90 protein-coding genes are annotated in these 95,327 nt (G+C 42.1%); 35 read left to right on the top strand and 55 right to left on the bottom strand.

Going from position 1 to position 95,327, the window contains the following annotated elements; genetic code table 11:
* The first annotated feature begins 311 nt into the window (after window positions 1-311).
* Both N7974_RS09195 and N7974_RS09200 read left to right on the top strand, forming a co-directional pair.
* The gene (locus N7974_RS09195; RefSeq protein WP_262965327.1) at window positions 312-1,232 is read left to right on the top strand and encodes an SPFH domain-containing protein; all 921 of its coding nucleotides are present in this window, start codon (window positions 312-314) and stop codon (window positions 1,230-1,232) included.
* A 3-nt stretch (window positions 1,233-1,235) separates the two neighbouring features.
* The gene (locus N7974_RS09200; protein WP_262965328.1) at window positions 1,236-1,679 is read left to right on the top strand and encodes an NfeD family protein; all 444 of its coding nucleotides are present in this window, start codon (window positions 1,236-1,238) and stop codon (window positions 1,677-1,679) included.
* A gap of 89 nt (window positions 1,680-1,768) precedes the next feature.
* Here N7974_RS09200 and N7974_RS09205 read toward each other — a convergent pair whose 3' ends face one another.
* The 3 genes from N7974_RS09205 to N7974_RS09215 form a co-directional block, all read right to left on the bottom strand.
* On the bottom strand, window positions 1,769-2,971 hold the full coding sequence (locus N7974_RS09205) for an exo-beta-N-acetylmuramidase NamZ family protein (RefSeq protein WP_262965329.1): 1,203 nt from the start codon (window positions 2,969-2,971) through the stop codon (window positions 1,769-1,771).
* Window positions 2,968-3,546 (bottom strand): DOMON-like domain-containing protein, encoded by a 579-nt coding sequence (locus N7974_RS09210; RefSeq protein ID WP_262965330.1) that lies wholly within the window; start codon window positions 3,544-3,546, stop codon window positions 2,968-2,970. Before N7974_RS09210 ends, N7974_RS09205 begins: the two co-directional genes overlap by 4 nt.
* Before the next feature lie 106 nt (window positions 3,547-3,652).
* Window positions 3,653-5,329 carry an MFS transporter gene (locus N7974_RS09215; protein WP_262965331.1) on the bottom strand — a complete coding sequence of 559 codons (1,677 nt, stop codon included), beginning with the start codon at window positions 5,327-5,329 and terminating at the stop codon, window positions 3,653-3,655.
* A 430-nt stretch (window positions 5,330-5,759) separates the two neighbouring features.
* Here N7974_RS09215 and N7974_RS09220 point away from each other — a divergent pair, with 430 nt between their 5' ends.
* Window positions 5,760-7,052 carry a hypothetical protein gene (locus tag N7974_RS09220; RefSeq protein WP_262965332.1) on the top strand — a complete coding sequence of 431 codons (1,293 nt, stop codon included), beginning with the start codon at window positions 5,760-5,762 and terminating at the stop codon, window positions 7,050-7,052.
* A 79-nt stretch (window positions 7,053-7,131) separates the two neighbouring features.
* Window positions 7,132-8,184, top strand: coding sequence for a GGDEF domain-containing protein (locus N7974_RS09225; protein ID WP_262965333.1), 1,053 nt, complete (start codon window positions 7,132-7,134; stop codon window positions 8,182-8,184).
* 19 nt (window positions 8,185-8,203) lie between these two features.
* On the opposite strand, the gene N7974_RS09230 is transcribed toward N7974_RS09225, so the two are convergent.
* The gene (locus N7974_RS09230) at window positions 8,204-9,244 is read right to left on the bottom strand and encodes an AI-2E family transporter (protein ID WP_262965334.1); all 1,041 of its coding nucleotides are present in this window, start codon (window positions 9,242-9,244) and stop codon (window positions 8,204-8,206) included.
* Window positions 9,245-9,545: 301 nt separating this feature from the next.
* On the opposite strand from N7974_RS09230, the gene N7974_RS09235 reads away from it, so the two are divergent.
* Window positions 9,546-9,947 (top strand): Hsp20/alpha crystallin family protein, encoded by a 402-nt coding sequence (locus N7974_RS09235; RefSeq protein ID WP_262965335.1) that lies wholly within the window; start codon window positions 9,546-9,548, stop codon window positions 9,945-9,947.
* Between the two features lie 9 nt (window positions 9,948-9,956).
* Entirely contained in the window at window positions 9,957-12,365 is a 2,409-nt protein-coding gene (gene lon, locus N7974_RS09240; RefSeq protein ID WP_262965336.1) for an endopeptidase La, read from the top strand.
* Here lon and N7974_RS09245 read toward each other — a convergent pair whose 3' ends face one another.
* The 3 genes from N7974_RS09245 to N7974_RS09255 are packed head-to-tail and all read right to left on the bottom strand — an operon-like array spanning window position 12,366 to window position 16,169.
* Window positions 12,366-14,318 (bottom strand): transglutaminase TgpA family protein, encoded by a 1,953-nt coding sequence (locus tag N7974_RS09245; protein ID WP_262965337.1) that lies wholly within the window; start codon window positions 14,316-14,318, stop codon window positions 12,366-12,368.
* A 4-nt stretch (window positions 14,319-14,322) separates the two neighbouring features.
* Window positions 14,323-15,267: a DUF58 domain-containing protein gene (locus tag N7974_RS09250; protein ID WP_262965338.1), complete on the bottom strand. Its 945-nt coding sequence runs from the start codon at window positions 15,265-15,267 to the stop codon at window positions 14,323-14,325.
* Window positions 15,264-16,169, bottom strand: a complete 906-nt coding sequence (locus N7974_RS09255; protein WP_262965339.1) for an AAA family ATPase — start codon at window positions 16,167-16,169, stop codon at window positions 15,264-15,266. Before N7974_RS09255 ends, N7974_RS09250 begins: the two co-directional genes overlap by 4 nt.
* A gap of 132 nt (window positions 16,170-16,301) precedes the next feature.
* Between N7974_RS09255 and N7974_RS09260 the strand changes: the two genes are divergently transcribed.
* The 4 genes from N7974_RS09260 (at window position 16,302) to N7974_RS09275 (ending at window position 20,262) form a co-directional block, all read left to right on the top strand.
* On the top strand, window positions 16,302-16,640 hold the full coding sequence (locus N7974_RS09260; protein WP_262965340.1) for a TraR/DksA family transcriptional regulator: 339 nt from the start codon (window positions 16,302-16,304) through the stop codon (window positions 16,638-16,640).
* A gap of 262 nt (window positions 16,641-16,902) precedes the next feature.
* Window positions 16,903-19,050 (top strand): AMP-binding protein, encoded by a 2,148-nt coding sequence (locus tag N7974_RS09265; RefSeq protein WP_262965341.1) that lies wholly within the window; start codon window positions 16,903-16,905, stop codon window positions 19,048-19,050.
* A gap of 289 nt (window positions 19,051-19,339) precedes the next feature.
* Window positions 19,340-19,705 (top strand): hypothetical protein, encoded by a 366-nt coding sequence (locus tag N7974_RS09270; RefSeq protein WP_262965342.1) that lies wholly within the window; start codon window positions 19,340-19,342, stop codon window positions 19,703-19,705.
* 215 nt (window positions 19,706-19,920) lie between these two features.
* A complete protein-coding gene (locus N7974_RS09275) occupies window positions 19,921-20,262 on the top strand; it encodes a cold shock domain-containing protein (RefSeq protein WP_262965343.1) in 342 nt (113 codons plus the stop codon).
* 244 nt (window positions 20,263-20,506) lie between these two features.
* Here the strand turns inward: N7974_RS09275 and prsR are convergent, their stop codons facing one another.
* On the bottom strand, window positions 20,507-21,862 hold the full coding sequence (gene prsR / locus N7974_RS09280; RefSeq protein ID WP_262965344.1) for a PEP-CTERM-box response regulator transcription factor: 1,356 nt from the start codon (window positions 21,860-21,862) through the stop codon (window positions 20,507-20,509).
* 541 nt (window positions 21,863-22,403) lie between these two features.
* Between prsR and N7974_RS09285 the strand changes: the two genes are divergently transcribed.
* The gene (locus tag N7974_RS09285; protein ID WP_262965345.1) at window positions 22,404-23,051 is read left to right on the top strand and encodes a DUF2306 domain-containing protein; all 648 of its coding nucleotides are present in this window, start codon (window positions 22,404-22,406) and stop codon (window positions 23,049-23,051) included.
* Window positions 23,052-23,400: 349 nt separating this feature from the next.
* Window positions 23,401-23,712 (top strand): hypothetical protein, encoded by a 312-nt coding sequence (locus N7974_RS09290; protein WP_262965346.1) that lies wholly within the window; start codon window positions 23,401-23,403, stop codon window positions 23,710-23,712.
* A gap of 804 nt (window positions 23,713-24,516) precedes the next feature.
* Here the strand turns inward: N7974_RS09290 and N7974_RS09295 are convergent.
* The 5 genes from N7974_RS09295 to N7974_RS09315 form a co-directional block, all read right to left on the bottom strand.
* On the bottom strand, window positions 24,517-26,001 hold the full coding sequence (locus N7974_RS09295; RefSeq protein ID WP_262965347.1) for a flavin monoamine oxidase family protein: 1,485 nt from the start codon (window positions 25,999-26,001) through the stop codon (window positions 24,517-24,519).
* A 127-nt stretch (window positions 26,002-26,128) separates the two neighbouring features.
* On the bottom strand, window positions 26,129-26,596 hold the full coding sequence (locus N7974_RS09300) for a nucleoside deaminase (RefSeq protein WP_262965348.1): 468 nt from the start codon (window positions 26,594-26,596) through the stop codon (window positions 26,129-26,131).
* Window positions 26,597-27,661 (bottom strand): homoserine O-succinyltransferase MetA, encoded by a 1,065-nt coding sequence (gene metA, locus N7974_RS09305; protein WP_262965349.1) that lies wholly within the window; start codon window positions 27,659-27,661, stop codon window positions 26,597-26,599.
* Between the two features lie 22 nt (window positions 27,662-27,683).
* Window positions 27,684-28,526: an ATPase gene (locus N7974_RS09310; RefSeq protein WP_262965350.1), complete on the bottom strand. Its 843-nt coding sequence runs from the start codon at window positions 28,524-28,526 to the stop codon at window positions 27,684-27,686.
* Window positions 28,527-28,538: 12 nt separating this feature from the next.
* Window positions 28,539-28,841 carry a DUF6763 family protein gene (locus tag N7974_RS09315; RefSeq protein ID WP_262965351.1) on the bottom strand — a complete coding sequence of 101 codons (303 nt, stop codon included), beginning with the start codon at window positions 28,839-28,841 and terminating at the stop codon, window positions 28,539-28,541.
* A 693-nt stretch (window positions 28,842-29,534) separates the two neighbouring features.
* Between N7974_RS09315 and smbP the strand changes: the two genes are divergently transcribed.
* The gene (gene smbP / locus N7974_RS09320) at window positions 29,535-29,870 is read left to right on the top strand and encodes a small metal-binding protein SmbP (protein WP_262965352.1); all 336 of its coding nucleotides are present in this window, start codon (window positions 29,535-29,537) and stop codon (window positions 29,868-29,870) included.
* A gap of 103 nt (window positions 29,871-29,973) precedes the next feature.
* Here the strand turns inward: smbP and N7974_RS09325 are convergent, their stop codons facing one another.
* The 6 genes from N7974_RS09325 to N7974_RS09350 all read right to left on the bottom strand — a co-directional run bounded on the left by N7974_RS09325 (window position 29,974) and on the right by N7974_RS09350 (window position 35,949).
* Window positions 29,974-31,899, bottom strand: coding sequence for an alpha-amylase family glycosyl hydrolase (locus tag N7974_RS09325; RefSeq protein WP_243220335.1), 1,926 nt, complete (start codon window positions 31,897-31,899; stop codon window positions 29,974-29,976).
* 253 nt (window positions 31,900-32,152) lie between these two features.
* A complete protein-coding gene (locus tag N7974_RS09330; protein WP_262965353.1) occupies window positions 32,153-33,031 on the bottom strand; it encodes a C1 family peptidase in 879 nt (292 codons plus the stop codon).
* A gap of 118 nt (window positions 33,032-33,149) precedes the next feature.
* Window positions 33,150-33,464: a protease inhibitor I42 family protein gene (locus tag N7974_RS09335; RefSeq protein ID WP_262965354.1), complete on the bottom strand. Its 315-nt coding sequence runs from the start codon at window positions 33,462-33,464 to the stop codon at window positions 33,150-33,152.
* A 259-nt stretch (window positions 33,465-33,723) separates the two neighbouring features.
* Window positions 33,724-33,942 carry a hypothetical protein gene (locus tag N7974_RS09340; protein ID WP_262965355.1) on the bottom strand — a complete coding sequence of 73 codons (219 nt, stop codon included), beginning with the start codon at window positions 33,940-33,942 and terminating at the stop codon, window positions 33,724-33,726.
* Window positions 33,943-34,007: 65 nt separating this feature from the next.
* Complete coding sequence (locus N7974_RS09345) at window positions 34,008-35,009, bottom strand: S1 family peptidase (protein WP_262965356.1); 1,002 nt, start codon at window positions 35,007-35,009, stop codon at window positions 34,008-34,010.
* Window positions 35,010-35,094: 85 nt separating this feature from the next.
* Complete coding sequence (locus N7974_RS09350) at window positions 35,095-35,949, bottom strand: caspase family protein (RefSeq protein WP_262965357.1); 855 nt, start codon at window positions 35,947-35,949, stop codon at window positions 35,095-35,097.
* 871 nt (window positions 35,950-36,820) lie between these two features.
* Between N7974_RS09350 and N7974_RS09355 the strand changes: the two genes are divergently transcribed.
* Window positions 36,821-37,612, top strand: coding sequence for a Crp/Fnr family transcriptional regulator (locus tag N7974_RS09355; RefSeq protein ID WP_262965358.1), 792 nt, complete (start codon window positions 36,821-36,823; stop codon window positions 37,610-37,612).
* A gap of 105 nt (window positions 37,613-37,717) precedes the next feature.
* Here the strand turns inward: N7974_RS09355 and N7974_RS09360 are convergent, their stop codons facing one another.
* Genes N7974_RS09360 through purE form a run of 3 tightly spaced genes read right to left on the bottom strand, consistent with a single transcriptional unit; the run spans window position 37,718 to window position 40,585 of the window.
* Window positions 37,718-38,950 (bottom strand): alpha/beta hydrolase family protein, encoded by a 1,233-nt coding sequence (locus tag N7974_RS09360; protein WP_262965359.1) that lies wholly within the window; start codon window positions 38,948-38,950, stop codon window positions 37,718-37,720.
* A gap of 46 nt (window positions 38,951-38,996) precedes the next feature.
* Window positions 38,997-40,091, bottom strand: coding sequence for a 5-(carboxyamino)imidazole ribonucleotide synthase (locus N7974_RS09365; RefSeq protein ID WP_262965360.1), 1,095 nt, complete (start codon window positions 40,089-40,091; stop codon window positions 38,997-38,999).
* Complete coding sequence (gene purE / locus N7974_RS09370; RefSeq protein WP_262965361.1) at window positions 40,088-40,585, bottom strand: 5-(carboxyamino)imidazole ribonucleotide mutase; 498 nt, start codon at window positions 40,583-40,585, stop codon at window positions 40,088-40,090. The genes N7974_RS09365 and purE overlap by 4 nt, the downstream gene beginning before the upstream one ends.
* A 314-nt stretch (window positions 40,586-40,899) precedes the next feature.
* Here purE and N7974_RS09375 point away from each other — a divergent pair, with 314 nt between their 5' ends.
* Window positions 40,900-41,394: a hypothetical protein gene (locus N7974_RS09375; RefSeq protein WP_262965362.1), complete on the top strand. Its 495-nt coding sequence runs from the start codon at window positions 40,900-40,902 to the stop codon at window positions 41,392-41,394.
* Window positions 41,395-41,455: 61 nt separating this feature from the next.
* On the opposite strand, the gene N7974_RS09380 is transcribed toward N7974_RS09375, so the two are convergent.
* The 4 genes from N7974_RS09380 to nth form a co-directional block, all read right to left on the bottom strand.
* Complete coding sequence (locus tag N7974_RS09380) at window positions 41,456-42,229, bottom strand: HvfC family RiPP maturation protein (protein WP_262965363.1); 774 nt, start codon at window positions 42,227-42,229, stop codon at window positions 41,456-41,458.
* Window positions 42,210-43,061 (bottom strand): HvfB family MNIO-type RiPP peptide maturase, encoded by an 852-nt coding sequence (locus tag N7974_RS09385; RefSeq protein WP_262965364.1) that lies wholly within the window; start codon window positions 43,059-43,061, stop codon window positions 42,210-42,212. Before N7974_RS09385 ends, N7974_RS09380 begins: the two co-directional genes overlap by 20 nt.
* A 103-nt stretch (window positions 43,062-43,164) precedes the next feature.
* On the bottom strand, window positions 43,165-43,623 hold the full coding sequence (locus N7974_RS09390; RefSeq protein WP_262965365.1) for a hypothetical protein: 459 nt from the start codon (window positions 43,621-43,623) through the stop codon (window positions 43,165-43,167).
* A gap of 220 nt (window positions 43,624-43,843) precedes the next feature.
* Window positions 43,844-44,476, bottom strand: coding sequence for an endonuclease III (nth, locus tag N7974_RS09395; protein WP_262965366.1), 633 nt, complete (start codon window positions 44,474-44,476; stop codon window positions 43,844-43,846).
* 423 nt (window positions 44,477-44,899) lie between these two features.
* Between nth and N7974_RS09400 the strand changes: the two genes are divergently transcribed.
* Genes N7974_RS09400 through N7974_RS09410 form a run of 3 tightly spaced genes read left to right on the top strand, consistent with a single transcriptional unit; the run spans window position 44,900 to window position 50,691 of the window.
* A complete protein-coding gene (locus tag N7974_RS09400; RefSeq protein ID WP_262965367.1) occupies window positions 44,900-46,102 on the top strand; it encodes an efflux RND transporter periplasmic adaptor subunit in 1,203 nt (400 codons plus the stop codon).
* Window positions 46,103-46,106: 4 nt separating this feature from the next.
* Complete coding sequence (locus N7974_RS09405; protein WP_262965368.1) at window positions 46,107-49,271, top strand: efflux RND transporter permease subunit; 3,165 nt, start codon at window positions 46,107-46,109, stop codon at window positions 49,269-49,271.
* Complete coding sequence (locus tag N7974_RS09410) at window positions 49,258-50,691, top strand: efflux transporter outer membrane subunit (RefSeq protein ID WP_262965369.1); 1,434 nt, start codon at window positions 49,258-49,260, stop codon at window positions 50,689-50,691. Before N7974_RS09405 ends, N7974_RS09410 begins: the two co-directional genes overlap by 14 nt.
* A gap of 59 nt (window positions 50,692-50,750) precedes the next feature.
* Here the strand turns inward: N7974_RS09410 and N7974_RS09415 are convergent, their stop codons facing one another.
* The 3 genes from N7974_RS09415 to N7974_RS09425 are packed head-to-tail and all read right to left on the bottom strand — an operon-like array spanning window position 50,751 to window position 51,998.
* Window positions 50,751-51,383 carry a pyridoxamine 5'-phosphate oxidase family protein gene (locus N7974_RS09415; RefSeq protein WP_262965370.1) on the bottom strand — a complete coding sequence of 211 codons (633 nt, stop codon included), beginning with the start codon at window positions 51,381-51,383 and terminating at the stop codon, window positions 50,751-50,753.
* A 50-nt stretch (window positions 51,384-51,433) separates the two neighbouring features.
* Entirely contained in the window at window positions 51,434-51,844 is a 411-nt protein-coding gene (locus tag N7974_RS09420; protein WP_262965371.1) for a TetR family transcriptional regulator, read from the bottom strand.
* A 4-nt stretch (window positions 51,845-51,848) separates the two neighbouring features.
* Window positions 51,849-51,998, bottom strand: coding sequence for a TetR/AcrR family transcriptional regulator (locus N7974_RS09425; protein ID WP_262965372.1), 150 nt, complete (start codon window positions 51,996-51,998; stop codon window positions 51,849-51,851).
* Between the two features lie 122 nt (window positions 51,999-52,120).
* Here N7974_RS09425 and N7974_RS09430 point away from each other — a divergent pair, with 122 nt between their 5' ends.
* Both N7974_RS09430 and N7974_RS09435 read left to right on the top strand, forming a co-directional pair.
* Window positions 52,121-52,486: a hypothetical protein gene (locus N7974_RS09430; protein ID WP_262965373.1), complete on the top strand. Its 366-nt coding sequence runs from the start codon at window positions 52,121-52,123 to the stop codon at window positions 52,484-52,486.
* 205 nt (window positions 52,487-52,691) lie between these two features.
* A complete protein-coding gene (locus N7974_RS09435; RefSeq protein ID WP_243220358.1) occupies window positions 52,692-53,033 on the top strand; it encodes a zinc ribbon domain-containing protein YjdM in 342 nt (113 codons plus the stop codon).
* A gap of 228 nt (window positions 53,034-53,261) precedes the next feature.
* Here N7974_RS09435 and N7974_RS09440 read toward each other — a convergent pair whose 3' ends face one another.
* The 23 genes from N7974_RS09440 to rpmH form a co-directional block, all read right to left on the bottom strand.
* The gene (locus N7974_RS09440; RefSeq protein ID WP_262965374.1) at window positions 53,262-54,020 is read right to left on the bottom strand and encodes a flagellar brake protein; all 759 of its coding nucleotides are present in this window, start codon (window positions 54,018-54,020) and stop codon (window positions 53,262-53,264) included.
* Between the two features lie 174 nt (window positions 54,021-54,194).
* Window positions 54,195-54,995 carry an ethanolamine ammonia-lyase subunit EutC gene (gene eutC / locus N7974_RS09445; protein ID WP_262965375.1) on the bottom strand — a complete coding sequence of 267 codons (801 nt, stop codon included), beginning with the start codon at window positions 54,993-54,995 and terminating at the stop codon, window positions 54,195-54,197.
* Window positions 54,996-55,003: 8 nt separating this feature from the next.
* On the bottom strand, window positions 55,004-56,389 hold the full coding sequence (locus tag N7974_RS09450; RefSeq protein ID WP_262965376.1) for an ethanolamine ammonia-lyase subunit EutB: 1,386 nt from the start codon (window positions 56,387-56,389) through the stop codon (window positions 55,004-55,006).
* A gap of 325 nt (window positions 56,390-56,714) precedes the next feature.
* Complete coding sequence (locus N7974_RS09455) at window positions 56,715-56,891, bottom strand: hypothetical protein (protein WP_262965377.1); 177 nt, start codon at window positions 56,889-56,891, stop codon at window positions 56,715-56,717.
* 213 nt (window positions 56,892-57,104) lie between these two features.
* Window positions 57,105-58,376: an MFS transporter gene (locus N7974_RS09460; RefSeq protein WP_262965378.1), complete on the bottom strand. Its 1,272-nt coding sequence runs from the start codon at window positions 58,374-58,376 to the stop codon at window positions 57,105-57,107.
* Window positions 58,377-60,333: 1,957 nt separating this feature from the next.
* A complete protein-coding gene (locus tag N7974_RS09465) occupies window positions 60,334-61,017 on the bottom strand; it encodes a hypothetical protein (protein WP_262965379.1) in 684 nt (227 codons plus the stop codon).
* Between the two features lie 66 nt (window positions 61,018-61,083).
* Entirely contained in the window at window positions 61,084-61,461 is a 378-nt protein-coding gene (locus tag N7974_RS09470; RefSeq protein ID WP_262965380.1) for a single-stranded DNA-binding protein, read from the bottom strand.
* A gap of 269 nt (window positions 61,462-61,730) precedes the next feature.
* Window positions 61,731-62,081 carry a primase-like DNA-binding domain-containing protein gene (locus tag N7974_RS09475; protein WP_262965381.1) on the bottom strand — a complete coding sequence of 117 codons (351 nt, stop codon included), beginning with the start codon at window positions 62,079-62,081 and terminating at the stop codon, window positions 61,731-61,733.
* Between the two features lie 48 nt (window positions 62,082-62,129).
* A complete protein-coding gene (locus N7974_RS09480) occupies window positions 62,130-62,597 on the bottom strand; it encodes a DUF5906 domain-containing protein (RefSeq protein ID WP_262965382.1) in 468 nt (155 codons plus the stop codon).
* On the bottom strand, window positions 62,558-63,232 hold the full coding sequence (locus N7974_RS09485) for a hypothetical protein (protein WP_262965383.1): 675 nt from the start codon (window positions 63,230-63,232) through the stop codon (window positions 62,558-62,560). Before N7974_RS09485 ends, N7974_RS09480 begins: the two co-directional genes overlap by 40 nt.
* Window positions 63,229-63,525 (bottom strand): toprim domain-containing protein, encoded by a 297-nt coding sequence (locus N7974_RS09490; protein ID WP_262965384.1) that lies wholly within the window; start codon window positions 63,523-63,525, stop codon window positions 63,229-63,231. The genes N7974_RS09485 and N7974_RS09490 overlap by 4 nt, the downstream gene beginning before the upstream one ends.
* Window positions 63,522-64,070, bottom strand: coding sequence for a hypothetical protein (locus N7974_RS09495; RefSeq protein ID WP_262965385.1), 549 nt, complete (start codon window positions 64,068-64,070; stop codon window positions 63,522-63,524). Before N7974_RS09495 ends, N7974_RS09490 begins: the two co-directional genes overlap by 4 nt.
* Window positions 64,071-64,186: 116 nt before the next feature.
* Entirely contained in the window at window positions 64,187-64,531 is a 345-nt protein-coding gene (locus N7974_RS09500) for a hypothetical protein (protein WP_262965386.1), read from the bottom strand.
* A 5-nt stretch (window positions 64,532-64,536) separates the two neighbouring features.
* Entirely contained in the window at window positions 64,537-64,800 is a 264-nt protein-coding gene (locus N7974_RS09505) for a hypothetical protein (RefSeq protein WP_262965387.1), read from the bottom strand.
* Window positions 64,800-65,498, bottom strand: a complete 699-nt coding sequence (locus tag N7974_RS09510) for a KilA-N domain-containing protein (protein ID WP_262965388.1) — start codon at window positions 65,496-65,498, stop codon at window positions 64,800-64,802. Before N7974_RS09510 ends, N7974_RS09505 begins: the two co-directional genes overlap by 1 nt.
* Window positions 65,498-65,803, bottom strand: a complete 306-nt coding sequence (locus tag N7974_RS09515) for a helix-turn-helix domain-containing protein (protein WP_262965389.1) — start codon at window positions 65,801-65,803, stop codon at window positions 65,498-65,500. Before N7974_RS09515 ends, N7974_RS09510 begins: the two co-directional genes overlap by 1 nt.
* Window positions 65,804-65,961: 158 nt before the next feature.
* Window positions 65,962-66,522, bottom strand: a complete 561-nt coding sequence (locus N7974_RS09520; protein WP_262965390.1) for a hypothetical protein — start codon at window positions 66,520-66,522, stop codon at window positions 65,962-65,964.
* Between the two features lie 100 nt (window positions 66,523-66,622).
* A complete protein-coding gene (locus tag N7974_RS09525) occupies window positions 66,623-67,759 on the bottom strand; it encodes a site-specific integrase (protein WP_262965391.1) in 1,137 nt (378 codons plus the stop codon).
* Window positions 67,760-67,923: 164 nt separating this feature from the next.
* Window positions 67,924-69,267, bottom strand: a complete 1,344-nt coding sequence (gene mnmE, locus N7974_RS09530; protein ID WP_262965392.1) for a tRNA uridine-5-carboxymethylaminomethyl(34) synthesis GTPase MnmE — start codon at window positions 69,265-69,267, stop codon at window positions 67,924-67,926.
* 2 nt (window positions 69,268-69,269) lie between these two features.
* Window positions 69,270-70,985 carry a membrane protein insertase YidC gene (gene yidC / locus N7974_RS09535; protein ID WP_262965393.1) on the bottom strand — a complete coding sequence of 572 codons (1,716 nt, stop codon included), beginning with the start codon at window positions 70,983-70,985 and terminating at the stop codon, window positions 69,270-69,272.
* Entirely contained in the window at window positions 70,978-71,211 is a 234-nt protein-coding gene (gene yidD, locus N7974_RS09540) for a membrane protein insertion efficiency factor YidD (RefSeq protein ID WP_243220499.1), read from the bottom strand. Before yidD ends, yidC begins: the two co-directional genes overlap by 8 nt.
* Window positions 71,202-71,561 (bottom strand): ribonuclease P protein component, encoded by a 360-nt coding sequence (rnpA, locus tag N7974_RS09545; RefSeq protein WP_243220498.1) that lies wholly within the window; start codon window positions 71,559-71,561, stop codon window positions 71,202-71,204. Before rnpA ends, yidD begins: the two co-directional genes overlap by 10 nt.
* A 10-nt stretch (window positions 71,562-71,571) precedes the next feature.
* Window positions 71,572-71,706 carry a 50S ribosomal protein L34 gene (gene rpmH, locus N7974_RS09550; protein ID WP_243220497.1) on the bottom strand — a complete coding sequence of 45 codons (135 nt, stop codon included), beginning with the start codon at window positions 71,704-71,706 and terminating at the stop codon, window positions 71,572-71,574.
* 170 nt (window positions 71,707-71,876) lie between these two features.
* On the opposite strand from rpmH, the gene dnaA reads away from it, so the two are divergent.
* From dnaA to N7974_RS09585, 7 genes are all read left to right on the top strand, one after another.
* Window positions 71,877-73,193 (top strand): chromosomal replication initiator protein DnaA, encoded by a 1,317-nt coding sequence (gene dnaA / locus N7974_RS09555; protein ID WP_262965394.1) that lies wholly within the window; start codon window positions 71,877-71,879, stop codon window positions 73,191-73,193.
* Window positions 73,194-74,236: 1,043 nt separating this feature from the next.
* Window positions 74,237-75,337, top strand: a complete 1,101-nt coding sequence (dnaN, locus tag N7974_RS09560) for a DNA polymerase III subunit beta (RefSeq protein WP_243220495.1) — start codon at window positions 74,237-74,239, stop codon at window positions 75,335-75,337.
* A gap of 11 nt (window positions 75,338-75,348) precedes the next feature.
* Window positions 75,349-76,425 carry a DNA replication/repair protein RecF gene (recF, locus tag N7974_RS09565; RefSeq protein WP_262965395.1) on the top strand — a complete coding sequence of 359 codons (1,077 nt, stop codon included), beginning with the start codon at window positions 75,349-75,351 and terminating at the stop codon, window positions 76,423-76,425.
* Window positions 76,426-76,470: 45 nt separating this feature from the next.
* A complete protein-coding gene (gene gyrB / locus N7974_RS09570) occupies window positions 76,471-78,885 on the top strand; it encodes a DNA topoisomerase (ATP-hydrolyzing) subunit B (protein WP_262965396.1) in 2,415 nt (804 codons plus the stop codon).
* A 382-nt stretch (window positions 78,886-79,267) separates the two neighbouring features.
* Complete coding sequence (gene lgt, locus N7974_RS09575; RefSeq protein WP_243220492.1) at window positions 79,268-80,047, top strand: prolipoprotein diacylglyceryl transferase; 780 nt, start codon at window positions 79,268-79,270, stop codon at window positions 80,045-80,047.
* 129 nt (window positions 80,048-80,176) lie between these two features.
* The gene (gene thyA, locus N7974_RS09580; RefSeq protein WP_262965397.1) at window positions 80,177-81,010 is read left to right on the top strand and encodes a thymidylate synthase; all 834 of its coding nucleotides are present in this window, start codon (window positions 80,177-80,179) and stop codon (window positions 81,008-81,010) included.
* Between the two features lie 24 nt (window positions 81,011-81,034).
* The gene (locus N7974_RS09585; RefSeq protein WP_262965398.1) at window positions 81,035-81,646 is read left to right on the top strand and encodes an inorganic pyrophosphatase; all 612 of its coding nucleotides are present in this window, start codon (window positions 81,035-81,037) and stop codon (window positions 81,644-81,646) included.
* 250 nt (window positions 81,647-81,896) lie between these two features.
* Here the strand turns inward: N7974_RS09585 and nudE are convergent, their stop codons facing one another.
* Window positions 81,897-82,445 (bottom strand): ADP compounds hydrolase NudE, encoded by a 549-nt coding sequence (gene nudE, locus N7974_RS09590; RefSeq protein WP_262965399.1) that lies wholly within the window; start codon window positions 82,443-82,445, stop codon window positions 81,897-81,899.
* A 46-nt stretch (window positions 82,446-82,491) separates the two neighbouring features.
* Here nudE and yrfG point away from each other — a divergent pair, with 46 nt between their 5' ends.
* Window positions 82,492-83,148 carry a GMP/IMP nucleotidase gene (gene yrfG / locus N7974_RS09595; RefSeq protein ID WP_262965409.1) on the top strand — a complete coding sequence of 219 codons (657 nt, stop codon included), beginning with the start codon at window positions 82,492-82,494 and terminating at the stop codon, window positions 83,146-83,148.
* Here the strand turns inward: yrfG and N7974_RS09600 are convergent.
* The gene (locus tag N7974_RS09600) at window positions 83,132-84,529 is read right to left on the bottom strand and encodes a DEAD/DEAH box helicase (RefSeq protein ID WP_262965400.1); all 1,398 of its coding nucleotides are present in this window, start codon (window positions 84,527-84,529) and stop codon (window positions 83,132-83,134) included. The genes yrfG and N7974_RS09600 overlap by 17 nt on opposite strands.
* 99 nt (window positions 84,530-84,628) lie before the next feature.
* Between N7974_RS09600 and trxA the strand changes: the two genes are divergently transcribed.
* The 7 genes from trxA (at window position 84,629) to N7974_RS09635 (ending at window position 94,824) form a co-directional block, all read left to right on the top strand.
* Window positions 84,629-84,955 (top strand): thioredoxin TrxA, encoded by a 327-nt coding sequence (gene trxA / locus N7974_RS09605; RefSeq protein ID WP_262965401.1) that lies wholly within the window; start codon window positions 84,629-84,631, stop codon window positions 84,953-84,955.
* Between the two features lie 190 nt (window positions 84,956-85,145).
* Window positions 85,146-86,402 carry a transcription termination factor Rho gene (rho, locus tag N7974_RS09610; protein ID WP_262965402.1) on the top strand — a complete coding sequence of 419 codons (1,257 nt, stop codon included), beginning with the start codon at window positions 85,146-85,148 and terminating at the stop codon, window positions 86,400-86,402.
* A 291-nt stretch (window positions 86,403-86,693) separates the two neighbouring features.
* Complete coding sequence (locus N7974_RS09615; RefSeq protein WP_262965403.1) at window positions 86,694-87,521, top strand: undecaprenyl-diphosphate phosphatase; 828 nt, start codon at window positions 86,694-86,696, stop codon at window positions 87,519-87,521.
* Window positions 87,522-87,900: 379 nt separating this feature from the next.
* Window positions 87,901-89,025, top strand: a complete 1,125-nt coding sequence (locus tag N7974_RS09620) for an efflux RND transporter periplasmic adaptor subunit (protein WP_262965404.1) — start codon at window positions 87,901-87,903, stop codon at window positions 89,023-89,025.
* 264 nt (window positions 89,026-89,289) lie between these two features.
* On the top strand, window positions 89,290-92,484 hold the full coding sequence (locus tag N7974_RS09625) for an efflux RND transporter permease subunit (RefSeq protein ID WP_262965405.1): 3,195 nt from the start codon (window positions 89,290-89,292) through the stop codon (window positions 92,482-92,484).
* A 3-nt stretch (window positions 92,485-92,487) separates the two neighbouring features.
* Window positions 92,488-94,095, top strand: coding sequence for an efflux transporter outer membrane subunit (locus N7974_RS09630; RefSeq protein WP_262965406.1), 1,608 nt, complete (start codon window positions 92,488-92,490; stop codon window positions 94,093-94,095).
* A 30-nt stretch (window positions 94,096-94,125) separates the two neighbouring features.
* On the top strand, window positions 94,126-94,824 hold the full coding sequence (locus tag N7974_RS09635; RefSeq protein ID WP_262965407.1) for a potassium channel family protein: 699 nt from the start codon (window positions 94,126-94,128) through the stop codon (window positions 94,822-94,824).
* 302 nt (window positions 94,825-95,126) lie between these two features.
* On the opposite strand, the gene N7974_RS09640 is transcribed toward N7974_RS09635, so the two are convergent.
* On the bottom strand, window positions 95,127-95,327 hold a 201-nt coding region (locus tag N7974_RS09640; RefSeq protein ID WP_262965408.1), incomplete at its 5' end, for a hypothetical protein.

The raw sequence follows: 95,327 nt of genomic DNA on the forward strand, positions 1-95,327 counted from the left end.
CCGATGCAAAATTTTCAGGATTGCCAAAGATGTTTATCGGGGCAAACACAAGCATTACTCCTTGACATGGAATTTAGTGGCTGCTCTTGTTAACTTACGCTATGGCTGTATTTAGGAAAGATGTCTACTATTTAGATGAGCGGCTTTTTGCAACATGCCCACCCATTTTAACCATTACGAATGTTGATATTGAACTTTACCAATGAGTGATGAGGCCGCTATTATTACTTTATGCGTTTTATAATAGAGACATATCCCGTGTCGAAAAAAGCTCTTTGGCGAGTTTTTATTATTACAAATCAGGAGGTTTTATGAGTGGCTTTGGTATATTTGTTTTGGCGTTATTTGTTTTCGCTGTCTTGCTGGTGTTTATGAGTGTTAAGTCGGTGCCTCAGGGCATGGAATATACGGTCGAGCGTTTTGGTAAATATACCAACACGCTAACACCGGGGCTAAACATCATCATCCCGATTATTGACCGTATCGGTAAACAAATGATTATGATGGAACAGGTGATGGATGTGCCGTCACAAGAAGTGATTACCAAAGATAATGCCATGGTGACTGTGGATGGTGTGGTTTTTTACCAGGTAATGGATGCCGCCAAAGCCGCTTATGAAGTCAGTAAACTGGATTGGGCGATTTTAAATCTGGTGATGACCAACATTCGTACGGTGATGGGCTCAATGGATCTGGATGAATTACTGTCCCGTCGGGATGATATTAATGCCAAACTACTTAGGGTTGTGGACGATGCCACAACACCTTGGGGTATTAAAGCGACCCGTATTGAAATTAAGGATATTGCCCCGCCCAAAGATTTGGTTGAAGCAATGGGCAGACAAATGAAAGCCGAGCGTTTAAAACGCGCATCCATTCTGGAAGCGGAAGGCTTAAGGCAATCCGAGATTCTACGCGCCGAAGGTGCGCAACAAGCGGCAATTTTAGAGGCGGAAGGCCGTAAGGAAGCCGCTTACCGGGATGCTGATGCTCGCGAACGTCTCGCTCAGGCCGAAGCCAGGGCAACACTAATGGTCTCGGAAGCGATAAGCAAAGGTGATATACAGGCAATTAACTATTTTGTCGCACAAAAATATATTGAAGCCCTACAACACATAGCTTCGGCAGAAAACAGCAAGCTGATTTTTATGCCTCTCGAATCATCCAGCGTCATTGGCGCCTTGGGTGGGATTACCGAACTGGCTAAAGCTGCCATGACTAAAAAGAGCTAACTAATGACTGAACTGGTGTTTGTTTTTTGGTATTGGTGGGTAATCGCGCTTATTTTGCTGGTAGTGGAAATTCTCGCGCCCGGGTTTTTCTTTTTATGGATGGCAATATCGGGAGTTGTAACCGGAGCTCTCGTTTTACTGATACCGGTAATCACTATCAACATGCAAGTCTTGATATTTTCCGTACTGTCGGTTGTCACCATCATACTTTGGAAACTTTATGGCAAAAAATATCCCATAACGTCAGATCATCCGTTGCTGAACAAACGCGGAACTCAATACATCGGCAGGGTTTTTAGTTTGTATGAGCCGATAAAAAATGGTGAGGGGAAAATAAAAGTGGATGACTCTATCTGGAAAGTTCATGGTGAAGACTGCGACATTAATACGCAGGTGAAAGTTATTGCTATTCGTGGCACAGTGTTTGATGTAGAGAAGGCTGATTAACTAATCGCACTGCACAAGGCTAAAATTAAAGGCGACAATACTTCATCATTATTTTAAGTAGCCTTTAGCCTTGTGTATTTTTCTAGCCCTTAGTACAACAAAAATTCCAAACGCGCTTGCTCCCACGCCAACTCATCGACACGGGTAATCATATCCAAATCTTCCGGGATGGCAGCGGCATCATCGACCCACTCGCGTAATAGTGGCGAACCGTTAATGACATCGATAGCTAATCGATCAAGCTCATACTCGTAGGGGAAATCCCGCCACAACGGGTAATCCGGTTGCTGACGGCGTAGCGCTTTAAACGCCAAGGCTTGCAAGCGCCAGGGACGAAAAGCCGCATGATCATAAGCACCATCTTCCACATGGATTTGCACACCGGCACACAATTTACCTGCGTATTTATGAAAAGTCGGCTCAAACCAGCACTCACGCAAACGACAACCTGCCAGCCACTGAGGAGCAATATCGCGCATGGTTTTGATAAGCGCTTTGGCATCGATGTCCGGCGCGCCAAATAATTCCAGGGGGCGAGTTGTACCTCGACCTTCGGAGAGCGTTGTACCTTCCAGCATCACAGTACCTGCGTAACAGCGCGTCATCGACAGGTTCGGTGCATTGGGACTGGGATTAATCCAACTACGCTCACCCAACGGCCAACCGTAGCCGGGTGCCAGCTCCGGTTGCCAGTCTTCCATGGTGATGACCCGGCAATCCACATCCAGCGCCAAAACAGCAATAAACCATTGTGCCAGCTCACCCATCGTTAACCCATGGCGCATCGGCATTGGGCCTGCACCGACAAAACTTTCCCATCCTTGCCGTAAGAGTAAACCTTCTACCGGACGCCCCGCCGGATTAGGTCTGTCTAGTATCCACACCGTTTTTTGGTGCGCTGCCGCCGCTTCCAGTACATAACGCAAGGTAGTGATAAAAGTGTAAATACGACAACCCAAATCCTGCAAATCAACCAACAAAACATCGAAGGTATCCATCATTGCATCGGTTGGGCGACGTACTTCGCCGTAGAGACTAAATACCGGAATACCCAGCACCGGATCAATAAAATCTGGGGACTCCATCATATTATCTTGCTTGTCACCGCGCAGTCCGTGCTGAGGACCAAACGCCGCACTCAGTTTAATGTCGGGTAGACCCGCCAGTGCATCCAGTGTATGCGTCAAATCCTGCGTAACCGAGGCCGGATGCGCCAATAACGCCACGCGTTTTCCCGCCAGAGGTTTGCGCAATGCTGAATCGTCAAGTAAACGGTCAATACCAAATTTCATATTTTTGTGGGTAAACTCTGGTTAAATAACGCAATAAATCCAGCGCGATGGTGAAAATCAGGGTGCGTTTCCGGGTGGCGTAATGCCCAATAGGAACGACTACCGTCGCTCGCCTTGATCACTGCAGTCAAACCTAGCTGAAACGGCTTGCCGGTAATATTTAGGGGTAAGTCGGCCGCCGTGATAACGGATTCCAGTAACAAATGCTCACTCGTCTGAATAAAACGGATAATCGGTGCCTGACTAACCAACCAGTCACTTCGTATCCGGTAGTCACTGAAGGCATACGCTGCCCATTGACCTGATGGTGAAAAATTAAACTCATGATAATTTGCATCACCCTCTACCGCAACAAACACTTCAAAACAGGTATGCTCCCATAAGCCATCAGCCGCCGAAGAGGGTAGCGGTATCGGAATGTCTATTTGCGGCAAATCACCAGTCAATTGAAAGCGTAATCGTAAAGCGCCTTGAGGTTCTGGCTCAACGTTAACATGCAGACTCTGCACCGCATTGGATAATGAATCACCATGGCAAATAAGCTTATTATAACCCGTTACTTTTTTCGATTGCATGGCAAACCAGTCAATTCCTCTGTTAATGATTCAATGTATCAGCATGAAATTATATCCTGATATGCAGAAAAGGCGCGTATGGCAGGTCCACCAGACTGAAACTTGTCTACGACTGTTTGGCCAGAAAGCTCCGTTTGGCAATAAAGATAGCCAGCATCGGCAAAGCCAGACTCAGTAACATAACCGTGATAAAAAGCTCGCCTAATTGGCTGTAATCTGCTGATACCGTTACCTCGCCGGATGCTGCCTTGACTTCCCTGGTGATTAAAAAATACTGATTAAGTGCTTTCGTTAATAGCTGTGAAAGCGATAAAGCCAAATTAACAAAAGCGGCCATCACCGCAAAATAAGTTGCTTTAAGTCGTTCGGGCGCTGAATTGGCAATCCAGGCCAGCATCGGGATCATGGCAATTTGACCCAAAGGCGATTCCAGTGCGGTATCGATCAGAGCAATAAATCGGGCATCGACAACCCCACCGGTATGTGCCTGCGTCCACTCATGGACACCGTAAAACAGGGCAATATTCGGTACATAAAGCACTGCCAAGGCAACGGTAAGAACGGCAATAATAGTGGTTATCGAACGCTCGGCCATAAAGCGCCGAAACAGGAACATACCGAACAAAGTCAGCGCGCTACTGATCAAGGATAATTGCGACAAAAACTGCTGATCAAAATCAAGTACATCAATCATCCACCAAGTCTCACCTGCCCCTGTCGTTGGTACTGCACGAAAGGCAAAAATAACAAATGCCGTACCAAACAACTGCTTTCTTTCACGGACGCCAAGCTCTTTCGTCAACTGCCACATCAGGAATAAGACGATAGACAAAGACCCGGCAAACACTATCTCCTCGTTATTTTGCACATCGGCCAAACCCATAACAGCCGCAAACAAGGTAAAACCCAGCCCTCCGCCCAATAGCCACCAATTAATCGCAGGCAGTTCAGTCGACACCCGTCCCAACATGCGTTCAATATCTGCAAACTCATAGCCTTTAGCGGCAAGCTTCCATTCTTCTTGAGAGCGTTGCCAGGAAGACAAAAAAACTCCAAAAACTGAAATAAATGGAATCAGCAATGCCCAATGATAAATACTGACATAGACCGTCGTTTTTTCCACCGCAGTCATCATCGCTACCCCACTGAACAGGTAGACATTGGCGGCCGCCACTATGAGCGTACCACCGATAATGGACACACGCCCCAAAGTCTGCATAGTGGTATGCGCCAGCAGAATTTGCTCCTGTGGAATCGGCTTTCCCTCTTTATCAAAACGCGCTACCGCTTCCACAGTCATGGCATCGGCGACAATATCCTGCATGACATAACCGATGGGAGCCAATAATGATGCCAAGATATACCAGGTTTCTGCGGGCATCAGATTAGTCATATAATCAAGATCTGCCAGCAAGTTGGTCATGATCAGTAAACTTACGGTAATTAACCCTGCACCCAGATAAATCAATCCGGCTTTATAACGCCAGAGTAAATCCACCAAATGACCCAATGGCATTTTCAATGCCCATGGCAACATCACCCAAAAGCTTAAAGTTGCCAGAAACTCTGCGGATAACCCGAGATATTCCTTAACAAAAAAAGTACCCACGATACCTGTTAAGCCTGACAAACCCGCAGCCATATAAACCATCAGCGGTGGTATGTAGCTCAAGCGCATCTGTCGGGCAAGATCGTAAATATTGCGATCCATCCAGTGATGCCATAGTTGCAACAACCTGGTAGCCGTTGATATATCACTATTTTTTGGGGATTGTCCGGACATAAATTATCCTGATAGGTCAGTTTGATTAATGATCATAGCCTATTTTGGTTTAAGGAAGGCTGATAAGTTGTATCAATAAATTATAGGAAATAAAGAATATATCAAGTCTTACCTTGAGGTATCCGTTGAGATAAACAATAACAAGTTACAAATACTAATATGATCTTCATCCAAAAAGATAGAGCTTCATTCATACCTCAAATTAAGAGGGCATTCGCCAAGCCCTTTATATTAAAGCAGGTTAAAAACCTGATTTCCCTATTCAGCAATAGTCATTTATTCCTTTTGCCATTTTAATGTACCGGCGACGTGGACAAGCTTTCAATGACTGAATTTTAGTGTCGTTTTTTTAAACTCACCCGTCTGGGTATTTGATATTCAGTTATACTCCTGACGGAATGATCTTTAATATGCCATCGCTTGGATAACCATGTCACCATCGCAAAATGCCTTAAAAAATGCCCATGCCATTCTTGCTGATGCACAGGAGAAAATAGACAAACTTCAGCGCATTAAACCCTATCTGATCGATTTATCCTTGCGGGAAAATCCCGTTGGCGCTCGTATCGGACAAATTCTTACTGAAAAATTAAGCATCCTTCCCAAGCTTCGGGAATTTGGATTTCGTAATATTCTTTTGGGTACGCTTGATTACTCTATGCCTGATGAACCGGAAGTAGATGATGATTTCATGATCTATCTTCGAAACCATCAGATCGATATGAGTGGCTGTTTTGCTTTTACCGATATTGGTATTGCTAAAGCCGATGGCACGTTCACGCCCTCGCCATCTCAGCTCAAGCTAAAAGCGTATGGCGTTCCCAATACATTACACGAAATCTATTTGAGTGAAGCGGGAATGGCCGGACAATATGATTTTGAGACACTGCGCCTTAGCCTGTCAGCCAGTATCAAATGGCTCAATATCAATATCTATGGTGATAATGGCAACAAGCCGCGTATCCTGATCAATATCGTCGATGGCTGTGATGCATTCATAGAGAATCCTGATAGAGTCTGCTCGATTCTGAGCTTACTTGCTGAACAACCTGTAGAAGGTATAAGTATCGAGGATGATCGGGGCACCTACATGCCCTTTCAGATAGGTGCGTTTATCGCGATAGCCCGAAGCTTCTTGCCGGAGCCACTTAAAATACTGGTGCATATTCATGCCGGCGGAGGCTTTGAAAATGCCTCTGTAATTGAGGCGCTACTGAACGGAGCAGATGGTGCCTGGGGTGGATTACCCAAGCGTGCCGCAATCATAGGCCATGCCTCATTGGGTGAATTGATTGCCAATCTGGTACGCGTTGGCAATCCATATATGCAGGACTATCGTCTGGATCAGTTGCTACCCTTGGCAACAAAACTTCAGATATTAGATGAAGATGAATCGGTTCCTGATGACCTGCCGATTATGGGCAATAATGCTTACCGACTGCCGCTAAGTTTTTTTCGGCAACAGCCAGGGCGGTTTATGGACCTTACGCCGGAAGCCATCGGTGGCGAGTATCGCTACCGTATCTGCCCGGTAGTCAGCGATGCTGGAGTAATAGCCGGACGCCTTGCCGAAGTAACGGGACATCCGCCAGAAGTATTCTCCGATGAAGTATTACAGCAGATGATTCGTCTGATGCGCCGCGATTTACGAGCCGGAAAGCAGATTGTTTACGATAAGCCAAGACATCTTTTAGAGCTTTTTGCTCGCGCTTCGGTTATCTAAAACATACAAAAGAATATTTATTTTTTAAATATGCTCTTGATACGCTAAAATTAACAGCAGATTAATCGCCTGCTTGATTATGAAAAAACTTATAGGAAATTGGGTTCAAGGCATCGGCATCTTTCCCGGGAACAAATTGGAGTTAAAAATAATGATGGACGTGTCACAAGAAATGGAAAATGACAATAGTGTATACAAAACCCTGTTGGAATCCACAAAAGCGATTCCATGGAAACTGGACTGGAATACCATGCAGTTCGCTTACATTGGACCCCAAATAGAAAGCTTGCTGGGCTGGTTACCTGCGAGTTGGGTGAGCGTAGAAAACTGGGCGGAAAGAATGCACCCCGAAGACAGAGACGAAGTTGTTAATTTTTGTGTCGCTCAATCTCAAGCCGGAATCGACCATGAAGCAGATTATCGTGCACTCACCAAGGATGGCGATTATGTTTGGATTCGTGATGTCGTGCATGTAGTTCGTAACGAAGAAGGTAATGTTGATTCTCTGGTCGGATTTATGTTTGATATCAGTGAACGGAAAAAAAATGAGGAGAAACTACTTAACCTCCAGAAAGAACTACATGAATTTTCTTTTAAAGACGGATTAACCGGCATCGCCAATCGTCGCATGTTCGATTCTGTTATGGAAGAGGAATGGATCAATGCAAAACGTAATAACCAACCACTTTCATTAATCATGTTCGATATTGATTATTTTAAGCAGTATAACGATCAATATGGACATATTCAGGGAGATGATTGTTTAAAGCGTGTAGCAAAAACCCTAAATTCGGCTGGCACTCGACCTCGAGATTTTTTTGCCCGTTTTGGCGGTGAAGAATTTGTGTTGGTTCTTCCAGAAACGGATGCAAAATCCGCTAAAATCGTCGCTGAAAGATGCCGAAGCTTGATTTTTAAAAAACAGATCCCTCACGAAAAATCCCTGGTTAGTCAAATACTGACCGTTAGTCTCGGAGTTGGTACCATTATTCCAACTCATGCAGATGAACTAATAGGCTTTATTGACGAAGTAGACAAGCGGCTTTATCAGGCGAAGCAAAAAGGCAGAAACCGTATAGTTTGTTCGCATAGTTTTTTTACATCAGGAGCAATAAGCGATTTTAGCCATTGATTGTGACCTCCCATCTTATTTAGATCACCGTTTCAGTAGATTTGCCAACCCGAGGAAGATAAATTTCCACATATAAAACTTTAATAATGGCAAAGAACGGAGGAGCAAGGAAAACACCGACAATGCCAAGCCATGAACCCAAAAGTAAAATAAAAATCAGCAATGGCACTTCAGGTAGCTCGACCTGACCTTTCATAAGCATTGGAAGAATGATGTTACCTTCAATCTGTTGAACGATAACAAAAACGGCGATAACCCAAACAACGAGCGAAGGTTCGGATGTTAAAGTAATAAGTGATGCGCAAGCCAGGACAATCAGGGTTCCAATATATGGAATAATGCCAAATATTGCCGTAAGAAGTCCGTATAAAGCCCAATAATCGACACCGACAAACCATAAACCAAATGCTGTCATGAATCCCAAAATAATCATGTCTATCATTTGCGCACGAAACCAGAGTCTTAATGTTATGGCACATTGACTGAGGATAGTACTTACTTTATCCCGGACATTTTTAGGAAAAGCACGAATAACTGCCGCGAAATAAGTATCCAGAGAGACCGATGTGTACAGACCGATAATCAAAGCAAACAGAAATCCGCTGGTTGCGGAAAAGCTGTTTTGGAGACCCTTTAAAAAAAATGCTGCAATACTTTGTGCGGTAGCGGCAACATTCAGACCTTCAAGCTGAGCTTGGACTGCGGAATGTTTTATGAAAAGTGACGCAAACCGACTCTTTAGATTCGCTACAATGTCTGGTATGCGCTCGGAAAGATTCTCTGCCTGATCCGAAACCAAGTACCAAATTCCAAAACTTGCTCCACCAATTACAATAATAAATACAATAAGACAAAGTAGGGCACTCATGGCCCGAGGGATATTAAACCGGGATCTTGCAAAGGAAAGAATTGGCGCAACCAGTACCCCAAGGCCAATTCCTATCAATGACACAACAACAATAAATAAAGAATAGTAAAAAAGAATAAGTGTGGTTATTGAGAATATCCCAAAAAGTATAAGTTTCACCTTCATCCAAAACTCTGAATTTGTTTTTTCCATTATATTAAACATCCTTTAAAAAACAGGGTACTACGCTTATGTGAGCCGCAAAAATTATCAATAATACTAACATGTTCAAATCTGAATGACAGCATCCATACATTCACGCATATTATTCGGCCGGCAGAATTTGGATAACCGCCTGTTACAGTAGCGACTGACCATTTAAAACAAAATTAATATTCATCAGTCCTTGCCTTATCCAACATAGTCATTGACTCTTTGAAAAAAAAGCTTAAATTAAATCACCAGAGCTTTAAGCCTAGTGACTTGTGAATCGACAACCTAAGATAAACACCTTATGCCAATACGTGATCTTGAAACCTGGATGTGGGCGGAAGCTTGCGAAATAGTGGATCGGGCTGACAGGCTGCACCGACAATTCTTTAGACCTGCAGTTATTAACGTCAGGCAACCCACGTGGGAGCCGCCGGTTGATATCTACGAAACCAATTATGAATTCACAATTATGATCGCACTACCTGGCGTTGCTCCGGAACATCTAAGCGTAACTCTGGAAGGTAATCATTTAATGGTAAACGGGCAGCGGCGTCTACCTGTCAACTCAGAAGCGCATATTCGGCGTCTGGAAATTCCCTATGGACGCTTTGAACGGCGCATTGAACTGCCCGCAGGCCATTTTGAAATTAGTACTCGTGAATTTGTGAACGGTTGTTTATTAATTTCATTGCGGAAAATATAAGGATTTCTTATGCATATCAAGGATATAAAAAACAGATTGCTCGGGTTATCAATGGATACGGAAGAGTCAAATCAGGAGATAAAGCAGGAGACTCCGTTGTCATCCCCGCCTATTCCTGATGATGCCCTGATTATTGTACCCATGCGAGGTACCGTACTTTTTCCGCAAAACGTCTCTCCCCTGGTGATAGGTCGCATACGCTCTATTGCAGCGGTGCAGCAGGCAGTACGTTCCGAGAAACCGATCGGTCTAATCATGCAACTGCGTGACCAGGATGAAGAACCTGAAGCCGATGATCTCCATACAGTTGGTACTGTGGCGGAAATTTTGCGCTACCTGACGGCTCCTGATAACTCCCATCATGTCGTTTGTCAGGGTGTACAGCGCTTTCGGGTAAAGGACTTTTTGCCGGGCTACCCATTTCTTGTCGCCCGTATCGAGCTTTATGAAGAGCAGGAAATAAGCTCCAAGGATGTGGAAGCGCGAGTCATAACACTCAAACAAAAAGCACTGGAAGTACTGGCGCAAACGCAACAAGCACCTAATGAACTGATAGGGGCTATTCAATCCATTACCTCACCGACAGTATTGGCCGATCTGATTGCCAGTTACCTGATTTTAAAACCTGAAGAGAAACAAGAAATACTGGTTCTGTTTACAATACAGGAACGTATTGACAAGCTTCTGGAGCTGCTTAATTATCGACTTGAAGTATTAAAACTTTCCAACAAAATTAGCGAGAAAACCCAGGAAACCATGGGTCAGCAGCAACGTGAATTCGTGTTGCGCGAGCAAATGAAGGCTATCCAAAAGGAATTGGGTGAAGGAGAAGGACATACTGCCGAAATTGAAGAAATCAGTAACGCCATTAGTGCAGCCAAGATGCCTGAAGAGGTAGAAAAACAAGCACGCAAGGAACTCGGTCGCTTACAGCACATGCCGGATGCCAGTGGTGAATACTCGATGATTCGCACTTATCTTGATTGGCTGACAGAACTGCCTTGGTCGGTCGCGAGTACAGGCGTTATTGATATAGCAAAAGCCAGGGAAATCCTTAATGAAGATCACTTCGGCCTGGATAAAATAAAGCAGCGAATACTCGAATTTTTGGCGGTGCGCAAACTGAATCCGAATGGCAAAAGTCCTATTTTATGCTTTGTCGGGCCACCTGGAGTCGGCAAGACTTCTTTGGGACGCAGTATAGCCCGTGCCACCGGCCGTGAATTTATCCGTACCAGTCTGGGCGGCACGCATGACGAAGCTGAAATCCGTGGACACCGGCGCACTTATATTGGCGCGCTGCCGGGCAATATTATTCAATCCATTCGGAAGGCTGGCACCAATAATCCGGTATTTATGCTCGATGAAATGGATAAACTCGGGTCAGGATTTCAGGGCGATCCCTCTTCAGCCTTGCTGGAAGTATTGGACCCGGAGCAGAACTCAAGCTTTCGCGATAATTATCTTTCCGTGCCATTTGATCTAAGTCATGTCATGTTCATTGGCACGGCCAATGTACTGGACAGTGTGCCAATACCGCTGCGCGATAGAATGGAAGTCATTGAATTATCCGGTTATACCCTGGATGAAAAAGCACAGATAGCAAGGCGTTACCTGGTCAGCCGGCAATTGGAAACAAACGGTCTCACCGCAGAACAATGTTCCATCACCGACCAGGCCATAGAAACCATTATTCAGGACTATACCCGCGAAGCCGGGTGCAGAAACCTGGAACGTGAAATCGGCTCGGTATTTCGCCGTGTAGCCATGCGTATTGCTGAAGGTATTATCGTTAATGAGCAAATCGACAGCGAACAACTTCCCGATATTTTGGGACCAAAAAAATTTGAAAGGGACGTCGCTATGCGAACCAGCGTTCCGGGCGTTGCAACAGGACTGGCATGGACGCCGGTTGGCGGCGACATTCTGTTCATTGAAGCCGCCCGTGTGCCCGGAAACGGCAAACTTATTCTTACCGGACAATTGGGCGATGTCATGAAAGAAAGTGCCCAGGCTGCATTAAGTCTGGTTAAGTCACGCGCCCATGAGCTGGGCTTATCCCAGGAAATATTTGAAAAAAATGACATTCATGTTCATGTACCGGCAGGTGCAATTCCTAAAGATGGCCCCAGCGCCGGTGTCGCCATGTTTACTGCCCTTTATTCCGCGTTTTCTGAACGGATTGTACAAAACGATATTGCCATGACCGGCGAAATCAGTTTACGTGGACTGGTATTACCGGTCGGCGGCATTAAAGAAAAAGTCATTGCAGCTGCCAGGGCAGGGATAAAAACAGTCATGCTTCCGGCGCGTAACCAAAGAGACTTTGAAGAAATACCTGAAGCGGTAAGAAATCAACTACAGTTTATCTGGCTGGAAAAGGTTGATGATGCACTTAAAATTGCCATGGAAAAGTGATTAAATTTTAAAGCTTTTAACCCGTTTTTTGAATAACTTAAAATCATCGGGGGTTGAGTTTTTACCGTAATGTAGCTTGATAAAAAGATCAGTAATCTGATCAATCGACGTTGCTTTTTCAGGCAACTTTATTTTAACTCTCCCGGCAAAATCTTTAGCCCCTTCACATGGGCCTCTGAGTAAGCCACGTTTGGCAATTTTCTGACAAAATCGATTATAAAGCCGCACTACCGGATCAATGGCTTGTTGTTTTTGATATAACAACAACCAACTTAGCAGGGCAGTTATTAAACCTATGCTTCCAACCATCCAGTAAAGCATGGCTTTGATGTCAGTAATGCCTAAGGATGACAAGAATCCGGATTGGTTTTTATTATCGTAATTAATAACCCAACGTTGCCAGTGATAGTCAATATTACTCCACAGTTGACGACTCTGTTTTAGCCAGTTAAAAGCCGCTTGCGCAGCATCGGCCGGCATATAGTTAATGATTCCACCAGGCATAAGCTGGTCTATATTAATATTTCGCTCAATTCTTTCCGGTGCAATGGCTGCGGTGGGATCGAATCGAACCCAGCCTTTATTTTCCAGCCAGACTTCTGCCCAGGCATGCGCATCAGCTTGACGTATTTCCAAAAAATTACCGACTTTATTAAGCTCCCCACCCTGATAACCGGTAACCACGCGGGCAGGAATATTGGCAACCCGTAGCAAATAAACAAAAGCGGCGGCGTAATGGCTGCAAAACCCGTAACGGGTTTCAAACAAGAAGGTTTCAAGCGGATTTTCTTCCATCAAGGGCGGCGTCAAGGTGTAATGAAAATCCTCCTTTCTGAAATGGTTTAACAACTCGTTAATAAAATAATCGGACGTACTATCAAATCCGTGTAATTGTTTAACCAGCTGTTTAATTTTGTCAGATGGATCGCCCGGGAGTTGCATAGCGTCTTTATATTCGATACGCGTAATAGCCCCGGTGTTGTAGCCAGGATAAGAAGTGATTTTATATTCAGTACGTTTATCGGGATTTTCCAAGGTAACCAACTGATAGTTGGCATTTTGGCTTAACGGCAAAGCATAGTCTGCCGGCATTTCCAGTGCAAAAACCCAATTTTTATCTTGCGGCTCCATTAACAGAGTGTATTGATAGGGCAACCCGGTAAAAACAGGCTTATCTAAAATCGGCCTGAAACGCAGATCTTTTACCTGAGTCCACTTTTTGCCATCGGTATATGACAAAACCGGCCCTCGCCAATAACGTTGCGGTGGCGGTGGCAGTGCTCCCGTAAACTTAACCCTGAAAACCAGTTCATCCGACATACCCAAATCGCTGATAGAGCCAGGTTCCATGCTATCGCTCAAACCGGCTTTAGCTTGATGTTTTTCGTTAAACAGCATCCATTTTGGCGCCTCCACCCGAGGAAACAGTATAAACAAAATCACTGCCATGGGGATGGCCTGAACGAGAATAATACCGGCTGTTTTTAATGCTGTAAATGGCTGTAGCTTAGTGCTGTTGAGACAAACCAAGGTCGCCAACAATATACTGCAAACAAATAAAATATAAGCGGCCATCAACAAACTTTGCTCATAAAGAAACTGTGAAGCGGCAACGATAAAAGCCAGATAGGTAATTAAATAAAGATCACGTTCTGACTTAATCTCCAATAACTTCAATGCCAGGGCAGTAACAAACAAGCGGGTTCCGGCATCTCGTCCAAAAACGCCATGATATTGACTATACAGCAGAGCCAGTCCGCAGACTGTCAGCAAAAAAATGACCGGTTTATTGGGTAGCCAGTTTTGTTTCCAGATACCGATAAAACGCCAACTTAACAATAGATAAAAAAAAGCGAAAACGGCTTTTGGAATATGGTTAATATGCGGAAAAGCTATCAGCCCAATGGATGCTAATAAAAAGATTAAAATGCTTTTATTTTGGACACTATTCATGCTTTTAAAACAGGGCGAGTGCTTCCAGACACTTTCTGGTGTGTGTCGTACCATTATCCGGCGACAGTTTTAATCCGGGCAGAGAAAACCCATAGGGTATTCCAATACGCTCGGCATCAATTACCCATCGGCATAACTGGCTTAAGCGTTCTTCAGTATTATGTCCGGGGGCATTATCGTAATTCAACCAGATTTCCTCTGAACTATCGCTACTATATTGTTTACTGAATAAACCCTGCCCTTTGGCAAAGGCTTTCCAGTGTATGTGTTTAATGGAATCTCCTGGCTGATAGCCCTTTAAGCCATAAAAATCATCTGTCCCCTTCTGGCTAAAGCCTTTCTGAATATTGGTTGAAGGCATTTCTGGAAAGGGCCGTTCTTGTAACGATGGTTTTGGATAAACCAGAGCTTTAAGATTAAAGCGTATCGGCGACCAGACCCGAAATAAACCGAATGGATAGGTACTGGAAAGGGTTACTGTTCCGGCTGTGTGCCAGCCTCTTTTTTGCGTTAAAGAATACAAAGTAACGCAGGTCTTACTTTGCGGCTTAATGGTAAGGCTTTCGGGTTGTTCCAGTTTAATCTGTAAATTAAAACGCTCCACATCAACCGGATTATTTATATAAATAGTAAACCCGGCAGCTTCTCCGGCAAAAACCGGCTTGCTCTGTCCTTTTTGTAAAACCAGACCCGCCAGCGCTTTATAACTATGCAAAATGGTAATAAAAAAAATACTGGCCAATAAAAAAGTCAGTAGATAGACCAGGTTATTGTTATAAACAAAGGCCATCAATAATAGAAAAGCCGTCAGTATGGCAAAGTTAAGTCCCCGATAAGTGGGTAAAATAAAGATACGCCTATGCGTTAATTTTACCGGCTCATCAACGGCTTTCTCGCCACTAAAAAACCGGCTCAGCTGAAAGCGTTCTTTTAAAGATAACCTATTCAATGGACAGCTACTTTGGCTAAAATGGGTGCCACTATAGCCGCTGAATCATTGTTGCCTGATCGTAAGCGATGGCCGGCTACGGCCGCCAATACGGCTTGTATATCTTCAGGAATGACAGCATCGCGCTGCTCCATAAATGCCCAGGCTTTAGCGGCGTTAAGCAATGCCAAGCCCGCCCTGGGTGAAAGCCCGCAATGATATTCTGATGATTCCCGCGTAAAGCTAATGATGGCCTGGCAATAATCCAGTACGGCGTTGGAGACATAAATATCGGTAACGGCATCCTGCATGTTAATTAGCCGCTCCGGTGTCAGCATGACTGGCAGCGATTCAATCAAACTATGCCGGCTTTGACCTTTAAGTAACAGTCTTTCTGCATCATGATCAGGATAACCCAATTCAATACGCATTAAAAATCGGTCCAGTTGCGACTCTGGCAAAGGGAATGTGCCTATTTGATAGGAGGGATTTTGGGTGGCAATGACAAAAAAAGGACTAGGCAAAGGATAGGTCTTTCCATCAACAGTAATATTTTGCTCTTCCATTGCCTCCAGCAAGGCACTTTGTGCTTTAGGTGTAGCGCGATTAATTTCATCAGCCAAAACCATTTGATTAAATAGTGGTCCGGGGTGGAATTTAAAAGTAAGATTTTTGGCATCAAATACTGAAGCCCCTATAATGTCGGCAGGCAAAATATCACTGGTAAATTGAATCCGCTGACAGTTTAAACCCAGCAATTTTGCCAAGGTATTTGCCAAGGTTGTTTTTCCTACGCCGGGAATATCTTCTATCAGTAAATGACCGCGTGCAATCAGGCAACATAATGCCAGACGAATTTTATGCGCTTTACCAAGAATGACCTGATTAGCCGCATCCAATAGATGATGAGTGTCATTTTGCATAAGTGATGATAGGATACCGAAAGTTATTGTAATTCAACTTTAGTTAAGGCGGTTTACTACTTTGTAATATCGCCTAAAAGCAGAATGTAAAACTTAAGAGTGCCTCCATTTTAAAAAAAGAGCAATAGTCTAATGAAAGAATATGACGAAATTCGTAGCCATTTAATTGCCATGCTGGAAGAACTAAATCTTCGGCTCACCAGCATCACTAATGATATCAAGCATTCCGACACACCTTTAGAAAAGGACTTTGCGGAACAGGCAACACAAAATGAAAACAATGAAGTAGTGGATTACCTCGGTAATTCAGCCAGAACTGAAATAGAAATGATTAAACAGGCTATTGCGAAAATAGACAACGGCCACTACGGTATCTGTCAAGTTTGCGATAAGCCCATTAATAAGGAGCGTTTAAAAGTAATGCCTTATTCTACTCTATGTATTAAATGTGCCAGTAAAAAGGGGCATTAAACCCCAAAGGCTCAATAAACGTTTAGTTTTAAACGCTGGAGTTTATCAACTCAGTCTGTTTGTTGTGTTATGCGCCCTTTCATAACCTATAGATTCTCAGATAAATAATTTAGATGCTAACGGATAACATCCCTTTAAGGGATGGTATCCGTACAAGTTTGCAGCGATGTGAATTGGAAATTTAATTTCTGAAAGACTATATATTTAAACCACTTTAAGGAATCTCTTAAAATCCCCATTAAGAGAATATGAACAGAAATCTATGCTAAAAATATTTTTACGCGGCCTGCTTACTTTACTCTACAAAGTCGAAGTGACAGGCCTTGATAACTACACCAATGCAGGAAAACGGGTTTTGATTATCGCTAATCACAGCTCTTTTCTGGATCCCTTATTACTGGGTGTTTTTCTACCCGATGAGATAACTTTTGCAATCAACACCCAAGTTTCGCAGCGCTGGTGGTTAAAACCTTTCTTGAGGTTATCGCGGGTATTTCCGATGGATCCTACCCATCCGTTGTCCCTAAAGAATTTGATCCATCATCTTGAAAATGACACCAAAACTGTTATTTTTCCTGAAGGCCGAATCACGGTTACCGGATCATTAATGAAAATTTATGATGGAACAGGTATGGTCGCCGACAAATCCGGAGCCACCATTTTACCAATACGCATATCGGGTGCCCAATATACGCATTTTTCAAAGCTCCACAGAATTGTCCCTTTACGTTTATTTCCTAAAATCACGATTCATATTTTACCATCCACGCATATTTCTGCTCCCACGAAACTCAGGGGCAGAACCCGCCGCGCTTACTGTGGTCACCTTTTATCCGATATTATGACTAATATGATGTTTGTCACCAGTCCTTATCGGCAAACCATTTTTACCAGCCTGCTTGATGCTCGTACAATATATGGTGGTAAACACAAAATAGCCGAAGATCTCGATCGAACTCTATTGTCTTATAACGATTTAGTCATGCGTAGCATTGCCCTTGGCAAGGCCTTAAAAGATATCACGACACACGGTGAAAATGTAGGGGTTTTTCTACCAAATTCGTCTAAAACTCTCATTACTGTGCTTGGCTTACAATTACACAGTCGTATTCCCGCGATGTTGAATTATTCAATGGGTTCAGCCGGTATGCCATCTGCCTGTCTAACGGCGCAAGTTAAAACAGTATTAACCTCGCGTCGTTTTATTGAACTGGGAAATCTAAAAAAAGAAGCCGACCAGTTAAGCAAACAGTGCGAATTAGTGTATCTGGAAGATTTGGCCAAAAACATTTCCACACTGGACAAATTTACCGCACTGATAAAAAGTAAAACGACTGATATTTGGTATAAAAATAAAAATTACAACCCTGATAGTCCGGCGGTGATTTTGTTCACCTCGGGATCAGAAGGCACCCCAAAAGGTGTCGTGCTTTCCCATGCCAACATTTTGGGTAACCTAAAGCAATTGGAAGCCTGCATCAGTTTTAATGCCAAAGATATAGTACTCAATTTTTTACCCATGTTTCATTCCTTTGGCTTTACCGTCGGCACTCTGCTACCGATTATCAGTGGCATGAAAACTTTCTTTTATCCAACTCCCCTGCATTTTAGCGTTATTCCTGAAATTGCTTATGAAATCCATGCCACCATCATGTTTGGCACCAATACTTTTTTTGCCGCTTACGCTAAACAAGCTCATGCCTACGATTTTTATAATATGCGCTATGTGGTTGCCGGGGCAGAAAAGCTCCAGGAAAATACCCGTCACATCTGGGCCGAAAAATTCGGTATTCGTATTTTGGAGGGTTATGGTGCCAGCGAAACCTCACCGATAATCTCGGTTAATACACCTGTCTATTACAAGACAGGGACAGTTGGTCGTTTTATGCCTTTTATGGAACACAAACTGGAGCCGGTTCCAGGAATTAATGATGCCGGACAATTGCATGTTAAAGGTCCTAATATCATGTTGGGATATCTGTTGGCTGACAATCCGGGCACACTGATTCCACCTGAATCAGTCTATGGCAAAGGCTGGTATGACACGGGAGATATTGTTAATGTTGATGATGACGGCTTCATCAGTATTTGCGGGCGCAGTAAACGTTTCGCCAAAATCAGTGGTGAAATGGTGTCATTAACCGCTGTTGAACAGTTGGCTATTAATGCCTGGCCGGATGCACATCATGCCGCAATCAGTCTGCCGGATGCAAAAAAAGGCGAACAGATTATTTTAGTGACCACTCAAAAGCAGGTAACGGTTAATGATTTGGCAGCCGCATCGCCGGGGGTTGCCAATATCAGTCTGCCCAGAAAAATTATGATCGTTGATACCATACCCATTATGGCCACAGGTAAAGTCGATTATCCAGCCGTTATGGCTCTGGCAACAGCCAAGCTGTTAAATTAAATGCTACTAATTTGGCAATCGGTAAAACCATGCCTTTTAGCGTATCTGTCAGGTGCCGCGAACAATAATAATTTAGGGCATTTCGATATGTAAACCTTACACTCGCCCTTGCATACACCAGAGTGAATGGTATATTAACTCGTTAACCAAACTTTTTAGATGGTATCCAAGAATAAAAAGACCAGCAAGACCGGTATATTATTTGCAGGAATCATCTTGGGTTAACCAATAAAAAATTTGGTGTAGACAGTAAACCTGGCTACTTTTTCACAATAAAAGGAGAATATAAATGTCTGAAACAATGAAAATTGTAATAGCTGTTATTGGAGTTTTTGTCGCCGGCTTTATTATGGTTGGTGTTAGCAAAGATGAACCCTCTAATGCGCAAAAAGAAGCCGCTTCATCGATTAGAAATCTCGTTGCAATACAGACAATGGCGAGCGAGAAATGCCCTTTGATTATTAAAGAAAAAACCGGAGAACAAGTCTATTTTCCCAAAGAAACAAAAAGTGATAAAGAAACCTATGTCACGTTAATCTGGGAAGGTGAAAACGTTAAAACAGGCGGTTTTAAAAAAGCCAGCTGTACCTTACTGGGCTCTTTGGGTGGAATTTCTGAATTGATTATTGATGATAAAGTTATTATAAAAAAATAAATCCAGCGCAATATTCACCCACTGATTAAGCCATGTGAATTTTGCATGGCTTTAATCAGGGACTTTTTTAACGTATTTTGCCAAACTACTGATGATTCATGTTGTGTCACATTTGATACTGCTATTACGCATTATCTACTGGCAACATGAAAGGGACAATCCAAAAAAGGTAAGATCAGAAACCAACATGCTAAAACAACAAAGAAGTAAATTTTATGACAAAAAAAATGGTTAAGGGAGCTTTAAAAACGTGGAAAGAAGATAGAGGGTTTGGCTTTATCAAACCGGATGACGGCGGCAAAGACATTTTTATACATATCTCGGCACTAAACGGCGTAAGTCGCAGACCTACAACAGGTGATATTATTTATTACCAGATTGCCAAAGATAATCGGGGCAAATACAAAGCGATTAATGCCCAAATTGAAGGCGTAAGCCTGACAGAAGATATAACAAAAAACTCGTTACAAACCAGCCGTAGCAAAAAATGGGTAATCGTTATAACTGCCGTGTTAATTATTATCGCTATTGCTGTATTTTTAACCATACAGAAATAAAACAACTATTCGCTACCACCACCATTAGGATTTTGGTCAAAAAATAATACTTATAAATTTGGCTAGAAGGCTATCCGAGAATAGCAAATGGTAGCGAGGCGGGGAGCATTTTATATCAGATTTTTTGGTCATTTTAGGCAAATAGTTGTTCTATTAAACGAAAATTAGCAGCCAATAGAACTACAATGGCTTTTCCGCAATAAATTTTCTATTCTCGAACAGTCTCCTATTTTAAATAATACGGCTATTCATTAACTTGAATCCCATATTTATCGACAAGCATGTATAGAGTAGGTCGTGTAATACCAAGAAGTCTTGCGGTACTTGAAATATTGTTATTAGAGTATGTTAAAGCTCTTCTGATAGCCAAAGTTTCAGCGCCCTTTCGCACCTCTTTTAGATTAAACGGCATTGAAGCATTAAGGTTATCGTTAAATTCCATATCCTCAAAGCTGATATTGTTATCGTCAGACATAATCACGGCGTGTTTTATTTTATTTTCCAGTTCCCGAATATTACCCGGCCATGAATAACTTTCAATAGCCTTTACCGCCTCTTTGCTAAAACCTTTTATTTTCTTGTTATTTAATTTACAAAATTGTCTTAGAAATGCCGAGGCGATAGCAAGGGCATCGCCTTCTCTTTCTCTCAGGGGAGGAATATTAAGAGTTATTTCACTGATACGATAATATAAATCGAGCCTGAATTTACCTTCATTAATTAGCGCCTGTAAGTTTTGATGGGTAGCACAAATAATGCGTACATTAATCGGTATCTCACGTCTTCCACCGATTCGTTCTATCGTTCTTTCTTGAAGAAAACGTAATAACTTCGATTGCAGGGAAAAAGGCAGATCACCAATTTCATCTAAAAAAAAGGTACCGTTATGGGCGTATTCAATTTTGCCTTTGGTTTGTTGAGAAGCACCGGTAAAAGCGCCTTTTTCATAACCAAACAATTCGCTTTCAAGGAGATTTTCAGGAATGGCAGCGCAATTTACGGCAATAAAAGGCTTGTCTCTACGATCGCTCAAACCATGAATGGCTTTAGCGAGTACCTCTTTACCTGTGCCACTTTCTCCCAGTAATAAAGTAGTGACATTGGTTGGGGCAATTTTTTCTACCTTACGGGAAAGTACCTGCATCTTTTTACAAGAAGCGATAATTCCCACTAAAGATTCTGATTTTTGTTGTTGTAACGTCAAATGCTCCTTCTCCAATTCACTGAGTTTAAAGGCACGCTCGATAATCAAGTTTAGAATATCGGTATCAACAGGTTTTTGATAAAAATCATAAGCGCCCATTACTAGTGCCTCAATAGCATTTTCTCTATTATCATTTCCGGCAACAACAATAACCTTGGTTGCGGGTGCAAGCTCAAGAATTTCCTGGAGCGTCTTTATGCCTTCGCTGGCATTGCCAGTGTCGGGAGACAAGCCTAAATCCAGCATGACAACTCTGGGCATATAACGCCTCAAAGCGGTAATGGCTTGGTTTTTATTGCCAGCGATTACCGTTTGATAACCTTCAAAAGCCCATTTTAATTGTTTTTGTAGCCCCGGATTATCCTCAATAATCAGTAAAACTTTCCTGTTGTTCAACTCATTACCTTCTTGTCATTGCTATTTATCCTGACTAATAATTTTTCCAAAAAAACAATCTACTTGGGCTTAAGTTTATAAACCTCAAATAGCACAAACCCACCTTAATCATAGTAAATTTTCAGCGTTTTAATATGCACAAGATTTAAAAATCCTTTTTTTGCAACACGCCAAGGTAATGTTAGTCACCAGAAAAAACTTTTCCTAAAATTTATTAGCTGATATTTCCCAATAAAAGTGCGATTTGTTATCTCATGTCAATTGAGCGCTAATTAATGATGCTTGGTTAACAAAAATAACGCTTAAATAAATCACAAAAACACATTACTTTCAGTATGTAGTAAAAGTCTGTTTTTTTGCTCTATAGACTTTCAGGGATTAAATCTCAAATTCACGTCTCGGTAAGCCTGACAGATAATATCCCTTGAAGGGATGGTATCTGTTAGTATCGAAATTATTTATCTGAAAATCCATACACATAACAAAGCGTGGTACCGGACCACCCGATGAATCTAACATTAGACATAAGGAACCTTTAATAATGAACCTTCCCGCCAAATCTGAATGGCTTATACCCACCGGGTTGATAGCGCTCAGCTTCATCCCTATTGTTGCCGGCACTTTCCGCGTGGTTGAGCTCGGCAGCGGTGCAGAGATTACGCCAGATAACGCACGGTTCTTCGAGGCACCCTTGCCGGTGGTACTACATATTATAAGCACCGTAATTTACTGCGTTCTCGGCGCTTTCCAGTTCTACCCCAGCTTCCGTCGCCGCAAACCCAACTGGCACCGTGTGGCCGGGTGGATACTCATCCCTTGCGGGCTTGTCGTCGCACTTACGGGTCTATGGATGACCCAGTTCAATCCACCGGTAAACTATCCGCCAGTCAATTTTGACGGCCCGTTTCTTTACGCCATCCGGCTTCTGGTGGGTTCGGCGATGGCCTTATGTCTATGTCTCGGCTTTTCTGCTATTCTCAAGCGCGACATCCCGCATCACAAGTCCTGGATGATGCGCAGCTATGCCCTCGCCCTGGGTGCCGGTACACAGGTCTTTACTCATATCCCCATGTTCCTGTTTCCGAACATACAAGGGGAACTGGCGAGGACACTTTGCATGACAGCAGGTTGGGCGATCAACTTTACGGTGGCCGAATGGTTAATTTCGCGTGAACGCCGCAGAAAATAATAATGGCCGGCTACTGACGTTCATCTTCAACTAATAGCTAACATACTCCAAGAGGGGTTTGACTCTCAGATGACTTAAATAATCGCTCAAAAGTCTTTTCACAAAAAATAATCCGGTTAACCTATTTATTGCATGGCCATTTCTATCATTCGCGATGCTAACGGTAACAAACCTTTCAGCCAAATTGAAGCTGATACTGGGAAATATCAATAAACACCATTACAGCCATACTCCTCGAATGCGAGCACTCGCTGTTTTATTGAGTGATGCGGAATTTAGTATTAAGCAAGATTACAATGAACTGGGTACAATTGTATCCAGTTATTCTCATTAAGAAACAGGATAAAAAATGACTGAAAACCAACCAATCAACAAAGTAACCTACTGGCAACCTTCGGCAGGCAACACAATCACCGGTATCATTCAAGGCAGTGGCGCTTCTCATGATTTACTCTATGACGAACAGAAAACACTGTTTTTACAGGAGGATAATGGTGCGGTTGTCGGTGTTGACCTTAATCGTTATTTAATTCACAGCTTGAAACAACATAACGCCGTCCTGGGGAATTTAGTCACCATAACTTTTCAAGGCAAAGAGCAGAAAAATAACGGACGTTCTTTTAATCGCTACACCTTGTTGGTGGATAAGATTACCAGTTAAGTATAAAAGCCTCACAGTTAAACCATTCACGCCAAAACGGCTTTGGATTATTCTTCTATTTCCCAAACTCCGGCTTCCCGATACAGTCATCACGAGAAAATGTAGACAAAGATCCTGCAAGACCGAATAACTGCTTCCAGGCATCGGACTCGACTGTGATAAAGATAAACAGGAAGCTAGAGCTTCCTGAGCCGGGTTACAATGCTGGAGAGACTGTGAAAGTATTCGTTTTTTGTACAAAATAAAAAAACTCACCACGAAGGACACGAAGTTTTAATGCATTGGATAAAACCAATTATTTCCCTTCGTGCCTTCGTTCTGAATAATGTTTTTAACCTGTTTTTTGATAATACTTTCACAGTCTCTGGAGCTTAGTAACCAGCGAAACCTCCCCAACCTGGCTTAACCTGATAATTAAAGGCGCTGTAGTTTTGGCTTTGTTATGCATCTTTACCAATACTTTTACAACAGCTCAAATTTGCGAACTGACAAAAGCCGGTTAATTTAGTACAAAACAAAAAAAGCGCGTTATTAATATATTAATAACACCTTTTATTATTCTCAGAAAATCACCTAAGAACTATATATCTTGGCCATCGCTGCTCCAAGGCAAGCATTCGCTATAAGATTGAGAGGTTACCTGAATACGAGAATCCTGAAGTCGATTGGTGTATGACTACGTAGCGTAATGATCTTGTCCACCCTGGCTTTAGTTATTTTTGTATTTTGAGCCGATTTTAACGTAAGTTTATTACCCCAATTTATTGTAGTACCTACTGAAAGTTGGTGGATAAGCTAAACGAGTTATTGCTTTTGCTTTAAAACATCGTCAACTACCCGTATAGCCGAAGTAGATGCACCATTGGAATGGGTATCCTCGGTGAAATCACCGGCAAAATAAATACGGCCTTGGGGCAGCCTTAAAGAATCAGAAAGACTGTCAAAGCGCGACCTGCCAACAGGCCAAGAAGCAATAGCTCTGGGATGATAACGGTAAAAGGTCATTTGCTTGACCGATGAACCAAATCCTGGCCACTGTTTCTCGAAAGCTTCAAGTAACGCTTTCTGATCGTCCTCCAATCCGTTAGCTCTGGCATTAAAACGTTCAGCATGAATGCCGGTAACCAGTAAATTTAAGACAGCATCTTTATTGGCTTCGGATTTTCCCTCATAGATAACACCCAAAGGGCCATCGGAAAGAATAGGTAAAAGGCTCTCACCTTTGGCTGTCCAATAATGTCTGGCCTTATTATCCACCAGCACATGGGCAGTAAAGTAAGCGCCACCCAATTGTGTTCGTATCGCCTCCTTTCTGTCGGAAGAAAGCGGTGGATTAAACTGAATATCATTTAGTCTGAATAAAGGTACCGTGGTAATTGCGTATTTGGCACGGTAAACTTGTTGCTGAAAAGTGCCCATGTCGGTAGTCGTTATTTCTACACCCGTATCGGTAGATTTAATATGGGTGACCAGTTGGTTAAGGCCTATATTATCATTACCGACAAAATCAGCGATAGCTTGTGCGGCACGTTGATTGCCACCCACCACATGATAAGGAGATTGACCTTTGCCTGAGAAAAAATGCCACTCCGCAATACCATCCAGTGCACTGATTTGTTGCCATGAAGTGGCATATTCCGGCTCGGTTTCAATACGCACAAATTCTTGGGTCTTAACGGAGAGACCGCTGGTTTCATGTATCCAGTCAGCAAACGATATCTCTTTCAGGGCCAGAAGATTGCCAGCCAAAGGACGAATTTCCAGCTGTTTATAAAGCTCCGTCATTTTTTTATCCCACTTTTTGTAAGCATCCATTTCATCGTCACTGATAACTGACTGAAGAAATTCTAAATTACTTTTATGTGTAAAGGGATAAAGCTTGCTTTGATAATAAAAGCTTGAAAAACTGGTGTAGGAGGTTTCCAGAGGGACGTTAAGTTCATGCAATATCTCAAGCGCAGGATTACTCTCCCAAAATTCTTCCAATCCTATTTCTGCTTGCGCGTTGTCCGGATAAGAAGCCGTACGTATACGGCCACCAACATGTGGACTCATCTCCAGTATAACGACTGTTTTACCGGCTTTTTTCAAATAATAGGCTGAACTTAAGCCGGATAAGCCGGCACCGACAATTAAAACATCGGCGCTATTATTATCGGCATACACCAAGCCTGATTGCAAGCCAAGCATGAGAGTCAAAAAAGAAAACCCTATAAAACGCTGCCGGATATTAAGAAAACAGATTGTCATTTCAGCCTCAACTTGATTAAGTTTATAACTACTTGCCATTTATTGAAAAATCTATTCTTCTTCCGAAACAATACTGTTAACTGAAATTTGGATTTTTCCCATTTCGGTTAAATAATCCCTATAAAAATCATTGTAATTCATCAAATTTCTTATGCAGGAATAGCTGTCAATAAACTACCTTACCTTTTTTTTCAGTCCATAATTTAAAGGGCTGCAAGGCATTGGGCAGGTTTACATGGTGCATTGCAATAGTACGTTCAGATGGCGAAATTAAAATTTCATCATAAATAAAACTATCGTCAAAATTTGCGGCAGCGGCATCAAAACGACTACAAGCATAATAAACTTTTGCAAGCCTTGCCCAGTAGATTGCGCCTAAACACATAGGGCAAGGTTCGCAACTGGTGTAAAGAATACAGCCGTGAAGCTGAAAATCATTAAGCGCTATACACGCCAGGCGTATTGCCGAAATCTCCGCATGAGCGGTAGGATCAAGAGAGCTGGTGACCTTATTGCCACTGGCCGCTATCAGTCGCTTATCTTTAACAATAATCGCTCCATAAGGACCACCGGCACCTGAGGTGACATTGTCTGCTGCCAGATCGATGGCTTGCTGTAAAAATCCCTCGTGCATCTATAGCCCCAAGGGATTATTGGGGTCAACATCCGCCATAAAAGGCAGACGTCTATCCTGGTGAGTGAGTTGATATATCTTGCCTAACCAGTTATTAAAAACAGCCTTTGCCGTATCACTCCAGGTATTATCAATATGCTCCAGAACCTCGGCTTCAGGAAATACATCCAGTGGTTTACCAAAATGCCTGGATGATCTGACATGTAGCTCATAATCGGAAAAAATTTGCTGCACAATTTCATTAAAATAATGTTCAGGGAAAGGCGGATAGTCTGCCCTTTCCCTTCGATAAAAGCGCATCACTTCGCGTTTATATTCCTTTAACAAACTAATATCATCGTATTCGGGATGACCTTGAAAGAATACAATACGAAAACCATCAGGACTCACTGCAAGATGTACTCCGGCTTCTTTGCTGGCAGCCAAAATTTTAAGCCCACACCGTTCCATATCACTCTGAAATATTTCATTAAACCGGGAATGAGGTACATCAAAGCGGGTGTTAATTTCTGCAACCAGGGGATGGGTTCGGTTGATGAGCTTATGGGTAAAAACTCCCCAACGTTTGGCAGGTAATCGGGTGCGCTCAATACCGTAAAGATATTGAATGACAGCGTGAGTGGCAAGGCATGAGCAGAGCACAGAGGTGACATTTTCATTAGCCCAGGAAAAAACTTCCATCAGCGGTTGCCAGAAATCCTCTTCAGGCAGACTGGGATGAGTGACATTGGCACCACTGATAATTAGGGCATCCAGACCATCCAGCTTGATTTGCTCAAAGGACTCATAATATTTATCAATATGCGCCTGCGCATCAGGACTTCTTGTCAAACCTGCCACCGTAAAAGGATGAACATGGAATTGAACAATTTGATTACAGGCCCCCACTAATCGAAAAAATTGTCTTTCTGTCGCTTCCAGTGCAGCATCCGGCATTAAATTAAGAAAACCGATATGCATTTCCCTAATATCCTGTTGACTCGCACGATCCGGCGCTAATATTTCTTCACCTTCTTCACGCAGACGTTGAAAAGTGGGCAAATCAATATGGGCGACTAAAGGCATAATAACAACCTACTGGTTATCATCACTGTTTAGCCAGCGCATCGGTAATCAACCGGATAAAATCAGCTTCATTCCTGACAGCAGCGGCATCGTTAGCATCAACGGTATAACCGTACTGGTCGGCGATAGCCTGATAACGAGGTAACCTGGATTTGAATAGCTCAGGAAAAACCCAGGAAACAAATTCATCCGGTGGCATAACATCGGTAGAGGCATAGTTTTTCAGGGCCATAAATTCAGCGAGCTTTTCATCAAGAAACGCTTCCCGATAATACAATGGCTTGGGATCAGTTTTGGCTCGCTCAATAATGGTTTGCTCCAAAGCTGGTGGTATTTTGATATAAATAATTAGCGTATTTTGAGCCAGTGTTTTCAAGACATCAGGACTGTCCAACTCACAAACGCTACCTCCGGCATCGTTGATAAAATGATGATAACCGTAGATATCTTCGGCTTTATGAATAAATTCAGGGACATCGTTCATGGCAGCAATTTCGGCCTGATGATGCAATAATTGCCGACGTTTAAATTCCTGTAAAGACAATCCGGCATGAGCCGGATCACCAAGCTTTCCCAAAAAAGAAGATACCGGAGCAAGATTATCAACGGTTATTTTATTGGAAATATAAATAGAATCCGATAATAATAACTCACGCAAAAAAGGCACACTCATTGCTTGGCGTTTAATATTATCAAGAATGGGCTCTCGTAGATATTTCGTGCCTATCCGATAATCACCCGAATAATGAAACCATTTGGCTTTAGGTAATTTATTGGCTAATGTCGTTTTTCCGGCGCCTGACATAGCCAGCAAAGTAATTCTTTTTGATGGCCAGTCTAAGAATTCCTGTGGGCTCATTTTCATGTAAAAGTTTCCTTACTTATCCAGATAATTTTCAATGTCCATATCCTCATCATTGGGCTTGTGGGAATCCGTGTCTGAATAGCCCAGATCATCGGTTTCAATGTCATCAAAAGGAGCGCTCCAATCCTCAGGCGCTTCGATGTAATCAAAGGTTGAGTTATACCAACTGTCATTATCATATTCGCCAATATCACCATTAAGGTATTGAACTTCAATTGAATCGTCATTTTCATCGATAGCAACAACTTTAAATTTCAGTTTGTTTTCTACGTCTTTGTACCAGCTATCGATGATAGGGTCTGTTACTGTTGTCATAATACTCACCTTAAATGTTAGTCAGAATATTCGATAAGATATAAATTAATCACTGACATAAAATAACTTTAGCGATTTAAAAACACCTATGCCGTTTATCCTAAACCTTTGTACAAAGATGAACTAGCCAAAATTATAAAATGCACATTACTTGGCAGAGTTTATTAACCCGCTTTAAGCAAAAAAATATTTTTCCGAAGTTGAAATACTCTTACTATTTTTTATTTTTACCTTAAAACATATCGCCAAAAACTATCCTGTTTAGGGATAGTTTAATCAGTTATAAAGGAAGTCCGGCTTACTTGCAAGTGGGTAATCTTGTACTGACGCTTGTCTGGCGTTAAGGTATTCTATCAAGTAACAAGAACGTTGCCATGAAGGCTCCTGACCTGCATTGGATAACAGAAATTTAGCCGTTTAAGGGAACGACAGATTTGTCGTACAGATTTATTAATTTTATGATTATAAAAGAGCAAGATTTTCCGGGTAAACCGATGAAAATAGATCATTATTCTGTCGAAAGACAAAGATCCACCCGATAAAATGTTCAGTGACAATATTTAGATTAATCGGTGCATTGCAAAATAAATATTATGATGGTAAAAATATAAGCGCCGAACCACCAGTTTTAAATTTTTTGTAATACGTGGTATCGACAATCTAAATATTCTAAATAATACCGAGGAGATAATAATGAAAAAAATAGCATCCGTATTTGCAGGTTTATTGCTGTGTTTAAGCACAAACGTTTTCGCAGAAGAACATGCCGACCAAGCCCTGGAGCATGCCAGCACTGCTGTAGTACACGGTAAAGCCGGTCATGCACCTATTTTGGTCGAACATGCAAAAGCCGCTCTGGATCATACCTTGGCTGCTTCTATCGTGGCCAAAAGCATACCAAAAAATCATTTAAACGCAGCCGCTGATTCGTTGCAAAAAGCTATTGATGAGGGCAATTTGGGGCACGTACAACCTGCTACAAAATCTGCCGAAGAAGCAGTAGAACACATAAAAGCCAGTCAAAAATAATATCAAGATCTGTTTGAACAAAACGGGCAGATTATTTTGCCCGTTTTTTATAGTGTTATAGTTTCTGTTAATAAGCTGAATAATTTTTCCAAGGCTGACTCAACTATTCATAGATGACAAATCCACCGGGCGGAACCGTTAAGCGAACTGCTTTGCCATTTCGTGCTTCAATCCTGACTTCTAAACCTTTCTGTTTGGGATCAGTTGAATAAAGGCATTTTAAAAACGTCGAATTATCCCCATGCAAATTGTTATCAATGGTCACCCAAGCAGTTCGGGATTGATCAACATCGGTGTTAATTGCCAGTACCATTTCGTGATTATTGAAGATGCGCGACCAAGGTACGACAGACAGAATAAGGCCACCAATCATTTGTGGATAACCAAAAGTACCGGCATCACCACTATCAGAAATTTGCCGAAGATACTGCCGCCCTCTACGCAGAGCAATAAACTCTTGTCTGATTTTATTAATGTCCGCAATTATTCGGTAGATTTTATGATCCTCATTAAAAAAATGCAGACCACTACTTTGAATGGAGCCAAATTTTCCACCAAACATACATTCACGCAAATAACGGTCATTATCTCCAGCACCGTTAAAGGCTTGTTCCGTGCCGTAAAACAGACAGGGAATGCCCATCGTGGTGAGATTAAGAGCAACAACAGTTGATAAATGTGCGTAACCATTACTTTCAGCGCAAAAGCGTGCCTTGTTATTACCTTTACGAACTTGATCATGATCATCAAAAAGCGTGACGATATGCTTGCCAAACCACACATGAGAATCTTTTCTGACCAGTATCGAATTTCTAAACAAATTAAAGTAGGATTGCGGATCACGATAACCTTTTGCCAGATATTCCATCTTGTCCGGTATATCATCAATACCCAAAGCCGCATTGAGCCCCGTCGTTTCCATCGTATCAAAGGCAAATTCACGACCTCCGGTGATTTCACCAATCAGGTAGAAGTTTTCCTTACCCAGACTTTGAGCATATTCTTGAATGACTGCGGTGAAGTAACGGGTAGCCCCTGGCTCCATATGTTTGACTGTATCAATACGATAGCCGTCAATGTCGGCGAATGCGATCCAGAATTTATAGATATCACAGAGTGCTGCAAGAGCCGCAGTGGGATGAAAACTATCAATAATCCTGTTGCCATAGACGTCACGATCATGTTCTCCGTGATTAATATCTTTCAGCGTCATAAAATCGCCTTCCCGATATTCAGGATCATAATCCCAGCTTGAAATACGACCTTTGCGGGTGAAAGTCTCTGGATACTGCAACTCTGTCGGCCAGATAGCTTGATCAGGCCACGCTTCAGGATGGGCAACTGTATCAATCCGTGCAAATGGAACATCAGGATTTCCATCAGCATTACGGTAGCCTTTAACCCGATAGGGATTATTATCCCAACGCGGATCCATGAAATGACCTCCATGCCCATCGCCAGTGTAATAGCGGTCAGCATCATAAGCGAATACATCGCCAGAATGATTAAAAATAATATCCAGAATAACGTAGATACCTTGCTTATGAGCGATATCTACCAAGTCCTGCAAATCTTGTCGTGTGCCAAAATGGGGATCGACATCCAAAAAATTCTGTATTGCGTAACCATGATAGGAGTGCTCGTCTTTAGGTTTTTGTTTAAATACCGGACTAATCCAGATCGCAGTGACCCCAAGACGTTTCAAATAACCTATTTTGCTTGCCAGGCCTTTCAAAGTCCCCCCCAGCCAACGGTTACCCTGTTCTGACCATTGCTTCCGATCGGTATTATAGGCATCCCGGTCAAATTGAAAAAGCGGCGTTATTCCGGTAGCTACCGACTTACCGTTATTGTCGACATAACCCTTTTCGTTGCCATCAGAAAATCGATCCAGCAATAAAAAATAAAGAACCTGATCTTCCCATGCCGCCGGTGAAGGATGAAATTCAGGTTTTTTATAAGCCGCCCAATCTATATCGGCAATTGATGATTCAATTTTATTATGGGTTTTATTATCTGTATTTTTCATGATTTTTTAACCTTCATTCTTTAAAAAAGTCATTGCAAAAGGAGCTAAAACGATCTGAAATTACTGCAAGTGATGTTACAATTCCGAAATAGTGAAAAAAGTTTACGAGGTGTAATTCTTGCCTTGTATCAGCATCTATTTCTCATGGTGACTTTCAAAAATTAAACTTCCGGTAAGATCATACAGATAACATCCCTTGAAGGGATGGTATCTGTTAACATCGAAATTATTTATCTGAGAATCTATAGAAAACCTAGAGCCCGAATTTCGTTGTTTGGACATATTTTTCACTGATCAGTGTCCACCAATCCACGGCCAGTCCTTTTAGGACATATTCATACGGTAGCCAACCATAACCCCCATCACCCCAACTGGTTCCCCAGGAATTTCTTATTAATAAAGCCCCTGTGGTTGTCGTACTGCTATTGGCGTTCTTGATGGTCAAGGCATCGTCATAACCGACCGCCATAATGGCATGTCCACCTGCTACCTTATCTTTAGAGGAAGGATAAGGAATTTTGCCTTTGCCTGCACCGTTCGCTTGACTCACAGAATTATAAACCGTAAAGCCAAACATGGAGGGTAAATTAGCCGCCAGATTAGTCTTGATTTGACTTAACAGATTTGCAGGAGTGGTGCCTACAGGATCGAGTCGGTAATAATTAACAGCCTGGAAAGATTGGGCAAAGGCATATAAAAATGCCGAAGGCTCTACATCAAAACTGGCAATTTTATAAGGCCAATACTTTTCCGGTGGAACCCCAAATAATGCCATGGCTCCCATAGTGGTTCGCAAATAGGCACCGGTATCACCAGTCCAGCCCAAAAGATTGCGGGTTGCTTTGTAAAGAAACAATCTGGAGCCGTCCAGCCATTCACCATAGGCTTTTTTTTGATAGAACTCGATCATTCCAACACCGGCATTAGCTGTGCATGACCCCAACTGCCCCTGATCCTCAATAGGAGCACACCACGCACGGAGATCTACTTTAGCGGGCAAAGCTGGCGGCGCAGTCAATACGTTGAGCTGTTTAAGCAGGGGTTTAATGTCCTCATGTTGAGGTGAGTAATCTCTGAAATCGGGCAGATCGCGAACCCAGCCCAAACCATAATTTTCTTGTAATTCGTTCATCGTCTTATCTCCAAAAATTAAGTAATATTCTTGATTATTTTTATCGAAGTTGTCGCACTATTTTATTTAGTAGCTCCTTAAAGAGGATTTGTTGTCTTGAATTAATTTAATCGGATAATCATTTCTTAATAACAAGAGTCACTTCAAAAGTTTTTAAAGGCGGTATATTTTGCTCAAAGGATCGATGGAATATCAGCTTCACTATGCTTGTTCCTGCCGCAAGCGCATGCAGTTTTATAATTTCCATGCCAACAGATCCTGGCACTTTATCGTTGGCAAAAAACTCTGCTTGACCGAGCCTCAGTCTATTCACATCTAACGAACATGGCTCCCAGATATATCCTGTAGTTGGATTTGCTGGTAATATAATTTCCAGTTCTTCGCCAATACTGATCTCGAACGTTCTACCGTAATCTCTTTCACTTAATCTCATGGATTCGCCTGACAAAATATTAACCGGATGTCCCAGCATAAATGCATTAACAAGAATTGCGCATAAATTATCTTGATTAGCGACGAACCTCAGTCAGTACTTTCACAATGGCTTGGATGCAGAAATTCTGTTTATGCTTCAAAACACCTGACACAAACCATTTATGACTATCGGTTCAGACTCCCTTTGGTAATCTCTGGCACCAAAGCCACGGGATTACCTAAATAAGAAAGTTTTAGGTACAGACTGAAGCAGCTGGTTACTGCGCCCGAATAGTACCCATGATTTGAACGTTAACAGGATAACCGTCCAATTTTACAGGTAACGTTAATTTGTCTAATTTAGCCTGACTTTCAACGCCTATAACAATAACTGATTGTCCGTTATCACCCTGACCAATACCGACCGAAACGACGCCCGGCATGGTCATTAATTGGTTTTCATGTTTGTTTTTAACCTGTTGAATAGATTCTGTCACAGTAACTCCCTCCTCCGGACTGCATCCGATTGCAAGTATTAGTAGCAATGATAAAAAGCTCAGTTTCACAACGTTAAATTAAGCGCAGAAAATACATTTTCTATACGATTAATAATCGTAGTCGTATCACTGCCGGCAAAAAGCAATCCAACCAGCTCATCATTATTGTTTAATATTGCCGAACCGCTATCACCTGGTTGGCTTATAGCTCCCGCCATAATTTGGTCGGTAAACAAAGCCGTACGATTTTCTCCATAACTCACATTAGCAGTAACATCCACCTGTGTCACTTGCCCTTCGGTATAATTGGTGGTTCGTCCGGTTTTTTTAAGCGGCATGCCTAACACTGCAGATGCTGTGCCTTTGATAGCTCCAATATTGAGAATTTCCGGGAGTACATCTTCCAGGCTTATAGGGCGGGCAATAGCCGCATCAACCAGATTTTCTGCTGCTCTTATTCTGACTGCTTTCAGACGGGTATCACTACCCACTACACCAGACAGAGCATTTAAAATGGCAACAATATTGCCAGCGATGTCACAATCGCTGGGTAGCTCCTGAAGAGTAATAGCGATAAAATCTTCCAGCGTTGCTATTTGATCATCAGGGTTTTTTCCGCCATCATAAGAGCCGGGTTGCAAAATGGCATCACCAATTTTTGCCGCATTGATGTTGGCCAAGACATGATTATTAGACAATATCATCCATTCTCCATTTCTGCGTACCCAGCAACCTAAAGTTCCAGCGGTAATATCTTTGTGACCGACACTGACGCCACCGGGAGCGGGACGAAAACGCTCCGTAGGCGCTTGAAAAGCACGAATGATACCTGTAGCGACAACGTCTGTTGGTACACCGCCAATTTCAGCGGGTATCAAATTTCGTGACGACAAACCGGAAGTGGGTAATTTATTGACAACAGAGCAAATGATACTGGGTATGTCAGTTAATTTTCCGTCAACCATTTTATAGCCGACACCTGTAGCCACGACATTGGCGTAGCCTAACAATTCTGTGGAACGCTCTTTTAAGATACCGCGAACCGTAGTGACAACTGTATTGTTCATATCAAACCTCTTTGCAATTAGCTGTTATTATTAATTAGGGTATTTATAACCTCGGGGGGTTAAGACATTTACAAAAAATTCGAGCTTACGTAAAAACTTTCTCGGCAAGTGAAGCGCTCGTGCCTTCCAATTGAGGGGTTTGGCCATAACCTCTGACATTCACAGTCACTTGTGCATCAAGGCGACGTCGTGTGATTGATACGCCAGCTCCCCTTAACACCTTGCAGAAGTTATATGTAAAAACACCCCTGTATACACCACCGATAAGTGTTTCGGCAGAAGTCTGGTTATCGCGGCATGCTGCCCACAAAACGTGGTTCAGACCAGGCACAACGAGAGCATCTCTTGTAGCTGCTGTTCCTCCAGGCATGAGTAAACCAATCGTGGGAAGTGAAGGATGAGCATCCAGAAAGAACCCCCAATCTATAGGTGGCTCAATATAACGATAAGCGACATATAGCTCCTCAGGGGCTGCTGCCATAAGCGCCAACTCCCGGGTCCCGGTGCCGGCATGACAGGAATCGAAAATAATATCCAGATTTACCCCGGCCGGCAAGCCGGCAAGCATGGCGCGAAAATCGTCATCCTTAAGCATACCGGCACTGGCATAGTCATGCGGGACAATGGTTTCATCTTTACCATCTAATTCATCCCCGTTAACATTCGCTACTTGCGAGCCATGCCCGGAATAAAAAAAGATCAATACATCGCCTTTCTTCGCTCCCTTAATCAACCATTTGAAACCGTTAATAATGGCCGCCTTTGTTGCTCTACTGTCGGTTAGAATTTGCATTGCGGCCGGGGTTGCCGGGACGATACCAAGGGCACTCAAAGTATTGGCCATGTCGCGGACATCGTTTATACAGCCGCGTAAGTCAGGCCCTCCAGCACCGACGGGTGCATAATCATTAATTCCAACCAACAATGCTTTCTTTGTCATGATAGTTCTCCTTTGCTTCAGTTAAATAGCCGCTAGTTCCGACAAATACTCTGGTGCTGCGGCATTTATGCATCAGAGCCGCTAATTTTTAGGAATTATTTATCTGGCCATAATGGCTAGCTGTTAATCTAAGTCACTTTTCAAACAATGTATTAACGATGTCTGCCGTAACGTCTAACATAAAAATTTACCTGCTAGGTGAACTTCACATTGGGCGCTTCAGTGTCGACACCAATCAAACCGATAGCCCGAAATAACAGGATTTTTGAAGGTTTTAGGCCTTATGTAAGGATGATGTTATTGGTACCGACAACGGCTAAAATTAATAATATGCTTGTAAAAAAAAACAGCTCTTTTAGTATTTGCAGTCTCCATTTTATTATCCTTTTTTTGGAAAAATTACTTCGGGCTGATTGTAAATTAAATGAATAAGGATGACAGACGCCATTGATGTTCTATCTAATTTCTTGGAAAGGAGTAAAAAATATCGTGAGCAATTTATAAAGTTGCCGCTTCAGAATAAAACCGATTCTCTACCAGCTTCTAATTAACAAGGTTTTTGTCGCTTCTTTAGTGTAAATAAAATGTTTGATTTTTTGACGCCATCATAACCAATGTACCCAAAAATTAACGCTTTCAACTAAATATGCCTAACTCATGAACCGCACTTATTCTATCCACAGCCTCACTAAGAAAAATTAATCCAGGTTAATTTTTTAACAAAAAATTTATTTTTATTTAACAGCCGTTGATACACCGCAAAAAAACTGACAGAAAGCTATCCGTATTTATACCTATTAAAAGCCGACCATTAATTATGTTAGACTTGCCCTTTATAGCTGTTTCATATTGCTATCGGGGTATAGGTCACATGTATTTTCGTTCAAATGGATCAAAAGGGCTATGCTGTACATGCCCTAACCGATATTTCCAGTTTTGCAAAAGCCTGTTAAACAGCTCTTCAACAGAATTTGATCCGCATGCTGTTAAAAATCTGGCAGTGACTGCAAAGCAATATTTATATCACCAAGGCGATCTAAATAACGAGTTATTTGTCTTGCGAGAAGGTTGGGTAATGCTGACCAGGCTTTCCGAAGACGGTAAACGTCAGGTGTTTCGATCAGTCTTGCCAGGGGAGCTACTCGGATTTCAACAACACCTAAACGGCCCTGCTATCTATTCAGCTATCGCTTTATTGGACAGTGTCCTCTGCAAGGTTCCAAAAAGTGTAGAGCACTATTCTACCCAGCCAGAACTGGCTTTAAGTCTTGCTGCTACAGAAGCTTGTGACAAGATGCTCACCGAAATGTATCTGGGAAATATTACCCATCGAAACGCACGAGAAAGGATCGCTTTTATGGTGTTGGAGCTTTTTCATCGACTCATGCTGCGTGGCCTGAATAATGAATACTCCATTCAATTTCCACTTAAACAGGAAGATATAGGAGATACGCTTGGACTGACTACCGTACATGTCAACCGAACTTTACACGCCTTTAGGGACGAAGGCGTATTGCAAATACAAAGACATGAATTGACCATTCTGGATTACGACAGTCTTTATTCTTTAGCCGGGTCTACCTTTAAAATTTTAGTCCCTGAGGGACTTGAAAACCCGATTGAAGCGGGCAGAGTTGGCAGCCAAGTCTTTCGGAGTAGTTAAAAATGCAAAAGCCCCGAAGATTATTAAAATCAACGAGGCTTTAAAGCGCTATCGAAAAGTAATGTTTGAACAGCCATCAAGCTTTACGACATATTGGCGATTCGCTTAGTGTGCTTGCAATTTATCAAACCATTCTTTTTCACGGGCTACAGAAGTAAGAAAAGTTCCACGGTGATTACCTGATTTAACCTGCTCGGTAACAATTAACTGACTACCCATGCTTTTTTGATAAATAGAAGCCAGTTTACCTATTGGAATGGCAATAACTTCATCCAACGTGCCGTAATACATTTTTACCGGTGTTTTGAATACGCTACGATAGGTTTGCATATTGGCCATAATTTTGCCATATTCGGAGCCGGCAAAATAGCTTGGATCTGAATATTCATCATTAAGCAACTTTTTGAAATCAGTTGGAACTCTCGGAAGAATTTCTTTAAAAAGCTCTTCTTGATTACTGTAATCCCTCTCATATACTTTTCGCATGTCATCATAATAAGCTGGCTTTATAACCGCTTTCGCAAGACCGGGCTTGGAAAAATAATTTTCATAAGAAAATACGCTAAAAGCAACCAAAGTATTTAACCACTTGGCATCGATTTTTCTTGGATGATAAAGCCATCCGTTCATCGCAGCAAAAGGATCACTGGGGGCTGATGCAGTAGACGCGGCTTTAACAGGAATGCCTCGGCTTTCAAGTTTCTCCAGAAAGGCTGTAGTAACAAAGCCTCCTTGTGACCAACCTGCCAGAAATAAGTCTGTCTGGCTTATTTTTTTTTCTTGTTTGAGAAATTGAATCGCCGCATCATACAAATCATTACAAGCTTGCTGTTCGCTGGCCTTGACTGAATAGGCCTCAGGTTCTATGGAATCACCCATACCGAAGTAATCAGCGGCTATGACTATATAACCTTGGCCGGCAAATTGGGCAACCATTAACCGTGTTTCATAAGCACCAGGATTAGCTTGATCAGAAAATGCATAGGACGGCACTTCATGTTTTCCGAACACCGTACCATGCTGATAAGAAACGATAGGCAGAGCTGAGGCATCGCGAATTTTAGGGATCGCCAATAAGCCAAAGGCCTTGGTTGGCTTATTGCCCTGCTCCGGGATAATTGAATCGTAAGCGACTTTAAAAAGCTCTACATCATATTTGGCAGGCGAATAATGTGGCAAAACATAGTTCTTCGGTGTTCCGACCGAAAAAATATCGCGCTCTTTAGTCAGTATCTTATTAAGTTGCGAGATAGTTTGTAGTTCGAGAGGCGTAAATTTAAAATCCGCTTGCACACTCGTGGTAAAAACAAACAACAGTAAGCCAATATATAATTTCATAGTTATTCCGATTAATTATTTTTTGCGATCTTGATTTTGTAAAAAATTACGAATCGTCGACCTTATCGGCAAGCAGGGTCAACTGCTTGATTAAGGCATATAATTCCTCGGTAGTTTCGGTGCGTACTGTAGCATGAGCGACTTTTCGACCTTGACGGGGTGCTTTATCGTAAAGATGCAAATGCGCATGAGGCACTGCCAATAATTCTTCAGTAACAGGCAATCCACCAATAAAATTAACCATCGCAGCTTTACCAACAGCGGTAGATGCTCCTAAAGGCAAATCCAGAATGGCACGCAAATGATTTTCAAACTGGCTGGTTTCTGCGCCTTCAATCGTCCAATGCCCGGAGTTATGAACACGCGGGGCAAACTCATTGGCAATTAATTTTCCGTTAACTTCAAATAATTCCAGCGCCAACACGCCGACATAATCCAGTGCTTCCATTAAACGAGAGACATAAGTTTCTGCTTGTTGCTGCATGGGATCATTATCACAACTTTCTGAAACACGCAAAATGCCGGCGCGATGTAAATTTTGGGAGAGCGGATAAAAAACGGTAGCGCCGGAAACATTACGAGCGGCAATGATGGACACTTCACGGGTAAACGGAACAAAGGCTTCAACAACCCCTTGCACACCTGCCAATTGCTCCCAAGCCGGTTTTAAGTCAGCAACCGATTTGAGCAAGGATTGGCCTTTGCCGTCATAACCCATAGTGCAGCTTTTTAAAATAGCCGGCCAGCCAATAATTGCCATTGCCTGTTCCAGACTCTCAAAACTATCCACTGCGACATAAGGCGAAACAGGAATGTCAATGTCATGAAAAAAAGCTTTTTCGATTAACCGATCCTGCGCGACTGCCAAAGCTTTAGGGGCAGGATGCACTTGAGTGTGTGAAGCCAGAAATTCAGCCACATCAGCCGGTACATTTTCAAACTCATAAGTGACTACATCAGCACGCTCTGCAAGTTGCGCGAGCAAACGCGGATCGTTATAATCGCCGAGTAAATGTTCACCCAGTCTGCTGGCACAGGCATCTACCGAGGGATCAAGAAAAATAAAATCCACACCTAAAGGATAACCCGCTAAAGCAATCATTCTGGCAAGCTGCCCTGCCCCCAGTACACCGACTATCATAAAATTTCCTCACGTGGATCAGAGTGCGCGAGCACGTTTTCAGTCTGCTCACTTCTAAACGCATTCAATGCGGCCCGATAATCCGTATGTTTATTGCTGATAATGGCTGCCGCTAATAATGCTGCGTTAATAGCACCTGCTTTACCAATCGCCAGTGTACCTACCGGAATACCTGCCGGCATTTGCACAATGGACAGTAATGAATCCATACCATTTAGAGTCTTGGATTGCACTGGGACCCCCAAAACAGGAATCGCTGTTTTTGCAGCGGTCATGCCGGGCAAATGTGCCGCACCACCGGCACCCGCAATGATAACTTCCAGGCCTTTGGATTCTGCGGTTTCTGCGTATTTAAATAGTTTGTCGGGGGTTCTATGTGCCGAAACTACTTCAACTTCATGAGGAATGCCCAGACGTTCCAGTGTTTCAGCTGCAAAGCGCATAGTTTCCCAATCAGAGGTCGAGCCCATGATGATGCCAACCAGTGCTGTCATGCATTACTCCTTGATAGTATCAGTACAATCTGGATAATTTAAAAGGCGCGTAGTATCGCATAAATGGCGTCATGATGCTTTCTAAGTTACAGAACATTTTATCAGCCAAACCGGTGATTATTGATCGGATATGAAAAAGCATTAAACAGGTAATAGCTAATGAAATAATCATTGAACCAGTACCAATGAATATCAACAATCTAAAGAGAACTAGAACGAGTGGTTATAAAATGATAAAGTTGTCAATTTATTCTGTGATAGATTCAAGGTCCGATTGTTAATCCTTGAGCCTTTTAACCCTTGTGATGCAATCCATGAAAACACACACCTTTACAAAAAAAATTTTTTTGGCTGCTTTAGCCAGTATTATTATTGCCCTATCAATGACTGGTTGCTCAGATGACAATGATATCAATAAGGAAAAAAAGCCACCGGTTAAAACCGTCTTTAACCCGTTTGATCATTCTCATGATGTCCCTGTGACTGATATTCAAAAGCATAAATTTGAGCATGATTTTGCTGCACAATGTGTGACAAGAGAATTGAAAAATTCCGTGAATGTAGAAGAAGACAAAGAACGCTTCTCTAAATCTTGCGAATGTGTTGCGTCCGAGATGATGCAAGATTTAACGGCTCAAGAAGCTGAAAAATTTCTTACCGAACATGAAAATCCACGGTCATTACAAATCAAATATACTGCCGCTGTTTACCATTGCACACAACAGAGTGCAGTAAAAGGCTTTAAAACTTTTAATACACCCAAACCTGAACCTAAAAAAGAAGAAGGTTTTTTTAACAAGTTTTTTTAAATTTTTAAGACTTTTACAAGGTAGGGGTAATCCCTTGATTGCCCTAATACTTGCCTCGAGCTCAAGCTAAAATAATAATCGTTTTTTCTGCCAGTTCTTTTAAAATCTGCAAACCGCCAGCAACAATCATATCCGGGTCAGGGTGATTGGACTCTTTGGCGACCTGCTGCAAACAATCTTCCACCAACAGCTTTTCATGTTCCTGAATAATTTCCAGTAATCGGTAAGTCATTGGCGTAATTTCAATAAAATTAACATTATCCTCATTGTTACGGTAAACGATCAAAAATGTCAGTTGTTCAGGCGGTTCCAAAGGTAAAAAAACAGGGGCTATTTTATGGACAGGGTATTGATAAGCCAATGACCAGGCTAACGGTGATAAACAAACAGACTGTTTAAAGAAATTATTTAAATCCGGATTGCCGCTAACGACCTCTTCTTTGGCTATGGATAAGGCCATTTCTACCCATTCATAATGAGCCAACTCCAGGATAAAGGGAAAATCCTCAGAGCTATCCCGTTCATTTTGCAAGTAATCCAGAAACTCTTCCGGAATTTGTGAAAAATGCGGCGATTGGCACGGATGTTTTACGAAAAAATCCTGAACCAAAGCCAACCATTGCTGATCATTAAGTATCTTTCTTAAAACCGGAAAATTACCCGACAAAAACCCCTCAATATTATTAAAAAATAACTCCCTGTACATAATCATGCGCGACTCTTTAACATCTGCCGGAGCAGGATTTTTTTGCGGATCTCTGATATAAGCAGCAAATTCATCCTGTTTGCTTTTAAAGTCAACACGACCATCGGCTTTAAGCAGATTGTTTTTCATGCTGTACTCTCCACGCGTTTTGCATCGTTCTGATCGTATCGACTTCTGTTAATAACTCAGGCATAGCGGGAATATTAAAGTCTCGTTCCAACAAAGTTGGAAATATGCCATACAGCTCGTAGGCTTTGCCCAACAATTTCCATACCGGGTCAATAATATCGGCACCGTGCGTATCAACCAGAAAATCCTCAGCTTCTACATAATGTCCGGCAATATGGGCATAAGCAATACGGTGTGCCGGCATAGCCTTTAAAAACGCCTCGGCATCGTAATGGTGATTAACACTGTTGACGTAAATATTGTTAATATCGATCAATACATCACAATCTGCTTCTTCAATAACGGCATTGAAAAAATCTATCTCACGCATTTCCTGTCCTGGAGCTGCGTAATAAGAGACATTTTCGATGGCTATTTTTTGCTCCAGAATATCTTGTACGCGTTTAATGCGTGCAGCGACATGCGAAACCGCTTCCGAGGTAAACGGAATCGGCATCAGATCATACATGTGCCCGCCTTTACTGCAATAACTCAAATGTTCACTATAAAATTTCATTTGATGTTCCGCCATAAACTGTTTGACATCACGGACAAATTTTTCATCCAGCGGATCTGTGCTGCCTATCGACAGCGACAAGCCATGACAAACAAAATCAAAACGTTCAGTCATTGCGCGAAATTGTTTACCAAATTTACCACCGATGGTGATCCAGTTTTCAGGAGCAACTTCATAAAAGTCGATATTTTTTGGCGGCGTTTCAACAAGCTGGCTTAAAAAAGGTCGACGCAGGCCTAAACCGGCACCATGAACGAGATGTTGAGTTGTGTCCATAAGAACACCTGTGAGTGATTTGCTGGAAACTGGAAGGCATGATGTCATGCCTTCCCTATTGCAAGGGTTAGGTGGGGCATAAACAAAGCCCCATTAACGCTTTTTATTTTGTTGGTGTAACAGGAACTGTAGGTTTTGACATTTTATCGCCGCAAGCGCCTTCTTTACCCTTCATTGATTCGCCTTTGTTCATTTCGCCGCAGGCACCTTCTTTACCTTTCATCATGCCACCACAAGAAGCTTCCATACCGGGCTTCATTTTACCGTCTTTCATCATGTCACCACATGAACCTTCGGTAGCTTTTGCTGCTGGTGCAGCCTTGGCATGATTTTTAGCACCGGCACAGGCACCTTCCGGAGTTTTAGGTTTAGCCATTCCGCCCATAGCAGCGCCACAAGACATTTCTGCGGCTTTGTCCGCTTCAGCAACCTGCATATAACCGGTAGACAGCTCGGTCATGCCAAATGGATTAACTTCCGCATTAGCAGCAGTTACAGCAAATGTTGAAATTAAAACAGCACCCATAGCAGCGACTAAAGGTGTTTTATTGATTTTTTTCATTTTGACTCCCGAATATTATTATAAAGGTTCGATAAGTAAAACTTATCGAATAAAACCATCATACCAAAGACCGATAAATAAATATCCTTTTACCCAAACATAGTCGCTTCATCATGACTGTAAAAGTCTTAAAGAGTTAAGCTACGATCACTAAACAGTACTCGGACAGGACTTTGAATGGCTACAGATAAAGGCCTGTCGCTATTTTTAGCTTGAAACTTTAGCTTGTTTTCTCCTTAAAATCACACAGGTCTTGAATAACACAACTATGGCACTTTGGTTTTCTTGCAATGCAAGTATATCGGCCATGCAAGATTAGTAAATGGTGAGCGTCTTTTTTATGTTGTTTAGGCACCCATTTATTAAGTTTGCGCTCCACTTCCAGAACATTTTTACCCGGGGCAATCCCGGTACGGTTGGAAACCCTGAATATATGGGTATCCACGGCAATGGTAGGGTGGCCAAAAGCCGTATTAAGAATGACGTTGGCCGTTTTTCTACCGACACCTGCCAAAGCTTCCAGTTGCTCTCGAGTTTCAGGAATATGGCCACCATGTTGTTCGAGTAGTTGCCGGCAAAGCTTTATTATATTTTCACCTTTGGTATTGTATAAGCCGATAGTTTTGATATAGCTTTTTAAATTTGCCAAACCCAATGTCAAAATACTGTCAGGCGTATTGGCAACGGCAAATAATAGGGTGGTTGCTTTATTAACGCCCTTATCGGTCGCTTGCGCGGATAAGACGACCGCAATGAGCAGTTCGAAGGAACTGCGATAATTTAGTTCTGTGGTGGGTTCCGGTATGGCTACCGACAGCCTGTCAAAAATAGCCTGGCGTTTTTTTTGATTCATAGTGAGTTTTAAAATAATCCCGTGCGTCATGAACAATTATTATGCCAAAGATTCTGTTCTACAGGATCACTATCTTGGCTTTTAGTGGCTCAGAAAACCGTCATAAAGAACAGAAAGCATCAAAAATAAAATTTTTTCAAGCATCATAAAAAGTAACATTGTTCAAATACCCTTCTCTACGGATAGTCGATTGACTCTTAACTCTATCACTATTCAACAGGAAATTTTTTTCTTATACTGCATGGATATGGTATCTTTCTCGTTAGATTAGACGGTTGACTGTTCTCAGTGGATGCCTATTTGGTTTTTTGTTTTGATCGATAGAAACTATACCCTCTAAATTTTTTAACAGGCGTTATATTTACCATATGAATTCAAGTGAATTCATAACTCTTTACTCACTTTGAACTGTTACAAGGTTTTATGAAAATTACTCAAAATCTGACTCTATTCAACAGATATCGCTCCAGTCGTTTTCCAAATACGATCTTGTTGTTCCCTGCTATCATTGGATTATTGATCAGCGGCTGCGAAAAGCCCAAACAACCGGTCGCAGCAAGTTTACCCACAGTCAAAGTCACCCAGGTTATTCAACAGGATGTGCCGGTAGAGCAAGTGTGGGTAGGTACACTGGATGGCATGGTTAACGCTCAAATCAACGCACAAGTTACCGGTTATTTAATCAAGCAAAATTACAAGGAAGGCGAGTTGGTTAAAAAAAACCAACTGCTCTACCAAATTGACCCACGCACTTTTGAAGCGACCCTTGCACAAGCAAAGGCTAATCTGGCACAGCAACAAGCAGTACTGATAACCAATCAACTTGCCATGGACAGAGTCAAACGCCTGTTACCCGAAAAAGCGGTCAGTGTGTTGGACCGTGATAATGCCGTGGGTGCTGTGGCAAGTTCACAAGCACAAGTACTGGCGGCACAAGCCGCCGTTGAAAGTGCCCAATTAAATCTGGGGTTTACTAAAATCACCTCACCCATTAACGGTATAGCCGGCATATCAAAAGCCCAGCTTGGTGATTTAGTGGGGCCCGGCAGTACCAGTAATGCGCTTACCCAAGTATCTCAGGTCGAACCTATTCGCGCCTATATTGGCTTGAACGAAAAACAATATTTTCATTTAGCTGAAAGCGAAAAACAACGAGGTACAGATCAACCCGAACCTGTACCTTTACAGTTAACACTAGCCAATAACTCTGTTTATCCTCATAACGGCACGTTTTACTTTGCCGACCGGCAAGTAGATGTTAATACCGGCACTATTAAAATTGCCGTGTTATTTTCAAACCCCGACAATATTCTGCGCCCCGGTATGTATGCACGTATTCGTGCCACCACATCGGTTAAGCATGATGCTTTAGTCGTGCCACAACAAGCCTTGATTAAATTACAAACAGCCACTCAACTGGCCGTGGTCAATGCCGATAAAAGCATCAGTATTCGTTCGGTAAATCCTGGTGAAACTACTGGCTCCATGGTTATTATTGACGACGGCTTGAAACCCGGTGAACAGGTTATCGTTGAAGGTCTGCAAAAAATTCGCGATGGTATGAAAGTAAATCCGGAGCCTTATAAAGAACCAACGCCAACGACTGGCAACAGCGCGGAGCAATAAGTCAATGGCCAAATTCTTTATTAATCGACCTATCGTTGCGATGGTAATAGCCATTCTTATGGTTATTCTTGGTCTGGTGGCAATGGCGGGTTTGCCGATTGCCCAGTTTCCCAATTTGGCTCCGCCTGAAATTCAAGTGAGCACCACTTATAACGGTGCTGATGCCCTGACCATGGAACAATCGGTGGCAACACCCATTGAACAGCAAATGTCAGGGGTCGATAACATGACCTACATGTATTCCATTAACACCAATAGCGGCAATACCAATCTACGGGTCGATTTTGATGTCAGTACTGACCCAAATACCGACCAAATTCTTGCGCAAATGCGCGAAACACAGGCTGCTTCCCAGCTTCCTTCTGCGGTTAATAATTTTGGCGTAACCGTTCAAAAGTCTACCGTCGCCCCACTGTTAATGTTTGCCCTGTATTCGCCCAAAGGGACTTATGACAATATTTTTCTGGCCAATTATGCTTATATCAATCTTAACGACAAGCTGACCCGCATTAAAGGCATCTCCACGGTTTCAGTTTTTGGTGCCGGTCAGTATGCCATGCGTATTTGGGTAAAACCCGACAAGTTGGCATCGCTGGATATTACTATCCCGGAAATTGTTAATGCCATTCAAGCGCAAAATACCGTTAATCCGGCCGGACAAGTGGGTGGCGAACCGATCCCTAACGGTCAGGAATTTACCTATGCTTTACGTGCACAAGGGCGTTTGCAAACCGAAGAAGACTTTGGCAACGTCATTTTACGTGTTGATAAAACCGGTTCAACGGTACGTATTAAAGATGTTGGTCGCATTGAATTAGGGGCGCAAAATTACTCAGTATCCAGTCGTTTAAACGGACAGCCCACCGCACTGATTGCGCTTTATCAATTACCGGGCTCCAATGCACTAGACGCAGCCAACGGCGCCAAGGCCTTAATGGCTGAACAAAAAAAGAGCTTTCCGGCTGATTTCGATTATGCCGTAGCGCTTGATACTACGCTGGCAGTGACTGAGGGGATTGATGATATTGTCCAAACGCTGTTTGAAGCCTTGGTGCTGGTTATTATTGTCGTCTATCTATTTTTACAAAGTTGGCGAGCTACGCTGATTCCCTTACTGGCTGTACCGGTGGCTTTAATCGGTACCTTTGCATTTTTTCCAATGTTTGGTTTTTCCATTAATACCTTATCTTTATTCGGTCTGGTACTAGCTGTCGGTTTGGTGATTGATGATGCGATAGTTGTGGTGGAAGCGGTAGAACACCATATTGAGGAAGGCCTGTCGCCTAAAGATGCCTCGTTTAAAGCCATGGAGGAAGTTTCAGGTCCGGTTATTGCCATTGCCATTATTCTGGCGGCTGTATTTGTACCAACGGCTTTTATTCCCGGCATTACCGGACGTCTTTATCAGCCGTTTGCATTAACCATAGCCATATCCGTTGCACTGTCTGCCTTTAATGCCTTAACGTTAACTCCGGCCTTATGTGCGTTACTACTTAAGCCAAAACCAAAGCAAAAAAGCACCAGCCTGTTACAACGGTTTTTTGACGGTTTTAATCGTATTTTTGGTCGCATTACCGACGGTTACGTTGGCGTTTGCGGTACCCTCATCCGTCGCAGCTTTTTTGGGTTAATGCTTTTGCTGGCGCTAACGTTGTGCGCCGGTTTTTTAGGCAATAAAATCCCTGCCAGCTTTTTACCGGATGAAGACCAAGGCTATATATATGGAGCCTTACAATTGCCAAATGCCTCATCGCTGCAAAGAACTAGCGAAATGGCCAGCCAAGTTGAAGAAGTATTAAAAAACACTGCCGGCGTTAAGTATTATTCAACCGTGCTGGGTTACAACATGCTTAGTCAGGCCAACACGACCTACAACGCTTTTTTCTTTATTACCCTCAAAGATTGGGCAGAGCGTAAAGCGCCAAATGAGCAATACACGGCCATTAAATTAGCCATTAATAAAGAATTAAGCAAACTGCCTGGAGGTGTCGCTTTGGTATTTCCACCGCCGGCCATTCCAGGTGTAGGTACCTCGGGCGGGGTCAGTTTTGTGCTTGAAGACAGAAGCGGTGATACAGTTCAGTTTTTAGCTGACAATACTGAAAAATTTATTAAAGCCGCGCAACAACGTCCTGAATTAGCGGGAGTTTTTACGACACTGATAGCCGCAACACCACAGTTATATGTCGATGTTGATAAGGATAAGGTTATTAAACAAGGTGTAAATTTAGCCGATGTTTATCAGACCATGCAGTATTACATGGGCAGCGGTTTTATTAATTACTTTAACCGCTTTGGTCGGCAATGGCAGGTTTATCTCGAAGCTGAAGGTGAATATCGAAAGACACCGGAGCCCTTGGGTCAGTTTTATGTACGCAATAAAAACGGTACTACCGTACCTTTATCGGCATTGACCACGGTTCGTGAAACCAGTGGTCCGGAATTTACCATGCGTTATAACCTGTATCGAAGCGCGTTGATTAATGCCTCAGCCAAGCCAGGTTATACCTCGGCACAAGCGATGCAGGCACTGGAGGAAGTCTTTGCCGAAACCATGCCATCAACAATGGGCTACGACTATATGGGCATGAGCTATCAAGAAAAAATTGCCCAGCAAGGGCTATCGCCAATGGTTATTTTTGGTTTTTCATTACTGTGCGTGTTTTTGATTTTAGCGGCGCTTTATGAAAGCTGGAGTTTACCGTTCAGCGTTTTATTGAGCACGCCTGTTGCCATATTTGGTGCATTTGCAGCCTTGATGCTGGGACAGTACGCCAATAATGTTTATGCGCAAATCGGCTTAGTCATGCTGATTGGTTTGGCGGCCAAAAATGCCATTTTGATTGTAGAATTTACCAAGATGGGTGTAGATCAGGGCAAGCCGTTGGTTGAAGCAACCTTGGCAGGAGCGCGTTTACGACTACGACCTATTTTAATGACCAGTTTGGCGTTTATTTTAGGCTGTGTACCTTTGGCTTTAGCCGATGGTGCCGGTGCTTTGGGACGACAAGTTATTGGTTACGTGGTCATTGGCGGCATGGCAGCGGCCTCGTTTATTGCTATCTTTTTGATTCCCTTAAGTTTCTATACGGTTGAAAAGCTATCGAATCGAGGTAAACCGGAGACTGTAGCCGACAGCCAACAGGAGCAAAAACATGACCAAGAATAAATTGCTGTTGTTGTTACTGGGCATCTCACTAACCGGTTGTTTTAAAGTAGGGCCTGATTATAAACGTCCCGATATTGATACCCCCAGCCATTGGCGCAACAATGAAACCGATGCGCTACTTAATGCAACCAATAACCAATGGTGGCAACAATTAGGCGACCCCGAACTCAATCGCCTGATAAAACAAGCGATCCAAGGCAATTACGATTTAAAAATAGCCATTGCCAATGTTGAACAATATATGGGCTTGTACGGCTCAACACGCGCCAATTTATTTCCGCAGATTACCGGCTCGTTTAAAACCCAACATCCGCAACCGGCAACCTCGCCACAATTTAGGCCGGACGGTGATTCTTATAACCTGAACGGAGGAATGAACTGGCAAATTGATATTTGGGGGGAATTAAGACGTGCCAACGAAGCGGCAATGGCAAACCTTCTCAGCCAGGAAGCAACGCGCCAAGGCGTAATGCTGACCCTGGTCAGTCAAGTCGCGAAAACTTACATTAATTTACGTGAACTCGACAGACAACTGGAAATAACCAAAGAAATCGTGGCAATTCTTAAAGAAGGCTTACGTATTAACACCATACGTTTTCAAGAAGGCTACACCTCCGAGCTGGAAGTTGAACAAACGGATTCTGAATATCAACTACAAAGTGCACAAATTCCCCTATACGAACAGCGTATCGCTTTAACTGAAAATGCCTTAAATGTTTTACTAGGCAAAAATCCAGGCCCCATTGCACGCGGCTTGACCTTGGATAAACTTAAACTACCAGCGATACCCGCAGGCTTGCCTTCCGATCTGTTAATAAGGCGACCTGATATTGCCCAGGCAGAGCAACAATTGATTGCTGCAAATGCGCGAATCGGCGTTGCCAGAGCACAATATTTTCCGAATATTTCCCTGACGGGTAGCGTAGGACAAATCAGCTCACAACTGGGTGGCCTTTTTGCACCCGGTGCCAACTTCTGGACAATAGGCTCGGCGATAGTCACCCCCATATTTACTGCGGGTAAAATTGCAGGGCAAGTACAAGCCGCCGAAGCTGTCCAAAAAGCTGCGTTAGCTAATTACAAACTGACCATTATTACTAGCTTTAGCGAATTTGAAAATGCACTGGTCAGTCTGATCAAAACCAAAGAACAAGAAGAAAAGCAAGTTGATCGAGTCGGTGCCAATAGTCGCTATTTCAATCTATCACGTATTCGTTATCAAGAAGGCTATGTTGATTACTTGAATGAACTGGATGCGATAAGACAATTAGTCAGTGCCCAGATTGATCTTACCACTGCGCGCGCATCGACTTTTAACTCTGCCATTGCTTTATACCTTGCCATGGGTGGCGGATGGATAGTTGCCGAGGAGAAGTCGGCCAATATACCCAAACCAAAACCGGCAGCCTATTTTCCCTAGCTTTTGCAGTTCCTCGTAGCGCCAGTTATTATCCCTGGCGCTATGGCGCTTTATTTCTGCTAATTACGATTTATCGTCGCTGCCGGATCTTGTAGATCTCCTGCTAAATGCGCATCGCGGGCTGGCAAGACATCTGCAACCATTTCCAGACGCTTCCAGTCTGGTGCGGGTGTTTGACAATGTTTTTTGGGAACAAAAGATGACTCTTCAACCAATACCATTTTGTGAATATAGCGGGGGCAATTAGGAAACATTTCCCGCAAGGTTACCCGCAAGACTATTTCTGCCTCAGGCCAGTGAGCCAATAACGGGTCGTTTTCCTGTATAAAAGCGCTACCGTTTAAACGCAGGCGTGCCTGTCTTTGAAAATCGATAAATAACAGGCCAACATGCGGATTGACCAAGACATTACCAGCGGATAGATACATGCCGTTGCCATCGTAAATCGGAAAAGCCACCGTGTATTCATCGATAACTTTAACCAACCCGACACTACCGCCTTTATAAGAACAGTTTGGCCGTCCTTCCTGATCAACCGTCGCCAGAAAAAACATATTTTGCTCCTCGATAAAACCCTTATCTTCGGGGCTGATCTGATCAGAAATAATGGTCTCGGCCAGACGATCTGCCATAGGTTGCGTTTCAAACCGGTTTTGTAATTTACGACTACCTTCATGAAAAAATTTACTCATCGCTCCTCCCGGGAGTTAACTATTGTGGAAATCTGTTAATTTAAAAACACTTACCGCAAGCTACCTTCAATAAGTAAGATAGCCGCCTGCTTAGCCTGTATAGCCACACCCGAGTGACGCTGCATTTGTTCCGAGACAATAGCGCCTTCAATCAGCAGGGTTAATTGCAGAGCCATATTTTCGGGAGACTTAAAACCACACTGCCTCGCCAAATCGGTAATATAATTCCGAAATTTATCATAGAACGCTATGGACACTTGATGCACAGGATTACCCTCGAGCGGAAATTCAGCGGCAGCATTGATAAAAGCGCAACCTCGAAACTCAGGAATATCCAACCACTGGCTAATGACATCAAAAATCACCAATAACTTGGCTTGAGGATTATTCGCTTTGCCGTCAACCTGACTCATAAACCACGTTCGAAAATCCTCATCCCGTTTACGCAGGAAAGCGATCACCAGATCATCTTTGGAAGGAAAGTACTTGTAAAGTACTCATTCTTGTGGTGTTTGCCGCTTTGGCAATAGCATCAACGCCTGTGGCTCTAATATCTTGGCTATAAAAGAGTTCTGATGCAGCAGCAAAGATTTTTTCTTGAATAGTTATAGGCATAAGCAGAAATACGGATGACTGATAATGTCGCGACTATACCGATCGGTATACTATAATTAAATAGTCTGACCAGTCAGTCTATTTAATTATAACAAACAATTTAAACAACAGGAGACGTTATTATGCTTTTTGCCTTACTGGCATCAGCATGGCTGATGACTTTTGCACGCTGGTTTCCCATTAAAGGCGTTGATGGCGAATTTTTGACAGATTATAAAACCTTCATTAGAGCGCATATTGATTTTGCCTTAATGGCTTTATTTTGCCTGGCTTTTTATGTCACCAAAATCCCCTTACCGATTACCGCGTGCTGGTTGGTTGTCATTGGTGGAATTGCCAATCCTTGTGTCTTTGTTATTGCTGCATTTGATACCGGTTTTTGGGAGAAAACCATTTGGAAAGTCTATACAGCACTTAGCTTTATTATTACAACCATTGGCTTTGCCTGGGTTGGCATAACACTATTAAATTACGCCTTATCAATTTAGCAATTAACCGCTACACAGCCCTTTTATTAGGACGATTTTGCAGCTTTTTACTACTTGATAACGGATATTGTTGAGATTCTCTTAATCGTTTATCAACAGCACCCTCAAGTTTAATCGACAATAATCGCCTGAATCTGGCATCATAACGCTTCAAGACACCTTGTATCCCACTTGGTTGAGACAACCTATGTTAAGGTAAAAAGTAATGAGTAACCTCCCCAAATGTCCCGCCTGTGATTCAGAATTCACTTACGAAGACGGTAGCCAATATATCTGCCCTGAATGCGCACACGAATGGCCAAAAGACGGAGCAACCGAAGATAATACTGATGCCAAAATTATTAAGGATGCAAATGGTAATGTCCTGCAAGACGGCGATACCATCACCGTCATTAAAGACCTTAAAATAAAAGGCACATCACTGGTTGTCAAAGTCGGCACTAAAGTCAAAAATATCCGCCTCGTAGACGGTGATCATGATATTGACTGCAAAATAGATGGTATTGGTGCCATGAAACTTAAATCAGAATTTGTTAAAAAGATCTGATCTGCCAATACCCCTGATTACAAAAACAAGCAGTGGGAAACTTTCCCACTGCTTGCCATTTTCAATATGACAGTTCAAATCGCTTGGAAATAAAGCTGTTTTCTGTCAGAAAAGCTGTAAGAACAACCTGGAAAATTTAAAGCTAAGGCTCAAAGATCATACAATATAGTGAGCTAGGAAAACGCATTGTCTGTAATTGATGGACCTCCTTGCATCAATAACATCTTGTTATTTTAGTACCTTCGCTATTCGTTCCAACTGATAGGTGTAGAGCTGAATCAGCCGCTCGTTTCCAGGAGATGGTGCAATGTATTGAAAGCCGATACGATGCTTGGTAGAGCCGTCTTTCACGGGCATTGGCTGGATGCGTTGTACTTGCAGGGCAAGGCTAGCCATCCCTATCTCTGGATAATCCATTTTGCAATCACTAAATACGATGCCTATTGATATTGCCGGATCCAATGGATCAGCTGCCATCACGCCAACACCACCCACGCTGATATCAACAAGAGGAAGTTCCAGTATTTTACTCATCTCCGTATTAGTTCCATCTAATACGGGAATTTGGCACAGCACAGGTGTGGCTATCGGGGTGTCAATGCGATAAAACTCGCGGCGCTGCAAACGGACCAGACTCTTGGGTAACCCTATTTTGATTGCGTTACCGCCAACTAGATTGATCATGGATAGTTTTGTGCTGACCCATCTGATTTCGATACCATCTTCTTTGATGAAAGCAACATGTTGACTAGCTATTAACCTGTTGTTAAAAGCTTCGTCGCAACTAATATCAAAATGTACGGCAAGATTTTTCTCATCAATTGAGATGACAGTAGTTAGATAGACGTCGTTGCCATTATTGAACGACACCTTAAGCATGGTGTTGTCTTTCAATAACTCGGCTAATATATGGATGATGGCTTTCACATTGTGAATAACGAACTGCTGTTCATCCGGAAACTTGGTACCGTCTTCCATTAACTTCATATTATATTTTCTCTATTACTGTTAACGGCTAAAGTCTAAAAAATGTTATTGACTTAGCCGGCATATTAAATTGCATCAGTTATTTATCATTAAAACCGTTAAGATATTTAAGGTTCTTGTTTAAATGCCAGCAGCCGTTAACAATTGCCATGCGCATATTATACGCCTCAACAATCAATCCAATAAAAAATTAGCCTGTTGCTGATTATCCAGTTCCGTGTCAGTCGTTTCGTCTTTTAAATTAACACCCGAAAACTTTAACTTTTCGGACTTATTGATTAAAAACAGCAATTTCTTTAACGCCTGCTCATAACTTAATCCGTTGTTATGAATATTGGAAATACAATTTCGGTCCGCATCGGTACTTATGCCCGATTTGGCCTGATAGGTGTAATAAATACCCATGCTGTCAGGCGAGCTTAAACCGGGACGTTCACCAATCAAGATTATGCACAATCTGGCAGTATAATATTCTGCGATGGCATCGCCGATAGCGACCCGCCCATGTTTAACCAGGCACACGGGCGGTATTCTGTAACCGTTTGCTTGCAGTTGTGGAAGCAATAAACTTAAGAAAGGCTCTACGTGACGGGCTATGGCTTTTGACGATAAGCCGTCGGCGACAACGACCACCACATCAGCCTGAATTGGCGCAGTATTCTGTAAACCGTCCACCGCCGATGCACTTAATAAACGCCCTAGATCAGGGCGTTGTAGGTATATGGACTGAGTCTCTGCCTGAGATTGTAAGATCTGCGTTTGATAACCCAGCAAGTTTAGCTGTTGTTCCAGACGCGTAAAATCCAATGGAATATGGACGGCATCACGAGCCAAGGCATGCGCTAACTGAAAGTCCAGACAGGCGCGGGTTGGTAGGCTAATACCTGTGCGTCCCAAAGCAATACGCGCCGAAGTAAATTGGCTTAAGCTATGCCAAGGATCAAGGCTAATCTCGGTTTCATTATTGTTGCTCATCGCCATACTCACTTAAGTTTTTGTATGGCCGGTTTAAATAATGCAGGAACATCCGGTTGTTGAAATAACTGATGATCGGCATTGAAAATTTGATGTTGTTGTAACCATTGCTCAAACTCGGGCGCGGGTCTAAGCCCCAACACTTGGCGCACGTAAAGTGCATCATGAAATGAAGTCGATTGATAATTAAGCATAATGTCATCCGCCCCCGGAATACCCATAATAAACGTGCCACCGGCTACGGCAAAAGAAGTCAGTAACATGTCCATATCATCCTGATCGGCTTCGGCATGATTGGTATAGCAGACATCACAGCCCATCGGCAACCCCATTAACTTACCACAGAAATGATCTTCCAGACCGGCGCGGATAATCTGCTTACCGTTGTAAAGATATTCCGGGCCGATAAAACCGACCACCGTATTGACCAACAGCGGTTTAAATTTACGAGCGATGGCATAAGCCCTGACTTCACAGGTTTGCTGATCCAGTCCTTCATGAGCATTGGCAGACAGCGCACTGCCCTGTCCGGTTTCAAAATACATGCAATTATCGCCCAACGTTCCTCGTCCCAGTTCCAGTGCAGCACTGTGGGCTTCTTGTAATAACTTCAAATTAATGCCAAAGCTGTCATTGGCTTTTTGCGTTCCGGCTATGGACTGAAAAACCAAATCAACCGGCGCACCATGTTCGATGGCTTTTAAAGTGGTAGTCACATGCGCCAGCACACACGATTGTGTAGGGATTTGATAACGTTCGATCACATCATTCAGCATATGCAGTAAACGCAAGGTTGCTTCAACATTATCAGAGGCAGGATTAATCCCAATTACCGCATCGCCGCAACCATACAGCAAGCCATCCAGAAGACTGGCAGCAACACCGGCGGGATTATCGGCAGGATGATTGGGCTGTAAACGTGTAGACAAACGATTTTCAAGGCCGATGGTGCCTCGAAAGCGGGTAATCACCCGACATTTTTTAGCAACCAGAATCAAATCCTGGATTCGCATAAGCTTGGAAACAGCGGCCACCATTTCCGGCGTCAAACCCGGGGCAATGGCGGTTAAAATATTGGTGGTCGCGTGTTCAGATAATAGCCAGTTACGAAAATCGCCGACGGTCAGATGACTGACAAGGGCAAATGCAATACTGTCATGCTCGTCAATGATCAGGCGAGTAACCTCATCTTGTTCATAAGGCACCAGCGCTTCATTAAGAAACTGTTTTAACGGGACCTCAGCAAGTACCAATTGCGCAGCGACCCGCTCAAGATTATTGTCAGCCGCCACCCCAGCCAAATAATCGCCCGAACGAGACGGTGATGCCTTTGCCATTAAATTACGCAATGTTTTAAAATCGTAGGTCAGATTGGCTATGTGTGTTTTATACATGATTAACTTATCCTGAACTATTCGGAATATTCAAGATAGCATGACATTATAAAAATGTTATTACACATGGCTATGGGCGTTAAAGCTATAGCAGAAAGATAGAATGGCCAGGAGGCTGTCCGAGAATAAGAACCGTAGCGAGGGGAAGCTATTTTAGTCATTTAAGGCAAATAGTTGTTCTATTAAACGAAAATGAGCGAAAAACCTGGCCGAAATAGATTTTCCGCAATAAATTTACTATTCTCGGACAGCCTCCTGGCGGGCTGCACATAACCAACCAGGCATTCGGGTTACGCTGGATAACAATTTAATTGACGAAAACAAGTTAAGCAAAATAATCCGTAGTGCCAAACCAATCTACAGTATTTTGGCTAACTAGGGCTGGTTCTTCAAAAACCAACTCGTCAAGGACATATTCCAGTCCATAAGAATTACCATTATCAAAAGCCTGATTCATAAATGCGACAATGTTACTTTGCGCTTCTACGTTTTGATTAATCATCTTGTACCTTCCTGTTTTACTAACTAATGAGCAGATTTAAACGATATACAGATTAAATATCCAGCCATGAGCAGCGATAAATTCTGTAATTAAGGTCTACAATATGCTTTGTTAACTGAACAGAAACTGAAGGTAGTTTTATAGAGTGCCGCTTAAAATGCGCTATCTTTATCTTAAATAACAACGGTATTGATACAATACTGCTAATCCCGATTACACCCAGCGATTATCACGGGTTTCACGCATCAGGTATACGGCAAACAGACTGATTATAGCCGCCAGTGAAACATAGCTGCCAACCCAGGCTAAACCGCCTTCGGTAACCAGGCGTTGCGCGATATAAGGTGCAAATGAAGCACCCAGTATGCCACCCAGATTATAGGCCGTTCCGGCACCGGTATAACGCAAAGCAGGCGGAAATAGTTCCGGCAATAAAGCTCCCATAGGCGCGAAGGTAGCACCCATTAAAAACAACTCCAATGAAAGAAAAGCAGTAATTATTAATGGAGAGCCACTTTCCAACATGGGTTGTAAAGCAAAACCGGACAAAAATGCAGCGCTACCAGCAACCAGCAAAACAGGACGGCGTCCGAAACGATCACCAGCCCATGCCGATAAGGGCGTGGCGGCGGCCATAAACAATACCGCCACACTTAACATACCCAGAAATTGCTGGCGTGGAATGTGTAACGTAGTGGTGCCATAACTCAGGGAAAACACCGTTGAGATATAAAACAAGGCATAGCACACCACCATCGCCAGTGCGCCTAACACCAAAGGGATAAGATGATGCTTTATTATTTCTTTAACAGGTAAAGCTACCCGTTGGTGCTGCTGCAATACGTTGGTAAATACCGGCGTTTCCGCCAAGGCCAGTCGAACATACAAACCGATCATCACCAAAACCGAGCTGGCAATAAACGGCAGTCGCCAACCCCAGTCTTTAAACTCTTGTTCACTCAAGAAATTAGCAAGCAACAAAAAACTGCCGGTTGCGAAAAGAAACCCGACTGGCGGCCCTAATTGCGGAAACATACCGTACCAACCGCGCTTGCCAGTCGGTGCATTCTCGGTTGCCAATAGTGCCGCACCGCCCCATTCTCCGCCCAAACCAATACCCTGACCAAAACGTAACAAACACAATAACACGGGGGCCCATGCACCAATCGCATCATAGCCAGGTAAAAAGCCTATTAATGTTGTAGAGATGCCCATTACCAGCAATGATGCAACCAGCGTTGTTTTGCGCCCTATACGGTCGCCAAAATGCCCGAACAACATCGCACCCAAAGGCCGGGTAAGAAAAGCGACCGCAAAGGTAAGAAAGGCACTTAATGCTTGAGTCGTTGGATTACCGCCGGGAAAAAATACCGGCCCAATAACCAATGCCGCCGCCATGCCATAAATATAAAAATCATAGAATTCAATGGCAGTTCCAATAAAACTGGCTAAAGCAATACGTGTAACTGAAGTAGTTTTAAACAATTTAAGGCCGGCTTGATATTCTGGATTAAATAAGAAATTTAAGCGGTACTATTTCGGTTACCACCTTTCAATTATAGCAATGACTGACTGTATAAAGAATACCTTTAAAAAAACAAAAAAGTGACTGTATCACTACATCCTCTTATTTAATTGATTTTGTTTAGTTGTTGTTTTTGCTTGTTTTACCGCTTCGCTTCTCCCTATACAGAAAGTACAGTAGCTTTTTAATCAATAAGTTAAACTATACAAGGGGTAAATACGGGGTAAAAAGTAAAAAAATTTATGTTTAAAAGTGACTTTACAGATATATAACAGGTTTTTTTTGTGGCAATGGTTGCCGTCATTTTTTATAGTCATGCCCGCTATAGTATTAAAGTATATCTTTTAAGAGCTTATTATTATTAGTCGGCGTTAAATCTGTGGATAACTGCCTTTAGCCCATATAAGCCAATGATTAAAGGCTGCTATAAAATTTAATCCGCCATTGTGGACAAACTGTGGATAAAAATAGCCCTAAAAAACTGCCCTCATGTTAGCAACAAGTTATACACAGGCTTACACACCAATATTTCAGGCATAAAAAAAGGCCGGTATCATCCAGCCCTTAAATTAATTTCTTAATCCATCAGTCACCAATTGGTGACAAGCAACCATGCATTGTTTTTGGGTTGCGTAAGGGTTGTAAAGTACCCGTTAAGCCAGTGGTGGTAAGCAATAAGGGGTTGCACTCGCTACCTGTGCGGTTTGCTGTTGGCGTTTCGCGTGTATGGCAAGTTGCATAACGGTTTAGCTGTTGATGATACTGTTGAAAGCATTTATGCCCTTGGGCATATTTAACTTTGCTTGAATATTTGCCGCAGTAGTAAGCCGACTTATATAGCTTTGTGTATATCCCCATTCCTGCTCACCATACCGGCGCAAGGCTTACCGTTACTGTGTTTCCTTGCTCACCATGCGCTCCATCAGGGTGAATGTCTATCATGCGTCCACAATGCCACTCTAAGCACTGATAATGCTAAATTCATGCGTCCACAATGGCGTTTATAACTGCGCCTATTTTCCGTCATCGAATAGGAAATAAAAAGCACGGATATTCAGGTGCTTGAGATTGATAACAGACTTTTAACGCTGCCGATTTCCGCCCGTATTTACTGCGCCAATATCTGCGCATAAAGTGCCCGTTAAATCCTGCGCCATTATCTGCGTCAACCTTTATGTGTAGTGGCTTTGAGTGCGCCAAGCTTTGCGCGTACCTTTCAGTGTCCCAATATCACTATAGACCGCTCGCAGTATGGTTTTATGTGCGTACCTGGCGGTGGTGTATAAATTACGATAATTATCACTTAACCATTACACATCATGCGCTCGCTGTTTTGGCGACCGTGAAACAGGTGAAGGAGGATTATCCTGCACCTATCTGGCTTGACACATCCAAACCCCCATTGAAGTATAGGAAAGAAGGTGGCCGATAACCGCTATCCTACTTGGGACAATCTTTGGGACAAGATACCGCCAAGCCCATGCAATGCCTGTATTCGCTTGGGACACTTTCAAGTGGTTCATTCAGTGGCCCAGATTATCTACTAGCCCATACTGTACGCGTGTTTAAGTGGCTCAACTTTGTAAACTATTTACCTGTTTTTTGTAAATATTCGCCTGTAAACGATTATGGCTTAACTGTTTGATGGGTAACTGATTTAACGGCTTTATTTTGTACACGAAAGTAATTAACTAAACATGATATTTTGTTTAGAAATATTACTGAATAATCCAGTCAAGACCACGGCACGACTAGGTATTGATGTTTAGTTTTAGTGTCACGATTTAACCGCAATCCAGCACCACGCCTATATTGATCTGACACGCGGTTTTTCTCGACTCCCTTTTCAATAGGATGTTACTTATCTATGCGTTTGCGGTGTAACCTTGCGTGTAACTCCTACTTTAATCGGAGTTTTCAGGCTGTTTTGGCTCTGCTTCCGGCTCGGGCACATTGTCGGGTTGCTTCTTCTGGTTCGCTTGCCAGTATGCTTGGTAATTCTGCATTGATGTATTTCTCATTGTTATTTGATTGGCCGGCTTCACCATGCGCAGAAGTCGGAAGGGGTATTCCTGATCTTAACCAGTCGGCGCACTGTTTCATTTGCTGGAACTGGTATTCATAACCACTGACTTTATCGGGATGGGTACGTTGTATAAGACTCTTGACCGATAACTTCAATGGACTGACCTCGCTTGCCGGTAAGCCCATATCCATTAAGCTACCAAAGAAGTTAACGCCGTGCTTGGCTCGATTAACTTTGCTGAACAAATTATTGCAATCGGTTATCAGGCTGTTTTTATAAACATCGTTACACAATTGATATTCGATTTCCCAATATGGCAAGTGCCCACTATAGCCCTCGACTTTTACCCTTGTTCCGACAATAAGCCCACCATGCCATAATTCCTTTAATGTCCGGTGAATTTGTCGCTTGTTGGGTAATGTCACCATGGATGGGTAAAGTCCATAATTCCATTTATAGTTGAAAGCGTTTTCCAAGTTGGACCGAATACTACCTGCTCCGTGTGGCGGTTGTCTGCCGTCTATCTCATCGGCCAAGACCTCAAGCATCAATCGCCGGTTAAATGTCATCTTCATTTTATAACCTATCAGCTTTATAACTGTACACAAGCGGTAATGTACAACTAGATTCAGTGATTAACCTTAAAAATCTATCGGGTCATTAAATGGCTTTGAGCTACTGCCCGACTGCACCGGATTGTCTGATACCGGCTTACGCTTCTTAATGTCATAAGGTGATAGTGAATTATTGGCGGTGATGTTTAGCCCGTGTTTGGTTTCACCGGTATTTTTATCAATCCATTCAGACGGCTTCAAGCTACCAATGACTGCCAGCGAATCTCCTTTTTGTAATCTGGCGATTCGTTCCGCTGTTTCTGCAAATGCAATACCACTAATAATTGTCGGTTGTTCGTCTCCTGTCGATACCGATAAAAGAAATTGGGTGTAATGGTTGCCCGTTTTGCCGGTTCGTAGTTCAGGCGTTTTTATGAGTTTTCCGGCTATGAGTGCGTCTATCATTTGATGATTTCCTGTGGTTTTGGGTGGTATTCTGATTTCAGAAAAACTTTTATTTGAAAAAGGTTATGAATGAAACAGCATAACAGCACTAATCCTCTGTAAGCCCCGCCGTTACTGGGTTTTATCAATGCTGTTTTAGTGCTGTTATCTATAAATTCGCCTTATAAATTCAGGATTGTTTTTTAAGTTGTGCTGTTTCAAACACCATAACAGCATGATTTTAATGCCCGTAAGCCCAGTAAATACGGGTTTTTTTTCAGTTAATGCTGTTATTCTGTTTCATTTACAACCTTTATCTTAAGATAGTTTTTTTCAAGAAACGAACTGGCCGCCTGTTTGGTTTTTTCAAAGCCTAAATGTTCCATTCTGCTCACAAAATTATTTCTGCCTAAGGGGTATTTATGGCCGGCTTCTTGGCAGTAAACTTTATATTCCAGGTAAGCATCAGTAACCGTTTTAAAGTAGATAGAAGCCTTCATAGTCTCCAAAAAATCAGCCTCATACATGGCCACGCTGTCTGATTCTTTGATAAACTTCTGTTTAAAGGCTTCACACTCGGATGAAATAAAGATATCTCTGTTTTTAATAACCCGCTCCGCACCGTCAATAATCCAGTTCAACACGCCTGCTCGATCATTAAGAATCTTTTTGTGTAAGTCCCTGTCTTGCTAATCATCTGGAATGGTTTTGTTGAAGGGGATAACCAGCAAGCGCCTGTAAAATCCGTGGGTATGTTCAATATTGGCTGAGTCCATCTTGTTGACGTTAAAGATCAACTTGGCATAGTCAGTCATCAGGAACGGTTCCCGATAAGGTAAACGCGCCTCGATAGGCTCACCACTTGCCAACGTTTTAAACATACCGGCATCAATCTTGGTTAGGCGTATATCCGTACCATAATTAACAATCACATCCTTAATCATGGCGCGGTGATAACCCTTGTCATCAGTCAAGGACTCAAGGGAATAATTACTGATATTATCAGCCCCCAGCACACCATTAAGTACCTCAAAGAATACTGACTTACCATTGGCACCGGTACCAAACAGAAAGAATACTTTTTCCATCTTCAAGCCCTTGATGAATAAATAACCGGTTATCTCCTGCAAGGTGCGCCGCGTATCTTTATCAGGCAAAACATGTTCAGGAACACCGTATTTATGGCGGCGGGGTTGTATGCAAAGTCTAATTGATGGGTTAGAAAATCCCGATAATCAAACGGCTTCATTTTTATACCGGCATCACTTAACACCAATGAGCCATTTTTAAGATTGATAATGGATTGCTTGGTGTAGTTCTTTTCGACAAAAAAACCGTCTTGGGTAGCCTGTTGAAAGAGCTTATCGACAAATAGCGCGTCACGACACTCTATTTCGATATAACCCATTTTTACGGCTGCATCTTTAAGCAACTGCTTAACTTCTGAATCTAGCAACACTACCCAGAAGGCACCATTGAAGATATAAAAGAAGCCTAAATCATGGATGATATGCCAGTTATTTTTTTTTGCCGTCTTTATCAAAGTATCAACAATCGCAACCTTGATATGTTTTTGCGCTGGAGGATTGCCTTTAGTGTCGCTCGTCCAGCCTAAGGACTCGCAAACCTCGGTTAAATCAACTGGCTCAATATTGGCAAGTAACGCCGCTATTGCTGAATCTTTGGATTGTTGCGGGGTTTTTACTTCGGTGATAACCGCTTTAATCAGCTTGTTAAGCGCTGTTTTTTGCGAGTCATCCTTAACAGGCAACGCTATTATTTTGCTCATCATGCAACCACACTATTTAATGAATCATTCCAGTCATGCCCAATCGTAGGCGGTAAGATATACTTTCCGGCAATGGCCAAGGCTGCCGATCTCGCGGCAAGCTGTCCGACTCCACTTAAGTCATTGTCACCACAAATAATGATTTCTTTGTCTTGGTGGTGCTTTCTGATCTGGATTGCCACGGCGGTTAGGTTGCCGGCGCTAAACGCTACGATGGTAAAGTGGCCAGTTGCTTCATACAGACTGGCACCGGTTGCCCAACCTTCTACGATTAAAATAATACTGTCGCGGGTCAAGTCGATAGCATCACCAATAAAATAGCATGAGCCTTGCCGCCTTTCATCATGCGCTTGGTACCGTCATCACCGATAAATTGAATACTGACCAGTAAACCGATTTCGTTATAGAGAGGAACGACCAAAGCGCCGCGATAGCACCGGACGTTATGCGCCTGGACATTCTTTTTAGTGAGGTATTGATGATTGACAACCGGCGTTGACCGCTCCCAGACATAGGCGGCCTTCTGAATTGCTGTAACATGGCGGGTCTTTTCTTCGGCCTTGCGTTGCTCGTTTTGGCGTTGGCGCTCGATTGCAAAGGCTTGTTTTTCAGCATCGGTTAGCTTTTTGAAAGTACCGGCCATTTTCCAGCGTTCTTTGATTCCCTGTTTCCAGTCACCAAAAGCGGCAGCGGCTTTACCATCAAGGTGCAAGCTATACCAGCCAGTTAGTTTTCCATCAATTTTGAAGCGGTGTAGTTTACCGTCACCTATGATGGTTTCAGGTTCGGCACCTATGCTATCCAGCATGGCATTTTTGAATGGTTCAATACTATTTTGCATGATATTTATCCCTTAGTCGGGATTGCAATCGAACCACCATCATCTATAATAAACTTGATTTTGTGGTGATCTGATTACAAAGAACCGGCTAATTGTGAGTGATTAAGCCGGTTTTTTTATGCCTGATTGTTTTTGGTGCTTTCTACCTCATGGTAAGCCGCAACCATTGCTTGTATGTCCTTAATGGTATTAATGGCCGATTCTATTGACCAAAAAATAACGTCATCAGACGGCATTGGTGCATATTCCTCGCCTAAAAAATTACCTGATACCAAGGTCAATACATTCGTAGCCTGATATGCCAAGGTGCCTATGCAATCGTTAAGATGGTAGCTTCTCGCCTCATCGCCAAATATAGAATGACGATGTGTAAAGTTTACGTTTAGTTTTGGGGTAGCTTGCTCGGTTTGAGCAGGGATGTTTGTATTGCTCTCGGACTGAGAATTTGATTGATTATTCATGATTGCTACTCTGGAAGGTTATAAACCCACCACCAATGAGACCAATCATTTGGTGGCAGACTGAACAAAGTTGGTCTACCGGTGTAGCAACCGGCCACTCTTGCGAGTGCTCTGTCCAGCCCGCCATAATATGAGGAACTTGAGATTTTGCGCACAAAAAAACCGCAAGTTTGCGGCTGTGCCGCTACGTTACAGGAGACCAATCCTGTGCTGAAATGTTTCAGCGGGTTAAGAATAGCCGCCATGATGCATAGTGTCAACTGATTCATTACGCCACCGCCTTGATATTGCCTGATAGTTTTAACACCTGCTCACTAAGTAAGTGCTTACGCTCATCATAGCTAAAACCCAAGTCAATCAAGCTGGCGCTGTACATTTGCAACTTATCCATCAGGTTTAATTCTGCTATCGTTAAACCATCCCTAACATTGTCAATAACGCGTATTTGCTTAAATTGTTTGGCAGTCATGCCTGTGACTAAACAGTTAATTAAGTCGCACTCATTACTAAAATGATAGGGCTTAAGCTCTGGGTGTGCGGCTTGAATGGCGTTAATCAGTGGCAAAAATCCAGTCTTTAACTCAAGGCGGCGTTGTTGGCGTTGGTGTTCATCTTTGACGCGATTTTCAGCCCATTTATGCAGGTTGCGCCTAAATATTGCGCTTAACCATCCGGCAAATTCATAAGCGAGTTCTTGATGTAACCAAGTACCTTTATATTTGCCGCCGTTGGTTACTCTGATTAAATTCTCACTATGGGATATCCCATACCCAGAATCATTAAGGACTTCGTTAATATATTCTTTGGTCGAATTAAGTCGCAAAAAATCAGCCGGTAATTTGCCAAACTGTTTGGACATCTCCGTTGCATTAAAATAAAGCTCATCGCTCTTTTGTAGCATTGAGACATCGGCCATCACTTCGATATTATTAACGACTACAATTTCATACTTTAATTTTGTAGTCATTACGCGCCCACCCTTGGCCCTACAATATGATTTACTGCTTGGCGCTCAATTTCAGCAATACTTTTTACCCTACCTTGTCTTAACCAAGTCTCCAATTCTGACCGATCAAAATACAGCATTTTTCCGCGCGGTTTGTAATGCGGGATTTCTTGCGTTGATGTGAGTTTATACAGATAGCTTGTGGCAAGGCCGGTAAATGCGGCGGCTTCTTCAAGGTTTAAGGTTTGTTTGTTGGATAAAACAGCGCGGGTAAGAATCTCTAAGCTGTCTATGACAGATTGAAGTGTAACTATTTTTTGGCTCAATTTAATGTCCTTTCGGATGGTTAATATTGAGTCTTATTATCTACATATTTTTAAACGTGAATAGGTGTAATGGTTATAGCTACTACTGCTTTAAATAGGTGTAGGTATTAGCTTAAAGCCTTGCCGTTACTGACATTAAATAGGTGTAGGTATTCATATCAATAATTCCCTTTTGCTGCCCATACCGGTCTTATTATGGTTGCTCCTTGCTTGGCGTTTACCTTTGAAAAGCCTTGATCAATAAGCCAATTAGAAACTATTTCGTTTTTTTGGTGGGTATCTCGTTCGGCGGGGTCTGCATTGCCCCAAAATTTCTCGCTTGCTTGGCAAAGTATTTTTAATTGATCTGATTGATAAGCATTGTTACAAATTGGCTCTATATCGCTTTTGATAGATGGTTCGGCAATAACTAAAATATTTGTAGCGTTGGATGGGTTATTTATTGAAAAATAATATCCTTGTTCTATAGCTCCTAATGCGAAACAATTTTTTTCCCCAAATACTCTCATAAACTGACTGTCGGGGTGTTCGCATGGATATAGTGCAGTAATTCCGGCAAGGCTATTTGTATGTCTGTAAGTTATAGAGTCCTCTAAGGACAAACTAAATACGCCGATTGCGCAGCTTACTTTGGTAATTTCGAGAACACCCCAAATTCCAAGGTCAGGATCATCACAACGGTACCAGTTCCCGAAACCTTTAAAAAATACATTAATCAAAAAACACTCCGTTCAAGGTGTAAGCGTTCAGAAGGGAATAACCGGAAGTTGGGGAACGAGTCCAACTTGTAAGCCGCTAAGCCTATCCGGTCAAATTCAATTATAAACCAATATCAGGGATTTTATGTACCGCGTCTTTTCTTACGCTGTCGATAATATCGGCGTATATCTGGGTTGTTTTAACTTCACTATGCCCTAACAAGCGGCTAACCGTGTAAATGTCCACGCCATTACACAACAAGCTGACTGCAAAGGTATGTCGGGTGGCATGAAAAGTAACGTGTTTGGTGATACCGGCGGCCATTGTCCAGCGTAACAGTTCAGTATTTAAATAAGCCGAATACTTCAAGCATTGAAAAACACGCCCTTGTTGTTCTGCTGACTCTATCAGATTGTAGGCTTGAGGGGGAATATCCAGATATTGAAGGTTGCCGGTTTTCTTCTGATTAAAGGTGATTCTATGACCGCCATTAAGTTGACTGATCTCTGACCAATCCAGTTTATTAATATCTGACCATCGCAAACCTGTAAGGCAAGCAAACAGAAAAGCGCTTTTTAATACACTGTATCGGCAATCGGTTTTTACCAAAGCCCTCATATCATCAAGCGTTAAAAACACACGCTCGGAAGTAACCGGCTTAATACGGGATATTTCCTTTAGTGGGTTACGTTCAATAATGCCTTTATCATAAGCCGCGTTAATAACTGCCCTGATCTTGTTGAAATATACGGAAGCTGTCCCGCTACTGATAAGGTTGCCGCTTTTGGTTTTGGCTTTGGTATTGAGAAAATCTTTTACACCATTAATCCAATCAACGGTGACTTGCTCAAAATTTAGGGCTTCGTCTGGATGGTGGCGTTGGATTTGTACCAGACACGCCAACCAAACGGAATAGTTTCCGCTGCTCTCATTGGTTTTTTTGGTTTCCATGAGCTGCTTATAAAAGCTGTAAAAGTTTACGCTCACCTTATTGGTATCGGTAAAGCCATGCTGACCACTGGCGGCCTCGGCAATCCGTTTTGATTTGATATTATCAACTAATAACAAAGTTTCCTTGTTGTGCTGTTTTTCCAGTTTAGTACTGGGCTTGGGGTAAAGGTACAGGTCAAGCTGTTCACGCTTGCGATCTTGTATAATTTTTCCATCCTCTCCCTTTCGGCTTCCATAAAAATACACTAATCGTATGCTTTGCTTATCGCCTGCCTTATTTAGGCGCTTCTCAATAGCGATTTTCATATTATTTGTTCCCCTTTGTGCCCCGTAAAAAGTAATGGGGGCACTATAGGGGTAAGAAAAGGTAAAGTAAAGGCAAATATACGCAAACAAAAAAGGGGTTGTATCGCTACATCCCCTTATTTAATTGACTTTGTTTGGTTGTTGTTTTCGGTTGTTTTACTGCTTCACTTTCCTATACAGAAACTGGAAAATATTTTTCCCAATAAATCATCTGAGGTAACCGTTCCGGTAATTTCGGCAAGACTCATTTGCGCTTGCCTTAAATCTTCCGCGACCAATTCGCCTGCCTGGCTAACCTGTAACTGATTTAAAGCACTTTCGACAAATTCATAGCCTGTTCTTATGGCTTCTATGTGTCGTCTTCTGGCAATGAAAACGTTGTCTGTCGCTTCATTAAAACCAACACTTTGTTTGAGATGTTGTTTTAACAAATCCATGCCTTCCCCGGTTTTTATGGAAAGGTAACAACTATAGCCATCTTCTGTTTGTTGTATTTCAGGTGTCAGACCTAGCAAGTCTATTTTGTTGTAAACTTTGGTAATGTCGATATTTGGTGGCAGGGTTTTTAATAAATCTTCTGTTTCAGGTTCCCTTGCATCTATAAGCAGTAAAATCTTATCGGCTTTCAGAATTTCTTCGTGTGCCCTCCGTATGCCTTCTTTTTCTATAGAGTTATCACTTTCCCGTAAACCTGCGGTATCAATAATATGCAAAGGCATACCATCAAGCTGGATACGTTCTCTGAGTACGTCTCTGGTTGTTCCGGCAATATCAGTCACTATCGCCGCTTCATGCCCTGCAAGTGCATTAAGCAAGCTGGATTTTCCGGCGTTAGGTTTACCTGCCAAAACAACGGTCATACCATCGCGTAGCAAGCGCCCTTGTTGCGCTGTTTTTTGTATTTGCTGAATGCTTTGTAATAACCTGATTATGCGGTTTTCAACGACACCATCTGTTAAAAAGTCAATTTCTTCATCGACAAAATCAATAGCTGCTTCAACGTAGATGCGAAGTTCCGTTAACTCTGTAACCAGTTCATTGATTTGTGCCGAAAAAACACCTTGCATGGATTTTTGTGCAGAACGGACTGATTGTTCGGTACTGCTTTCAATTAAATCAGCAACCGCTTCGGCCTGCGCCAAGTCGAGTTTATTATTGAGAAATGCGCGTTCGGTAAATTCGCCAGGATTGGCTAATCGGGCACCCAAGGAAATTACTCGCCGTAACAGCATATCCAATACGACAGAACCGCCGTGTCCTTGCAATTCAAGTATGTCTTCCCCTGTATAAGAGGCAGGAGCAGGAAAGTAAAGGCTGATACCGGAATCAATAATGCCGCCGTCATTATCTATAAAAGATGTAAACAGGGCATGTCTGGGAATTAATGATTTATTAAGCAGTTGTTTGGTAATTTCAGTAACCAGGGTTCCTGAAATTCGAATAATACCAACACCACCATTCCCTGGCGGTGTTGCAATAGCTGCAATGGTATCTTGATACAAAAGCAAAGTTATCCTGCTTTTTCTATTTGCTTGGTGATATAGGTCTGTTGAATGATAGACAGGGTGTTATTAACAACCCAGTATAAAACCAAACCTGCCGGAAAAAACAGAAAGAAGACAGTAAAAACAATCGGGAACATCTTCATTACTTTAGCTTGAATGGGATCAATCGGTGCAGGATTCAAACTTTGCTGAATTTTCATGGTAATACCCATGATCAACGGCAAGATATAGAAAGGGTCCTGTATTGATAAATCCTGTATCCATAGCATAAAAGGTGCCTGACGAAACTCAACCGTTTCACTCAATACCCAATACAACGCCATAAATACGGGTATCTGTATCAGGATGGGCAAACAACCACCTAATGGATTAACTTTTTCTTTTTTATACAGCCCCATCATTTCAGTATTAAAACGCGGTCTGTCATCAGCAAAACGTTCTTGTAATTCTTTAAGACGTGGCTGAATCTTGCGCATTTTAGCCATTGACTTGAAACTGGCTTGTGATAATGGAAAGAACAATAGTTTAATACAGAATGTTACTCCCATAATAGCCAAGCCCCAGTTACCAATAACACTATGTATTTTGTTCAGTAACCAGTAAATGGGTTTACCAATAAAGGTTAAAACGCTGTAATCAACGGTAAGTTCAAGACCTGTGGCAATTTTTTCCATCATAGGCTGGATTTTCGGGCCAGCAAATAATTGCGAAACAAATTCAGCATCGGTATTGGCTTCAACAGTAACGGCTGGAGAATATGTGCCAATGACGTAACGTCCATCTTTTAATTCTTTGGTATAAAAATGATTCTCTTGCTCGGCAGGTGGAACCCAGGCAGAAGCAAAATAATGTTGAATCATTGCAGTCCAACCACCTTTACTGGTGATATCAAGCGTCTCATCTGCCATATCATCAAAACTTATTTTTTGATATTTGCTTTTATCGGTATAAATAACACCGCCATCATAAGCTCTCATACCGCCCGTGAGCATATTACCTTTATTTTCAGTATCCGGTGCTCTTAATAACTGAGTATATTGTCTACCGGACCAGGCTTTTCCTGAATTATTTTTAACTTTTTGATCCAGTGTTATCTCGTAGCTTCCACGTTTAACAGTAAATAATTTGGTAATAACCAGGCCATTGTTGTCAGTCCATGTTAATGGAACAGTCAAGCTGTCTTGGCCAGGTTGCAAGGTGTAACTATCTTGCTCATTGGTGAAAACTGTATAATGATTCGGTGCAGCCGCTAAACCACTGCCTGCTATTAAACCGCTTTGCGCAACAAATATTTTTTCTTCATTATTATTGAATAAACGCACCGGCGCAGTGTTTGTTACCGGGACTTCCATACCAACCATTGCACGCAAGTTATTAATGATCGGATTCGCTTTTTCTACCGGATAATTTAATAAATCCAGATTGGTGACTGTGCCACCTTGTACGTCAATTTCAAACGCAATAACATCGGTTTTAATTTTTACCGTTTTGGCGGCTGATGTTGCTGCTGAAACGGGAACAGAAACCGGATTTTGCAGGGCAGATCCTGTTTGTGATGAAGCATCTGCTGTCATTGGCAGATCTTCTTTAGCCTTGGTACCTTCCGGACTTACAATTGCAGCAACTTCGGGTTTTGGGCCATAGTCTTGCTCCCACGCCTGCCACAACATAAATACAAGCATTGCAAAAGTGACGACGAGTATAAATCTTATATTATCCATTCTTATTACCAAATTTTTCTGGAACGGGATCAATGCCACCTTGATGAAAAGGGTGGCATTTTAATAATCTTTTGAGAGTGAGATAGGAGCCAATAATAGCACCGTGGCGCTGAATTGCTTCTAAGGAATAACTTGAACAACTTGGATAAAAACGACAGTTAGAGCCAAGCAAAGGGCTAATAAAGTATTTATAAAACTTTATTATTGCCATCAGCATTAAGCGCATCGGGATACCAGTTTAAGCCAATGCTTTTGCAATGACTTTCTTAATAATTCCGGTGGAGCATCTACTGCTTCCCTGCGAGCCAGAACAACAATGTCTATATTTCCCAAGCTTTGCTGTTGTATTCTAAAGTTTTCCCTCACAGCGCGTTTAATCACGTTTCTGTGTACTGCCTTTCTTATATTTTTTTTAGCAATTGCCAAACCTAGCCGAGGATGATCAAGATCATTCTTTATGGCTAAAAGGGTAAAATAGGTATCGCTTGATTTTACAGGCTTGGCAAAAACTTTTTTATATTCAGCCGGGGTTTTTAACCGTAGCTGTGGGGGGAAACTAAAATTGTGCTCTGTCACCCAGTGTCAACTAAACCGTTAGTTGAGCACGGCCTTTTGCTCTACGAGCATTGATAACCCTACGGCCACCGACAGTTGCCATTCTTGCACGAAAGCCATGAGTTCTGGCACGTTTAATTTTACTGGGTTGGTATGTTCTTTTCATATTACTTAAAGCCTAATCAGATGAGTGTTAACAAAAACAGATAAAAAAGACTACGGATGATAAAATAATATGTATAGCCTGTCAATTCTGTAGTGCAATGTTTTATTACTGTATAGTGATTAAAAACAAATTCCTCCTCACTAACCCATACCAATACCTTACCTAATTCAATGAGCTCAATTTGGGATAACTGCCTTACTAAACTTGAAAATGAAATTGCCGGTTCTGATTTCAGTACATGGATACGGCCTTTGCAGGCCATAGAAAGTGATGGGCAAATAAAATTACTCGCTCCTAACCGGTTTGTTCTCGACTGGGTCAAGCAACATTATTTTGCCAAGATTGAAGAATCCATTCACGAATTTTCAAATGGAAAATTGGACTTGAATCTTGAAATTGGTTCAAAAAAATCGACAACACCCGCCGTAATAACCAGCGTAAAACCTGTTGAAATAAAAAAAACAAGTCCTAATTTCCTTAATAAAGCATTTACTTTTGATAATTTTGTTGAAGGTAAATCTAATCAATTGGCAAGAGCCGCTTCGCTTCAGGTTTCTGAAAATATAGGTAAAGCTTATAATCCTTTACTTATTTATGGTAGTTCCGGTTTAGGTAAAACACATCTGATGCATGCCATAGGTAATGCTGTTTTTCAAAAAAAACCCTCAGCAACTATTGTTTATCTGCATTCTGAAAAATTTGTTCAAGACATGGTCAGGGCATTACAGCAAAATTCCATTAACTCTTTTAAAGAATATTACCGTGGTATCGATGTACTTTTAATTGATGATATTCAATTTTTTGCAGGAAAAGAGCGCTCACAGGAAGAATTTTTTCATACCTTCAACACGCTGTTGGATAAGAAACACCAAATTGTTTTAACGTGTGATAAATATCCCAAAGAAATTATAGGTCTTGAAGATCGATTAAAATCAAGATTTGGTTGTGGGCTTCCTGTTTCAATTGAACCTCCCGACATGGAGACCAGGGCCGCTATTTTAATGAAAAAAGCCGCACAAGTTAATGTTGCACTACCTCAGGAAGTTGCTTTTTTTATTGCCAAAAAAATTCCTTTTAACGTCCGTGACCTTGAAGGTGCTTTAAGACGTGTGATAGCCAATGCACAATTTACCGGACGTGAAATCACTACTGAATTTACCAAGGAAGCCTTACATGATTTGATTTCTTTAAAAGACAAACTTGTCAACATGGACAATATTCAAAAAACAGTTGCTGAATATTTTAAAATTCGCGTTGCCGATTTATCATCAAAAAATAGAAAACAAACCGTTACCCGTCCACGACAAATGGCCATGTGTTTGGCGAGAGAATTAACCTCACACAGCTTTCCAGAGATTGGTGATGCATTTGGTGGCCGCGATCACACAACCGTCATGAATGCCTGTAAAAAAATTAATGAGCTCAAAGAGTCTGACCATAAAATTGCCGAAGATTACTCGAATCTTCTAAGAACGCTGTCACATTAAATGTCTGTTAAGTCAAAATTACTTCAAATATTGCGCAATGTATTGTGGATAACTTTGGGGATAAATACCTTATTACTGAGGATAATATTGTGGATAAAAATAAACGTTATTAATCCTGATTTTTTAAACAGTAGTTATCCACAGCGTGACAACAGTTTAGTTAAATAAATAACCTACTGATTAAATTAATAAATAATGACTTTTCCCCAGTTTTTTATGCACTAATAGTAATAAATAAGATTAAGTAATACTATATTATTAATTGAAAATTATACAGATTTTGAAAGCACCCACATTGTGTACAAAACGGATTTCAACTTTAAAAAAATAGATGTTATTAACACGGATAACTAATAAATTTACTTTCGAGAAATATCAAGAATAGTTATTTAAAATTTCTCTGTAAAAATCGGAGTTGTCATTCCAGCAAGTTAAGAGTGTTGGCACTATTTTTTTGATACAGAATTCAAAACAATAACTTTCGCTATCGATTAGTATTCTGGTTTACATAGGCAGCAGTCCATGTGGATAACTTTGGGGATAAATACCTTATTACTGAGGACAATATTGTGCATAAAAATGACTATTAAAAAACACGTCTTATTTAAACACTAGTTATACACAAGCCGATAACAACCTAATAAAATAAATATGTTATTGATAAGCATAGTAAATAACTAGTTATCCACAGATTTTTACGTTACTAATAGTAATAAATAAGATTAAGTAATATTATATTATTAATTACAAAAATAATATCATTTGAAAATATGAGCCTGCACAGAAAAATAATCATTTTAAGCAGGTTAGTTTTAAGACACTGATTTACCAATTACCGTTAAATATTTGTTATACATGTGGATAATGCTGTGGATAAATCTATCAGTCTTGTGAGTAATCCTGTGTATAAAGTATTTACATGGATAATTTTTTATAGTTAAACACTAGTTATCCACAAAGTTATTAAATAATAACTTATTGAATAATAAATTAAAAATAGTGTTATCCACAGATTTATTAAGCCAATCAAATAGTAAAAATATATGAAATTTATCATTAATCGAGAAGAAATCTTAACGCCTTTGCAACAAATAGTAAGTGTCATAGAAAAAAGACAAACGATGCCTATTCTTTCGAATGTATTGATTGTTATTGAGGATGATCAATTAATTTTAACGGGCACGGATCTGGAAATTCAGATTATCGCTAAAATTGATATTAAATTGGCAACACCTGGTTCTATTACGGTACCAGCCAGAAAATTTTTGGATATCTGCAGACTTTTACCAAATGGTGCAGAAATTAAATTTGAACAGCATGACGATAAAGTAAAGATATTATCTAATAGGAGCCGGTTTTCTTTAAGTTGTTTGCCTGCTGATAATTATCCTGAATTCTCTGAATCCGAACTAGAGAATCACTTTTTTATTAATGCCGGTAAATTAAAAAAAGCACTCGATAAAACTGTATTTTGTATGGCAAATCAGGATGTTCGTTATTACTTGAATGGTTTATTACTGAATATATCCAATAGTAAAATTAAACTGGTAGCATCTGATGGCCATCGTTTATCTATTTATGAAGATTCTTTAGACCAAGGTACTGGTTATGAAGCCCGTATTATTTTTCCCAGAAAAGCTGTTTTAGAACTCAGTCGATTACTTGATGATGCTGATGCGGAATTAAAAATTGAATTTTCCAGCAATAATATTAGAATTTTTATTAAAAATTTAATTTTTTCAGCAAAATTAGTGGATTCAAAATATCCCGATTTTGGCAAAGTTTTTCAGCAGGAATTTTTTAATCCCATTCATATTCAAAAATTAGTACTAAAAGATGCGTTAACCCGTGTTGCTATTTTGTCTAATGAGAAATTTAAAGGGGTTACTCTGGACATCACTCCTGATAGCTTAAGAATCAGTACACACAATCCAGAACATGATGAAGCAGAAGAAGAGTTAATTATCGAATATGCCGGTGAGCCACTATCAATAGCTTTTAATGCTCAATACTTACTGGATGCCGTTGCAAATCTGGATTCTGAACTTGCCGTATTAACGATCGCCAGTAATTCCAGTAGCTGTTTTATTGATGAACCTACTGAATGTGTTTATAAATTTATCGTCATGCCCATGAGACTTTAAGATTTACTGTAATGACATTAATTAAATTGGATATTTATGCCGTCAGAAATATCCAAAAAGAGACTATCAATCCGGCACCGACAATTAATTTTATTGTTGGAGAAAATGCCAGTGGAAAAAGTGCATTTATTGAAGCGATATTTATTTTAGGACGCGCTAAATCTTTTCGCTCTGCCTCTATCAAATCTGTTATTAATTTTGCACAAGATCATTTGATTGTGTCAGCCCAAACATTGCAAGACAATGGCAGTACACTGCATTTAGGTATTCAGCTGGATACTAAAAATTTTTGTTATCGTATTAATCAAGAAACAACACAAAAAAGATCAGATCTCGCTTATGCTTTGCCGTTGCAAATTATCCATCCTAAAAGTTATGAGCTACTTGATGCAGGGCCACAGTTAAGAAGAGAGTTTTTAGATTGGGGAGTTTTCAATGATGATGCCGATTTTTTATCTGCTTGGCGAAATTTTAAAAAAGTGTTGGTTCAACGAAATTCTTTGTTAAAAACCCGGCGACCTGAACATATTAATGTTTGGGATAAAGAACTGGTTTATTACGGTACAATAGTCAATACCTACCGGCAATGCTATGTGCAAAAACTGTTGCCTGTGTTCACTGATATCATCAACAAGTTTCTTGATATTGATGATTTAGAAATAAAGCTTATATCAGGTTGGGATACCTCTACCGAATTTCAGCAAATTTTGGTTGATGACCTGGATAAAGATCTTCGCTATGGATTTACGCATAGTGGTCCACATCGTGGTGATTTTCAATTACTGGTTGGTAGCCGGTTAGCGAAGGATTTTGTTTCACGAGGTCAACTAAAGTTATTAGTAATGAGTTTAAAACTGGCCCAGGTACAATTACTGACTAATGAACACAGTAATATGGGGTGTTTTCTGATTGATGATTTTGCAGCAGAACTTGATGTTACCAACCGTGCGAAATTATTACACTATTTATCAAAAATGGGTTGTCAGGTATTTATAACAGCAACTGAAATAGCTGACTTTGGCGATTTAAGTCAAATACAAAATTACAAAATGTTCCACGTGGAACATGGAAATATAAAGCAAGTGTAATGTTCCACGTGGAACATTCACAACAACAGGAAAAGCAGGAGAGTCATGAGTAACAATAACGATCACTACGATAGTTCTAATATTCAAGTTTTAAAAGGTCTGGATGCCGTAAGAAAACGGCCGGGTATGTATATTGGCGATACTGATGATGGCTCCGGTTTGCACCATATGGTTTTTGAAGTTGTTGATAACTCCATTGATGAGGCACTGGCCGGTTACTGTAAAGAAGTTAAGGTAATTATCCATAGTAATGGATCGGTTTCTGTTTCTGATGATGGTCGAGGCATTCCTGTTGATATTCATAAGGAAGAAGGACGGTCAGCCGCAGAAGTTATTATGACCATTCTGCACGCAGGCGGTAAATTTGATGATAATGCTTATAAGGTATCTGGCGGTTTACACGGTGTAGGTGTTTCTGTAGTTAATGCCTTGTCTGAAGAGTTAAATCTGGAAGTACGAAAAAATGGTCAGCTTTATAAGCAACAGTATCGTATGGGAAATCCGGTAGCGCCATTGGCAGCATTCGGTCCTACTGAAGGCTCTGGCACCTTGATTAATTTTAAACCCAGTACTGAAACATTTACAGACGTTGAATTTCATTACGATATTTTAGCGAAAAGGTTAAGAGAATTATCATTTTTAAATTCAGGTGTACGCATCAGTTTGCACGATGAACGCACTGATAGAAGTGATGTTTTTGAATTTGAAGGTGGTATAGCGGCTTTTGTTGTGCATCTTAATAAAAACAAAACACCATTATTTCCTGAAGTCTTTTATTTTATTGCTGAAAAAGAAGGCGTGACGGTAGAAGTTGCCATGCAATGGAACGATTCTTATCAGGAAAATGTATTCTGCTATACCAATAATATTCCACAACGTGATGGTGGAAGTCATTTGGCCGGATTCAGAGGCGCATTAACACGGACTATCAATCAATATATTGAATCCAGTGGTTTGGCTAAAAAAGAAAAAGTACAAACAACCGGTGATGATGCCAGAGAAGGTTTAACGGCAGTGCTTTCAGTTAAAGTACCCGATCCCAAATTTTCATCACAAACAAAAGATAAACTGGTTTCATCAGAGGTTAAGCCACTGGTTGAATCAACAATGAATGAAAAGCTGCAGGAATTTCTACTGGAAAAACCACAAATAGCTAAAACGATTGTTGGTAAAATTGTCGATGCAGCCCGTGCCAGAGAAGCTGCACGTAAGGCACGTGAAATGACACGTCGTAAAACCACGTTGGATATTGCCGGTTTGCCGGGAAAATTGGCTGATTGTCAGGAGAAAGATCCTGCGTTATCTGAATTATTTTTGGTCGAAGGAGATTCTGCGGGTGGTTCAGCGAAACAGGGTAGAGATCGTCGTACTCAAGCTATCCTGCCTTTAAAAGGCAAGATTTTAAATGTTGAGAAAGCGCGTTTCGATAAAATGATTTCTTCAGAAGAAGTCGGTACCTTAATAACAGCATTGGGATGTGGAATAGGTAAAGACGAATACAATCTGGCCAAGTTACGTTATCACCGCATCATTATCATGACTGATGCGGATGTTGATGGATCACATATCAGGACATTATTGTTGACGTTTTTTTATCGACAATTGCCGGAAATAGTCGAAAAGGGCTATATCTACATTGCTCAGCCACCGTTATATAAAGTTAAAAAAGGTAAACAAGAACATTACGTTAAGGATGATGTTCAATTAAATGAATACCTGATTCAGTTAGCACTCGATAAAGCCCAGCTTTTTACTGATGAAACAACGCCGCCTATTCAGGGTCAGGGTTTGGAAAAGCTTGCCAAAGAATTTACCGGAGTAGAAAGTGTCGTCAATCGGTTATCCAGACGTTACGATGCTGTTTTTCTGGAACAATTTTCTTATATGGAAGTGATTACCGATGATATTAAACAAGATCAGCAAAAACTCATCTCTTGGTTTGCCAGAATGGAACAACAACTGAGGGATTGTGAAAGTAAAGCTGTGTTTACGATAGAACTCAATTACAGAGCGAGCAATGATTTTTCCGCTGTGGTTAACAAGAAACTGCACGGCATCACTAAAACCTTTGTTTTGCCATCAACTTTTTTTAACGGCAAAGATTACCAAAAAATTGCCCAGTACGCGACTGATACGGCGGGCATGTTTAATGAGGCCTCATACATGCAAATGGGGGAAAGACAACAGCCAGTCAGCACCTTTAAACAAGCTTTTGAATGGATGATGAAGGAAATTAAAAAAGGCCAGCATATACAGCGTTATAAAGGCTTGGGTGAAATGAATCCTGAACAATTATGGGAAACTACTCTGGATTCCAATAATCGTAGATTGCTACAAGTCAGAATTGAAGACGTGATTGCCGCTGATGAGATTTTTACTACCCTGATGGGTGATGTTGTAGAACCTCGACGTGATTTTATTGTTAAAAATGCTCTTGATGTCACTAATTTAGACGTTTAAATCAAGGCGAACTATAAAAAATAAGTCTCTCGTTGAAACCGGGACAACTTGGCGGGATTAACCGTAGATTGCTCCTGCTTAAGTTGGTTACACTGCCTTAATTGATTTCTGTAGGAGCGGGCCATGCCCGCGATACAATGATACAGCAGTTTCAATATCAGTTAATTATGCGGTGGAGTGTAAACCTAGGTTTGCACTCCACCGCATAAATTTAATGTCATTAACCTAATTTGAAAGCACTGTAACAATTATAAGTGGTGGCACACATCCTTTGTGGGCATGCTCAGCTATTACAAAGCTTAACTTAATGCTCGTGAACTAATGCGAACGATACCATGGTGTCGGAATAATTAGAATTTTTTACTCTTTTCAGGAATGATATATGCTGAGCTATCCTCAAATTGACCCCGTTGCACTAAGCTTGGGACCTGTAAAAGTTCATTGGTATGGGCTTATGTATGTAATAGGTTTTGCTGCTGTCTGGTTTTTAGGTCAAAAACGTGCAGAATCTCCTTGGTCACCCATTAAACCGGAAGCTATAGAAGATCTGGTCACATATGGTGCTGTAGGTGTAATTTTGGGCGGCAGAATAGGCTATATTCTGTTTTATAATTTTAGTGAATTTTTAAATAACCCCATCATTCTGTTCAAAATATGGCAAGGTGGCATGTCCTTTCATGGAGGGATGTTAGGGGTTTTTATTGCGATGTGGTTTTTTGCAAAAAAACAGCACTGTACCCTGTTTCAGTTAACCGACATTATCGCACCGTTGGCACCGATAGGCTTAGGCGCAGGGCGTATTGGTAACTTTATCAATTCCGAGTTGTGGGGTAGAACGACTGATGTGCCTTGGGCCATGGTATTTCCTAATGGCGGACCGCTCGCCCGTCATCCCTCGCAACTTTATGAAGCCTTTTTAGAAGGGTTTGTGTTGTTTGTTGTACTCTGGTTGTATTCAAGTAAACCCAGACCGGTTATGGCAACTACCGGTATGGCAGTGCTTTTTTATGGCTGCTTCCGGTTTTTTGTTGAATTTTTCAGAATGCCGGATGCACATTTGGGGTTTCTCGTTTTAAACTGGGTGACCATGGGCCAAATATTATCAGCCCCCATGATTATTATTGGTGCTGCGTTGGTTTATTTTGCTTATAAAAAAAAATAAATTAATAAGTACGGTTCTGAGTTATCAAAACCATTTCATATTTAAAGCCGGCTAACTGATTACTTTAGTATTTTATTGATTATGAATAACTTTGGAATCCCTTTTAAAATCCGATGAACGAAAATACACATGCAGCAATATTTGGAATTACTCGATAAAATACGTACCGAAGGAGTTTTGAAAGGCGATAGAACCGGTAGTGGTACCTTGTCTATTTTTGGACATCAGATGCGTTTTGACTTGGCTAAAGGTTTTCCTTTGGTTACGACAAAGAAAATCCATTTAAAATCAATAGCTTATGAGTTACTGTGGTTTTTAAAAGGTGAAACTAACCTTGGTTTTTTGCATGAGCATCAGGTCAATATCTGGAATGAATGGGCTAATGAAAAAGGCGATTTAGGTCCGGTGTACGGACATCAATGGCGTTCATGGCCTACCCCTGATGGTCGGCATATTGATCAGATTCAGCAAATCGTCGAACAACTGAAAAAAAATCCAAATAGTCGGCGAATGATTGTTTCAGCGTGGAATGTGGCCGATTTACCGGATGAAAATATCAGTCCACAACAGAATGTAGCACTGGGTAAAATGGCCTTGGCACCCTGTCATGCGTTTTTTCAGTTCTATGTGGCTGACGGCAAGCTGTCTTGTCAGCTCTACCAGCGCAGCTGCGACACATTTTTGGGTTTACCGTTCAATATAGCCAGTTATGCATTGTTGACGCATATGGTGGCCCAGCAAAGCGAATTGGCACTGGGGGATTTTGTCTGGACCGGTGGGGATGTACATTTGTATCTAAATCATTTGGAACAGACCAAACTGCAATTAACCCGCAAAGCTTATCCACTGCCAACATTAACCATAAATCGCAGACCGGAATCACTATTTAATTACCGGTATGAAGATTTTGAAATCGAAAATTATCAGGCGCATGAACATATCAAGGCACCTATTTCTGTTTAATTAAATTAAAAGAGTCACCAAAAAATGAATGCACAACACAAAGCACATCCCTGGCACGGAATTAATCCTGGAGAGCATGCACCAATTGTCGTTACCGCCTTTATCGAAATTGTTCCATCCGATACAGTCAAGTATGAAATCGATAAAGAAAGTGGCTATCTTAAAATAGACAGGCCGCAAAAATTTTCCAATATGATTCCCACGCTTTATGGGTTTATTCCGCAAACTTATTGTGCTGAAAAAATTGCCGAATATGCTTCGTTGAAATCAGGAAAAGAAGTCGCTAAGGGCGATGGTGACCCTTTGGATATTTGTGTTTTGAGTGAGCGTAGCGTAACGCATGGTGATATTTTATTACAGGCTATTCCGATCGGGGGCTTTCGTTTACTGGATGGCGGTGAAGCCGATGATAAAATTATCGCTGTGATGAAAGGTGATGAATTTTATCGGCAATGGAATGATGTGTCGGATTGCCCGGAATCTTATATAAATCGTCTTAAGCATTATTTTTTGACTTATAAACATCTTCCCAGCGAAAAGAACATTTGCGAAATAACCAATGTTTATGGACGTGAAGAAGCCCATGAAGTTATTAGATGCGCCATGGCCGATTATCAAAAGCACTTTGGCGGCTAGAAAAATTTTATTAATAGCAATAACGTAACTTCTCGTTGCCTATAGACTATTAATAATTTGATATTCACCGCGAAGACACGAAGAATAGAAAGTTTTCTTTCTTAATGTTTTCGTAGTGTTAGCTGCTCAAAGCATCACGGCTAAAATTTCCAAGTACACGATAAGCTTAGGCTTAAGATTCATTGTTTGAAGTATCTGAAGTAGTTCTGAAAGCTTGTTTTTTTACTTTACTGATAGTTTTTTATTTGACTTATTGTTTTTTTAAATATTCTATAGCCATAAACAGTGCTGCAATTGAGCGTGCTTCAGTACATTTTCCGGTAGCTAACAAGGCATTGATATTGTTTATTTTCCAGGGAATAACTTCCAGTTCTTCGGGTTCATCGCCCAGTAATTTTTCGGCATATAAGTCTTGGGCAATCACAATCTCTGTCGTATGCTCCAGATAGGAAGGCGCCAGGGAAAAGGAACTTAAGTGATGGAGTTTTCTGGCACCAAAGCCTACTTCCTCTTTAAGTTCCCTGTTGGCAGCTTCCAGAAAGGATTCCCCTTCATCGGTTTTACCTTTGGGCAAGCCCACTTCATAACGGTGTACACCGGCAGAATATTCTCTAATCAATAACACGGTTTCACTGTCCAGCATTGGCACTATGAGTACTGCACCACCCGGCCTGCCGCGAGCCAAGCGCTCGTAGTTGCGCAGTTCACCATTGCTAAACTTTATATCCAGTGATTCAATGCGGAATAAACGGCTTTTGGCGATAGTGGTTTTGTTAAGGATGGTTGGTTTTTCAGACATTGTGCTAAATTAAAATAATTACTTTTGATAAATATAACGCACTATGATGATTGATTGGAAAAAAATTGATACTGTTTTATTGGATATGGATGGTACTCTGCTGGATTTGAATTTTGATAATCATTTCTGGAAAGAATTTGTACCGTTAAAATTTGCCCGGCAAAAAGGCATAAGCATAGACTTGGCAAAACAGGCATTAGAACCCCGGTTTAAAAGTATGGAAGGTAGTCTGGAGTGGTATTGTCTGGATTACTGGAGCAATGCTTTAGAGCTGGATATTGCCGGACTAAAGGCTGAAATTTCAGGCTTAATTGCGGTATTACCACATGTCACCGAATTTCTCGAAAAACTTCAGCAATCTTCGCAAAGAGTTATACTGGTTACTAATGCACATCGTGACAGTTTAGGCTTGAAAATGGAAAAAACCTGTTTGCAGCCATTTTTCGATGAGATTATTAGCTCTCATGATTTAGGATTTCCTAAAGAACATGCCAATTTTTGGGAGCTTTTGCAGCAACAGCAAGTCTTCGATAAAAAGACCACGATACTGATTGATGACAGTCTGGCGGTATTAAATTCAGCCAGACTGTTTGGTATAGAGCATTTAATTTCGGTCAGTAAGCCGGATAGCAAGCAGCCTAAAAGAGATATTATTGACTATGCGGCTATTGAGGATTTTCGCGAGCTTATGAGCGGGTTGTAGGTTTGTGGCCTCGGTCCGGGTTGGGACGTTTGCCTTGATAGTCGGCTTTAGGTTTTGATGGTCTTTTTTCTGGTGTTATAACATCGGCTAAAAGATCAGCTGTGATTGCTTTAACAGGGATTTTTTGACCAATATAATCTTCAATGTCCGGCATTGAATAGGCATAATGTTCACAGATAAAGCTGATGGCATCGCCACTGGCACCAAAACGCGCCGTTCTACCGATTCTATGGACATAATCTTCTACATCCTGTGGTAAATCATAATTAATAACATGTGACACGTCAGGAATATGAAGGCCTCTGGCGGCTACGTCGGTGGCGATTAATAAAGTTATTTTGTTTTCCTGAAAATCATTTAACAGTCGCTGGCGTTTATCTTGGGGCACATCACCACTCAGGGCAGCGGTTTTATAGCCATTGGCATTAAGCGTATCATCCAGTTGCTCAGCGCAGCGTTTGGTATTAACAAAAATAATACTGCGTTGTGGTTGATAGTGATTTAACAGGCCGATTAATAGCGGTATTTTTTGTTCGTTAGCCGGACAATAGGCGCTTTGCCGTATGGCTTTAGAGGTGACCTCTTCGGTTTCAATACGAATTAACACCGGATTATTCATGTGCTCATAAGCCAATTCAGTAACTTTATAGGATAACGTCGCTGAAAACAGCATATTTAAACGCAGCTCAGGTACGGGCATACGTCGCAGTAAAAAACGTATATCTTTTATAAAGCCCAGATCAAACATACGATCCGCTTCATCCATCACGGTAACTTGCACGTTGTCCAGTGTAAAAGCATTTTGCCGGTAAAAATCAATAATACGACCCGGTGTACCGATGATAATATCAATATTGGTTTTTAATGAATCCAGTTGTTTTTGATAGTCAGTGCCGCCGTAAATTAACGCCAATTTTAAATCAAGATGTTTGCTCAGCAATAAGGCATCTTTATGAATTTGAATGGCGAGTTCGCGTGTTGGTGCCAGAATAATGGCTCTGGGATTTTTAACAAGCTTATTTTCGGCAATTGCCCTTGGCTTTGCTCCCTGCTTATTATTATCCGGTTTTACCTCGGGCATTACTTGAGTTGTCGGTAATAGCTCAATATTTTCATTGTCCCAATCCGTGGTAATTTCTTCGATATCTTTACCGGCATTATCGTTAATTAGGTGCTGAAAAGTAGCCAGTAAAAAAGTGGCAGTTTTTCCGGTTCCCGTTTGCGCTTGTCCGGCAATATCTTTGCCCCGCAATAATAACGGTAATGCTTTGTCCTGAATGGGCGTGCAATGATTAAAGCCGGCATCGTTTAATCCATGCAGGATAGAGTCAGACAATTCAAGATTGCTGAAGCGGGTTTCTGTTAAATGGGTATTTTTCATAGAGCCATAGCATAACGTAAAAAAGCATATTGGTTGAAATTGATTGACTACAAGCGCTATCCCTCCTATAGTTTTAATTTTAATATTTGGAGAAATAGTGTGAGCGATTCAGTCCTTCATGTAAGCGATAGTGAATTTAACGAAACTGTTATTAAAGCTAACGGTCCTGTACTGGTTGATTACTGGGCTGAATGGTGCGGACCTTGCAAAATGATTGCACCGGTTCTGGATGCTATTGCCGCAGAGTATGAAGGCAAGTTGACCGTTGTTAAAATAAACATCGATGAAAATCCACAGACACCACAACACTACGGTGTTCGCGGCATTCCAACATTAATGTTGTTTAAGGATGGCGAAGTGGAAGCCACTAAAGTGGGTGCTTTAACAAAGTCAGAACTTGCCAAGTTTATTGACAGCAACATTTAATACGTCCCGCCTCTTTTTCAGATCCGTCACAATAACTGGACGGATCTGAATACTTAAGCTATACTTAAACAGTGCGGCCATCCTGCGCACTCAATTATATCGTCCGATAAATTACACCCCTGAATTCTACATCCCATCCCGGTTGTTACGGTGTTGCACCCTAACTACATTTCTTCGAGTTGCATTTTTTATGAATCTTACCGAGTTAAAACTAAAACAAATTAGTGAAGTTATTGAAATCGCCGAGTCCCTTGGACTTGAAAACGTTGCCAGGTCGCGTAAGCAGGATTTGATCTTTGCAATTCTTAAAAAGCAGGCAAAAGCCGGTGATGATATTTCCGGTGATGGTGTTCTGGAAATTTTACAGGATGGTTTTGGTTTTTTACGTACACCGGGTTGCTCTTATTTGGCGGGTCCGGATGACATTTATGTGTCACCCAGTCAAATCAGACGATTTTCTTTAAAAACAGGTGATACGATAAGCGGAAAAATCAGGCCGCCTAAAGATAACGAACGTTATTTTGCCATGCTTAAAGTTGATCAGATCAATTTTGAACCCCCTGAAAATACCAAAAATAAAATCACCTTTTCAAACCTGACGCCCTTATTTGCTAAACAACGATTTGTTCTTGAGCAAGGCAACGGCACGAGCGAAGATTTAACCGGAAGAATAATAGATTTAATTGCCCCCATCGGTAAAGGCCAACGTGGCCTTATTGTTTCACCGCCGAAGGCAGGTAAGACCATGATCCTGCAAAGTCTGGCACAGGCAATCGCTGAACAAAATCCTGAGTGTTATTTGATTGTCTTATTAATCGACGAGCGCCCTGAAGAAGTGACCGAAATGGAACGCTGTGTTCGCGGCGAAGTTATTTCCAGTACGTTTGATGAACCTGCAACCCGTCATGTACAGGTTGCAGAAATGGTTATCGAAAAGGCAAGGCGTTTGGTGGAACATAAACACGACGTAGTTATTTTGTTAGACTCGATTACCCGACTGGCCAGAGCTTACAATACGGTTGTGCCTTCTTCGGGCAAGATATTAACCGGTGGTGTTGATGCCAACGCGCTGGAAAAACCTAAACGTTTCTTTGGTGCTGCGCGAAATATTGAAGAAGGTGGCAGTTTAACCATTATAGCGACCGCATTGGTTGATACCGGATCAAGAATGGATGAGGTTATCTATGAAGAATTTAAAGGTACCGGTAATATGGAGTTGCATCTGGATCGAAAAATTGCTGAAAAAAGAATTTATCCGGCAATAAATATTAATCGTTCCGGTACGCGTAGAGAAGAATATTTGGTTGATCCGGATACGCTGCAAAAAACCTGGATTTTGCGCAAAATTCTGCAACCGATGGATGAGACCGCCGCTTCAGAATTTTTGTTAGGTAAGTTGAAAGACTTTAATACCAACGCTGAATTTTTTGATTCAATGAAACGTTAAAAAACGTGATGGTAGTTTCGAAATACGCTTAATAAATAATATTTACCACAAAGACATGAAGTACTTATTGAAAAGCAGTTAGCTTTTCAAGTAATCAGTTGTCCTGATCTTTGTGGCTGTTCTTGTATGATGAAAAATATCGACTATATTCACTGTCACATAACTGTTTTAAATGCAGGGGTGACGTTACTTTTATCGTTATAGAGCCCTTAATTAGTTAAGCATGTTCTACCGAGAATAATGTCGCTTAATCAATGAAAGCATCTATACAAACATTAGAAAAATCAGTATATGACCGATCCAACATTGTTAATTAACGCAATTATTCTCGGTATCATCGAGGGTTTAACTGAATTTCTTCCTGTCTCATCTACTGGCCATTTGATTTTAGCCGGACAATTACTCGGTTTTAACGACGACAAAGGCAAAGTGTTTGAAATTGCCATTCAGTTTGCTGCGATACTGGCAGTAGTTTGGGAATATCGTGCACGACTTACGCATACAGTAACCAGTATAACTTCTGAGCCAGTATCTCAACGCTTGGCAATCAACTTGATGGTTGCCTTTATGCCGGCTGCGGTATTGGGCTTTCTGTTTTTAAAACAGATTAAATATTATTTATTTAATCCCATCGTGGTCGCTTCAGCCTTTATTATTGGTGGTTTTTTAATCTTGTGGGCGGAACGTCGTGAGCATGTTGTTCATGCTGAATCAATCGATGACATGACCTGGAAGGATGCCTTAAAGGTCGGTTTTGCTCAGGCGTTGGCGATGATTCCCGGAACTTCACGTTCAGGCGCAACCATTATCGGTGGACTATTTTTCGGTCTGTCGCGCCGCGCAGCAACCGAGTTTTCTTTTTTCCTCGCTATTCCTACCATGTTTGCTGCAACTCTCTATGACGTATACAAAAATCGCGATTTGTTCAGTGTAGACGATGCGGCTTTGTTTGCCGTTGGTGGTACAGTATCATTTATAAGCGCATTCTTTGCGGTGCGTGGTTTGATACGCTTTATTAGTCGACATGATTTTACCGTATTCGCGTGGTATCGCATCGCTTTTGGCATCATTGTGCTGGTTTCCGCACAAATGGGCTGGGTAGATTGGGGTAATCACTAAAAGTTGCGGTCACCAACAAGTTGTTATTAGTCCCGGAAAGTAAATATTATCTTTTCCGGGCCTGATTGTTACCAATCATGTCTATTCTGTTTAAACTGCTTAACCAAAACTCTAGTTTGCAAATCGCAAAACTTGTTTTGATTAGCAAGATGCTTTAGCCAGCATCAAAAACGTCATCATTTCCGTAGCGAAGCTTAAATTATAGCTATATGGTTTGTACCAAGTGTTTTAACGACATTCAGCTGACTTGAAGTTGAATCATTGAATACTTTTGTTTATACAAATTAAGTTTTGAAAAAAGAACAAAACAGATTTAAAGTAGCTATTTTATTGATTATTCCACCTAAATCTTTTCTTCAAGTTTTCCCCAGGAATCCTGATGCAAACCAGAAATAGTTTACATTTCTTAACAGTTATTTTCTTAACCGGCTTGCTGGTTTTGTTATTGTCTTCTTGTGGCAAAAAAGAGGCAGCGAAGACTGACGCTATGATCATTCGGCCTATCAAATTAATAACTGTGGGATCAGCTCTTACCGGCCAGATGCAAAAATTACCGGGTACAGTGCGGGCTACTGACCGGGTGGATCTCGCTTTTCAGGTAGCCGGGCCGTTAATTGATCTGCCGGTTAAAGAAGGTCAGAGTGTCAAAAAAGGCGATCTGGTCGCCAGAATCGATCCTCAAGATTATGAAACCAGTCTGCGTAATGCTAAAGGAACGGTCGCTAAAGCGAAAGCGGCTGTCGATTACGCCGCCGCTGAATACCAGCGTTATCTTAATGTTAAGGCAACCGATGCCGGTGCTGTCAGTGATTCAATGGTGAACTTGAAATATACCGCGCAAACTGTCGCCCAGGCAAATTTACAATCCGCAGTAGCGGGTTTGGCAGCGGCGCAGGATCAATTAAGTTATACCTGGTTACGAGCCCCGTTTAGCGGTGTTATTGCTCGCAAGTATGTTGATAATTATCAGGAAGTTACCGTAAAAGAGCCGATTTTAAGGCTGCAAAATATGACTGATGTTGAGGTGCTGGTTGACGTACCTGAATCAATGATGGTGCCGATACGTAAAATGCCGCCTCGCCTGTATGCAGATTTTATCGCTGATCCGTCACGGCGTTTCGAGCTTAAAATCAAGGAAGCTGCGCTACTCGCTGATAATTTGACGCAAACTTATCAGATTGTTTTGGTGATGCCTGCGCCAACTGGTATCCGTATTCTTCCAGGCATGACCGCCACAGTAACTATTGAATTTACCAGTGATTCTGTCGATACCAGCGGCATTATTGTTCCGGCTATTGCTGTGTGGGCTGATGATGCCGGTCACCCGATGGTTTGGATAGTAGATACAAAAACCATGGCGGTACATCGTCGTGCAGTTACTACGGGTGATTTAACCGGAGTTGACAGTATTAAAGTCACGACAGGATTAAGCCCCGAAGAAGTTATTGCCATTAGCGGCGTCAGTAAGTTGCAAGAAGGTCAAGTCGTCCGAAAACTGGAATAATTCCAGAAAAGTATTTTAAAAACTGCTACGCAGTCAGATCGCTGAGGAGGACTTAAACCGGTCGGCATAGAAAACAGTTATCTGAAAAGGTATCAAATAATAGCTTAATAGTCTGCCAACAAAGCTTATGGTTTATTGCCTTTTGCCTGAGTATCCGAATTGGCTAATGTAGATCGGCCGGCATAGTGTTGGTATTTTGGATAAAGGCACAGCAAAAATAATAATCAATAAATTGCTAATCGCTATCAAGACAAGGGTCTATCTATGAATTTAGCGGAATGGAGTATACGCAAGAGTCTTATCACTTGGGTAATGACGATACTTTTTTTGGTGGTTGGCTGGAGTTCATATCAGCAGTTGAGCCGACTTGAAGATCCCGAATTTACGATCAAGGATGCGGTTATTACCACCCCTTATCCCGGCGCTTCTGCAGCGGAAGTGGAAGAGGAGGTCACTAATCTTATTGAGAAAGCCGCGCAACAAATGGGTCAGCTTAAACGCGTGGAGTCGCGGTCATCACGAGGCTTGTCATGGGTAAAAGTGTCCATGCAGGACAAGTATGATAAAAATAGTTTGCCTCAGGTTTGGGACGAGTTACGCCGTAAAGTTAACGATGCACAACGCTTTCTTCCACCCGGGGCAGGGCCGTCGTTGGTTAATGATGACTTCGGCGATGTTTACGGTATTTTTCTGGCAATCACCGGCGAGGGTTATAGCTATAAGGAGATTTACGAGTATGCCAAGGTATTGCAGCGTGAATTGTTAAAAGCCCGCGATGTTAAACGCATAGTCCTGTACGGTGACCAAAAAGAAGCTGTTTATGTCGAGATGCGCCGCGAAAAAATGGCTCAACTGGGCGTTTCGCCACAAGATATTTATAGCGCCTTAAAATCCAAAAATATTGCCACCAATGCCGGTAATTTACTGTTGGGGCAGGAATATATTCCCATTAGTCCGACCGGCGAATTCAAATCGGAGCAGGACTTTGGTGATTTGCTGATCAGAAGTTCCAATGCAAAATCAGATAGCTTGATTTATCTGCGTGACGTAGCAGAAATCAAACGCGGTTATCAGGATCCGCCAGTAACCTTGCTACGTTATGATGGCAAAACCGCTATCGGCTTGGCTATTTCAACCATACAGGGTGGCAATGTCACAGTCATGTCAGATTCCTTGGATCAGCGCTTTAAGGAGCTGGAAACGTTGCGGCCTATAGGCATGGAGTTAAATATCATCTCGCATCAGGCTCAGTCGGTAAAGACTTCGCTAACGGGATTTTTGATAAACCTGGCCGAAGCGGTAGCCATTGTCGTCGGTGTGTTGCTGTTGTTCATGGGCTTGCGTTCCGGGCTGATTTTAGGCGTGGTACTCATGGTGACGATCATGGGTACTTTTATTTTTATGCAGATTAATCACATCACCCTGGAGCGTATTTCTCTGGGTGCCTTGATTATTGCTTTAGGCATGCTGGTGGATTGTGCCATTGTGGTCACTGACGGTATGCGTATGCAGATGGGGCAGGGCAAATCCGGTTTTGATGCCGCCAAAGACATCGTTGGGCAAACGGCACTGCCGATGCTGGGTGGCACCATAGTCGCGATTACTGCCTTCGCGGCTATCGGCACCTCTCAGGATTCGACCGGTGAATATTGCCGTACCCTGTTCAGTGTTATTTTATATTCACTGACGTTGAGTTGGTTGACAGCGGTAACATGTACGCCCTTGCTGTGTGCGACTTTTCTCAAGGTAACCCCCGGCACCGTCGATAATGCCAACGATGATCCTTACGCCAAGGGCTTTTATCGGTTGTACAGTAACTTTCTGGCCGGTTGCATACGTTTTCGCTGGGTGGTCATGGCTGTTGCCATCGCGTTGTTTATCTCGGCACTATTGGGCTTTGGTTATATCAAAAACAGTTTCTTTCCCGACTCCACCCGGCCACAGTTTTATGTGGATATCTGGTTTCCCGAGGGTACTGATATCAGGGAAACCCAGCGCCAATTCAAGATTGCTGAAGCCGCACTAAAAAAGCATGAAGGCGTTACGCATTTGACCAGTACCATCGGTGGCAATCAGGTTCGCTTTTTGTTGACGTATACCCCGGAAAGCAATTATCCCAGTTACGGACAGATTCTGGTGGATGTCGATGATTACACGCGTATCAAGACTCTGGCACCCGAGGTACAAAAAGAACTTGAAGCACTGTTTCCAGGCGCTATCAGTAATATGCGTCTGTTTGTGCTGGGGCCTTCTACCGGAGGCAAGATTCAATTGCGTATTTATGGGCCGGATGCCGAACAATTGAGGATATTAAATAATAAGGCCGAAACTATTTTATTAAACGATCCCAATGCTCGGGCGGTACGCAATGAATGGCGCGAAAAAATCAAGGTAGTTCGACCACAAATGGCAGAAACCCAGGCCCGCAGGGCAGGTATTGACCGGCCCGAACTGGCACAGGCACTGGAATCAGCCTTTCAGGGCACCAAAGTGGGCATTTACCGGGAGCGGGATGAGCTTATTCCTGTTCTGGCAAGGGCGCCGACTACCGAACGAGCCGATCTGGACAGTCTTGACGGCATCCAGATCTGGAGTCCTGCCGCTCAGTCGATGATTCCGATGGGGCAAATCGTCTCCGGTTTTACTACCGAATTTGAAGATGCTTATGTGTGGCGTAATGATCGACGCAAAATGATTCGCCTTCATGCTGATCCCAGGCAAGGCTTGGCCAGTGAATTATTTACTCAGGTCAAGGTGAAGATTGAACAAGCTCTCAACGTTGATGTCGCCGGGGTGCTGGGTCATGAGTTGGGTGATAGCCCTTTCGATGCCAAGACCTTAAAAGTACAGGATAACGATCTATGGCCACTTAAAGACAAACCTGGATACTACATGGCGTGGGGCGGCGAGGCAGAAGATTCGGCACGCGCCAATGCCAGTCTGGCAAGCTCCATCCCTATGTTCTTTGGCATCATGGTCTTAATCGTTCTGGTGCTGTTTAATTCCATCAAGAAAATGCTGGTGATCTGGTTGACCGTACCGTTGGCCTTGATTGGCGTCACCGTCGGCTTGCTGGTTTTTAAGCAACCGTTTGGTTTCATGGCATTGCTCGGCTTGATGAGTCTTTCCGGTATGGCCATTAAAGCCTCAATTGTGCTGGTTGATGAAATTGGCGTACAGATTGGTCAGGGAAAAACGCCCTATCAGGCGGTACTTATTGCCGGAGTCAGTCGTTTGATTCCGGTTACCATGTCGTCAGGGACAACGATGCTGGGGATGATACCGTTGTTTACGGATGCCTTTTTCATTTCCATGGCAGTGACCATCGTGTTTGGGCTGGGCTTTGCCACGTTATTGATTCTTATCGTGGTGCCGGTGCTTTATAGTCTGTTTTTTAACATTCATGAGGATGATAAAAACCTCGATGTAGCGCAATCACAAACCGGCTCGGTGGAGTAGGTCATGGCTATCAATAATAACAACAAATGCTACTCTCTGGTAACCATGATGACGGCAGCCATGCTCGGCAGTAGTTGTAGCCTGGTTGGCCCCGATTATGTTAAACCGGAGAGCGCTGTCGAAACCAAATGGATCAATCAGTTAGCCCCGGAAATTAGTCAGCGTAGCGTTGAATTATCGACGTGGTGGAAAGTATTTAATGATCCGGTGCTGGACAAGTTAATCGCCGAGGCCCGATTACAGAATTTAAATCTTCAGGTTGCCGGTACTCGCATACTTGAGGCACGCGCCCAGCTTGGTATTGTCACCAGTAATGAATATCCGCAGCTTCAGCAAATGAACGGTGATTTAAGCAAACAACAGATCAGTGCTTTTGCCCCCAATACCAGCTCCCTGATAGATCGCTCCTACGCCAGTACCGGTATCGGCTTTGACATGGGCTGGGAGCTGGATCTTTGGGGGAAATTCAGACGCGGCGTGGAGTCGAGTGTGGCTAATCTGGAGGCTTCTGTTGCCGGTTACGATGATGTTCTGGTGTCACTGACTGCCGAAGTCGCGCGTACTTATGTGCTGGTTCGCACCAGTGAAATACGAATACAGGTTGCTCGTGATAACGTCAAAATTCAGGAGCGCACTTTAGAAATAGCCAAGGCACTTTTTTCAGGCGGCCTGATTAATGAACTGGATTATTTGCAGGCAGAAAGTTTATTGAGTAATACGCGTGCCTCCATTCCACCGTTGGAAGCCGAATTACGGCAAGCGAAGAATGCTTTAAGTGTGCTTTTAGGCCGAACCCCCGGAACGATTGACAGTTATTTAACCGAGAGTAAACCCATTCCGGTTGCGCCTGCACAAGTTGCTATTGGTGTTCCTGCCGAATTGTTGCGACGACGGCCGGATATTCGCCTTGCCGAACGCCAGCTTGCTACCCAGAGTGCCTTGATTGGTGTGGCTAAAGCCGATTTGTACCCGCATTTTTCCTTGCTGGGTTCCATCAGTCTAAGAGCCAGCGATGCTGCACTGACTTATGCCTCGATGGGCGGTAGTACCTTGGGGCAACTTTTTAACGCCAAGAGTTTTCAGTATTTTATCGGCCCCAGTATTTCCTGGGATATTTTCAACTATGGCCGTATCACCAATCAGGTGCGGGTTGAAGATGCGCGCTTTCAATCCTTGGTGGGTGTTTATCGCAATACGGTACTTAACGCCGCTAAAGAAGCGGAAGACTCAACCGCCGGTTTTTTAAATGCCCAACAACAGCGCGACCAATTGCAACTTAGCTATGCGGCCGCCAAACGCTCTACCGACCTCTCCTTGTATCAATACAGCGAGGGACTGGTTGATTATCAGCGAGTACTGGACTCGCAACGCACGCTGGCTACTTCGCAATCAGCATTGGCCAGTACTACCGGCAACATCGCCATTAACCTGATTGCTCTCTATAAGGCAGTCGGTGGTGGTTGGGAAACCCGGGAAGAACAAGATTTTGTTCCGGAAGCGATTAAAAAGACAATGGCCGAGCGTAGCAACTGGGGTAGCTTAATGCAGCCCAAAAAACTGGACTTACCTGAACAGGACAAGCGTAAACAATGGCGCTTTCCGGATTGGTAAAGACAATGTTATTAACTACAGGATATCTTTATGACTAAAAGTTCGACTGTGCGTATTGGCCGGCATGAGATTGGTCGATTTCGCTTCTTGCTGGGGTCATTGATGATGATGATTGGTCTACGGCCGTTACTGGACGAATGGCTTGGTGAACGCATCTGGGCAGATGTGAGTACTGATATTTTCTTTGCCTTTGCTTTGATATCCGGCCTCCATGCTATCAGCGGTCAGCCCAGGCAGCTCCGGTTTTGTCTGTTACTGATTAGTACCATCATTATTCTGCGCTCGTTTCATTACACATTGCACACTCAAATGCCTGTTTTTAATAAAGCTCAAATGGTTGTGGCGGCAATTTTTCTGGTGCAAATGTTAATCATGATTTGGGTACATATCGTCAAGGAAAATGAAGTCACACTAGACTTGATTATGGCGGCTGCCTGCGCTTATATCTTGCTGGGAATGATTTGGGCTTATGCTTATTACTTTTTGGAAAGCTTTCGTCCTGACTCTTTCAATGTTATTGAAAATCCGGGAGAAGGTTTATTGGATTTTTATTACTTTAGTTTTGTAACCCTAACGACCGTAGGCTATGGAGATATTCTTGCCGTAACCCAAGCTGCTCGGGCACTGTCGATTCTTGAAGCCATCACCGGCCAACTTTATTTGGCGATTATGATCAGCCGTTTGGTGGGCTTACACGCTTCGCAAACCGGAAATAATAACGGAAAATAACCAGTATCTACGAATTACGTAATCGATGCTATTTATCACTGCTCACGAAAAGCACCAAATATATGTTGAGTCCTTATTGTTAAGGAGCGATTACGAATCTGCCTAAGTGAATTAAAAAAAGAGCGGAGGGTGAGAGCTTATTTAGTATAACCGCTTGACGGTTTTGATTGTGGCTGTATAATACGCAGTTCTTTCGGGGCAGCGACTTCGGAAGGGAAGGAGGCTTTAAGTTAAAGTTAACACGGAGGTTGACAAGTTGTTCATGTAGGCTATAATGGCCGGCTTCTTCGGGGTAAAGCAGTTTAGCCCTGAAGCAGGACAGCAACACGCAATGTCGACAAGAGGTTGACAAACCGAATCCGCTCTGTATAATAGGCGGACTCAACGGTGCTGCGGCACCAACGCTCTTTAACAACTTGATCAAAATAATTTGTGTGGGTACTTCTGGTGATTGTTAGGCTGTTAAAAAATAATCGATACAGGAACAACACATTAAGAAGTAA

It is taken from the genome of Methylobacter psychrophilus (assembly GCF_025583945.1).
GTDB classification, from domain to species: domain Bacteria; phylum Pseudomonadota; class Gammaproteobacteria; order Methylococcales; family Methylomonadaceae; genus Methylobacter_C; species Methylobacter_C psychrophilus.

Coding starts and splice junctions, on each gene's coding strand:
- N7974_RS09195 (WP_262965327.1), top strand. CDS start 312: ATGAGTGGCTTTGGTATATTTGTTTTGGCGTTATTTGTTTTCGCTGTC.
- N7974_RS09200 (WP_262965328.1), top strand. CDS start 1,236: ATGACTGAACTGGTGTTTGTTTTTTGGTATTGGTGGGTAATCGCGCTT.
- N7974_RS09205 (WP_262965329.1), bottom strand. CDS start 2,971: ATGAAATTTGGTATTGACCGTTTACTTGACGATTCAGCATTGCGCAAA.
- N7974_RS09210 (WP_262965330.1), bottom strand. CDS start 3,546: ATGCAATCGAAAAAAGTAACGGGTTATAATAAGCTTATTTGCCATGGT.
- N7974_RS09215 (WP_262965331.1), bottom strand. CDS start 5,329: ATGTCCGGACAATCCCCAAAAAATAGTGATATATCAACGGCTACCAGG.
- N7974_RS09220 (WP_262965332.1), top strand. CDS start 5,760: ATGTCACCATCGCAAAATGCCTTAAAAAATGCCCATGCCATTCTTGCT.
- N7974_RS09225 (WP_262965333.1), top strand. CDS start 7,132: ATGAAAAAACTTATAGGAAATTGGGTTCAAGGCATCGGCATCTTTCCC.
- N7974_RS09230 (WP_262965334.1), bottom strand. CDS start 9,244: ATGGAAAAAACAAATTCAGAGTTTTGGATGAAGGTGAAACTTATACTT.
- N7974_RS09235 (WP_262965335.1), top strand. CDS start 9,546: ATGCCAATACGTGATCTTGAAACCTGGATGTGGGCGGAAGCTTGCGAA.
- lon (WP_262965336.1), top strand. CDS start 9,957: ATGCATATCAAGGATATAAAAAACAGATTGCTCGGGTTATCAATGGAT.
- N7974_RS09245 (WP_262965337.1), bottom strand. CDS start 14,318: ATGAATAGTGTCCAAAATAAAAGCATTTTAATCTTTTTATTAGCATCC.
- N7974_RS09255 (WP_262965339.1), bottom strand. CDS start 16,169: ATGCAAAATGACACTCATCATCTATTGGATGCGGCTAATCAGGTCATT.
- N7974_RS09260 (WP_262965340.1), top strand. CDS start 16,302: ATGAAAGAATATGACGAAATTCGTAGCCATTTAATTGCCATGCTGGAA.
- N7974_RS09265 (WP_262965341.1), top strand. CDS start 16,903: ATGCTAAAAATATTTTTACGCGGCCTGCTTACTTTACTCTACAAAGTC.
- N7974_RS09270 (WP_262965342.1), top strand. CDS start 19,340: ATGTCTGAAACAATGAAAATTGTAATAGCTGTTATTGGAGTTTTTGTC.
- N7974_RS09275 (WP_262965343.1), top strand. CDS start 19,921: ATGACAAAAAAAATGGTTAAGGGAGCTTTAAAAACGTGGAAAGAAGAT.
- N7974_RS09285 (WP_262965345.1), top strand. CDS start 22,404: ATGAACCTTCCCGCCAAATCTGAATGGCTTATACCCACCGGGTTGATA.
- N7974_RS09290 (WP_262965346.1), top strand. CDS start 23,401: ATGACTGAAAACCAACCAATCAACAAAGTAACCTACTGGCAACCTTCG.
- N7974_RS09295 (WP_262965347.1), bottom strand. CDS start 26,001: ATGGCAAGTAGTTATAAACTTAATCAAGTTGAGGCTGAAATGACAATC.
- N7974_RS09300 (WP_262965348.1), bottom strand. CDS start 26,596: ATGCACGAGGGATTTTTACAGCAAGCCATCGATCTGGCAGCAGACAAT.
- metA (WP_262965349.1), bottom strand. CDS start 27,661: ATGCCTTTAGTCGCCCATATTGATTTGCCCACTTTTCAACGTCTGCGT.
- N7974_RS09310 (WP_262965350.1), bottom strand. CDS start 28,526: ATGAAAATGAGCCCACAGGAATTCTTAGACTGGCCATCAAAAAGAATT.
- N7974_RS09315 (WP_262965351.1), bottom strand. CDS start 28,841: ATGACAACAGTAACAGACCCTATCATCGATAGCTGGTACAAAGACGTA.
- smbP (WP_262965352.1), top strand. CDS start 29,535: ATGAAAAAAATAGCATCCGTATTTGCAGGTTTATTGCTGTGTTTAAGC.
- N7974_RS09325 (WP_243220335.1), bottom strand. CDS start 31,899: ATGAAAAATACAGATAATAAAACCCATAATAAAATTGAATCATCAATT.
- N7974_RS09330 (WP_262965353.1), bottom strand. CDS start 33,031: ATGAACGAATTACAAGAAAATTATGGTTTGGGCTGGGTTCGCGATCTG.
- N7974_RS09335 (WP_262965354.1), bottom strand. CDS start 33,464: ATGAGATTAAGTGAAAGAGATTACGGTAGAACGTTCGAGATCAGTATT.
- N7974_RS09345 (WP_262965356.1), bottom strand. CDS start 35,009: ATGAACAATACAGTTGTCACTACGGTTCGCGGTATCTTAAAAGAGCGT.
- N7974_RS09350 (WP_262965357.1), bottom strand. CDS start 35,949: ATGACAAAGAAAGCATTGTTGGTTGGAATTAATGATTATGCACCCGTC.
- N7974_RS09355 (WP_262965358.1), top strand. CDS start 36,821: ATGTATTTTCGTTCAAATGGATCAAAAGGGCTATGCTGTACATGCCCT.
- N7974_RS09360 (WP_262965359.1), bottom strand. CDS start 38,950: ATGAAATTATATATTGGCTTACTGTTGTTTGTTTTTACCACGAGTGTG.
- N7974_RS09365 (WP_262965360.1), bottom strand. CDS start 40,091: ATGATAGTCGGTGTACTGGGGGCAGGGCAGCTTGCCAGAATGATTGCT.
- purE (WP_262965361.1), bottom strand. CDS start 40,585: ATGACAGCACTGGTTGGCATCATCATGGGCTCGACCTCTGATTGGGAA.
- N7974_RS09375 (WP_262965362.1), top strand. CDS start 40,900: ATGAAAACACACACCTTTACAAAAAAAATTTTTTTGGCTGCTTTAGCC.
- N7974_RS09380 (WP_262965363.1), bottom strand. CDS start 42,229: ATGAAAAACAATCTGCTTAAAGCCGATGGTCGTGTTGACTTTAAAAGC.
- N7974_RS09385 (WP_262965364.1), bottom strand. CDS start 43,061: ATGGACACAACTCAACATCTCGTTCATGGTGCCGGTTTAGGCCTGCGT.
- N7974_RS09390 (WP_262965365.1), bottom strand. CDS start 43,623: ATGAAAAAAATCAATAAAACACCTTTAGTCGCTGCTATGGGTGCTGTT.
- nth (WP_262965366.1), bottom strand. CDS start 44,476: ATGAATCAAAAAAAACGCCAGGCTATTTTTGACAGGCTGTCGGTAGCC.
- N7974_RS09400 (WP_262965367.1), top strand. CDS start 44,900: ATGAAAATTACTCAAAATCTGACTCTATTCAACAGATATCGCTCCAGT.
- N7974_RS09405 (WP_262965368.1), top strand. CDS start 46,107: ATGGCCAAATTCTTTATTAATCGACCTATCGTTGCGATGGTAATAGCC.
- N7974_RS09410 (WP_262965369.1), top strand. CDS start 49,258: ATGACCAAGAATAAATTGCTGTTGTTGTTACTGGGCATCTCACTAACC.
- N7974_RS09415 (WP_262965370.1), bottom strand. CDS start 51,383: ATGAGTAAATTTTTTCATGAAGGTAGTCGTAAATTACAAAACCGGTTT.
- N7974_RS09425 (WP_262965372.1), bottom strand. CDS start 51,998: ATGCCTATAACTATTCAAGAAAAAATCTTTGCTGCTGCATCAGAACTC.
- N7974_RS09430 (WP_262965373.1), top strand. CDS start 52,121: ATGCTTTTTGCCTTACTGGCATCAGCATGGCTGATGACTTTTGCACGC.
- N7974_RS09435 (WP_243220358.1), top strand. CDS start 52,692: ATGAGTAACCTCCCCAAATGTCCCGCCTGTGATTCAGAATTCACTTAC.
- N7974_RS09440 (WP_262965374.1), bottom strand. CDS start 54,020: ATGAAGTTAATGGAAGACGGTACCAAGTTTCCGGATGAACAGCAGTTC.
- eutC (WP_262965375.1), bottom strand. CDS start 54,995: ATGAGCAACAATAATGAAACCGAGATTAGCCTTGATCCTTGGCATAGC.
- N7974_RS09450 (WP_262965376.1), bottom strand. CDS start 56,389: ATGTATAAAACACACATAGCCAATCTGACCTACGATTTTAAAACATTG.
- N7974_RS09455 (WP_262965377.1), bottom strand. CDS start 56,891: ATGATTAATCAAAACGTAGAAGCGCAAAGTAACATTGTCGCATTTATG.
- N7974_RS09465 (WP_262965379.1), bottom strand. CDS start 61,017: ATGAAGATGACATTTAACCGGCGATTGATGCTTGAGGTCTTGGCCGAT.
- N7974_RS09470 (WP_262965380.1), bottom strand. CDS start 61,461: ATGATAGACGCACTCATAGCCGGAAAACTCATAAAAACGCCTGAACTA.
- N7974_RS09485 (WP_262965383.1), bottom strand. CDS start 63,232: ATGATGAGCAAAATAATAGCGTTGCCTGTTAAGGATGACTCGCAAAAA.
- N7974_RS09495 (WP_262965385.1), bottom strand. CDS start 64,070: ATGCAAAATAGTATTGAACCATTCAAAAATGCCATGCTGGATAGCATA.
- N7974_RS09500 (WP_262965386.1), bottom strand. CDS start 64,531: ATGAATAATCAATCAAATTCTCAGTCCGAGAGCAATACAAACATCCCT.
- N7974_RS09505 (WP_262965387.1), bottom strand. CDS start 64,800: ATGAATCAGTTGACACTATGCATCATGGCGGCTATTCTTAACCCGCTG.
- N7974_RS09510 (WP_262965388.1), bottom strand. CDS start 65,498: ATGACTACAAAATTAAAGTATGAAATTGTAGTCGTTAATAATATCGAA.
- N7974_RS09525 (WP_262965391.1), bottom strand. CDS start 67,759: ATGAAAATCGCTATTGAGAAGCGCCTAAATAAGGCAGGCGATAAGCAA.
- yidC (WP_262965393.1), bottom strand. CDS start 70,985: ATGGATAATATAAGATTTATACTCGTCGTCACTTTTGCAATGCTTGTA.
- yidD (WP_243220499.1), bottom strand. CDS start 71,211: ATGCGCTTAATGCTGATGGCAATAATAAAGTTTTATAAATACTTTATT.
- rpmH (WP_243220497.1), bottom strand. CDS start 71,706: ATGAAAAGAACATACCAACCCAGTAAAATTAAACGTGCCAGAACTCAT.
- dnaA (WP_262965394.1), top strand. CDS start 71,877: ATGAGCTCAATTTGGGATAACTGCCTTACTAAACTTGAAAATGAAATT.
- dnaN (WP_243220495.1), top strand. CDS start 74,237: ATGAAATTTATCATTAATCGAGAAGAAATCTTAACGCCTTTGCAACAA.
- recF (WP_262965395.1), top strand. CDS start 75,349: ATGACATTAATTAAATTGGATATTTATGCCGTCAGAAATATCCAAAAA.
- gyrB (WP_262965396.1), top strand. CDS start 76,471: ATGAGTAACAATAACGATCACTACGATAGTTCTAATATTCAAGTTTTA.
- lgt (WP_243220492.1), top strand. CDS start 79,268: ATGCTGAGCTATCCTCAAATTGACCCCGTTGCACTAAGCTTGGGACCT.
- thyA (WP_262965397.1), top strand. CDS start 80,177: ATGCAGCAATATTTGGAATTACTCGATAAAATACGTACCGAAGGAGTT.
- N7974_RS09585 (WP_262965398.1), top strand. CDS start 81,035: ATGAATGCACAACACAAAGCACATCCCTGGCACGGAATTAATCCTGGA.
- nudE (WP_262965399.1), bottom strand. CDS start 82,445: ATGTCTGAAAAACCAACCATCCTTAACAAAACCACTATCGCCAAAAGC.
- yrfG (WP_262965409.1), top strand. CDS start 82,492: ATGATTGATTGGAAAAAAATTGATACTGTTTTATTGGATATGGATGGT.
- N7974_RS09600 (WP_262965400.1), bottom strand. CDS start 84,529: ATGAAAAATACCCATTTAACAGAAACCCGCTTCAGCAATCTTGAATTG.
- rho (WP_262965402.1), top strand. CDS start 85,146: ATGAATCTTACCGAGTTAAAACTAAAACAAATTAGTGAAGTTATTGAA.
- N7974_RS09615 (WP_262965403.1), top strand. CDS start 86,694: ATGACCGATCCAACATTGTTAATTAACGCAATTATTCTCGGTATCATC.
- N7974_RS09620 (WP_262965404.1), top strand. CDS start 87,901: ATGCAAACCAGAAATAGTTTACATTTCTTAACAGTTATTTTCTTAACC.
- N7974_RS09625 (WP_262965405.1), top strand. CDS start 89,290: ATGAATTTAGCGGAATGGAGTATACGCAAGAGTCTTATCACTTGGGTA.
- N7974_RS09630 (WP_262965406.1), top strand. CDS start 92,488: ATGGCTATCAATAATAACAACAAATGCTACTCTCTGGTAACCATGATG.
- N7974_RS09635 (WP_262965407.1), top strand. CDS start 94,126: ATGACTAAAAGTTCGACTGTGCGTATTGGCCGGCATGAGATTGGTCGA.